102 protein-coding genes, 2 tRNA genes, 1 other RNA gene and 1 pseudogene are annotated in these 115,343 nt (G+C 38.0%); 56 read left to right on the forward strand and 50 right to left on the reverse strand.

Translation table 11 applies throughout. The annotated features are described in order from the left end of the window. Positions 1–378: 378 nt before the first annotated feature. Positions 379–1,734 (reverse strand): UDP-N-acetylmuramoyl-tripeptide--D-alanyl-D-alanine ligase, encoded by a 1,356-nt coding sequence (gene murF / locus FJR11_RS02000; protein WP_168502051.1) that lies wholly within the window; start codon positions 1,732–1,734, stop codon positions 379–381. Positions 1,735–2,043: 309 nt separating this feature from the next. Here murF and bchB point away from each other — a divergent pair, with 309 nt between their 5' ends. Then, complete coding sequence (bchB, locus tag FJR11_RS02005; protein WP_168502052.1) at positions 2,044–3,570, forward strand: ferredoxin:protochlorophyllide reductase (ATP-dependent) subunit B; 1,527 nt, start codon at positions 2,044–2,046, stop codon at positions 3,568–3,570. Positions 3,571–3,991: 421 nt separating this feature from the next. Continuing rightward, positions 3,992–5,725, forward strand: a complete 1,734-nt coding sequence (locus FJR11_RS02010; protein WP_168502053.1) for a bifunctional diguanylate cyclase/phosphodiesterase — start codon at positions 3,992–3,994, stop codon at positions 5,723–5,725. Between the two features lie 202 nt (positions 5,726–5,927). Here the strand turns inward: FJR11_RS02010 and FJR11_RS02015 are convergent, their stop codons facing one another. From FJR11_RS02015 to rpsF, 3 genes and pseudogenes are all read right to left on the reverse strand, one after another. Next, the gene (locus tag FJR11_RS02015; protein ID WP_371417435.1) at positions 5,928–6,743 is read right to left on the reverse strand and encodes a sensor histidine kinase; all 816 of its coding nucleotides are present in this window, start codon (positions 6,741–6,743) and stop codon (positions 5,928–5,930) included. A 15-nt stretch (positions 6,744–6,758) separates the two neighbouring features. Then, positions 6,759–7,133: pseudogene (locus tag FJR11_RS23840) on the reverse strand (response regulator); the annotation flags it as partial. 368 nt (positions 7,134–7,501) lie between these two features. Then, positions 7,502–7,828, reverse strand: coding sequence for a 30S ribosomal protein S6 (gene rpsF, locus FJR11_RS02020; protein ID WP_168502055.1), 327 nt, complete (start codon positions 7,826–7,828; stop codon positions 7,502–7,504). A 291-nt stretch (positions 7,829–8,119) separates the two neighbouring features. Between rpsF and FJR11_RS02025 the strand changes: the two genes are divergently transcribed. Continuing rightward, positions 8,120–8,893, forward strand: coding sequence for a fumarylacetoacetate hydrolase family protein (locus tag FJR11_RS02025; protein ID WP_168502056.1), 774 nt, complete (start codon positions 8,120–8,122; stop codon positions 8,891–8,893). Between the two features lie 3 nt (positions 8,894–8,896). On the opposite strand, the gene FJR11_RS02030 is transcribed toward FJR11_RS02025, so the two are convergent. Beyond that, positions 8,897–9,373, reverse strand: a complete 477-nt coding sequence (locus FJR11_RS02030) for a Tic20 family protein (protein ID WP_168502057.1) — start codon at positions 9,371–9,373, stop codon at positions 8,897–8,899. An 81-nt stretch (positions 9,374–9,454) separates the two neighbouring features. Continuing rightward, positions 9,455–9,652, reverse strand: coding sequence for a hypothetical protein (locus FJR11_RS02035; RefSeq protein ID WP_168502058.1), 198 nt, complete (start codon positions 9,650–9,652; stop codon positions 9,455–9,457). A gap of 306 nt (positions 9,653–9,958) precedes the next feature. Between FJR11_RS02035 and glyA the strand changes: the two genes are divergently transcribed. Together glyA and FJR11_RS02045 are read left to right on the forward strand one after the other, a co-directional pair. After that, positions 9,959–11,242, forward strand: a complete 1,284-nt coding sequence (gene glyA, locus FJR11_RS02040; protein ID WP_168502059.1) for a serine hydroxymethyltransferase — start codon at positions 9,959–9,961, stop codon at positions 11,240–11,242. An 82-nt stretch (positions 11,243–11,324) separates the two neighbouring features. After that, a complete protein-coding gene (locus tag FJR11_RS02045; protein ID WP_168502060.1) occupies positions 11,325–12,587 on the forward strand; it encodes a competence/damage-inducible protein A in 1,263 nt (420 codons plus the stop codon). Positions 12,588–12,616: 29 nt separating this feature from the next. Here the strand turns inward: FJR11_RS02045 and FJR11_RS02050 are convergent, their stop codons facing one another. After that, positions 12,617–14,833, reverse strand: a complete 2,217-nt coding sequence (locus tag FJR11_RS02050; RefSeq protein ID WP_168502061.1) for a polysaccharide biosynthesis tyrosine autokinase — start codon at positions 14,831–14,833, stop codon at positions 12,617–12,619. A 675-nt stretch (positions 14,834–15,508) separates the two neighbouring features. Here FJR11_RS02050 and FJR11_RS02055 point away from each other — a divergent pair. From FJR11_RS02055 to FJR11_RS02180, 26 genes are all read left to right on the forward strand, one after another. Next, complete coding sequence (locus FJR11_RS02055; RefSeq protein WP_174762888.1) at positions 15,509–16,939, forward strand: glycosyltransferase family 4 protein; 1,431 nt, start codon at positions 15,509–15,511, stop codon at positions 16,937–16,939. Positions 16,940–17,129: 190 nt separating this feature from the next. Beyond that, positions 17,130–17,555 (forward strand): hypothetical protein, encoded by a 426-nt coding sequence (locus tag FJR11_RS02060; protein WP_168502062.1) that lies wholly within the window; start codon positions 17,130–17,132, stop codon positions 17,553–17,555. Between the two features lies 1 nt (position 17,556). Next, positions 17,557–18,522 (forward strand): GDP-mannose 4,6-dehydratase, encoded by a 966-nt coding sequence (locus tag FJR11_RS02065; protein WP_168502063.1) that lies wholly within the window; start codon positions 17,557–17,559, stop codon positions 18,520–18,522. Beyond that, positions 18,519–19,355, forward strand: a complete 837-nt coding sequence (locus tag FJR11_RS02070; protein WP_168502064.1) for an ABC transporter permease — start codon at positions 18,519–18,521, stop codon at positions 19,353–19,355. Before FJR11_RS02065 ends, FJR11_RS02070 begins: the two co-directional genes overlap by 4 nt. Before the next feature lie 323 nt (positions 19,356–19,678). Next, complete coding sequence (gene cysC / locus FJR11_RS02075) at positions 19,679–20,233, forward strand: adenylyl-sulfate kinase (RefSeq protein ID WP_168502065.1); 555 nt, start codon at positions 19,679–19,681, stop codon at positions 20,231–20,233. A gap of 86 nt (positions 20,234–20,319) precedes the next feature. Then, positions 20,320–21,606 carry an ABC transporter ATP-binding protein gene (locus tag FJR11_RS02080; RefSeq protein ID WP_168502066.1) on the forward strand — a complete coding sequence of 429 codons (1,287 nt, stop codon included), beginning with the start codon at positions 20,320–20,322 and terminating at the stop codon, positions 21,604–21,606. 4 nt (positions 21,607–21,610) lie between these two features. Beyond that, positions 21,611–22,420, forward strand: a complete 810-nt coding sequence (locus FJR11_RS02085) for a sulfotransferase domain-containing protein (RefSeq protein ID WP_168502067.1) — start codon at positions 21,611–21,613, stop codon at positions 22,418–22,420. Between the two features lie 134 nt (positions 22,421–22,554). Next, positions 22,555–23,592, forward strand: coding sequence for a glycosyltransferase family 2 protein (locus FJR11_RS02090; RefSeq protein WP_168502068.1), 1,038 nt, complete (start codon positions 22,555–22,557; stop codon positions 23,590–23,592). Positions 23,593–23,882: 290 nt separating this feature from the next. After that, complete coding sequence (locus FJR11_RS02095; RefSeq protein ID WP_168502069.1) at positions 23,883–24,872, forward strand: polysaccharide pyruvyl transferase family protein; 990 nt, start codon at positions 23,883–23,885, stop codon at positions 24,870–24,872. Between the two features lie 7 nt (positions 24,873–24,879). Then, positions 24,880–25,782 (forward strand): hypothetical protein, encoded by a 903-nt coding sequence (locus FJR11_RS02100; RefSeq protein WP_168502070.1) that lies wholly within the window; start codon positions 24,880–24,882, stop codon positions 25,780–25,782. Next, on the forward strand, positions 25,779–26,885 hold the full coding sequence (locus FJR11_RS02105) for a glycosyltransferase (protein WP_168502071.1): 1,107 nt from the start codon (positions 25,779–25,781) through the stop codon (positions 26,883–26,885). The genes FJR11_RS02100 and FJR11_RS02105 overlap by 4 nt, the downstream gene beginning before the upstream one ends. 56 nt (positions 26,886–26,941) lie before the next feature. Further along, a complete protein-coding gene (locus FJR11_RS02110; protein WP_254444665.1) occupies positions 26,942–27,118 on the forward strand; it encodes a hypothetical protein in 177 nt (58 codons plus the stop codon). After that, positions 27,111–27,605, forward strand: a complete 495-nt coding sequence (locus tag FJR11_RS02115) for a hypothetical protein (RefSeq protein WP_168502072.1) — start codon at positions 27,111–27,113, stop codon at positions 27,603–27,605. The genes FJR11_RS02110 and FJR11_RS02115 overlap by 8 nt, the downstream gene beginning before the upstream one ends. Before the next feature lie 7 nt (positions 27,606–27,612). After that, complete coding sequence (locus FJR11_RS02120; RefSeq protein ID WP_168502073.1) at positions 27,613–28,569, forward strand: glycosyltransferase; 957 nt, start codon at positions 27,613–27,615, stop codon at positions 28,567–28,569. Between the two features lie 17 nt (positions 28,570–28,586). Further along, positions 28,587–29,660 (forward strand): glycosyltransferase family 4 protein, encoded by a 1,074-nt coding sequence (locus FJR11_RS02125; protein WP_168502074.1) that lies wholly within the window; start codon positions 28,587–28,589, stop codon positions 29,658–29,660. A 57-nt stretch (positions 29,661–29,717) separates the two neighbouring features. Then, positions 29,718–30,281, forward strand: coding sequence for an acyltransferase (locus FJR11_RS02130; protein ID WP_168502075.1), 564 nt, complete (start codon positions 29,718–29,720; stop codon positions 30,279–30,281). A 44-nt stretch (positions 30,282–30,325) separates the two neighbouring features. Continuing rightward, positions 30,326–31,234, forward strand: a complete 909-nt coding sequence (locus tag FJR11_RS02135) for a glycosyltransferase family 2 protein (RefSeq protein ID WP_168502076.1) — start codon at positions 30,326–30,328, stop codon at positions 31,232–31,234. 294 nt (positions 31,235–31,528) lie between these two features. After that, on the forward strand, positions 31,529–32,791 hold the full coding sequence (locus tag FJR11_RS02140) for a calcium-binding protein (protein WP_168502077.1): 1,263 nt from the start codon (positions 31,529–31,531) through the stop codon (positions 32,789–32,791). A gap of 521 nt (positions 32,792–33,312) precedes the next feature. Further along, positions 33,313–34,377 (forward strand): calcium-binding protein, encoded by a 1,065-nt coding sequence (locus FJR11_RS02145; RefSeq protein ID WP_168502078.1) that lies wholly within the window; start codon positions 33,313–33,315, stop codon positions 34,375–34,377. A 118-nt stretch (positions 34,378–34,495) separates the two neighbouring features. Then, positions 34,496–35,734, forward strand: coding sequence for a glycosyltransferase family 4 protein (locus FJR11_RS02150; protein WP_168502079.1), 1,239 nt, complete (start codon positions 34,496–34,498; stop codon positions 35,732–35,734). A gap of 136 nt (positions 35,735–35,870) precedes the next feature. Beyond that, positions 35,871–36,971: a glycosyltransferase family 4 protein gene (locus tag FJR11_RS02155; RefSeq protein WP_168502080.1), complete on the forward strand. Its 1,101-nt coding sequence runs from the start codon at positions 35,871–35,873 to the stop codon at positions 36,969–36,971. A gap of 39 nt (positions 36,972–37,010) precedes the next feature. Then, positions 37,011–38,204, forward strand: a complete 1,194-nt coding sequence (locus FJR11_RS02160) for a glycosyltransferase family 4 protein (RefSeq protein ID WP_168502081.1) — start codon at positions 37,011–37,013, stop codon at positions 38,202–38,204. Positions 38,205–38,207: 3 nt separating this feature from the next. Beyond that, positions 38,208–39,662 (forward strand): hypothetical protein, encoded by a 1,455-nt coding sequence (locus FJR11_RS02165; RefSeq protein ID WP_168502082.1) that lies wholly within the window; start codon positions 38,208–38,210, stop codon positions 39,660–39,662. An 11-nt stretch (positions 39,663–39,673) separates the two neighbouring features. After that, entirely contained in the window at positions 39,674–40,840 is a 1,167-nt protein-coding gene (locus FJR11_RS02170) for a glycosyltransferase (RefSeq protein WP_168502083.1), read from the forward strand. A 114-nt stretch (positions 40,841–40,954) separates the two neighbouring features. Continuing rightward, positions 40,955–41,530, forward strand: a complete 576-nt coding sequence (locus FJR11_RS02175) for a WcaF family extracellular polysaccharide biosynthesis acetyltransferase (RefSeq protein ID WP_168502084.1) — start codon at positions 40,955–40,957, stop codon at positions 41,528–41,530. Positions 41,531–41,897: 367 nt separating this feature from the next. After that, positions 41,898–44,132 carry a polysaccharide biosynthesis tyrosine autokinase gene (locus FJR11_RS02180; RefSeq protein ID WP_168502085.1) on the forward strand — a complete coding sequence of 745 codons (2,235 nt, stop codon included), beginning with the start codon at positions 41,898–41,900 and terminating at the stop codon, positions 44,130–44,132. Between the two features lie 188 nt (positions 44,133–44,320). Here FJR11_RS02180 and FJR11_RS02185 read toward each other — a convergent pair. From FJR11_RS02185 to msrA, 4 genes are all read right to left on the reverse strand, one after another. Next, positions 44,321–44,404 (reverse strand) — tRNA-Leu (locus FJR11_RS02185). Positions 44,405–44,468: 64 nt separating this feature from the next. After that, positions 44,469–44,579, reverse strand: a complete 111-nt coding sequence (locus FJR11_RS23455) for a hypothetical protein (RefSeq protein WP_371417436.1) — start codon at positions 44,577–44,579, stop codon at positions 44,469–44,471. 242 nt (positions 44,580–44,821) lie between these two features. Further along, on the reverse strand, positions 44,822–45,685 hold the full coding sequence (locus FJR11_RS02190) for a M48 family metallopeptidase (protein ID WP_168502086.1): 864 nt from the start codon (positions 45,683–45,685) through the stop codon (positions 44,822–44,824). Positions 45,686–45,788: 103 nt separating this feature from the next. Next, the gene (gene msrA, locus FJR11_RS02195; RefSeq protein ID WP_168502087.1) at positions 45,789–46,454 is read right to left on the reverse strand and encodes a peptide-methionine (S)-S-oxide reductase MsrA; all 666 of its coding nucleotides are present in this window, start codon (positions 46,452–46,454) and stop codon (positions 45,789–45,791) included. Between the two features lie 270 nt (positions 46,455–46,724). On the opposite strand from msrA, the gene FJR11_RS02200 reads away from it, so the two are divergent. Both FJR11_RS02200 and FJR11_RS02205 read left to right on the forward strand, forming a co-directional pair. Beyond that, complete coding sequence (locus FJR11_RS02200) at positions 46,725–47,159, forward strand: hypothetical protein (RefSeq protein ID WP_168502088.1); 435 nt, start codon at positions 46,725–46,727, stop codon at positions 47,157–47,159. Continuing rightward, positions 47,156–47,581: a type II toxin-antitoxin system VapC family toxin gene (locus tag FJR11_RS02205; protein ID WP_168502089.1), complete on the forward strand. Its 426-nt coding sequence runs from the start codon at positions 47,156–47,158 to the stop codon at positions 47,579–47,581. The genes FJR11_RS02200 and FJR11_RS02205 overlap by 4 nt, the downstream gene beginning before the upstream one ends. Before the next feature lie 182 nt (positions 47,582–47,763). Here the strand turns inward: FJR11_RS02205 and FJR11_RS02210 are convergent, their stop codons facing one another. Then, positions 47,764–48,441, reverse strand: a complete 678-nt coding sequence (locus FJR11_RS02210) for a Rho termination factor (protein ID WP_168502090.1) — start codon at positions 48,439–48,441, stop codon at positions 47,764–47,766. Next, complete coding sequence (locus FJR11_RS02215) at positions 48,438–49,814, reverse strand: ParA family protein (RefSeq protein ID WP_168502091.1); 1,377 nt, start codon at positions 49,812–49,814, stop codon at positions 48,438–48,440. Before FJR11_RS02215 ends, FJR11_RS02210 begins: the two co-directional genes overlap by 4 nt. Before the next feature lie 500 nt (positions 49,815–50,314). Here FJR11_RS02215 and FJR11_RS02220 point away from each other — a divergent pair, with 500 nt between their 5' ends. The 10 genes from FJR11_RS02220 to ssrA all read left to right on the forward strand — a co-directional run bounded on the left by FJR11_RS02220 (position 50,315) and on the right by ssrA (position 58,545). Further along, entirely contained in the window at positions 50,315–51,496 is a 1,182-nt protein-coding gene (locus FJR11_RS02220) for a bifunctional 2-polyprenyl-6-hydroxyphenol methylase/3-demethylubiquinol 3-O-methyltransferase UbiG (protein WP_168502092.1), read from the forward strand. A 151-nt stretch (positions 51,497–51,647) separates the two neighbouring features. Continuing rightward, entirely contained in the window at positions 51,648–52,109 is a 462-nt protein-coding gene (locus tag FJR11_RS02225) for an ATP synthase subunit I (protein ID WP_168502093.1), read from the forward strand. Between the two features lie 52 nt (positions 52,110–52,161). Then, positions 52,162–52,917: a F0F1 ATP synthase subunit A gene (gene atpB / locus FJR11_RS02230; RefSeq protein WP_168502094.1), complete on the forward strand. Its 756-nt coding sequence runs from the start codon at positions 52,162–52,164 to the stop codon at positions 52,915–52,917. A gap of 213 nt (positions 52,918–53,130) precedes the next feature. Continuing rightward, a complete protein-coding gene (atpE, locus tag FJR11_RS02235; RefSeq protein ID WP_168495376.1) occupies positions 53,131–53,376 on the forward strand; it encodes an ATP synthase F0 subunit C in 246 nt (81 codons plus the stop codon). Positions 53,377–53,504: 128 nt separating this feature from the next. After that, the gene (locus FJR11_RS02240) at positions 53,505–53,996 is read left to right on the forward strand and encodes a F0F1 ATP synthase subunit B' (RefSeq protein ID WP_168502095.1); all 492 of its coding nucleotides are present in this window, start codon (positions 53,505–53,507) and stop codon (positions 53,994–53,996) included. 167 nt (positions 53,997–54,163) lie between these two features. After that, positions 54,164–54,727 carry a F0F1 ATP synthase subunit B gene (locus FJR11_RS02245; RefSeq protein WP_168502096.1) on the forward strand — a complete coding sequence of 188 codons (564 nt, stop codon included), beginning with the start codon at positions 54,164–54,166 and terminating at the stop codon, positions 54,725–54,727. Continuing rightward, positions 54,724–55,278 (forward strand): ATP synthase F1 subunit delta, encoded by a 555-nt coding sequence (gene atpH, locus FJR11_RS02250; RefSeq protein WP_168502097.1) that lies wholly within the window; start codon positions 54,724–54,726, stop codon positions 55,276–55,278. Before FJR11_RS02245 ends, atpH begins: the two co-directional genes overlap by 4 nt. 86 nt (positions 55,279–55,364) lie before the next feature. Further along, positions 55,365–56,885, forward strand: coding sequence for a F0F1 ATP synthase subunit alpha (atpA, locus tag FJR11_RS02255; RefSeq protein WP_168502098.1), 1,521 nt, complete (start codon positions 55,365–55,367; stop codon positions 56,883–56,885). An 85-nt stretch (positions 56,886–56,970) separates the two neighbouring features. Beyond that, positions 56,971–57,918, forward strand: a complete 948-nt coding sequence (locus FJR11_RS02260) for a F0F1 ATP synthase subunit gamma (protein ID WP_168502099.1) — start codon at positions 56,971–56,973, stop codon at positions 57,916–57,918. Positions 57,919–58,153: 235 nt separating this feature from the next. Next, positions 58,154–58,545, forward strand: a transfer-messenger RNA (tmRNA) gene (ssrA, locus tag FJR11_RS02265). 280 nt (positions 58,546–58,825) lie between these two features. Here ssrA and smc read toward each other — a convergent pair. Continuing rightward, entirely contained in the window at positions 58,826–62,494 is a 3,669-nt protein-coding gene (gene smc / locus FJR11_RS02270) for a chromosome segregation protein SMC (RefSeq protein ID WP_168502100.1), read from the reverse strand. Positions 62,495–62,765: 271 nt separating this feature from the next. Here smc and FJR11_RS02275 point away from each other — a divergent pair, with 271 nt between their 5' ends. From FJR11_RS02275 to FJR11_RS02285, 3 genes are all read left to right on the forward strand, one after another. Then, positions 62,766–64,076: an RNA-guided endonuclease TnpB family protein gene (locus tag FJR11_RS02275; protein WP_168502101.1), complete on the forward strand. Its 1,311-nt coding sequence runs from the start codon at positions 62,766–62,768 to the stop codon at positions 64,074–64,076. Positions 64,077–64,201: 125 nt separating this feature from the next. Beyond that, complete coding sequence (locus tag FJR11_RS02280; protein WP_168502102.1) at positions 64,202–65,809, forward strand: FkbM family methyltransferase; 1,608 nt, start codon at positions 64,202–64,204, stop codon at positions 65,807–65,809. A gap of 286 nt (positions 65,810–66,095) precedes the next feature. Beyond that, positions 66,096–66,713 carry a transposase gene (locus FJR11_RS02285; RefSeq protein WP_168502103.1) on the forward strand — a complete coding sequence of 206 codons (618 nt, stop codon included), beginning with the start codon at positions 66,096–66,098 and terminating at the stop codon, positions 66,711–66,713. Positions 66,714–66,782: 69 nt separating this feature from the next. On the opposite strand, the gene FJR11_RS02290 is transcribed toward FJR11_RS02285, so the two are convergent. Together FJR11_RS02290 and FJR11_RS02295 are read right to left on the reverse strand one after the other, a co-directional pair. Beyond that, positions 66,783–68,978 (reverse strand): hypothetical protein, encoded by a 2,196-nt coding sequence (locus FJR11_RS02290; protein WP_168502104.1) that lies wholly within the window; start codon positions 68,976–68,978, stop codon positions 66,783–66,785. Between the two features lie 159 nt (positions 68,979–69,137). Next, entirely contained in the window at positions 69,138–69,659 is a 522-nt protein-coding gene (locus tag FJR11_RS02295; protein ID WP_168502105.1) for a type IV pilin-like G/H family protein, read from the reverse strand. 465 nt (positions 69,660–70,124) lie between these two features. Here FJR11_RS02295 and FJR11_RS02300 point away from each other — a divergent pair, with 465 nt between their 5' ends. Continuing rightward, a complete protein-coding gene (locus FJR11_RS02300) occupies positions 70,125–71,096 on the forward strand; it encodes an FkbM family methyltransferase (protein WP_168502106.1) in 972 nt (323 codons plus the stop codon). 75 nt (positions 71,097–71,171) lie between these two features. Here the strand turns inward: FJR11_RS02300 and FJR11_RS02305 are convergent, their stop codons facing one another. Further along, the gene (locus FJR11_RS02305; protein WP_168502107.1) at positions 71,172–72,500 is read right to left on the reverse strand and encodes a class I SAM-dependent methyltransferase; all 1,329 of its coding nucleotides are present in this window, start codon (positions 72,498–72,500) and stop codon (positions 71,172–71,174) included. A gap of 232 nt (positions 72,501–72,732) precedes the next feature. On the opposite strand from FJR11_RS02305, the gene trxB reads away from it, so the two are divergent. The 5 genes from trxB (at position 72,733) to FJR11_RS02330 (ending at position 76,825) form a co-directional block, all read left to right on the forward strand. After that, positions 72,733–74,085, forward strand: a complete 1,353-nt coding sequence (gene trxB, locus FJR11_RS02310; RefSeq protein WP_168502157.1) for a thioredoxin-disulfide reductase — start codon at positions 72,733–72,735, stop codon at positions 74,083–74,085. A 49-nt stretch (positions 74,086–74,134) separates the two neighbouring features. After that, positions 74,135–74,755 (forward strand): Uma2 family endonuclease, encoded by a 621-nt coding sequence (locus FJR11_RS02315; protein ID WP_168502108.1) that lies wholly within the window; start codon positions 74,135–74,137, stop codon positions 74,753–74,755. Beyond that, positions 74,756–75,646 (forward strand): ABC transporter permease, encoded by an 891-nt coding sequence (locus tag FJR11_RS02320; protein WP_168502109.1) that lies wholly within the window; start codon positions 74,756–74,758, stop codon positions 75,644–75,646. A gap of 81 nt (positions 75,647–75,727) precedes the next feature. Continuing rightward, positions 75,728–75,889 (forward strand): hypothetical protein, encoded by a 162-nt coding sequence (locus tag FJR11_RS02325; protein WP_168502110.1) that lies wholly within the window; start codon positions 75,728–75,730, stop codon positions 75,887–75,889. Positions 75,890–75,934: 45 nt separating this feature from the next. Beyond that, a complete protein-coding gene (locus tag FJR11_RS02330; protein ID WP_168502111.1) occupies positions 75,935–76,825 on the forward strand; it encodes an ROK family protein in 891 nt (296 codons plus the stop codon). Positions 76,826–76,875: 50 nt separating this feature from the next. On the opposite strand, the gene FJR11_RS02335 is transcribed toward FJR11_RS02330, so the two are convergent. From FJR11_RS02335 to FJR11_RS02345, 3 genes are all read right to left on the reverse strand, one after another. Next, on the reverse strand, positions 76,876–77,295 hold the full coding sequence (locus FJR11_RS02335) for a hypothetical protein (RefSeq protein ID WP_168502112.1): 420 nt from the start codon (positions 77,293–77,295) through the stop codon (positions 76,876–76,878). A 124-nt stretch (positions 77,296–77,419) separates the two neighbouring features. Then, on the reverse strand, positions 77,420–79,057 hold the full coding sequence (locus FJR11_RS02340) for a CTP synthase (protein ID WP_168502113.1): 1,638 nt from the start codon (positions 79,055–79,057) through the stop codon (positions 77,420–77,422). 7 nt (positions 79,058–79,064) lie between these two features. Further along, positions 79,065–79,277 (reverse strand): hypothetical protein, encoded by a 213-nt coding sequence (locus FJR11_RS02345; RefSeq protein ID WP_168502114.1) that lies wholly within the window; start codon positions 79,275–79,277, stop codon positions 79,065–79,067. Between FJR11_RS02345 and FJR11_RS02350 the strand changes: the two genes are divergently transcribed. Continuing rightward, positions 79,276–81,057, forward strand: a complete 1,782-nt coding sequence (locus FJR11_RS02350; RefSeq protein WP_168502115.1) for an N-acetylmuramoyl-L-alanine amidase — start codon at positions 79,276–79,278, stop codon at positions 81,055–81,057. The genes FJR11_RS02345 and FJR11_RS02350 overlap by 2 nt on opposite strands. A 22-nt stretch (positions 81,058–81,079) precedes the next feature. Here FJR11_RS02350 and FJR11_RS02355 read toward each other — a convergent pair whose 3' ends face one another. From FJR11_RS02355 to gshA, 14 genes are all read right to left on the reverse strand, one after another. Beyond that, on the reverse strand, positions 81,080–81,325 hold the full coding sequence (locus FJR11_RS02355) for an HNH endonuclease (RefSeq protein ID WP_168502158.1): 246 nt from the start codon (positions 81,323–81,325) through the stop codon (positions 81,080–81,082). Positions 81,326–81,649: 324 nt separating this feature from the next. Then, entirely contained in the window at positions 81,650–82,030 is a 381-nt protein-coding gene (locus tag FJR11_RS02360; protein ID WP_168502116.1) for a KGK domain-containing protein, read from the reverse strand. A gap of 91 nt (positions 82,031–82,121) precedes the next feature. Further along, complete coding sequence (locus tag FJR11_RS02365; RefSeq protein WP_168502117.1) at positions 82,122–84,503, reverse strand: dynamin-like GTPase family protein; 2,382 nt, start codon at positions 84,501–84,503, stop codon at positions 82,122–82,124. A gap of 100 nt (positions 84,504–84,603) precedes the next feature. Then, positions 84,604–85,335 carry a phosphate/phosphite/phosphonate ABC transporter substrate-binding protein gene (locus FJR11_RS02370; protein WP_168502118.1) on the reverse strand — a complete coding sequence of 244 codons (732 nt, stop codon included), beginning with the start codon at positions 85,333–85,335 and terminating at the stop codon, positions 84,604–84,606. A gap of 186 nt (positions 85,336–85,521) precedes the next feature. Continuing rightward, on the reverse strand, positions 85,522–88,008 hold the full coding sequence (locus tag FJR11_RS02375) for a U32 family peptidase (RefSeq protein WP_168502119.1): 2,487 nt from the start codon (positions 88,006–88,008) through the stop codon (positions 85,522–85,524). 92 nt (positions 88,009–88,100) lie between these two features. Beyond that, entirely contained in the window at positions 88,101–88,187 is an 87-nt protein-coding gene (locus FJR11_RS23460) for a hypothetical protein (protein ID WP_371417437.1), read from the reverse strand. Positions 88,188–88,296: 109 nt separating this feature from the next. Continuing rightward, positions 88,297–88,848, reverse strand: a complete 552-nt coding sequence (locus FJR11_RS02385; RefSeq protein WP_168502120.1) for a hypothetical protein — start codon at positions 88,846–88,848, stop codon at positions 88,297–88,299. Further along, positions 88,845–89,399, reverse strand: coding sequence for a restriction endonuclease (locus FJR11_RS02390; RefSeq protein WP_168502121.1), 555 nt, complete (start codon positions 89,397–89,399; stop codon positions 88,845–88,847). The genes FJR11_RS02385 and FJR11_RS02390 overlap by 4 nt, the downstream gene beginning before the upstream one ends. Positions 89,400–89,567: 168 nt before the next feature. Continuing rightward, a tRNA-Met gene (locus FJR11_RS02395) sits at positions 89,568–89,641 on the reverse strand. 128 nt (positions 89,642–89,769) lie between these two features. Beyond that, complete coding sequence (locus FJR11_RS02400; RefSeq protein ID WP_168502122.1) at positions 89,770–92,148, reverse strand: peptidoglycan DD-metalloendopeptidase family protein; 2,379 nt, start codon at positions 92,146–92,148, stop codon at positions 89,770–89,772. Between the two features lie 768 nt (positions 92,149–92,916). Then, positions 92,917–93,378 carry a tRNA (cytidine(34)-2'-O)-methyltransferase gene (locus FJR11_RS02405; protein ID WP_168502123.1) on the reverse strand — a complete coding sequence of 154 codons (462 nt, stop codon included), beginning with the start codon at positions 93,376–93,378 and terminating at the stop codon, positions 92,917–92,919. Positions 93,379–93,676: 298 nt separating this feature from the next. Continuing rightward, on the reverse strand, positions 93,677–95,248 hold the full coding sequence (locus FJR11_RS02410; RefSeq protein ID WP_168502124.1) for a reverse transcriptase domain-containing protein: 1,572 nt from the start codon (positions 95,246–95,248) through the stop codon (positions 93,677–93,679). Between the two features lie 278 nt (positions 95,249–95,526). Continuing rightward, positions 95,527–95,700, reverse strand: a complete 174-nt coding sequence (locus FJR11_RS23380) for a hypothetical protein (protein ID WP_217358204.1) — start codon at positions 95,698–95,700, stop codon at positions 95,527–95,529. Between the two features lie 81 nt (positions 95,701–95,781). Further along, positions 95,782–96,930 carry a glutamate--cysteine ligase gene (gene gshA, locus FJR11_RS02420; RefSeq protein ID WP_168502125.1) on the reverse strand — a complete coding sequence of 383 codons (1,149 nt, stop codon included), beginning with the start codon at positions 96,928–96,930 and terminating at the stop codon, positions 95,782–95,784. 113 nt (positions 96,931–97,043) lie between these two features. On the opposite strand from gshA, the gene FJR11_RS02425 reads away from it, so the two are divergent. Further along, positions 97,044–98,234 carry a hybrid sensor histidine kinase/response regulator gene (locus FJR11_RS02425; RefSeq protein ID WP_168502126.1) on the forward strand — a complete coding sequence of 397 codons (1,191 nt, stop codon included), beginning with the start codon at positions 97,044–97,046 and terminating at the stop codon, positions 98,232–98,234. 28 nt (positions 98,235–98,262) lie between these two features. Here FJR11_RS02425 and FJR11_RS02430 read toward each other — a convergent pair whose 3' ends face one another. The 11 genes from FJR11_RS02430 to FJR11_RS02485 form a co-directional block, all read right to left on the reverse strand. Further along, positions 98,263–99,057, reverse strand: a complete 795-nt coding sequence (locus FJR11_RS02430; protein WP_168502127.1) for a GNAT family N-acetyltransferase — start codon at positions 99,055–99,057, stop codon at positions 98,263–98,265. A gap of 256 nt (positions 99,058–99,313) precedes the next feature. Continuing rightward, entirely contained in the window at positions 99,314–100,234 is a 921-nt protein-coding gene (locus tag FJR11_RS02435) for an NAD(+) kinase (protein WP_168502128.1), read from the reverse strand. Between the two features lie 6 nt (positions 100,235–100,240). Further along, positions 100,241–100,546 (reverse strand): NADH-quinone oxidoreductase subunit NuoK, encoded by a 306-nt coding sequence (gene nuoK, locus FJR11_RS02440; RefSeq protein ID WP_168502129.1) that lies wholly within the window; start codon positions 100,544–100,546, stop codon positions 100,241–100,243. An 89-nt stretch (positions 100,547–100,635) separates the two neighbouring features. Beyond that, entirely contained in the window at positions 100,636–101,253 is a 618-nt protein-coding gene (locus FJR11_RS02445; RefSeq protein ID WP_168502130.1) for an NADH-quinone oxidoreductase subunit J, read from the reverse strand. 102 nt (positions 101,254–101,355) lie between these two features. After that, on the reverse strand, positions 101,356–101,937 hold the full coding sequence (gene ndhI, locus FJR11_RS02450) for an NAD(P)H-quinone oxidoreductase subunit I (RefSeq protein ID WP_168502131.1): 582 nt from the start codon (positions 101,935–101,937) through the stop codon (positions 101,356–101,358). A 171-nt stretch (positions 101,938–102,108) separates the two neighbouring features. Continuing rightward, a complete protein-coding gene (nuoH, locus tag FJR11_RS02455) occupies positions 102,109–103,227 on the reverse strand; it encodes an NADH-quinone oxidoreductase subunit NuoH (RefSeq protein WP_168502132.1) in 1,119 nt (372 codons plus the stop codon). A gap of 569 nt (positions 103,228–103,796) precedes the next feature. Beyond that, positions 103,797–104,933 carry a citrate synthase gene (locus tag FJR11_RS02465; RefSeq protein WP_168502134.1) on the reverse strand — a complete coding sequence of 379 codons (1,137 nt, stop codon included), beginning with the start codon at positions 104,931–104,933 and terminating at the stop codon, positions 103,797–103,799. Positions 104,934–105,021: 88 nt separating this feature from the next. After that, complete coding sequence (gene sixA / locus FJR11_RS02470; RefSeq protein ID WP_168502135.1) at positions 105,022–105,516, reverse strand: phosphohistidine phosphatase SixA; 495 nt, start codon at positions 105,514–105,516, stop codon at positions 105,022–105,024. Positions 105,517–105,539: 23 nt separating this feature from the next. Next, positions 105,540–105,725, reverse strand: coding sequence for a DUF29 family protein (locus FJR11_RS02475; RefSeq protein WP_168502136.1), 186 nt, complete (start codon positions 105,723–105,725; stop codon positions 105,540–105,542). 113 nt (positions 105,726–105,838) lie between these two features. Beyond that, entirely contained in the window at positions 105,839–107,116 is a 1,278-nt protein-coding gene (locus tag FJR11_RS02480) for a bifunctional oligoribonuclease/PAP phosphatase NrnA (protein ID WP_168502137.1), read from the reverse strand. A gap of 652 nt (positions 107,117–107,768) precedes the next feature. After that, a complete protein-coding gene (locus FJR11_RS02485; RefSeq protein ID WP_168502138.1) occupies positions 107,769–108,266 on the reverse strand; it encodes an HNH endonuclease in 498 nt (165 codons plus the stop codon). A 243-nt stretch (positions 108,267–108,509) separates the two neighbouring features. Between FJR11_RS02485 and FJR11_RS02490 the strand changes: the two genes are divergently transcribed. Beyond that, positions 108,510–109,139, forward strand: a complete 630-nt coding sequence (locus FJR11_RS02490) for a DedA family protein (protein ID WP_168502139.1) — start codon at positions 108,510–108,512, stop codon at positions 109,137–109,139. Positions 109,140–109,238: 99 nt separating this feature from the next. On the opposite strand, the gene FJR11_RS02495 is transcribed toward FJR11_RS02490, so the two are convergent. After that, on the reverse strand, positions 109,239–110,438 hold the full coding sequence (locus FJR11_RS02495; protein ID WP_168502140.1) for an argininosuccinate synthase: 1,200 nt from the start codon (positions 110,436–110,438) through the stop codon (positions 109,239–109,241). Positions 110,439–110,547: 109 nt separating this feature from the next. Between FJR11_RS02495 and FJR11_RS02500 the strand changes: the two genes are divergently transcribed. Further along, positions 110,548–111,513, forward strand: a complete 966-nt coding sequence (locus tag FJR11_RS02500; RefSeq protein WP_168502141.1) for a glycosyltransferase family 2 protein — start codon at positions 110,548–110,550, stop codon at positions 111,511–111,513. A gap of 53 nt (positions 111,514–111,566) precedes the next feature. Here FJR11_RS02500 and FJR11_RS02505 read toward each other — a convergent pair whose 3' ends face one another. From FJR11_RS02505 to FJR11_RS02520, 4 genes are all read right to left on the reverse strand, one after another. After that, positions 111,567–112,397 (reverse strand): class I SAM-dependent methyltransferase, encoded by an 831-nt coding sequence (locus FJR11_RS02505; RefSeq protein WP_168502142.1) that lies wholly within the window; start codon positions 112,395–112,397, stop codon positions 111,567–111,569. A 9-nt stretch (positions 112,398–112,406) separates the two neighbouring features. Beyond that, positions 112,407–113,543 carry a beta-ketoacyl-ACP synthase gene (locus FJR11_RS02510; protein ID WP_168502143.1) on the reverse strand — a complete coding sequence of 379 codons (1,137 nt, stop codon included), beginning with the start codon at positions 113,541–113,543 and terminating at the stop codon, positions 112,407–112,409. Between the two features lie 81 nt (positions 113,544–113,624). Then, positions 113,625–114,401, reverse strand: coding sequence for a peptidylprolyl isomerase (locus FJR11_RS02515; protein ID WP_168502159.1), 777 nt, complete (start codon positions 114,399–114,401; stop codon positions 113,625–113,627). Between the two features lie 169 nt (positions 114,402–114,570). Beyond that, a complete protein-coding gene (locus tag FJR11_RS02520; RefSeq protein WP_168502144.1) occupies positions 114,571–115,140 on the reverse strand; it encodes a photosystem I assembly protein Ycf4 in 570 nt (189 codons plus the stop codon). Positions 115,141–115,343 lie beyond the last annotated feature (203 nt).

The following is a 115,343-nucleotide window of genomic DNA, read 5'->3' on the forward strand; positions in this document are numbered from 1 at the left end:
ATTAGAGTTGAGATTAGACTTCTTGTCTAAAAACCTAAATATTTAATTTTTAGGCTTTTTCAAGAGGTCTAATGACTAACCTTTGTTTTTATTCTTTCAAAAATAATTGATAAATTCAAGGCTTGGATCTCAAGGGATAAGACTTTATTGAACTATTTTTGTCTAGTTATTTATGACAATTAACAGTTAATTTTCATTTACCAAAAGACTTTTTACGTTGTTTTTTGCTGGATAGTAGAGATGTTTCATGCAGCATCGCTACCAAATAGGTCATTTTCCTTGTGGATGATATTTTCCAGAAATACTGACTTAATTAAGTTTATTTTGTCTAAAATACAGGAAATAGACAACATCTCTAAATCCAGTCTCTAACTATCTTTAATTGGTGAATTCTGCCCGTAATTGGTTGACAACTCGATCTAATCCCACAGAATGGGCTGCTTTGAATAATAAGCGATCGCCTGTTTGCATAAATGTTTTTAATCTTGTTACCAAATCCGCATGATTAGTGAAACATTCGCAAGATATATTATCGGCACTATTAGCAATAATTTCCGCATCTTTACCATCAACTAATACCAGTAGCCCATCAAGATGCAAATTTTTAACCATTTCTCCGACTTTGCGATGAAGTTCTGGGGATCTTTCTCCTAATTCCTTCATTGCCCCTAAAACCGCAATTTTTCGCTTTCCTGGTGTATCTGCTAACAACTGTAAAGCCGCTAACATCGCTTCTGGGGCAGCATTATAGGTTTCATCTAAAATCACCACATCATTAGGTAAAGTGAAGCGTTGACTTCTACCTGTGGGCATATTTACCATGACCCCAGATTGTAATAATTGCCAATCAATTTCTAATACCTTAGCTACTGCTAAAGCTGCTAAAAAATTAGTAGCATTGTGACGACCAGGTAAAGGTAAAGGTAAACGCATTCCATCAACTTCTACAATTTCATTGTCAGCTAATATTCCTTGAATATCGCCACCAGAAAAGCCATAACTAATTACTTTCCCTTGCCAAAATTTTGCGGCTGTGTCCATTAATAATGGATTATCATGATTGAGAATGGCGATACTGTCCTTTGGCATGGTTGCTAATAATTCACACTTAGCTTCGGCGATCGCTTCTTCTGAACCAAGTAATTCAATATGTGCCGTTCCCACATTGGTAATTACCCCAATTGTCGGTTTAGCAATTTCTGTGAGTTCGCCAATTTGTCCCCTGCCTCGCATCGCCATTTCGATCACAGCAAAGTCATTTTCTCTACCCATTTCTAAAAGGGTTTTGGGGACACCTATTTCATTATTAAAATTCCCATAAGTTTTATGCACTCTTCCCTTAATGGCTAAAACTGCGGAAATTAGTTCTTTGGTTGTGGTTTTCCCCACCGAACCCGTGATCCCAATTACAGGAATAAAGAAACTTTCGCGCCACCATTTAGCAATTTGTTGATATGCCTTTAAAGTATCTTTAACTCGCAGAACCGGAAAACCAGGATTGTCATAAGCATGATCAACTATGGCAACTATAGCCCCTTGAGCGATCGCTGTCGCTACAAAATCATGTCCGTCAAACTTTTCTCCTCGCAAAGCCAAAAACACTTCCCCAGGTTGCAAAATACGAGTATCTGTTTGTATCCCAATCCCCAACTGAGTTAAGGTAGACGCAGATACATTCCCTGGTTCAGCTATAAGAACTTCAACCAGTTGAGAGATAGTGATAGAGACTGACATACTGATAAACGATAGGGTATTTTAAAGTTATTTACCTTATCATTGTTTGTGTCACTTCCATTGATGATCATGCTAATTATTTATGACAAGTCATTAATGTTAAATTATTAAGATTTATTGATTTAAACAACATAAATATTGTTTAAATTAGCAGCCATAACCCAGTCAGCAACTAGGTTTTACCGTCTCCCGCACCAAATAACCTCGCAACAAACCTTATTTGTTCATAACGGTTAGGTTTGAGAAAATCAGAAACGATTTAATAATCAAGCACTTATAGTTATTTAACTTGTCAAGGGAGAACACCGGATGAAATTGGCTTACTGGATGTATTCAGGCCCCGCTCACATTGGGACTTTGCGGATTGCGAGTTCTTTTAAAAACGTTCATGCAATTATGCACGCGCCCCTCGGTGATGACTATTTCAACGTTATGCGTTCCATGCTATCGCGGGAGAGAAACTTTACCCCAGTTACAACCAGCGTCGTTGATAGAAACGTTTTAGCCCGTGGTTCTCAAGAAAAGGTGGTAGATAACATCGTCCGCAAAGATGCTGAAGAACACCCCGATTTAATTGTCTTAACTCCTACCTGCACTTCCAGCATTTTGCAAGAAGACTTACACAACTTTGTGGAAAGGGCGCAGTTGGAAGCAAAAGGGGACGTAATGCTGGCGGACGTGAACCATTACCGCTACAACGAATTACAAGCAGCAGACCGCACTTTACAACAAATCGTTCAATATTACATTGAGAAAGCCCGGAAGCGGGGGGAATTACCAACAGAGAAAACTGCGAAACCCTCAGTTAACATTATCGGGGTTTCTACTCTGGGTTTCCACAATAACCACGATGTCACTGAATTGAAGCGGTTAATGACTGATTTGGGAATTCAGGTAAATACTGTCATTCCTGAAGGTGCGTCGGTTCACGAATTAAAAACTATGCCGCAAGCTTGGTTTAACTTAATTCCTTATCGGGAACTGGGGTTAACTACAGCTAAATATTTAGAAGAAGAATTTGGCACACCTTACGTAGATATTACACCCATGGGTGTGGTGGAAACTGCTAGATGTATCCGCAAAATTCAGCAGGTAATTAATGCCCAAGGTGGTGAGGTTAATTACGAAGACTTCATTAATGAACAAACTCTGCACGTATCCCAAGCCGCTTGGTTCTCCCGTTCTATTGACTGTCAGAACTTGACTGGGAAGAAAGCAGTAGTATTTGGTGATAATACCCATGCAGCGGCTTTAACGAAGATTCTGTCGCGGGAAATGGGGATTCATGTGGTTTGGGCTGGTACTTATTGTAAGTATGATGCTGACTGGTTTAGAGAACAGGTGAGCGAATATTGCGATGAAGTATTAATTACAGATGATCATGGTGAAATTGGGGATGCGATCGCTCGCGTTGAACCTTCTGCTATATTTGGTACACAGATGGAACGTCACGTTGGTAAACGTTTGGATATTCCTTGCGGTGTGATTGCAGCACCAATTCACGTGCAGAATTTCCCCATTGGTTACAAACCATTTATGGGTTATGAAGGCACAAATCAAATCACTGATTTAATCTACAATTCTTTCACTTTGGGAATGGAAGATCACCTGTTAGAAATCTTTGGTGGACACGATACAAAGGAAGTAATCACCAAAGGAATTTCTGCGGAATCTGGTTTGAATTGGACAAAAGATGGACAAGCAGAATTGAATAAGATTCCTGGTTTTGTGCGCGGGAAAGTGAAGCGGAATACCGAAAAGTTTGCCCGTGAACGTGGGTTTAAAGATATCTCGGCTGAGGTATTGTATGCGGCTAAGGAATCTGTAGGGGCGTAGGTTTGGGGTTAGAGATGATTAAGAGAACTCCACAAAAAAGATTATCCAATTTTGTGGGATGGGCATCTTGCCCGTCCTTGTATTATTAGCAAGATGCCCGCACCACAATAAGTTTTGGGATATTTTTTTAATTGGAAGTCTCTAAGGTTTAATGGCATCCACTTAGGATGCCCTTGTTGCTGATTTTTCATAGAGAGGTAAGCATCATTTACCTACAATAAGCTGTATACACCAAATATACATAAACTAATCGGCTATATAAATACAGTATAAATACTGTGAATTTTTGCTTGTTCGTCAGTAGTATTAACTAAGTGACAAAAAGTGAATAATTTCTCATTGATCACGAAGCGCAAAGAAGTACGGGTAAGTTATACCTTATAATAAGGAATCAAAATTGACTGTAAATTTGAGTATAAGAATGAATATAAATACGAATACAATTCTCATCATTGAAGATGAGCCTCAAATACGAGAAAATATTCAGCTAATTCTTGAGTTAGAAGGGTTTAATACCATCACAGCAAAAGATGGATTAGAGGGGTTAGAAATGGCGGAGCAATATCATCCAGATATGATTATTTGTGATTTGATGATGCCTCGACTAGATGGATATGAACTAATTAAAGCATTGCGTCAAGATCCAGCTACTGCGGAAATTCCCTTCGTTTTTCTCACAGCTAAATCAGAACGCCGGGATATGCGTCAAGGTATGGAACTGGGTGCAGACGACTATTTAACCAAGCCATTTGAAGTAAAAGAACTCCTTCAGACTATTTCTATTCGACTAGCAAAACGCCAAGTAACAACCCAACGCTACAGAAATCAGATTGAGCAGATGAAAGCTGAGATCCATTATTTGGCTCGTCATGATAGTTTAACTGGTTTACCCAATCAGTTTTTCTTAGAAGAGTATTTTAATCAAACTCGTCTTCAAGCTTACAATCAGAGTCAATTTTTGCCTTTGTTACTGATTGATATAGATATCCTCTATCACACTAAATTATTATTTGAACCAAGTTTGAGACAATTTTTACTCACAACTGTGGCAGAACGATTAAATCAGCTAAAATCCCTCAATCCGATTATTGACTTAATAGCTTACTTAAAAACTGACCAACTGGTGCTGTTGTTAAAACCAATTCAAAATGCTCAAGTGGCTGCTGAAGCTGCTGAACAAATTTTAGATGTTTTATCACAACCTGTAACTTTTAATCATCAGGAAATCTCTATTCAAACTAAAATTGGTATCGCCTGTTATCCAAATGATGCTTTACAAGTAAGTGAGCTACTGGCTCATGCAGAAGTTACCCTAGAGCATTATAAATTGGACAATACAACTTCTTATCATTTTTATGATCAAGAAATTCTCAATGTTGTTTTTAGAAAAGTTATTTTAGAGTCTGACTTTTTGCAAGCTCTAGAACGAGATGAATTTCTGCTTTATTATCAACCTCAAATCAATACCAAGACTGGAAAAGTTGTCGGTGTGGAAGCATTAATCCGTTGGGAACACCAAGAATATGGCATGATTTCTCCCGCAGAATTTATTCCTATTGCTGAAGAGTCAGGTTTTATTATTCCCTTGGGAGAATGGATTATCAAAACTGCTTGTTCACAATTAAAAGATTTACAATCACAAGGATTTGGTAATTTCAAGGTGGCTGTAAATATATCGGCTTCTCAGTTTAGAGAAGAAAATTTTATTCAACGGATTAATGACATCGTTGCCAATACAAATTTCAACCCGGATCTATTGGAGTTAGAACTAACTGAAACTGTATTTATTCAAGACCTTGACATAGTCAAAGATAAAATAAATGAATTAAGAGATCATGGAATTAAGTTATCCATTGATGATTTTGGCACAGGGTATTCATCATTTAAATATCTCCAAGAATTCTCTTTTAGTCATCTTAAAATAGATCGGTATTTTATTACCAATATTGATAAGTTGGAAAGTAAGCAGTCCATTGTTAAAAGTATAATTCAGTTAGCAGATAGTTTAAACATCAATATTATTGCCGAAGGGGTAGAAACCAAGGAAGAGCTAAATTGGCTTAAACAACATAATTGTTTTGTGATTCAAGGATATTTCTTTAGTCGTCCTTTAGCCATCGAAAACTTGAATATTTTTTTAATGGCCAATACATGAAAATCTATATCTAAACCAACAAACTCAATAAAACTTGCATGATTTAATGGATAGTCAAAGTCCCTATCTTTAATTCACTCATCAGAGGATGTTTTAAAAATCTATAAAAGGGTAAATCCTAAACTTGGGCGAAAATCTGAGTTTAGGTACTCCCCATTGATGACAGAAGCTTCTACTTCAGTCGAAAGTAAATAGGAGTAGTTCACAAAGGAATACTAGCTGTAAATGTTGTTCCTTTGCCTAATTGACTGTCAAATGTAATTTGACCTTTGTGTAAGTCCAGACATTTTTTAACTATGGATAGTCCTAAACCTGTTCCAGGAATATTACCGACGTTAGAGGCTCGATGAAAAGATTCAAATAAATTAACTTTATCTGCTTCAGGAATACCGATACCGCTATCGCTGATTTTAAAGATAAGTTGATTATTTTGTTTAGTCAAATTAAATTGAACTAGATGGTGGTTAGGAGAATAGTTAATAGCATTTGTCAGGAGATTGGTGAGAACTTGCTGCAACAATTTTCTATCGCACTGAACAATTAGAGTATTGTCAAGTATTTCCTCGCCTAAATCATAGGAGAAATCAATTGTATGTCGGGTACTACTAGCTTCTATTTCCTCTTTTAGATGGCGACAAAAGACGATAATATCTAATGCTTCTAAATGTAATTCTATTTTTTCGGATTCAGCGCGGTTAATCATTAATATATTATCAAGAATTTGGGTTATATGCTGGATGCTATTTTGGATAGTTTGTAGATGGTTCTGTTTTTTGTCTGCACTAAGGCGATCGCTAAATTTTTGCAAAATCCCTGATGATGAGGAAATAATGGCTAAAGGGGTGCGAAACTCGTGGGATGCCATGGTAATAAACCGGGATTTTAATTGGTTTAATTCCTTCTCTTTTTCTAGAGACTGACGTAATTCTGCTGTCCGTTCAGCTACTCGATTTTCTAAGTCTTCATTGCGTTGTGTGAGTTGTCTGAGTTCCTGGTTCTGGATTTCTAAAGATTTAATTAAATTCTGTAAATGTAAGTGGGTACGGACACGAGCAAGTAGTTCTTCTTTTTGAAATGGCTTGGTGATATAGTCTACAGCCCCTAAACTCAAACCTTTAACCTTATCAGCATTATCCGCCAAAGCCGTCATGAAAATGATCGGAATCATCTGAGTCAAAGAATCAGCTTTGAGTTGCTCACAGAGTTCAAATCCGCTGATATCAGGCAACATAATATCCAGTAGTATTAAATCAGGAATACTGGAATGGACTTGTTTAATCACATTTCGCCCATCTATTTCAGTAATAACTTTGTAACCTTTAGAACTCAATGTATAATCCAGAAGTTTTAAATTCATGGGATTGTCATCAACGACTAAAATGGTGGCGCTGTTCGGTAAACTTTCCAAAATCTCTTCCTTGCGATTTACAACTTGTTAACTGGATACTGTTTTTACAAAAATCCAACATGAGTCCTATATATATATATATCAATTAGACAACGATTCAAGCATAGCAGTTATCTATGTTGTTACAAGAACTTAAAGAGCAGATATTCAAACTACCATCTAGCGAACTGACAAGTCAGTGCTTCGCTATCTATAATAGTCAAGCTGTTGGCTGTGTAATAGCAACAACGCTAAGGAATGTGAATTAAATAAAGTACAACTCTTAATTTATGTAATCTAATTATTATTAATATTAAATTTTTGATCGCGCAGCATGGCCTAGGCCATACTGCTGAAATCCTAATTTACAACACTGATAAATGTTTTGATTAAGCTGCTACTGCTTCTTCCTCTGGCTTTTCTTTGGGAACGTCTTGTTTGATTGTCATATAGCGAATTACTTCTTCGCTCAATCGCATAGCGCGTTCCATGATCGCAATCACAGTTCCAGGCCCTGTGTAGTTGAGTTGAACATAAACGCCATCACGATGCTTTTGAATTTCATAAGCTAAACGACGCTTACCACGATTTTGAATTTCAATATTCTCAGCGCCGTGTTCACGAATCAAGTTTTCGTATTTGGCAATTTGTTGTACTACTTGCTCATCTCCTAAGTCAGGACGGAGGATGTACATGGTTTCGTAAACTGTGGTCATATTTTTGAATTCACCTTTTGGACAAAATGGCTGCTAGTGTTAATTCATACAAAGATTGCTGTGAGCGATACTTTTATGGATCAACATCTCAAGCAACAAGGAATTTTGACAATTTTTAGCCATTCTAGATTAACACAATTCCTAGCATTATTTGTCCACAGCCCAAACTTCATTTTTCAATTAAAGTCATGAGGTTTTCAGCATTTATCTTATAATCTTACCAGTTTTCCATAGCAATCATTAACAACATTCTGCTGAAACACAGCATATTTAAGGATTTTTGTCAAGATTATGGCGCAGCGATATGTGCGAGTTCAAAGTCAAGAAGGGAAAATTCACTATGGATTGCTTCAGCTTTCCCAGAATGTGGAAGTGCTAGACGCTCCACCTTGGTTAGATGGTCAACCTACGGATTTAATCCTACCAGCTAACTGTTATACAATTCTAGCCCCCTGTGCGCCTTCAAAAATTGTCGGAGTAGGCAAGAATTATGCTGATCATGCAGCGGAAATGGGAACACCTGTACCTGCTGAACCGCTAATTTTTTTCAAACCGTCTACATCTGTAATTGCTTCAGAAAGCGAAATTAAGTATCCTTATCAGTCGCAAAGGGTAGACTATGAAGGAGAATTAGCTTTAGTAATTGGCGATCGCACAAGTGATTGTACTCCAGCCCAAGCCCAAAGCAAAATTTGGGGTTATACCATCGCCAATGATGTCACAGCCAGGGATTTACAAAAAAAAGATCCCCAATGGACAAGAGCCAAAGGTTTTGATACTTTTTGTCCCCTGGGGCCTTGGATTGTCCGGGAATTAAATCCAGGAGCGAGATTACAGACATTTTTGAATGATGATTCTCATCCAGTCCAATCTGCTTGTATTGATCAAATGGTATTTTCCCCAGATTTTTTAGTGTCTTATATCAGTCAAGTGATGACTTTATTACCTGGGGATATAGTATTAACTGGTACGCCCATGGGAGTAGGGGCTTTGCAAATAGGCGATCGCATCCGCATAGAAATAGAAGGAATTGGTCGCCTAGAGAACACAGTTGTTGTCCGTTAGCTGTTAACGTACTTGCATATGCACTGCATCGGAAATCGCGGGAATTTCCGCATACTTCCCCATTAAGGATTGAGCCACGGCATAAACAACCGCTACTACTATACCCATAAAAATGGTTGTATACAGTGTTTGCATCGCAAATCCACTACCAGGAACTAACTTAACAATATCGGTTAAGATGCTGCATAAAAAGATCACAATATCTAAAATGATGGCTTGCATCGTGTTAAAACGAATAAAATGACTAATTTTCTCGTTTCTTACTACCAAAAGCCACAAAGCAAAGAAAATAATCATTCCCGCATAGCGGACACCATAGTAAATTTTTAACAGTGGCAAAAGAGGTAAAAATATCAGTCCTAAAAGTGGAAAATCATTCAGCAAAAACTGACCGAAGGCAAACACCTCAATCAAAGGGAGTAGATAAGGTAAACAAGCGAAAATTCGGTCAGGAAACGTTGTAGAACCGCGCCAAGACATTGTGTATTCTCCTGTGGCTAAATTTCAACAGCTATTGAGCCTAGGATAACGCAGATGCTTGAACTTGCTGGCAAATTACCATTATTCTATGTTGGCGACACGAAAGCCCATCACACACTCGTATTGATCTGGTTGTTGTTCCGTAAATTTACTAATTGCTTGACCACAGCGCAGTTTACCCCCTCCCCAGCGGGGTTGGCCGCTGCCGTTTGCCAATAAACAAGACTGACAAACCTTTTCAGAGCTAAGGATTTGATTGTCCATTAAAATGACTAACATCTAAACCCATCCTGTCAATAGAGCAATCTCAAAAAATCTTGGCAATAGAGAAAAATTGCTAACTGTAAAATCTAGTTTTATTGTATCTTGTATGTTTAAGACTTTTGTTAATTTGAGTACAAATTAATACATAAATTCAGACTACCACGTTGATTAAAGTCAGACATTCTTACATAATGACATTCCCAGTTATCTATAAGATTTTCAGCTTAAATTCTTATAATGAACAAATTGCCTAATCTGTAACTTTGGTAATAGGTTTAACCGCAATCTCCATTTTCGTCAACTGCCATAAGGATAATAAACATGACTAAAACTAACTCAGACCTTCTAAAAAACTCCGATCCTGCCATTAACGAACTAATTAACCAAGAATTACAACGTCAACGTGACCACTTAGAATTAATTGCTAGTGAAAACTTTACCTCCGCTGCCGTATTAGCTGCCCAAGGTTCAGTATTAACCAACAAATACGCCGAAGGATTACCAGGTAAGCGTTATTACGGTGGTTGTGAATTTGTTGACAAAATTGAACAAATAGCCATTGACCGAGCTAAACAATTATTTGGTGCTGCTCATGCCAATGTCCAACCCCATTCCGGCGCACAAGCTAATTTTGCCGTCTTTTTGACCCTGCTGCAACCAGGGGACACAATTATGGGCATGGACTTATCCCACGGTGGACACCTCACCCACGGTTCACCAGTGAACGTTTCTGGTAAATGGTTTCAAGTCCGTCATTATGGCGTAAGCAAAGAAACCGAACAATTAGACTATGACCAAATTCGGGATTTAGCCATTAAAGAACGCCCTAAACTCTTGATTTGTGGGTATTCAGCCTATCCTCGGATTATTGACTTTGAAAAATTCCGCAGCATTGCTGATGAAGTTGGTGCTTACTTACTTGCAGATATTGCTCACATTGCTGGTTTAGTCGCTACTGGTCATCATCCTAATCCCCTGCCTTATTGTGATGTCGTTACCACCACAACCCATAAAACCTTACGTGGGCCAAGAGGCGGCTTAATTTTGACTCGTGATGCAGAATTGGGTAAAAAGCTAGATAAATCAGTTTTCCCCGGAACTCAAGGTGGACCACTAGAACACGTCATTGCGGGTAAAGCAGTGGCTTTTGGTGAAGCTCTCAAACCTGAGTTTACAGACTATTCTGGGCGGGTAATTGAAAATGCTCAGGCTTTAGCTACTCAATTACAAAATAGAGGGTTTAAGCTCGTATCCAATGGCACGGATAATCACTTAATGTTAGTAGATTTACGTTCTGTGGGCATGACTGGGAAGAAAGGAGATAAGTTAGTCAGCACCGTTAATATTACCGCCAATAAGAATACAGTTCCTTTTGATCCTGAATCACCTTTTGTTACCAGTGGTTTAAGATTAGGTTCACCTGCCATGACTACCAGAGGTTTAGGTGTGGCAGAATTTACAGAAATTGGGAATATTATTGCAGATCGTTTACTTTCTCCAGATTCAGAAATAGTAACGGCTGATTGTCTCAAAAGAGTGGCTGCATTGTGCGATCGCTTCCCATTATATCCCCACCTAGAAATTCCTGTACCAGCCCTAGCGTAGAGAATTTTAGATTTTAGATTTTAGATTTTGGATTTTAGATAATAATCCAAAATCTATTCCCTATCCCCTATTCCCAATCCCCATGAGTGCAGAAATTATTTGTGTTGGTACAGAAATGCTGTTGGGAGATATCCTCAACAGCAACGCCCAATATCTTGCCAAAGAATTAGCCCAGTTAGGCATTCCCCACTATTATCAAACCGTAGTCGGGGATAATCCAGAAAGACTCAAAGAAGTGATCGAAATTGCTGCTTCCAGAGTACAAATTCTCATTTTTACAGGTGGCTTAGGCCCCACACCCGATGATCTCACCTGTGAAACCATCGCTGATTTTTTTGGTGTTCCTTTAATAGAACGAGCCGATATTGTCGAAGATATCGCCGAAAAATTTGCCCAACGGGGACGAGTCATGTCTCCCAATAATCGCAAACAAGCCTTAATTCCCCAAGGTGCAGAAATTCTGCCCAACCCCACAGGAACAGCCCCTGGGATTATTTGGCAACCCCGCACTGGATTAACTATTTTTACCTTTCCTGGTGTTCCTAGCGAAATGTATCGAATGTGGACCCAAACCGCAGTACCTTTTCTCAAAAGTCAAGGTTGGGGAAAAGAAATTATTTATAGTCGCAGTTTAAGATTTTGGGGCATTGGTGAATCAGCATTAGCGGAAAAAGTAGCTACTTATTTTGACTTAAATAATCCCACCGTAGCCCCCTATGCGGGTAAGGGAGAAGTCAGATTGCGAGTTTCGGCTAAAGCTGCCGACGCAACAACCGCAGAGGCTTTAATTGCACCCATTGAAAAACAACTGATAGAAATTGCCGGTTTAGATTATTACGGTGCTGATGATGATACCTTAGCTGCTGTAGTTGGTAATTTGTTACGCTCTGCGGGGGAAACCCTCTCAGTGGCGGAATCTTGCACTGGTGGAGGACTGGGGCAAATGTTAACGGAAATTCCCGGTAGTTCCGATTACTTTTGGGGTGGGGTAATTTCCTACGACAATTCTGTGAAAGTCGGATTGTTAGGAGTTAATCCAGAGGATTTAGAGAAATTTGGGGCAGTGAGTGCAACTGTCGCCGAACAAATGGCTATCGGTGTGAAAAGTCGTCTTTCCACTACTTGGGGATTAAGTATTACGGGAATTGCTGGACCAACTGGAGGAACCCAAACCAAGCCTGTGGGTTTAGTCTATATCGGTTTAGCAGGTCCTGGAGATGAAGTAACAAGTTTTGAACATCGGTTTGGGACGATTCGCGGACGATCTTTAGTTCGTTATGTGAGTGCAAATGCAGCTTTGGATAATTTGCGACGGCGGTTGTTGACAAAACATTTTCCAGGATAGTACCGCCGTGAATGACAAAGAGTCAGGAACTATGCAGTAGTAACACGTTGGTTATAATCACTATAGTAGTAATCATAACCTGATAACTTAGCCTTATTCCCATTGATCACTAAACCGAGTAAATTAATCGGCGCAATTCTCAAATTATCCTGAACTTGTGTTAGTGCTGATTTATCTGTTTTACCAATTCTCATTACTAGCATTAAACCATCAGTGTAAGGTGCTAGAAGTCTGACATCTACTAACCCCAACATGGGGGGAACATCATAAATTACTAAATCAAAATTTTGATGAAAATAGTTCATCAATTGCTTCATTTTATCTGATGACAACAACCGAGCCGGATCAGGTGGTATTGGACCTGCCGTAATCACAGATAAATCCTTAAATCGGGGCATCTGTTGAATTACTTCCTCCACATCTATATTTGCAGAGATTAAATTACTTAATCCGTACAGATTATTTAATCCTGATAATTTGTGAATCTGGGAGCAACGCAAATCAGCATCTACCAATAGCACTCGTTTACCCATTGATGTTGCTATTTGAGCGAGGTGAAATGCTACTGTACTTTTACCATCTCCAGACATTGCTGAAGAAACAATTAAAGAACGAATTGGTCGATCTGAATTGAGAAGTTGAATATTCCCATACAAAACTTGTAAAGATTCCCAAAATGCCCCTTGTCCGTAGTATGTTTTTTCTGGAGAGTTACTACTAAACATATTAGAAAATCTACCAATACCTTCCGGGGTATCTTCAGACCTTATTTCCTGCTCATTCACACTATTTGTAAGATTGTGGGATGGATGATAAGATATGTTTTTATCAAAGGGAAGAGTGGCTAATAAGGGGAGTTTGATATTTTCCTTAATCCTCTCGACAGTTTGATAAGTATTATCTATCTTTTCTAGAATCAAGGCAGCCCCAATACCTAGTAGAGAACTAGCCACAAGTCCTAACAGTAAACTATGTGGTGTATTTGGTGATATGGGAGATTCTGGTTGAGTAGGTGCTTGAATTAATTCCCAAGGTAGTTCTGTTTGCGCTATTTCTATTTGTAGTTGTTCACGGTTAGCTAGAAACCGATTTAAACTTTCATTTGCTAATTGTAAATTGCGCTGAATCTCCGTATATTGTCGAGATAAAACTGGTAATTGCTCTAATTTTCTTTGCAGTTGTTGTTCTGCTTCTGTCAGTTGTTGACTTTCAGCCTCTATTCTTTGAAATAGAATTGTCGCCTCAGCCACCTTGATAGTTAAAGCCCGGTTTGCTTCTCTTTCAATAATAGGTAAGAGGTTATCTCTTTTTTCTTTTAAGGTTTGAATAATTGGGTGATCAGGTTGGAATCGAGCTAATTCTCCAGATATTTGGGTATCTAATTGGCGTTGCTGGGTGATTAATTGTTGATAAAGAGGAGCATTATTGAGAATTGCTAATTGTTCATCTTCTCCCTGTAAACTCAGATAATTAGCCTTAGCAGCGGCTAACTGTTGATTTACAGCTTGTCGTTGCTGTGTCAGAGATTGGATTTGCTGAGAAATACCTTGAGATTGATTTTCTAGATCAATAAAATTGTATCTTTGGCGAAATATTTGCATTTCTTTCTGCAACTGCGTCACCCGATTTTGGATCTCAGGTAGCTGTTTATTAGTAAACTGAACTCCCTGACGCAGCTTGGTTTGTCGCTTGTCTAGGCTGTAGTTTAAATAGAATCGAGAAATAGTATTTAATACAACTTTAATTTTTTTAGTGTCATTGCTTTTATAGCTGACTTCAATTACCTTGGTTGCACCGAAACGACGAATAGTTAAACCTTTTATAAGAGAATTGTAGGTAATTTCAGGATAGGATTTTTGCAACTGCTTAATTACATCTTGCAGCAGTTTTGGACTCTTAAGAACCTGAATTTGACTCTCATAATCTAAACTAGGTTTAGCAATGTTAGAGTCTAAGAGGTTTACTTTTCCTAAGCTGTTATCATCATTAACAGATTCAACCAATATTTGAAAGTTACCTTGATATATTGGTTCTTCTGTGAGCGTTGAATAAGCCACTGCACTGTTAACAGCGACGGATATTCCTGCTATCAAGATTGATCTACGCTTTAGTATTTCCAATATTTGCCGCAAATCCCCACTATCAGACGTTTCTTCCAAAGCTGAAAATATTGGACTAGTTGAGGATTGAAGTCTAGGATTTCCATTCTTATGGGAACTTGATGTGATTGTAGTAGAGTTATCCATGATTGATTTATTTAGAAGTGAGTAATAATAAACCTAAGATGTAGATGTAGTAATTGCATCTAGCTTTTCATAAAAACTGATTTTCTAGATACCTGTGTTATTGAGGCAGAAAATGTAATAATCAAACCAATACGTTTTCACAACTACTTGATGCCTGCTATATATATAGCAAGTTTATGTAAATTTCGTCAGGAATTTTATCAAAAAGATACATCTTGCTATTTGTCAAAACTTATACATAGTATCCCTGTATTAATTCTAGGTGAATCAATAGCGATCAGACATCACGCGTCCATAGGTAATATATAATGAGGTAGAGTACAAAACCAAATCTGATTTATTCTAACTCTTGTATTCTGTTGTTTGAACATAAAATGCGTTTATTCGGGAATTGGGAGTATTTTTTTATCTTGCTACTCACTGAAAAACCGTACTAAATGAATTCTAATGACGATGGATAGGGGTTTTGATAGTAATACTTTTTTAACAAAAGTATTATTTATATCTAATGTTGTTTTGTCCGGAACTAGTAATTACCCTGTTGTCAATTTAAGAGATAGTAGTTGATAACAGTGGTAAGGATGTTAAAAAAATATTGATAGAAACATTTTTTTACTTAAGGGGTCATTATTGACTGCTACATCTGTAAATCTTTTCAATGGAACTATATGAGTCATGGTACTAAGTGAATGGCAGAAAAATCTAAATTCTTATTCTTCAATCAGCGAAAATCAATACTTAACAAAAATTGATACGGAATTAAATGTTAATCAGCAATCTGATATTAAAACTCGGAAAATATCCAAGGGTAAGACTTATACAACATCTCCTTTGCATTCAGTAGAGTTAGATCAGTCTTCTGAAACCAGTAATACTTCCTATGATCAATTGATTAACGTATCTATAATTACTGAGTTTTTTCCTCCAGACTATGCGGCTACAGGACAATTAATTGAGGAACTAGTCAAACAGTTAGAGAAACAAGGAATTAGGATTAGAGTATTCACAGGACAACCAGGGTACGCATTTACAACTGCTAAAGCACCAGCATTAGAGCAACTGGGGGATATCCTGGTTCAAAGATCCCGATCTACACAGGTGTGGTCTAATAGGATTCGTGGTAAAGCTATCAATGGTGTTTTATTTACATTGCGGGCGTTTCTGCATATTATCAAGAATGTTCGTAAAAATGATGTATTTTTATTAACTTCAGCACCTCCTTTTTTATCAGTAGCAGGATATTTGGCTCATTTGCTATTAAAATTTCCTTATGTATGTTTAATCTATGACCTGTATCCAGATATTGCGATCGCCCTGGGAGTAGTTTCCAAAAAGCACTGGTTAGCCAAGTTTTGGTGGGCAATTAACCGCCAAATTTGGCAAAAATCTAAAGGGATTATTGTTCTCAGTCCGGCTATGAAAGAGCGCGTCATAGCAATCTGTCCAGAAGTAGCTGATAAGGTTTCGGTGATTCATAGTTGGGGAGATCCTGAGTTAATTGTCCCCATTGCTAAAGAAAACAACTGGTTTGCCAAGGAACATAATTTAGTCAATAAATTTACGGTGCTTTATTCTGGGAATATGGGCAGGTGTCATGATCTGGACACTATTTTGGCAACTGCTCAACAACTTCAGGACGAACCGATTCAGTTTGTTTGTATTGGTGGTGGTCCAAAACGTGAAAGCTTTATCCAAGATGTGACTCGTTTAGGACTGAAAAACTTTATTTTTCTTCCCTATCAAGACAAGAGTGTGCTACCGTATTCCTTGACAGCTTGTGATTTGTCCTTAGTCAGTGTAGAAGCAGGTTTGGAAAGTTTAGTTGCTCCTAGCAAACTCTATCCAGCTTTAGCCACTGGCAGACCGATAGCAGCTATTTGCCCAGAAGATTCCTACTTGCGATCGCTAATAGCAGAAGGCAAATTTGGTATCAGCATTGATAATGGAGACAGTAATGCTTTAGCTGCGTTTATTCGCAAGTTAAAAAGCGATCGCCAACTCACAGAAAAGATGGGTAACGCTTCCCGCGAATATTTACAGTCTAATTTTACGCCAGAAATCATAGCCAAACAATATTTGAATGTGTTAAGAGAGTCTATGATGTGAAGTGCGACCCTACACGCAATCAGCCACAGTATGTTAGTATCTTCGGTTGTTTAAGACCACTAAAATTCAAAAATTTAATCATTCAGATGATGTTGAATAAGGAGTTGGGCTTCGATGGTCTTTTTGATCTCAGTCCCTCCCACGCAACCTTCTTAGGATCTGTTGTTTAGTTACTGATCAGGAGGCCAAAGTGCAGAGAAGGTGTGATCGAAATCGAAAACGTTCTAAGCGAAGAGCTATCCACTGTCCAATACATGGTTGCTATATGGATAGTGTCAGCCAAAAACACGGACTATTTGCCGAACAAGCCGGACAACTACAAGAACGCGGTATAGCCAGACGAGAAGCAATGATGTTAGTAGCAGCTAAAACCACAGTTTCTTTATATGGTGAGTGGTTAGAGGCTTTTTGGTGTGAAGATTGTCAAGAAACAAAATGGTATCATGTGCATAAGCATGAATCTAAGTATGAGTTATCTGTTGCCCCCGCAGAGCTTTGGCAACAAGCAACAGGTGTGATTCATCCCCATCGCAATCCTTCTGTGGGAGAATTTACCTATAGGCAATCTCGGATGCTTGGAGGTAATAGTGTTAAAGATTTCTGGGTGATGAATTAATATGAAAAAAGCTCTTATTTGTGGAATATCAGGACAAGATGGAGCTTATCTAGCACAGTTGCTTCTCAATCAAGGTTATACAGTCTGTGGAACTTCCAGAGATGCCCAAATATCCTCTTTTCAGAACTTAATTTACTTAGGTATCAAAGACCAAGTAAAACTAGAGTCAATGTCCCTAACTGACTTCCGTAGCGTCTTACAGGTACTGACAAAAATCCAACCAGATGAAATCTATAATTTGGCAGGACAAACTTCCGTAGGTTTATCTTTCGGCCAACCTGTAGAAACTTTAGAAAGTATCGCTACTGGCACACTAAACTTATTAGAAGCCATTCGGTTTTTAGGCGCAAAGATTAAAGTTTACAATGCAGGTTCTAGTGAATGCTTTGGTGATACTGGCAATGTAGCAGCCGAAGAAACAACTCCATTCCGCCCCAGAAGCCCTTATGCTGTAGCTAAAGCCGCTGCTTTTTGGGAAGTAGCTAATTATCGAGAAGCTTACGGTTTATTTGCCTGTTCCGGTATTTTGTTTAATCATGAATCTCCCCTGCGTCCAGAAAGATTTGTGACTCAAAAAATTGTGGCTACGGCCTGTCGCATTGCCCAAGGTAGTGCAGAGAAATTATATTTAGGTAATATGTCAATTCAGCGGGACTGGGGTTGGGCGCAGGAATATGTAGAAGCAATGTATTTAATCTTGCAACAAAATCAACCCGACGATTATGTGATTGCGACGGGAAAAAGCACTTCTTTAGAAGAATTTGTTGCTGCCGCATTTACATCTGTAAATTTAGAGTGGCGTGATCATGTAGTTGTTGATAGTAGCCTATTCAGACCTACAGATTTGGCCATGGGTAAAGGTAATCCAGCTAAAGCCAAAATCCAGTTAGGATGGGAAGCTAAATATAAAATGCAGGATGTGGTGACAATGATGGTAAAAGCGAGGTTAGCTAAGTCAGAATCATGAAAGAAACCACTTCCCAGCCAGAATTAATAATTGAGGCCGGACGCGCAGAAAAGCAGTATTGGCAAGACCTTTGGCATTATCGGGAGTTATTTTACTTCCTAGCATGGCGAGATATATTAGTTAGATATAAACAAACCGCTATTGGGATTGCCTGGGCGCTAATTCGTCCTTTTCTGACAATGGTTGTATTTACAATAATATTTGGACAATTGGCAAAATTACCCTCTGAAGGTGCGCCCTATCCAATTCTTGTATTTTCCGCCATGTTACCCTGGCAGTTCTTTTCTAATTCTCTCTCAGAGTGTAGTAATAGTTTAATTAGTAATGCCAATTTACTGTCAAAAGTCTATTTTCCGAGATTAGTAGTACCGACCAGCGCGGTAGTAGTTAGCTTCGTAGACTTTATGATTTCTGGGATAATTTTGTTGGCTTTAATGGCATGGTATAACTTTGTTCCCACTTGGCGAATTTTAACCTTACCATTATTTATTGGTGTGGCCTTTGCAGCTTCTATGGGTGCAGGATTATGGTTAGCTTCTTTGAATGTGCAGTATCGAGATTTTCGGTTTATTGTGCCATTTATAGTACAGTTTGGTTTATATATCTCACCCGTAGGATTTAGTAGTACCATAGTTCCTGAAAAGTGGCGGTTTATATATTCCTTAAATCCCATGGTGGGAGTAATTGATGGTTTTCGCTGGGCAATTTTGGGCGGTAACTCCCAGTTATATTTACCGGGTTTTATGCTCTCTATGGGATTAGTGATTTTACTATTAGTGAGTGGGATTTGGTATTTTCGGAAAATGGAAAGGACTTTTGCCGATGTAATTTAGATGATTTGATAGAATTGAAAAGTAATGATTACTAACTTTTATGTCTAAATCGCCTCTCTACAAAACAGATTTCATGGACTGGTTAACTCAACAAAAATTAGCCTAAGAAAAATCGATGGTTTCAAACCCACGGAGGTGGGTTTTGTCTGTGTAGCCGCGACTTCTAGTCGCCAGGATTAGTATGAATTAAGACTTTTCAAACACCTTCTTAGTTTGGACATTTGATTAAGCCAATTTCAAAATCGGACTAATAATTAAAGTCCAAAGAAAAAAATTGGTAATGAATAAAATATTGACCTAATAATGACATCAAGGAGTTAAAAATGACAGATATTGGAGCAACAATTTGGTTTACAGGATTGAGTGGTGCTGGCAAAACCACTATCAGCACAGAAGTTGCGAAAATATTACGTAGCCGGGGACTCAAAGTAGAGATGCTAGATGGAGATATAGTACGACAACATCTCACCAGAGATTTAGGATTTAGTCGAGCAGATAGAGATGAAAATATTAGAAGAATTGGTTTTGTTGCTCAGTTATTAACTCGGAATGGTGTGGTAGTATTGGTTTCTGCTATTTCACCATATCAAGATGTGCGGCAAGAAGTCCGCCAAAAAATTGGGAATAATTTTATTGAAGTTTATGTAAATGCGCCTTTAGCGACTTGTGAAGATCGTGATGTTAAAGGTTTGTATAAACGAGCGCGTCAAGGGGAAATTAAGTTTTTTACAGGTATTGATGATCCCTATGAACCACCTTTCAAACCAGAAGTTGAATGTTTAACAGAGAAAGAAAATTTAGAACAAAGTGTGGCAAAAGTCATAGAACAGTTTGATGTTTTGTGTAGTAATGCAGCCGTAGCCTCTGCTTGTTTATAATTCGTTGATCTAGATTATTTGGAATTACCTGAAAAGCATTAACTTTGATGATAGTTAATGCTTCTATTCAAAAAAAAATTGTCCCTATGTCAGACACAGTTATTCGCGTTGAAAATCTAGGTAAAAAATATATTATTGGCCATCAAAAGCAGGAACAGTATAAAGTTTTCCGGGATGTTATAACTGATCAGATTAAATCCCTTGGTAGTTTAATCAATCCTCAAGCCAAAACCGAAAATCCTGCCTTTGAACAATTTTGGGCGCTCAAAGATGTATGTTTTGATATTAAGCAAGGTGACAGAGTAGGGATTATTGGTCGCAACGGGGCTGGAAAATCAACTCTATTAAAGATTCTGAGTAGGATTACAGAACCAACCCAAGGACGAATTAATATTAAAGGGAGAGTTGCGAGTTTATTGGAGGTGGGTACGGGGTTTCATCCAGAATTGACAGGGAGGGAAAACATCTTTCTCAATGGGGCAATTTTGGGGATGGGTAAAGAAGAAATTAAACGCAAGTTTGATGAAATTGTTGATTTTTCCGAAGTTGAGAAATTTCTAGATACACCAGTAAAGCGTTATTCATCTGGTATGTATGTGCGGTTAGCATTTTCCGTAGCGGCTCATTTAGAGCCAGAGATTTTAATTGTAGATGAAGTATTAGCAGTTGGTGATGCAGCCTTTCAGAAAAAGTGTTTAGGCAAAATGGAGAATGTAGCTGCGCTAGGACGTACAGTTATATTTGTTAGCCACAACATTGGTGCGGTTCGTGCTCTTTGCAATCGAGGAATTGTCTTAAGCGGTGGAAATCTGATCAAAGAGGGAGATGCAGAGAGTTGCATCGCTGAGTATCTGTCAAAAATTGCTATTAGCCAAGTTACATCGGGAGAAGCTTCCTGGAATCCAGATAATGCACCAGGTAGTGAACATTTCCGATTATTAAAGTTGGCACTTATATCTAGTGACGGGGAAATAAAATCTTCCTTCTCAGCTCAGGAAGAAATTATGATCCGCATTCACTATCAGTTACTAAAGAATATTGAAGGGATGCGTTTGGTTTTACAAGTTTTGGCGCAGACTGGTGAAATTGCCTTCACAAGTACAGATCACGGACAACGCCAGAGTCAAGACGGTTTACCTGGGCATCATCTTTCTGTATGCAGTATTCCTGGAAAGTTACTGAATCTTAGTAACTATGTGATTAAGATATGGGCGGGAATTCCGGGTAAGCAGTATCTACTAGAACCTGTTGAATTGATAAATTTTTCCATAGTAGGTGCTGGAAATCATCACTCTATTTACACAGATTATCAACGCTGGCCCGGTGTTGTTTGTCCAGACCTTAAATGGAAAATTATTAATAATGGAGAATAAAAAAATGATCATAACCCATCCAATATCTCGTTCTCTTTATAAGTTACGTTCATTGTTAATTCCCTCTCCAGAAATATTTAAACCTAGGGAAAATGATGTCTATTTAGTTTCTTATCCTCGTTCAGGTAATACATGGATGAGGGTGATTATGGCAGAACTTGTATATGGTAAATCAGGTGAAAGTATTGAAGATATTCAATATTATGTTCCTGATATTCATCGTAAAACTTATGCCAAAGATGTAATTAACTCAGAATTTAATTTAATCAAAAGCCATCATTTATATAGAAGAGACCACAAAGAAGTTAAAACTTATAAGAAGATTATTTATATCATTCGAGATCCCAGGGATGTTGTAGTTTCTTACTATAAATACTTAAAAAATCTCCGGGGATATCCTCTTGGTTTTGATGAATTTATTTTGAATTGGATTAGCGGACGTATTTGGCCTTGTTCTTGGCAAGAACACATAAATTCTTGGATTGGTTTAGGAAATCAAAATAGCGGGATTGAACTGGAAATTCTTCGCTATGAAGACCTGTTAGTAAACCCTGAACCAGAACTTCTTAAACTGGGGAAAATTTTAGGTATTCAGATTACTTCAGAAGATGTACAACGTGCTATCCAAGCAGCAGCAGTTGATAAAATGCGAGCTAAAGAAAGTAAAGGAATGCCAGAACATGAAAGATCAGACAAGTTTCAGTTTATAGGTGAAGCAACTACTAAGCAGTGGTCTAAAAAACTTACTTCCGATCAACTAAATTTAATTACTGAATATTTAGGTGCTACCATGAAACGTCATGGATACATTTAAAGAAATAATAACTACTTGCTTGTATTTAGGTTAAGACATGACAATTTTTTAATAACCTGCTGTATTAATTTAAAATCATAAATCAGGCTAGGAATTACTCGGATATACAGAAAGGTATGAGGTTAGCAATTTAGATGACAGATCAGCAAACAATTGATCCTTTATTATCTTTTCCTCAACCACAAACGGATCTAAAAGATTGGGTAGAGAAAAAAGAAATTGTCTTCCCAGAAATTACTCAAAATAGTTCACAATTTCCTCGGATTAGTATCATTACACCCAGCTATAATCAAGGAAATTTCATAGAAGAAACTATTCGTTCAGTGCTGCTGCAAGGCTACCCGAATCTTGAATATATAATTATTGATGGAGGTAGCACAGACAATACTATTGAAATTCTCAAAAAATACGAGAAGCATTTAGCCTATTGGGTAAGTGAGCCTGATAATGGGCAAACTCATGCTATTAATAAAGGTCTGGCTAAAGCAACAGGTGATATCATAGCTTATCTTAACAGTGATGATTATTATCTACCAGGAATACTGTTTAAGGTTGCTGAATATTTTAGCCAATTTCCTGAGACTGACTTGCTGCATGGAATATGCCGTTATGTAAATCAGGAAGGGGAGAAAATTGGTGAACAATTTGGTAATATTCAAACTCTAGAAGAGATTTTAGATTTATGGGATGTATGGTGGAAAAAACGCCAATTTGTGCAGCCTGAAGTTTTTTGGACAAGACGCATTACAGAAAAAATTGGTTTATTTAAAGAACAACTTTTCTTTGTGATGGATTATGACTATTGGTGTAGAATAATTCAAGCAGGTGGGATTGTAAAAAGAATTGATTCTGAATTATCCTGTTTTCGATTTACTGATGAGCAAAAGTCGAATCAAAGTCAGAAAGTAGCTAATGAGCTACTAGAATTAGTCCGTCCTATTCTTTGGGATAAAAATGTCAATATTTCACTTAAAAAACGACTAATTCTTCAGGGTAAATGGTTATATAAAGTCAAATTGTTGAATCAAATTGAACAATCGGTTAACAACAATGATGTCACATTAATTCGTTGGCTTAAAAGCCTGAAAGTTATTGTCCAATTTCCTCAGATATTGTTAGTTCCATCTTTACACATCAGATTCAAACACTTGTTAACTCGACAAAATGTATAAAGCTGACACTAATCCAATTCCTATAACTATTAATTTTGATGCTACAGTCACTTCTTTCGGTGGAGTTGGCATTTCTTTTTTTATGCGGTTTTTTGAAAAATTCATACGACTTAACTGTTCACATAACACCGAATTAATCAAGCATACCGACACTCCTCCTCTGACATTTTCAACTTTTTTACCCAAAGTACATACAATATTAAAAAGCTTTCAAAAGTACGAATAAATATGGAAAATATTTTAATTCTGCCATGAAAATTACAGTCTATTCATATATACATTAATCCAGAATGAAAATTGCAGTTTTTGGTTACTATAACGCTCTTAATGCTGGAGATGACCGTATTCAATATTCCATTACTAGATTGCTTCAGGGTAACAGTATTGTGTTCTTACCTCACTATCTATCTCCACCACAAGAATATCTTCAGAGTTTCGATTGGATATTGATTGGTGGTGGAGGTCTGGTTTTTGAAAGAGTAGGGATATGGGTAAATACAAAACAATGGATAAAAAAATGTAAAGCTAAAATAGGTGTATTTGGTTTAGGAGTTAATCGAGTTTCTCCAGATTTGCTACCAGATTTATATGATTTAATTGAAAGCTCTGAATTTTTCTATGTTAGGGATGAACAGAGTAGATCATTACTTAATAATCATCCGCAAGTAGAAGTGCATCCAGATTTAACTTGGTGTTTTCCCCTGCCAGTAGAACCTAATACTTCCGTTAGCAATAAGATTGCTATAAATTTGGTTCCATGCCACTGGAAAGAATTTGATGTAGAAATGTGGTTAAAAGAATTATCTAAATTTCAACTTAATCCTTTCCCTTTGAATTTTAATAAAAATAGAGATTTTGATTTATTGAAAACATATTTTGGAGATATAACCCCCCAGGAATTTTCTCTGCAACCATTAAGGGAAAGTGAAATATTGGTTGCTTGTAGATATCACGCTATCATCTTTGCTATGCAGATGGGAAAACCTTTTGTTGCTATAAATTATGATGAGAAAGTAGAACGCTTGCTTAAAGAAGCTAATCTTTCTGAACTGTGCCTAGAAACAACACAATCTGCTTTGTTACCTGAAAAAATAAATTTTATTTTAGCGAATCAAGCGGAAATTAGAGACAAAATTAAATTATTTGTTGACAGACAACAAGAAAGATCAGTACATTTAACCGAATCTATTCAAAAGTATCTTAAATATACACAAAAAGATTCACGCACTTCATTTGGTTATTTCAAAGCAATTGTCAAACAAATTCTGAACCGGAGTTAAAGTAATTATGTCTATTGGTTCAATAGTGTATCATTTACGAAAACAATACCAATATGGATTCCACACCGTTTACTATAGGGATATAGTTAGAAATAAAATTCTCAGTTCCTTGCCTATCAAGGGTACGACTAGCAAAAATTGCGAAATTCATGTTCTGACTTCTGCCAATGATTGGCTAAATTTAACCTGGACTTTAAAATCTTTTTATCATTTTTCCCAGCGTCAATATGCTCTATGTATCCATGATGATGGAACTCTAACTCAGGAAAATATCACCACCTTACAGTATCATTTTCCAGATGCGCGGATTATTGACAGAAAAAAAGCTGACGAAAAGGTTTTACCATTACTATCATCGTATCCTCGCTGTTTAGAGTTTCGCAAAACAAATCACCTATCACCTAAAGTTTTTGATTTTGCTGCATATTTACAGAGCGATCGCTTATTACTCCTAGATAGTGATATCCTCTTTTTTAAAGAACCCACAGAATTGATCAACCGCATCGAAAATCTAGAATATCAAATTAATACACTTAACGGTGATGTCGAAAGTGCTTATACAGTTGAACCAGATGTAGTCAAAAATCATCTTGGTTTTGATTTAGCTGCAAGAATAAATTCAGGATTGGGATTAATTCATAAAAATTCATTGAATTTCGATTGGATAGAAGAATTTTTGACTTTACCAGATATTATTGGGCATTTCTGGCGCATTGAACAAACTCTTTATGCTTTGTGTAGTTCGCGTTTTGGAGTAGAACTATTACCTCCTACTTACGATGTGCATTTAGAAGGAAATATCAACGGTTCTCCATCTCGTCACTATGTAGGCAAAATTCGACACTTAATGTATAGCGAAGGAATTCGTCATTTAGTTCAAAACAGACTCCTTAAGGAGTTACAGCGATGAGTTCTGTGAATTCTCAATCTGCAACTTTAAGGGTTTTGATGATGCCAGATTACCGCATTGATAACCCTTATCAAACACTCTTATCTAAATCTTTAGAAAATCAAGGAGCAGAAGTTTTATTTCCTTTTGGTTATCGTCGAGTATTTCCTATATTCAGAGCTATTAAAAGTCTAAAAAAAATAGATATTTTACATCTGCACTGGATTAGTCCCTATTTCAAAGGTAAAAATATAGTAATTAAATTAATTTATGCAATAAAATTTCTGATAGATATTTTTTTAACCAAATTGGTAGGTGTAAAAATAGTCTGGACTATTCATAATCACATTTCCCACGATTCCCAATTTCCTATTTTAGAACATTGGCTGCAACAAAATCTGTTTAATTTAGCAAATAGCATTATTGTTCACAATTCTTTAGTTATAAAAGATATTGCTAAAAGTTATAAATTTGCAAAATCCAAAGCTGAAATTATTCCACATGGACACTATCGAGAAATTTACAAAAATGCAGTTTCTCAAGTTGAAGCCAGACAAGCTTTAGGAATACCCCTATCTGGAATAGTTTACCTCAACTTGGGTATGTTGCGACCTTACAAGGGACTTGAACGGTTGCTAAAAGTGTGGGAAGAAAATCAAGAATTTCACAAAGAAAGTACCTTATTAATAGCAGGAAAAGCATTAGATGAGTCTTATCTACAAAAGTTAACTCAACTAGCTTCTACTACACAAGGAGTTATTCTCCATGCAGATTTTGTAGAAGATAGCAAAATACATCTTTTTTTTAGTGCTGCTGATATTGTCGTACTGCCTTTTGAAAAGATTTTAACTTCAGGTAGTCTGATTTTAGCAATGTCTTACAATAAACCAATTATTGCTCCGCGTACTGATAGCATAGTTGAAACTTTAGGTGCAGCAGATTGGTTACTTTATGAAAATCAAGATAATCAAGGATTAGTTAAAGCCTTGAAAGCAAGCACTCAAGTTGATTTAAATAAATTAAGTGAGTTGGTTGAGCATGAGTGCGATAAATTATCATGGAATAATATTGGCATAAAAACTTATCAGGTTTACGAAAAACTTTTAAAAAATAGTATAATTTAAGAATAAACATAGAACCGTGACAAATCAATGACTTGAGGGGGATAGAAGATGAAAAGGTGCAAGAAAAAGAGTTAAAATGGGTAAAAACCCTTGTACAAAAGCGTATTGATATGTATAGAAAAGCGCAAGAAAAAGAAACAGCACCAGAAAAGTTTCAACTACCTTTCGAGGAGAAATTGGCATTAGATAATCGGTGGGTAATCCAATACTTTGGAAAGAATGTCAATGAATAATGCTCATCCCTACTTTAAAAATAGAATCGAATCTTGGCTGCAAAGCCTGCAATCCTTTGATAAATTCTTCATTTTAGACCTGCTTTATATAGAGCATCGTTTAGGTTATACAATGGGTCCAGCTATGTATGGGCTTGAACGAAGAGTAGATTTTGCTTTTTATGCTATGAATCATCATGAATTATTTGAAATAATGTTATCTCTTCCACATACTTTTCGTTTTAATAATGGTCTATACAGAAAAATTTTGCAAACTGCTGCTCCAGAATTATTATTTTTTCCACTGCAAAATACAAGATATACAGGATGGGATAAATATAGCAAAGCTATAGAATCAAAATTTTCTATTTCACGTAATTTACCACCCAACGTAGATATGGTATTTGCTATGTTAAACCATAATCAGGGCTTTATGGAAATGATCTATAATGACATAAAGAGTTTTTTGGTAAAAATACCACGACTTGCTAAAAGTATCTTGAAATAATACAAAGATGAACCCAAAAGTCAGCATCCTTATTCCTTGCTACAATGCAGAAAAATGGATTGCAAAAGCCATAGAAAGTGCCTTAAATCAAACCTATTCTAATAAAGAAGTAATTGTTGTTGATGATGGTTCTACAGATGGAAGTTTAGAAATAATTAAAAGTTTTGATCATTCAATTTATTGGGAAACAGGAGAAAATCGTGGAGGTAACGTTGCCCGTAATCGTTTATTAGAATTAAGTACAGGAGAATGGTTACAATATTTAGATGCAGATGATTATTTACTATCTAACAAAATTGAACAACAAGTCAACTTTCTCTCTCAATTTCCTGATGTCGATATAATTTATAGCCCTAGTATTTTTGAATATTGCGAAAGAGATATATCTAGACAGGAAATTTTGTCTATTCCTGAGCCAAATGACCATTGGATTTTGTTAACTCGCTGGTTTTTACCTCAAACAGGAAGTCCACTTTGGCGAAAACAAGCAATTATTGATGTCAATGGATGGAAAATTGACCAACAATGTTGTCAAGAAGATGAATTATACCTTCGATTATTAATTGCAAATAAAAAATTTAAATACTGTGAATATGCAGCTTCAATCTACAGACAATGGAGTGATAATACCGTTTGTAAGAAGGATAAATCTGAAACTTTTAGACAGCGATTAGAGATAATTGAAAAAGCAGAGACTTATTTAAGACAGCAAAGTCAACTAACTAAGCTACGTCAACAAGCAGTTAATATTTCTAGATTTGAATGTTCACGATTAATCTGGATTTTTAATCGTGAATGGGCAACGTTAGTTGTAACTAAAATTCTCGACACTGAGCCAAAATTTATCCCACCTAGACACGTATCCCCTTTTATTTATCGTTTAGTTTTTAAGTTTCTGGGTTTCAATGCTGCTGAAATAGTGGCAAAGCTAAAACGTGACTTTTTTACTAAATTTTCCAACTAATTTCTTTAATTCAATAAATGCACTTATCAAAGATTAATACTACTCCATTACTCGTTGCTTCAAATGAACCAAATTTTGGCTCTCATTCTGGTTATTCAATTGCAGCAAAATACATATTAGGATGTAGTACACTTTTTATAACTCGAAATAAAACAGTAAGCTTACATGAGCGAATTCTTAATAAAATTCTGAACACCTTTGCTATTTCAAGTTGGTATAAAATTAGCTCTGCTAAACTTGAGTGGTTGATATGGAAACAAATTCAGAATAGCAATCATAGACTTATTCACTTTTTATGGGGTGAAAGAGACTTAGGATATATTGATTTATTAATTGATCAAAATCTGTATCCTATATGTTCTACCTTTCATTCCTGTGCTGATGACTTACCAACAGTAATTCCCTTTTCAGCTAGAAATCGGTTAAAAAATATCGCAGCTATCGTAATTGTTAGTGAAACCCAAAGAGGTTTTTTTGAAGAATGTGGGGTTGAATCTCACAGAATACACTGTATTCATCACGGAATTGATACGGATTTTTTTACGCCAAAAACTTATTTGAATGTAAACCAACCATTTACGCTACTATCAGTAGGTAGTTATCGTAGGAATTTTACTTATTTAAGAGAAGTTTTCAAAGAAATCAGTAAATTGAAAGATATACATATTAAAATTAAAGTTGTTAGCACTAGTAATAATATTGACTACTTCTCAGATATAGAGAATGTTGAATTTATTAATAGTATTACTGATGCTGAATTGCTAGAAGTTTATCAATCTGCCTCATGCCAAATTATTTCTGTGGAGAATGCAACAGCTAATAATGCTTTGTTAGAGGGACTCGCTTGTGGTCTTCCAGTTATAGCCGAAAGAATTGGAGGAATCCCTGAATATGTAAATGAAAAATGTGCTATTTTAACAGAGCCAGGAGATATAAAATCTATGGTAAAATCTATAGTAGCTATATCGCAATCATTACCACTACTTACCAGTATGTCTATAGCTGCTCGTGAAAGAGCTTTAGAGCTATCATGGTTCAATATTGCTCAAAAAATGGAAAATGTTTATGTTTCTTTGATGGGAGAATATTAGATATTTTATTGCTTAAATCAATATAACAAGCAAATTCAATATTCAATATATATTAATATGTTTGGGATCATAACACTTAATAGAGTTATTCAAGGTTTAAATAGTAGATGGCGTAATCTATATTATAAAATGCTGGGTGTTCATCTCCACGGCTATATCTGGATGCGCCAAATTGAAATTCCCCGCAATTTTCAGGATATTGAAATTGAAAGTAATTGTGCGCTCGATCAAGGTGTTATTCTTTTATGCAGCGGTGAACCCCTAACGCATCCTAAGATTCATATTGGCGCTGACACTTACATTAACCGCAATACTTTTCTCGATGCTATTGAATCTTTAACTATTGGTAATAACTGTGCTATTGGACCTGGGTGCTACATCACCGACCATGATCACGGTCTTGACCCGAATTTTCCTCCTCTAGCACAACCAATGGTTTCTAAACCAACAATAATAGGCGATCGCGTCTGGATTGGAGCAAACGTCACAATTCTTAAAGGTGTAACCATTGGTTGTGATACTGTAGTCGGTGCAGGTAGCGTAGTGACCAAAGATTTACCAGAGAGAGCGATCGCAGTGGGAGTCCCTGCTAAAGTTATTAAGCAGCGGATTGATCCTTAAACACAAATTTTTTCCAGTCGAATAATTTTTATGCCTTACCCATTATGACTGTTCAAGCCACTATCGTTTTTACTACACACAATAGATATGAATTGCTTATAAAAGCAATTCAAGCTGCAAAACGTCAAAGTGTTGCTGTTGATATCATCGTTATGGATGATAATTCTACAGATGGTACAAGCGAAATGATGTCTCGTGATTTTCCTGACATCCAGTATTATCGATCACCAGAAAATAAAGGCCCTTGCTATCAGCGAAATAAAGGAATTGAATTATCTAAAACCAAAATAGTCTTTCCCCTTGATGACGACTCAATTCTTGATTCTGAATACACTATCGAACAAACTCTAAGAGAATTTAATGATCCACAAGTTGGAGCGGTTGCTATTCCTTTTATCAACATTTTGCAAGATCAAATGATATGGACAAAAGCCCCTAATCAAGAGCAAATATATGTAACTCATGCCTATGTTGCAGCGGCTCATGCTGTTGATAGAGAGAAGTTTCTCAGCATTGGTGGCTATCGAGAACTGTTCTTTTACATGGGAGAGGAAGGAGATGTCTGTATACGTCTTCTAGAAAAAGGATTTTATGTTCGATTAGGAACTGCTGATCCTATTTACCATTACCAACCACCAAATAGAATTTCTAAACGACCTGATGTATTTGGTCGTCAAAATGACATTCTATTTTCTTATTTTAACACACCTACAAGTATTTTGCCCCTATCTTTAATAGGAACTACTCTGAAAGGAATTTGGTTTGGACTCAAAGTCCGTCGCCCACTTTATATGTTAGAGGGCTTTTATAAAGGCTATTCAATAGCTTTGAAGAAAAAAGGGATGAGAAATCCTGTAGATCAAGATTGCTTCCAGGTTTATCGCCTCTTAAAAAGAAGACAAAAAGTTCCTCTACAGGAAATTAAACTCTATCTAGATCACAAAAACATTTAATACCCATCCAAAAACATCCTCAAAATAAAATATTTCTGGCACAAACAATTACATGAATATACTTATAAATATTGACAAAAATCAAAATTTTTCATGAGTAATTTCGTTAATACCCATGATAATGCCTATCTCCTTTGTGAAATGCCAAGGTGGCAAGACTTTAAAGAAACTTTATGATTGACTGACTTTTGTAAAGCATATTTCAAGGTTTAAATAAGGATTTTTTTCTATCCCGATTTCAAATAAGAAAGTTGGATTTCAGTTATATGCTCAAGTCAACAAAAGATTATAATTATGGCAATAATTACAGGCACAACAGGAAATGACACTCTCATTGGGACAGGTAGTAACGATCTAATCTATGGAGATCTTGGTGCAGATAATATGTCTGGTCTTGCAGGTCAAGATATCTACATAGTAGACAACTCAGGCGACGTAGTTAACGACTCTGATAATGACACAATTGTTAACACTACAATCAACTACGATTTACGTGATGTAGTTGGGTCTACTCCCGTGACTGGAGGACCTGGACTGACACTCAATTTATGGGCTGACGGTATCACTGGAACCGGCTCGCGAGGAAACAACACAATTGTCAGTTACGGCTCTAACACCACCCTAATAGGTCTTGAAGGCAGTGATACATTGAAAGGTGGACAGTATTCACTCGTTCAAGGTCGAGGAGGTAATGATTTTTTAGAAATTACTGGTTCTTCTGGTAACGGTACTTTAATAGGTGGGACTGGAGATGATACCTATAATGTCTTTACCACTAGTGGTTCATTAACTATCGACGAATCTAATGATAATGGTCGTGGAGTGGATACTATTGTCTCTAGTGTGAACTTTTCTTTGAGCAGTCAATCTGGAGTTACAATTTTAGGTGACATTGAGAACTTAGAACTTGCTTCTACAGCTATCGTTGGAGAAGGTAATGCTCTTAAGAACAAAATTTGGGGCAACAACCAAAACAATATCTTAAGTGGGTGGGATGGTAATGATAGCATATACGGCAACGATGGCAATGATAACATTGATGGCGGTGTCGGTGATGATTTCTTAGAAGGTAATAACGGCAACGACATAATTAATGGTGGTGACGGCAATGATAGTATCTTCGGTGATAATCTAGCTGGTACTCAATCTGGCAATGACACCCTCAACGGACAAGTTGGTAATGATACTCTCACTGGTGGACTTGGGGCTGACATTTTTGAGTTTGGTGGTCTAGGTTTATCCGCTAAACAAAGTATACCTACTTTCATGGGCAGAGATACAATTACAGACTTTAGCAGTGGACAAGGAGATAAGATTCATCTCAATCAGACCACTTTTGCAGCCATAGCATTGGGGACTTTAAGCAGTTCTGATATTGCCTTTGTGACTACTAACAATGGCATAGGTCAAAACAATACTTACCTTGTTTATAACACAGTTAGTGGTGAATTGTTCTACAATGAAAACCTATCTGCTACTGGTTTTGGCAATGGTGGATTATTCGCTACATTGACAGGCGCACCAACATTAACCGCAAGCGATTTTGTAGTTATTTAATAGTCAGGTAAAATCATAGAGTCAGCAGCAGCTACTTCAACTTCAGCAAAAACTCTTGAAAAACAAGATTTAATCTAAGTCAAAGCAGGTAAAAAGTATTTTTTACCTGCTTTATTCAAACTTTCTGATCTATCTCAAGTTGAGAGCAAGAAACTTCCCGTTATGGTATGATACCGTGTAATTTTTTTTTTGCTATGCTGATTTGATTCTAAAGATTTGTAAAGACCGATGAACGATATCTATCTATATCTAAAGTAATACTTTCGTTCCGCAAGTCTATTTTTTCATATTAAAATACTTCTGGCATGATTAATAAACGATACTAGAGACTCCGTCAATTCATTTATTTACTGATATTAATAGTTTTTTGTCACATACTAAAAAATGTAACTTATAATCAATGAAGTCTTAACTTGAAATTTAAAGTTTAAGTAAGAATACTTGAATATTCCTACCTAAAAATGCAGAACTTGAGTTAAGTTGTATACTAGATAGACAAGAACAAGAGGAGTTTCTGAGATATGGCAACATTTAATTTGACTGTGGATGATGCTGGTCTAACTATCACAGGTACATCAGTAAACGATGTGTTTGTGAGCGACCTTAATGCCATCAACACTACCATTCTGGGTAGCACTGGATCGGATATTATCAAAGGAGTAGCAGGCACAGTAGCCCGGGGTCAAGGAGGTAACGACTTCTTAGAAATTTCCGGTACCAGTGGAGGTACGATGATAGGTGGAACTGGAAATGATACCTATGACATTCTTCTTTCCAATGCCGGAGTAACAAATTTGGTCATAGACGAACTTAATGATAATGGCAGGGGCATAGATACTATTGTCTCTAGAATAAATTTTTCGTTGAATAACCCAGGTGCGTCTGGAGTTACTATACTTGGTAGTGTTGAAAACCTAACTCTTTCTGTTCTTCCTCTGGGTACAGGACCTATATTTGGAGAAGGTAATGCTCTTGACAACGTAATTGTCGGCAACCAAGAAAACAATACCTTAAACGGGTTAGCCGGAAATGATAGGATTTTTGGCTCTTTTGGCAACGATTCAATTGATGGTGGTTCCGGTGATGATTTCTTGGAAGGTAATCAGGACGACGATATAATTAATGGTGGTTCTGGTAATGATAACATCTTCGGTGATAAGGCAGGAGCTACTTATACCGGTAATGACACCCTAAACGGACAAGGTGGTAATGACACTCTCACTGGTGGGCTTGGGATTGACATCTTTGCATTTGGTGGTGCAGGTTTATCCGCACAACAAAGTGCAGCTACTTCCATCGGCAGGGATACAATTGTGGACTTCCTTGTTGGAACAGATAAGATTCAACTTGACAAAACAAATAGCTTTAGCTCAATTGGCTCAATTGCCACTGATTTCTTCTCAGGCAACTTTGGTACTAACAATGCTGGTATTGGTGCTAGAAGCGAACGTATTATTTATAATACAGCTAATGGTGCGTTATATTACAATGAGAACGGTAGCCTTACTGGTGGTGGTGCTGGGGGCTTTTTCGCAACCGTGACCGGCATTCCAACCTTAACAGCAACAGACTTCATCATCGTCTAATGGTCATGCCTATCTGTATGTCAAGCATTTTTCAAAACTAAAAATTGATATTTACTGTTCAGATCCCCGACTTCTTTGAGAAGTAGGGGATCTCATTTTATAAATAGATTCCTCATCCATGCCTACAGCACCTGACAATTGGATATCTTGCCAAATCGGAGCGCGTGAAAATTATACTATCCCCAGAGCTTTACACCAGCAGGGACAGCTTGCTCACTTAATCACAGATGCTTGGGTATCTCCTCAATCTTCACTAAATCTTTTACCTAAAAACCTCTTAGCTAACTTACGGGAAAGATACCACCCAGATTTAGAGCAAGCATCTGTTTACGCTTTCAATAGTTCTTTAATTCAGTTTGAATTAACTCAAAAATTCCAAAAGAAGACAGGATGGGAAAAAGTTATTGCTCGCAATCAATGGTTTCAACAGCAGGCAATCAAAACTTTAAGATCACTGACTGACCAGTTTACAAATCCTCCTATTTTATTTTCCTATAGCTATGCAGCATTAGAATTATTTAGATTTGCTAAACAACAAGGATGGTACACTGTTTTAGGGCAAATTGATCCGGGAATTGAAGAGGAAGTGATTGTCACTAAAGAATATGAGCGATATCCCCAATATCGAGCAGACTGGCAACCAGCACCTCCTGAATATTGGCAAAACTGGCATGAAGAATGTAATATGGCTGATGCTATCGTGGTCAATTCCAATTGGTCACGTCAACTCCTGGAAAAAACAGGTGTTGATTCTCAAAAAATCCAGATCATTCCCTTGGTATACACTCCACCAAAGACAGCTAGTAACTTTGTCCGCACTTATCCAGAATTATTTTCTCAAGAGCGCCCTTGTAGGGTATTATTTTTAGGACAGGTGATTTTAAGAAAAGGAATTGCTGCTGTTTTAGATGCAGTTCAATTACTGGAAGGATATCCTGTGGAGTTTTGGATAGTTGGATCTCAACAAATTGAAATTCCAACTCATTTAAAAACTCATCCACAAATTCGTTGGGTAGGTCATGTTAACAGAAGCGAAACAACTCAATATTATCAGATGGCAGATGTATTTTTGTTCCCAACACTTTCGGATGGTTTTGGATTAACTCAACTAGAAGCACAAGTATGGAAATTGCCTATTATTGCTTCTCGTAACTGTGGTGAAGTGGTTGTAGATAGTGTGAATGGTTGGTTTTTGGAGGAAGTTAGTGGTAATCAAATTGCTACTTTAATTAAGTCAATCTTAAAAGATACTGGTCAATTAAAATATTTATCTAATAGTTTAAAATCAGTGTTCCAGTTTAATGATTTAAGCTTGTTTAATGCTCTAAATACTATTATTCGATTATTAGAATTTTGAAAATGAACCCAATTCTAACTGTAATATTTTTTGGTTGGTAAACAAAAAATCTCTACGAAAATGTATTGCAAACAGATCAATACAGACTTGTCAAAAGATATAAACATTAACAGAGTTGTATTTACATTAATAAAAAATGCTGAATTTAAAAAATAATTTTATTAAAGTCATATTTTATTCTATTCTGCCATCGCCTTATCAAAGAGATTTATTTTTTGAACTCTCTCGCTATCCAGAAATAGATTTAACTGTTTATTATCTAGAACCTGCTTGTGCTGATTCTCCCTGGCCAGAAAAAACCTTACAATCTTATGAACGTATCTTACCAGGATTTCATTTAGCCTGGGGTTTATCTCGCTTTCATTTTAACTGGCACTTTCCGTCAAATACTCAAGCTGATGTGGTTGTGTTAAATGGTTACATGAATCTTACTACTCAATTGTTACTGAAATTGCAAGCTAAACAAGTTCCTTGCATTTTTTGGGGTGAAAAAATGGTTGGTAATTCCCAAGGAATAAAAGGAAAATTACAAAAATACTTAGCCAGTGTTTTAAATAATTGTTATGGAATTGCCGCTATTGGTACTCAAGCACAACAAGACTATCAACAACGTTTTCGTGATAAACCTATCTTTAATATTCCCTACTATTGCGATTTAACTCCTTTTAGTCAAAACTTACCCCAAAGACCCAGGAATCCTGTTACTATTTTATTTTGTGGTCAAATGATAGCGCGGAAAGGAGTTGATATTTTACTTCAAGCATTTAATAATTTAATTCAATCTGGTTACAATGCTAATTTACTGCTAGTAGGAAGAGAAGCAGAACTTCCTCAATTATTAGAAAAATTACCTGAACAAACCCGTCAAAAAATTGAATATGCAGGATTTCAACCTCCTGAAAATTTACCTAAATTTTTCCATCAAGCTGATTTATTTGTCTTACCCAGCCGTTATGATGGTTGGGGTGTAGTAGTAAATCAAGCAATTGGGGCAGGTTTACCTGTAATATGTTCTGATGGTGTAGGTTCTGCTTATGATTTAATTAATCGAGGAGAAAATGGTGATTTGTTTCCTATTGGTGATACCCAGGCATTAACACAACATTTAATCACATATCTCAGTAATTCAGATATGATTAAAAGTGCAAGTTTAGCTGCTATCAATAAATCAGCTATGTTATCACCAAAAATAGGTGCTAAAAAGTGGGTTAATGTTTTTCAAAAAATAGTTATTTAAAGCAAAAATAATCAATTAAATCAGTTATTATTGATAGTAATGAAAATTCTTTTAGTAAGCACTAGTTCTGGCTCTCGCGGTGGTGGAGAATTATGGTTAAAATATCTAGGTATAGGATTAAAAAATCTTGGACATGAAGTTGGTCTTTGGGTATCGTCTGATCCTAACATGGATGAATTAGCAGCACAGTTTTCATCAATAGGTGAAGTAATTCGTTCTCCATATATCAATACTTACAAACATCGAGGACGTTCACTTTCTACGCTTTTCAATTTTTCAACCTCAAAATCTCTTAAAACAGTTTGGGAAAATTGGCAACCTGATATTCTGCATATTAATAAGCAAAATTTAGAAGACGGTTTAGATATTTTACGTGCTGCTGATGGTTGTTCTTTTCCCAGTGTGTGCATGATTCATATTACCCAGTCTGCACAGACTTTGAAAGCTGCGATGCCACAATTAAGAGATTGGGTGGCTCGTTTTGCTTTACAAAATTATAGTGGACAATTAGTCACTGCGCCCCAAACACGAGCAGATTCTTTAAAAGAATTTTTACAAAGAGATCGCTCAGTTAAAGTTATTCTTAATGCAGCACCATCAATCAATCAAAATTTAATTCCTCAATGGCGTACACAAAAACGTATAGAATTAAATATTAATGATGATGAAATTTTATTTGTTAGTGTTGGTAGAATGGTAGCTCAGAAAAATCCTATGTACTTTCTCAAGGTAGCATCTGAGATTAAGCATAAACTACCATCAGCACAATTTTTATGGATAGGAGATGGTAATCTTAGTAATGAATGGGATAAATATGTTCAAGAAAATTCCCTCGATATCTTTATTAAAAGATTGCCTTGGCAGCATGAAGTAATACCTTGGTTAGCAGCATCCGATATTTATTTACATTTGGCAGAATTTGAAGGAATGCCATTTTCTGTTCTAGAAGCTCTTTCCGTAGGACTACCTTGCATTTTATCACCAAAATTGCTCGATGATATTCCCCCATTTCAAGCTGAAGGGATTATTTGTTTTGACGATACTTATGAATGGATTAATAAAATTAAATCTCAGGACAATAGAAATCAGTTAAGTAAATTAGCAACCCACCTTTTTAACAACTCATTTAGTTTACAAAGATTAGCTAAAGAGTACATCGAAGTTTATCAACAAGTTTTACAAACAAAATATCGTTTAATTAATAAAAAATTAAATCATTTATCTAATTCCTAAATAATGAACATCTCCCCCCAACATCCACAACCAAATCCACCCAACTTTAAAAACCGTATTGCTAAAGCAACAGAGATAGGAACATTTGCCATGATCTGTGGCTTAATTGTCGCATTTACAAGCATTAACATAAATATGAATCCTGCCTTTATGGCGAATCAAGTCGCCATTATCGTGGCAATAGCAATAGCTATCAGTATTTTCTGTGATAGTAGAAAAGGCTGGAAAAACTTATTTAGAGCCGATATTGTTTGTATATTATCTCTGTACTTTTTAACTTTAATAGAATTTTTATATCCCCAAACAACATTTGATCAAATGTTAAATTCTGAGCAAACTCTTCAGTCACTAGAAGTTTTATTAATGGGATTTGCAGGTTTAGCTATTGGTCGTCATATCAACTTTTTTAAACGTGCACCATCTGGATGGTTAGATTTTAATAATATTCCTGATAAAACACTATTTAGAATATTTTTATTATCTACTTTCCTTGCATATTTTTATATATTTATGTCAGTAGATTTCAATCCATTCAGAGTATTAGAAGCTTTCCTAGGTCCTCGTTTTGCTGTTCCTTGGGGAAGAGAAAGCTTAGGAGATTGGCGAGTATTTTTATCTGAATGGAAGATATTGACTTATGTGATACCTCCCTTAGCAGGTATTATTTGGAATCGTCGTCGTTCTTTTTCCAGTTGGCAAATATTTATAGTTATTTTTATATTTGCTTTCACACTATTTGAAGGATTTTCAGGAGGAACAAGAAACGTTTTTGCTTCTTATTTAGCTACATTCTTAGGCGGCTATTTATTAACTTTACAACGTCCTAATTTATTCAATGTTAGTATTCCTATTGGTATTATGGGTTATGCAATGGTATTTGCTACCCGTCATATGTTGGGATTTAGAGAAATGGGAATAATAAATTATTTAGCCACAGCAGCCTACTCAACTCAAAAAGTACAGGAAACTCTATCAGTTGACTATAATCTTTATAGTATGGGTTTATTAATAGATGCTTTTCCTAGTAAACATGATTTTATCGGACTAGAACTATTATTTGTGTTTTTAACTAAACCTATTCCTAGAGTGTTATGGCCTGATAAACCCGTAGGTTTAAGCGTATCTATTGAAGAAGTTGTAGGTGCTAATGGTTGGACTGTTTCGGCTACTTATCTGGGTGAATGCTATATGATGGGTGGAATTTTAGCAGTGATAATAATATCCTTATGTTTAGGAATGTTAGCTAATTGGTGGTCTCGCACAGCGGCTTTTCACACTACAGGTTATGGTATAGTCGTTAATGCTTTAGGCTTTTTTACAGCCGCAGTTTCTATGCGAAGTCTGATTGTTTTTACAACTTCGATGTTACCAATTGTCGGGTTAATCTTCTTTGCTAAACAATTTCCTAGATTCTTGGGTATTAAGAAGAGAATATCCTACAATTATCCGCCTAACTAAACTCTTGATATATGAAAGTTTTACACATAATTCCCTCTATTAGCCCTAAATTGGGAGGTCCAACTCAGGTAGTATTAAATTTAGTCAAGGCTTTAAGAATAGAAGGAATTGATGTCGAAATTGCCACTACTAATGATGATGATGGTAATTTATTAGATGTTCCATTATGCCAATGTGTAGAATATCAAGAAGTTCCAGTTTGGTTTTTTCCTCGTAATGCCCAAATTAAAGCATTTTTACCTTCATTTACCTTTACACAATGGCTATGGCAAAATATCAAAAATTATGACATTTTAGATAACCACTATTTATTCTCCTATCTGCCTAGTTGTGCTGCGGTTATTGCTCAATGGCAAAAAATACCATATACAATCAGAACTATGGGACAATTAGCACCTTGGGCATTAGCACAAAGTCAGTTAAAAAAACAAGTTTATACTTCTTTAATAGAGAGACGAAATTTAAATAAATCAGCCGCTATTCATTGTACTTCCATTGGAGAAATGGAAGATGTAATCAATTTTGAAGTAAAAACCCCTAAAATAGTTTTACCATTGGGTGTTATTCCTCCCGTATTTATTCATGATGCTAAACAACAATTGAGGAATAAATATGGTATTTCTCCTAACATTCCTATTATTCTTTTTCTCTCTCGTCTTCACTACAAAAAACGTCCTGAACTTTTAATTGAAGCATTAGGTAATTTATTAAAAAATAACTGCAATTTTCATCTGATTATTGCTGGTTCTGGTGAAGATATATATGTTAATTCTTTACAAGAACAGGTGAAATCTCTGAATCTAGCAAATAAAACTTCATTTGTTGGTTTTGTTAGTGGATATGAAAAGGATTTACTATTGCAAGGTGCAAATTTATTTGTATTACCTACTTATTCAGAAAACTTTGGTATTGCTTTAGCAGAAGCGATGGTTTCGGGTTTACCGATTATCACAACGCCCGGTGTACAAATTGCTCCAGAAATAGCCCAAGCTGAGGCTGGCATCATTATAGATGGAGAAATAGCATCTTTAACACAAGCGATCGCTCATCTTTTAAATACTCCTCAATTGCGGCAACAAATGGGTGAAAATGGTCGTCAATTTGCATTACAACAATATTCATGGACAAATATCGCCAAACAGTTAGCCACAGCTTACCAAACAATTATTAACCAATAACATCTGTTAAATTCTATGATGCTAATCTGATCCGTGTGAGCGAATTTATATTTTTTGTGTATGCTTTTTGGAAGACAGTCCAAATAAACCGAACTTCCCTCCCCATTGTATTATATGCGTTTAAATAATTATACTCTCAGCAACTATACCCCCGGTGCGCCATACCCTCAACAATTTTTATGGTACTTCATTGGCTCACCTTTAGTAGAAAGTTATTGGCTACCTATATCATCTATCAAAGTTTGGATACTGAGGCTTTTCGGCGCTACCATCGGTAATGGTGTACGGATAAAAACTGGAGTCAGAATCAAGTTTCCCTGGCGCTTGATTATTGGTGATTATGTTTGGATTGGAGAAGATACCTGGATTGATAACCTAGCTCCTGTAGTCATCGAAAATCATGTTTGTGTATCCCAAGGAGTTTATCTCTGTACGGGTAATCATGATTGGAATCACCCCAATTTTCAACTGATTCCTGCCTCTATTCATATTCAAGAAAGTAGTTGGATAGCAGCTAAATCAGTCATCGGACCGGGAGTCACCATTGGTAGAGGAGCAGTTTTAACATTAGGTAGTGTTACAGGCAGATCCTTAGAAGCCAATATAATCTACTCAGGCAACCCTGCTCAACCAATCAAAAAAAGGGCGGAATTGGAAGATGTTATTTCTCGCACTGCCAAAAATGAATAGTTACAAAAATTATTATCTAGTAAATAAAAATAGATTAGTAATATATGCAGACAACTGATACATCAGAGTGTAAAATATAATTGTGTTATAGGTGTCAAAAATCCAATAGGAAAAGCAGCTATTTATAGTTCAATTGTAAAACATGATACGCAATAAATACTCTATGTACTGATAATTAGCAGACTATAGAGCATTTGCTTCATGACAGAATAAATTTAAATAGTTCCCTTTAAATTTTCATCTAAACATCTTAGTTTTGAGTTTTTGTACTAGTCCATTTTTAATTGTCTAACCAATAACCGTAATTTTTTACAACAGTTAAAAACGTTTATATATCCTTACATTACTATTTACCCAATAGAAATCAATGCTCGATAAGCAAATTGCAAACCACACAAATCCTAATAGTAACATCATTCCTAGCTCTAGATTTTTTCCGCATTCCACATTGTCCGAGTTTCCAGAAGAGGGTAGTGATTGGAATTTAAGACAATTTCTTAGTCTTTTACAGCGCCGGGCAATTATCATTACAGGCGTTGTTACCGTTGCTATGGCTGGTGTTACTTATTCAACACTAAAACAGGAAAATATATATCAAGGCAACTTTCAAATATTAGTTGAACCTGTTAATAATGACAACGATCTAGGAAAAATAAACATCGGAGACACTAATATATCTAGAGCAAATGGATTAGATTATGAAAGTCAAATCCAAGTTCTCAAAAGCCCAGAATTGTTGCAACCAGTTGTAAAAAAGTTGCAAGAATCCTATCCTGACATTACTTATACTTCCTTATTGGAAGGCTTAACCATTCGTCGTTTTGGAGCAGCAAAAGTAATTGAAGTTAGCTATAAAAGTAATGACACCCAAAAAATCCAATTTGTATTAGATGCCATTTCTAAATTCTATTTAAACTACAGCCTAGACAAGCGGCAAACCAAGCTGCGTCAAGGAGTTCAATTTGTGGATAAACAACTACCTGAGATCCAAAAACGGGTAACGTACTTCCAAAAGGAAATGCAAATATTTCGGCAAAGATACAATTTTATTGATCCAGAAAACCAATCTCAAGCAATTTCTCAAGAAATCCAATTTCTGACGCAACAACGACTAAGTATAAACCAACAGTTAGTCGCTGCGAGGGCTAATTATCTGAGTTTACAGGGAGAAGAAGGACAGTTAGCTGTAATTAATAGCGCCCCTCTATATCAGCAGTTAATTGTTCAGCAACGCCAATTAGATACCCAGATATCTGGAGAATTAACTCGATTTCAACCTGATAACCCAGTTATTCAAAGCTTACAAGAAAAAAGAGACAACCTCTTACCTATTATCAACAAAGAAGCCCAACGGGCTTTGAATATAAAAATAGCTGAAGCTGCTAGTCTAATCAGAAAAGCAGAAGTAGATAGTCAACAACTGATACAAGCAGAGCAACAACTGCAAAAAAAATTAGAACAACTACCAGTTTTATCAAGACAATACACTGACATCCAGCGGAGTTTACAAATAGCAAATGAGAGTTTGAATCGGTTTTTAGCCAACCGTGAACAACTGCAAATACAAGTAGCACAAACAGAATTACCTTGGGAATTAATCCAAGCACCTACTCAGCGAGAATACCCAATTTCACCAAATATTACTAGTAGTTTACTAATGGGACTTGTCGCTAGTTCTCTGTTAGGTATTGGTGCTGCCTTACTCATAGAAGAGATGGACAATACCTATCATACCATTGAGAGTCTTAAAGATAAGATCAGACTGCCTATATTAGGAACTCTTCCCTTTGATAAGACCGTATCTCATAATCCCTACTTAAATCCAGCCAACAAAGTCAGTAATGCAGAAATAGTGGCAACGGATATTCCCCAAGGCAGGGATCAATTGTCTCGTATCTTTCGTTCTCAGTCTTCCCAAAATAACTACTATGGTCAAGGAGCATTTTGGGAATCTTTACAAGTTTTATATAGTAATCTTCAACTACTCAATTCTGATCAACCTATTCGTTCTTTAATTATTTCCTCATCTGTTCCAGGAGATGGTAAAAGCACAGTATCATTTCATCTGGCAAAAATAGCCACAGCCATGGGAAAAAAGGTATTACTTGTAGATGCTGATCTCCGCCGTCCTCAGATTCACAGATTATCAGAATTAAATAATCTGTGGGGATTAAGTAATTTAATTTCTTCAAATATGGATGTGGAACAGGTAATGAAAGAAATGCCTAATATGAAGGATTTATCTGTAATTACTTCTGGTCCAATACCACCTGACCCGGCAAGATTGCTATCATCAGATAGAATGAGACAGATTATGGACTATTGCCATCAAAGTTTTGACTTAGTAATTTATGATGCGCCTCCTATGCTGGGATTAGTAGATGCTAGATTAATAGCACCTCATACTGATGGTGTAATGCTAGTTGTGAGAATGAATAAAACAGATAAATCAGCCTTAGCACAAGTTCAAGATAGCCTGAAAACATATCCCATCAATGTCTTGGGTATAGTTGTCAACGGTGATAAATCTCAAACTAATAGATATAATTCATACTACGGACAGTCCCATCAAGAACGAGTTCGTAATTCTTCGTTTACATAATCGGTATTGAATGCTATCCATCTAAATTAGATATAGATAGATAGCATTAACGGACGCTATTTGGTAAGTAAGTTTTGGGATATTCATCTAAGATGATCTTGGATGTATCCCAAGCCAAAGATTTCAAAAAGTTAATCACAGCCCTTCCCTTAGAGAAAAGCTGTGATTTGGATTTATTTTTTTCTAAATGGGCAGGAGGAGAATCGAACTCCTATGACCTCACGGCCGCCGCATTTTGAGTGCGGTGCGTCTACCAATTCCGCCACCCGCCCTTGGGTGTCACTTTTACAAGTATAACCTATTTTTTTATTTTGGCAATAGGGAATTAGATTTAATTTAGAAATTTTTTGGTAACTGGCTAACCAAGCTAGAATCAATATCCGCCAAGGTAGCACAGCCGCTGAGTGCCATTGCCAGTTTCAACTCGTCTTGTAACAAAGAGATGATGTGAGATAGTTACTAGTAGTCTGTCAATAAATAATTGACGGGTAAATAGATTTTTTTAATTTTTCTTCTTTCCTTCTTCCTTCGTGTTCTATCCCTACGGGACGCTGCGCGAACGCGTCTTCGTGGTTCATTCCTTTATCCGTCAAAATTTATTTGACAGACCACTAGTTTTATGGACAAATATCCAACTAACTAGCTTTGTATAGATTCTTGCACAGAATCTTAATTGACTCTAGCAAAATCTACCAATTACGCCATCCGCCTTGAGATGTAGTTTCACTTTTATGATTTTGCACCAATTTCTGATACTCTTGACTACCTGCCCAACGATCAATTTCTCGCGCCCTTAATACGGGGACAGGATGGCTTAATTGGGCTGTTCTGGCAGATTTTACCATTTCCCCCAATTCTGTTTTGCTAATGTCATCATAGGCACGAGCTTGGTCAACAAAGGCATCTAGATTCAGTTGGGGTGCTAAACTGGGAGAACCGCCAGCTAACTTCATCAATACTGACATGACAACTTTAGGGTTTTGGGTAGCTAACAAAGCGGCGCGATCGCAGGTAAACTCAGCACAGCGCACCCATTCTAATAATTGTGACTGGATAGCTTGAGCCAAAACAGCACCAACATTTGGCACAATGGCAGCGGCTAAAATCAATAAATTCACAGGTGTTAAATACACGCTATGATCACACTTGAGATGACCCAATTCATGGGCAATTACAGCCTGTATTTCTGCTGGTGTGAGGATATCAATCAAGGATGTATGGATAACAACAAAAGGCTGCTTACCTCGCATGGCAAAGGTATAAGCGTTAGGGGCTGGATGTTGACGCACATATAACTGAGGCGGATCTATATCGAGAATTTGACAAGCTTCTAATAATAACTTGTGTAAATGGGGGAGTTGTTTTTCTCCTACTAAAATACTAGAAGCGATATTTTCTACATAAAAAACCTGTTCGGCCATTGGACCGAGCAAATTCCGCACCATCATATCTAAACCGGGAATTTGTTTCAGAGTTTTGGTAGCTTCCAAGTCCAGAGGATGACGGAATGAGTCTGCTTTTAAACCAATGAGCGAGCTTTTGAGTAAAGACATAATATTTAAATTAATAGAAAATGTGAATCCTCATATTTCTAACATAACAAGGTTGGGTTCAAGATAGGAAACCCAACCTAGATCAATTTTGATTTCTACGTTTCTAACTTACCTGGGCTTCAGTAATACCTATTGGACAAGCTACGTTAGTACCACCTAAACCACAATAACCACCGGGGTTTTTAGCTAAATATTGCTGATGATATTCTTCAGCATAATAAAATTCTGGTGCATCTAAAATTTCTGTGGTAATTTTACCATAACCTGCACCGCTGAGGGCTGATTGATAAGCGTTCCGTGATGTTTCTGCTAGTTGTTTTTGTTCTTCAGAATAAACGTAAATTCCTGAACGGTACTGAGTACCAGCATCATTACCTTGACGCATTCCTTGGGTGGGGTTGTGGCTTTCCCAGAAAACTTTCAGCAGTTGGGAATAAGTAATTACTTTGGGGTTAAAGACAACTAACACCACTTCATTATGACCGGTCATACCGCTACATACTTCTTGATAACTGGGGTTGGGTGTGTAACCAGCCCCATAACCTACCGCAGTGGTATAAACTCCTTCTTGTTGCCAAAATTTGCGTTCTGCACCCCAAAAACAGCCTAAACCAAACATAGCGGTTTCTAAGCCTTCGGGAAAAGGTGCTTTGAGAGGGTTTTTGTTAACGTAATGATGTGCGGGGACTCGCATTACTTCGTCCCGTCCTGGTAAGGCTTGCTCAGATGTAGGCATCCCTGACTTTTTACCAAATCCGAATATTCCCATTGTTTTTAATTTGTATTATGTATGATTGCGATTCTTCTTTATTATAAATAAAAAAATGTCAGAATCAGGATATCCAGGATTAGAGGATTAACAGGATGTGATTTTGTCTGAATCAGGATGTCCAGGATTAAAGGATTAACAGGATGATCAAATATAAAATGGACGATTGTTAATAAAATTCTGTAAATCTTAAAATCATGTAGATAATAATTTTAACTATTTTCAAGTATTAAGTTATAATTAATTCAGAGTTAGAAGAGTAAAAATATCATGATTTTAGCTGTTAAAAATGCTCTTTCCACAATTGCACCCAAGTTAACTTATGATGTCTTGATTGAAAATCAAGAAGATGGCACGGTTAAAGCTACATTGTTAAGTTTACCAGAATGTCAAGGTTTAGGGAATACAGAAACGGAAGCAATAGAAGAATTAGATAAGATTTTGCAAGTTCGTTTAGGAAATGCTAAGATTGTCACTTTAGAAATTAAAACTCCTCAAATTGAAAATCCTTGGATGAAATTTGCAGGAATGTTGGAGGATGATCCTCTTTTTACTGAATCACTAGAAGATATAAAAAATGAAGGTAATGCTTGGGATGTACTAGAGGCATTAACAGGAACTATTGAAGCACCAAGTGATTGGTCAAGTCAACATGATTTTTATTTATATGGTACTCCTAAACATGACAATGAGATCAGAGAATGAATCAGGAAAGACTATTTTTAGATACAGTATTTATTCAGGCTTTACTAAACAAGAATGATCAATACCATACTCAAGCAAAAGCATTATTACCAAGGGTGAAAAGTGCCGTTGAAGTATGGGTAACAGAAGCCGTTTTGATAGAAGTCGGTAATGCTTTAAGTGCAGTAAACCGCACAGCATCAGTTCTGTTTATTAATCAGTGTTATCAAACAGAAAATATCAAAGTTGTCAGTGTAGATACACAACTTCTTATGCGTGCGCTGGAACTTTATCACAGTCGTCAAGATAAAGATTGGGGTTTAACAGATTGTATCTCATTTATTGTTATGAAAGATCAGGGATTAATTTATGCAGTAACGGCTGATATTCATTTTGTTCAAGCTGGTTTTGTGGCTTTATTAAGGAAGCCAGGGAATAATTAAATTGTCTGAATCAGGATGTTTTTTACCACTTATGGTTTTTTGTGAATGATAGGAAATATATTTTTTATCTGAATTAATATTCATGATCATTCAATATTTACAGAAAATCTACAAATAACAATCCTGTACATCCTAACATCCTGGTTATCCTGATTCTGACGATCACAATAAAAATCTAAAAATTACTCACTTAATAACTGAATTAATCCATCTTTACTTTTCTTACTAAAACCTGCAATACCACGCTTTTTAGCCATATTTTTTAATTCTGTGACAGTTAATGTTTTCAGAAGTACCAGATCTTTAATAACTTCCGGTAGTGGTTCAGGTGTGACATAAAAAACTTGCTTTAAATCCTTTAACTTTGCTTTGGTAATACCACATTTTAAAGTCGTAATTGGATCTAAATTCTTCCAATATTTACGCGGTGCTTCATCAATTCTATTTGTAGCAACTGCTAATTTTACACCTTTTAAACTGCTACCAGGTTTTTCAATTAAATATTCTAATGCTGCTTTAATTTCATCTCTTGTAGCGTGAGATAAATTTATTTTTGGTGTTATTTCACCTGTAAGAATTTTAGTTAGTTTAGCGGTATCTTGACTATCATCAGCAATAATACACCAAATTCTCTCTAAACCAGCTTCTTCTGCAACTGCATAAATAAAGGAATTAGCAATTACTTGATATTCGTCTTCTCCTGTTTCTTTAACTATCACAGGTATCCAGTTACGTCCACCTAATTCATTTAAGGCTTTTGCAGTGGACTTGATTAAAAAATCCGGTGTATCTATACTTTCGCTAGGAGTGATTTCTTTCATGTACAGATACATTAAATTTCCAACATCATCTATTTTCATTGTAAAAAATACTCCTGTGCTAACTTTAAATAATATTCACGAGCAATCTTATATTGATAAACTGCTGGTATTCGGGAAAAAGCAGCGTTAGATATATGAGCATGACTTGGTACTTCAAATATACGTCCAGGTGTAACATCTGTTGTAGGCTTTTCCATGCGCGGGTAGAAATAAGGACTTAAATCAAAAGGTTTATCGGGATTTTTTTCAGATTCTTTTATAATATTATTAATTGCAGCATAAGCAGTTTTTTGTTGAGCTTCAGGGATATTTTCTCCATTCCAAAATATAGGTAGTGCAATAGGAGATCCATCTTTTTTAAACTCCTGTATTTCTCGTATATATCTTTTTATAGTTATAGCTGCATTTTCTAAAGAAAAAATATTATTAGGTTTGGTGGGAATTAGTACAACCTCAGATGCAAATACAGCACTTTGACTAAAAAAACGCCAATTAGGAGGGGAGTCAATCAGGATGTAATCATAATAAAATTTTACTCTGTCTAAAACCTGACGTAATCTAATTACTTTGAGGACTTGTTTAAGTTGGACTTCACTTATGTCATATAGTCCTTCATCACAGGGTATAACATCAAAACTGAATGTTTTAGCTGGGCTTCTAAAATTGACAGCATAACTAATTATTACATCCTTGATAGAAATAGTTCCTGTTTTATCTTCTAAAAGTTTGGATAATGCTTCTTTCTTATGCTTGAAATTAAAAGTGTTAGTCAAATCCCTTTGATTGGGGTCAAAGTCAACCACCAAAACTTTTTTACCTTCTAGAGTTAATGCAGCAGCAAGATTAACTGTAGTTGTTGTTTTCCCTACACCACCTTTACTATTGTAAATTGCCACTGTTAATGCTTTTAGTGTATTATCTATTTTCTGCTTAATTTTTTTAGCAATATCACACACATTATCAGGAGTTATTTGTAAACATAATGTGGCAGGATGAATAACTTTACCGTGTTTTCTAAATAGCTGTATATGAGAACCATTACAAATAATTCCCCACTGGACAGTTTTACAATTTGGAGAAAGTAAGTAACCATTAAGTTGATCAACAGTCTCTTTATATTGTGGTGTACCTTCTGTAAGATTACAATTTCTTTTTTTAATCTCAACTAGGATATGGGGATTAGATGGGTTTTTCAAAAAAGTTTCACTATTATCTTTATTGTGGCGTAAAGCATAATCTACAGTATTACAACTTTTACCTTTTCCAGTTCCAGTTTTGTATTGTGGATAAATTTCTGTTGTCATAAAACCCAATGCTTCAAAAAAAGGAAGCATTAACACATTACCGACAATCTGTTCTATTGCATCATCAGGAAGATTAATTAATGCTTGTTTAAGTGCTTGTTCATTCATGATTTAAAGTCTGAGATAGAATTTTTTAGATTAGAAAATGTTTTGATACAACCAATACCCAACACACTTATTTGTTAAATGCTTTGATAAAAGTAACTATACATAGATAGAATTAATGTAAACTTAGACCGATTACTTTAATACTTTTACCCTGATTGCTTTTATTTACATAATTGTACTTAGTGTTGCCAGTATATTAACTTTAACACTAAACGAGTTACTGATTCAACAAAACACGCTATTTGCCATAGAAATATAACGTAGTTTTTACAATATGTCATAAAAATAACTTATGACTATTAAATAACGGATATAAACTGAGTATGCTCCCCTACTTCGCAGTAATTTTTAATCTTGTGAGAAAATGGTACTGATATTGAACCATATCTATCAACAGTAAGGGTTTAGCATTGCTAAACCCCTACGCATGGACAGAATTTATTCTTTGCCCAAAATCCCCCCATCCGGTAAACTCAGAAATACTGCGTTAATCCCTAATCATGTCCGACTCCCAAGTAAGTGCTGCTGTTGCGAAACTCTACGATACCTATCCATTCCCCCCCGAACCCATCCTCGACGAACCACCACCAGGTTACAATTGGCGTTGGAATTGGTTAGCTGCATACAACTTCTGCACAGCTAGAAAACCCCAAAAGCAAGATATCCGCATCTTAGATGCTGGTTGTGGTTCAGGAGTCGGCACAGAATATTTAGTACATCTCAACCCCCAAGCGCAGGTAGTGGGAATAGATTTAAGTGCTGGTACATTGGAAGTCGCAAAAAAACGCTGTCAAAGTTCTGGCGCTGACCGTGTAGAATTTCATCACCTGAGTATTTATGATGTGGAACAGATACCAGGCGAATTTGACTTAATTAATTGCGTCGGTGTGCTTCATCATTTACCAGATCCCATTCGGGGTATTGAAGCATTAGCGAAAAAACTCGCCCCCGGTGGATTCATGCACATTTTTGTGTATGGGGAATTGGGACGCTGGGAAATACAACTCATGCAAAAAGCGATCGCTCTCCTCCAAGGTAACAAAAAAGGCGACTACCGCGATGGTGTCCAAGTCGGTAGAAAAATATTTGCTTCTTTACCAGAAAACAACCGCATTGTCAAGCGAGAAAAAGAAAGATGGGCAATGGAAAATCAGCGAGATGAATGTTTTGCCGATATGTACGTGCATCCCCAGGAAACTGATTACAACATTGATACATTATTTGAATTAATAGACGCTTCGGGTTTAGACTTCGTGGGTTTTTCCAATCCCGGATTTTGGCAACTGGAAAACCTTCTAGAAAAAGCACCGGAGTTAATTGAACGAGCCAAAGCATTAAGTGAAAGAGAACGTTACCGTCTTGTAGAATTACTGAATCCAGAAGTAACCCATTACGAATTTTTCCTCAGTCGTCCCCCCCTAGCCAAAACCGATTGGTCAGCAGATAACACATTATTAGCAGCAATTCCCGAACTTAACCCTTGTATAGATGGGTTTCCCAGTCAATGTTTATTTAATTATGATTACCAAATCATTAACTTATCAACAGCCGAATTTGAGTTTATGCAAAAATGTCATGGTTCTGCCACCGTGGCTGAAATTTTAGCCCAAGTTGAGCTAGACTTACACGGAGTAAGACATCTCCTCAAACAACAGCTACTCTTACTAACCCCCGCTGCATAAAAAATCAGTAACAAGGTAATTCCCATCCAACTGACAACTGACCAAAAATAAGTTAATTGTTTTTTCCTAAAGTATTGTTACCAGACCGTGATATGATTTGGCTGACTGAATGTGCAGTCATCATATTTAAACTGTACTAGTTTCAATTGCCGTGAGCTTGTCAGACGAACCAATTACGCCCACTCAGACAACCGAACAGGATGAGAAGTCTGGTTTTGCAGAAATAAAACCAGCAGACCCCTCTATACAGGAGTTTTATCAACTCTATCAAGAGTTGGTATTGATCACACTTGTTTTAACAGGGATAATCTTTATCTCTGTCTGGATTGCTTATTCACTAAACATTGCTCTAAATTATTTATTAGGGGCGTGTGCAGGTGTGCTTTACTTGAGGATGTTGGCAAAAGATGTTGAGCGGTTAGGAAGAGAAAAACAATCACTGAGCAAAACTCGGTTAGCCTTGTTAGTAGTGCTGATTTTGCTGGCATCACGGTTGAATCAACTGCATATACTGCCCATATTCTTGGGATTTCTCACCTACAAAGCCACACTCATCATCTACGTAGTTAGGTTAGCATTAATTTCTGACTCATCCACGCTCCGGCAACCTTAAAACGCTCCTCTTCTCCAGGTAAAATGGGAGAAACGATTGAATTGGAAAGAAAATGCTGAATTTTCTGAATGTCTACTCCCTTCCGCTTGCTGAATTGGAAGTGGGCAAACATCTGTACTGGCAAATAGGCAACTTGAAGCTTCATGGTCAGGTGTTTCTCACTTCTTGGTTTGTTATTGGCGTACTAGTTCTAGCTTCCGTCTTGGCAAGCAGTAACGTCAAACGGATTCCTAGTGGCTTACAAAACTTGATGGAGTACGCCCTAGAATTCATCAGAGATTTGGCCAAAAACCAGATTGGCGAGAAAGAATATCGCCCCTGGGTGCCATTCGTAGGCACTTTGTTTTTGTTCATTTTTGTGTCAAATTGGTCAGGGGCGCTAGTTCCTTTTAAGTTAATTCATCTGCCAGAAGGCGAACTGACAGCACCCACAAGCGACATTAACACAACTGTTGCCTTAGCGTTGTTGACATCATTAGCGTATTTTTACGCTGGATTCAGCAAAAAGGGTTTAGGTTATTTCGGTAACTATGTGCAACCAGTTTCCTTCATGTTGCCATTCAAGATTATTGAAGATTTCACCAAACCCCTGTCCCTAAGCTTCCGTTTATTCGGTAACATCTTAGCTGATGAACTAGTCGTGGGCGTGCTGGTACTGTTAGTACCCTTGTTCGTGCCTCTGCCAGTAATGGCTTTGGGACTGTTTACCAGCGCCATTCAAGCACTAATTTTTGCCACCTTAGCGGCTGCCTATATCGGCGAAGCGATGGAAGATCATCATGGCGAAGAGCATGAGGGGCATCACTAAACCCCCTCAGATGATAAAAGTTAGCCATTAGAGGAAACAGAAAATAGGTGATAGGTGACAGGTGACAGGTGACAGGAAATAGATGAGAGAAATTAATCATCTAAAGACTGACAACCAACAACTGACCACTGACCACTGACAACTGACCACTAACAACTGACAAATACAAGTTCAACACCCAACCGTATCTCTAAAAATTAAGGAAAGAATATCATGGATCCATTAGTTGCTGCTGCTTCCGTTATCGCCGCTGCTCTAGCTGTAGGTTTAGCTGCAATCGGCCCCGGTATTGGTCAAGGTAATGCAGCAGGACAAGCTGTAGAAGGTATTGCTCGTCAACCAGAAGCTGAAGGCAAAATCCGCGGTACATTGCTATTAAGTTTGGCGTTCATGGAAGCTCTAACCATCTACGGTCTAGTAGTTGCTCTAGTGCTACTGTTTGCTAACCCCTTCGCATAATCGGAACTAAGTGCTGAGTTCTGAGTCTGGACGTGAGCAATCACGTCTGAATAAGGTTGTGAAATTTAACTCATAACTCACGACTCGGAACTCAGAACTAAAATTAATGTAGATAGGAATAAGCAATCATGACACACTGGATCACCTTATTGGCCGTGGAAGAAGTTGCCAAGGAAGGGGGACTGTTTGATCTAGATGCGACTCTGCCCTTAATGGCAATTCAGTTTCTAGTATTAGCCCTGATATTGAACGCAACTCTTTATAAGCCACTGGGTAATGCTATTGATGGCCGGAATGAATATATCCGTACCCAAAAATTAACAGCCCAAGAACGCCTATCAAAAGCTGAGAAATTAGCCGAGCAATATGAGCAAGAGCTTGCAGGTGCAAGACGACAAGCTCAAACAATTGTTGCTGAAGCTCAGGCTGAAGCCCAAAAAATCGCTGGTCAGAAAATTGCCGCAGCGCAACAAGAAGCCCAGGCACAACGAGAAAAAGCGGCTGGTGAAATTGAAGCCCAAAAACAACAAGCTTTAGCTTCATTGGAAACACAAGTAGATGCCCTTAGTCGCCAAATCCTAGAGAAGCTCTTAGGTGCTGATTTAGTAAGTCAACGCTAACTTGTGAAAATAGTCATTGTTGTTAACAGGTGATAGGTGACAGGTAATAGGTGAAAGATGACACAAAGATAGTCAACTGACAACTAGCAACTGACAACTAACAACTGACAACTAACAATTGACAAAAAATTTAGAAATTTGGCAGCGCAGTTAGTGGATAAAGAATCATGGGGACTTTTTTACTGTTGACGGCGAATTTGTTCGCTGTCGGAGGTGAATTGGCAGCAGCCACGGGAGAAGGTGGGTTTAGTCTAAATACAAATATTTTAGATACCAACCTGATTAACCTGGCTATTATTATTACTGTGCTGATTGTATTTGGACGCAAGGTTGTAGGTAGTACCTTAAAATCTCGCCGCGAAAATATTGAATCAGCAATTAAGAGTGCAGAGCAGAAAGTAGCGGAAACCGCAGCGAAACTCAAAGAGGCGCAGCAAAAGCTAGAACAAGCTCAAGCAGAAGCTCAAAGAATCAAACAAACAGCCGAATCCAATGCTCAAAGTGCTAAAGATGCAATCTTGGCACAATCTGTTGTCGATATTCAACGGATGCAAGAAGCAGGGGCGGCTGATTTGAATTCAGATCTAGAAAGAGCGATCGCCCAACTCCGACAAAAAGTAGTAGTTCAAGCACTACAAAAAGTTGAAGGAGAACTCAACGGCGGCATTAGCGACGATGCTCAACAAGTTTTAATTGATCGCAGCATCGCACAACTGGGAGGCGAAATATGAAAAGCACCGCAGCAGCCGCTGAAGTATCCCAGCCTTATGCACAGGCACTTTTATCCATTGCTCAGTCCCAAAACTTAACAGAAGAAGTCGGGGCAGACGCAAGGATTTTTCTAGGTTTATTAACAGGTAGCCAAGAATTGAATAACTTTTTGGCCAATCCCTTTATTAAGCCAGAGAACAAAAAAAATCTCCTCAAACAATTACTGGGAGAAAGTGTAAACACCTACCTACGTAACTTTTTACTGCTGTTAGTTGACAGAAGACGCATTGCTTTCTTAGAACCGATTTTAGAGCAGTATTTAGCACTATTACGCCAGCTAAATCAAACTGTATTAGCTGAAATTACTTCTGCGGTTCCCCTCACAGAAACCCAACAGCAAGCAATTACAGAAAAGGTAATTACTCTTACCAAAGCTCGTCAAGTGGAACTAGCCACGAAAATAGACAGCGATTTAATTGGTGGTGTAATTATCAAAGTTGGTTCTCAAGTAATTGACGCTAGTTTACGTGGTCAACTACGTCGTCTCTCTTTGCGTTTAAGCAGTAACTAGAAAGTTCTGAATAAATGTCAGTAGTCAATAAAAACAAATGACAACTGACAAATGACAACTGACAACTAACAACTGACAACTGACAAATGAGTATTTCCATTAGACCTGACGAAATTAGCAGCATCATCCAACAACAAATCGAGCAATACGACCAAGAGGTTAAAGTTGCTAACGTTGGTACGGTGCTACAAGTAGGTGACGGTATTGCCCGGATTTATGGCTTAGAAAAAGCTATGGCTGGGGAACTCCTAGAATTTGAAGATGGCACAATTGGTATCGCCCAAAACTTAGAAGAAGATAACGTCGGTGCGGTACTGATGGGTCAAGGTCGGGAGATTCAAGAAGGTAGCTCCGTAACTGCTACTGGTAAAATCGCCCAAGTAGCTGTAGGTGAAGCCCTAGTTGGTCGAGTTGTGGATGCTTTGGGTCGCCCCATTGATGGTAAAGGTGATCTCAAGACCACTGAAACTCGCTTAATTGAATCCCCAGCCCCTGGAATCATTGCCCGTCGGTCTGTACACGAACCGATGCAAACAGGAATCACCGCGATTGACTCCATGATTCCCGTCGGCCGTGGTCAACGGGAATTAATCATTGGTGACCGTCAAACCGGTAAAACAGCGATCGCTATTGACACCATCATCAATCAAAAAGGTGAAGATGTAGTTTGCGTTTACGTAGCTATCGGTCAAAAAGCTTCCACCGTTGCTAACGTAGTTCAAACCTTACAAGAAAAAGGCGCGATGGATTACACAGTAGTTGTTGCTGCTAACGCCAGTGACCCAGCTACCCTCCAATTCCTCGCACCTTACACAGGCGCTAGTATTGCTGAGTATTTCATGTACAAAGGCAAAGCGACCTTAATCATCTATGATGACCTTTCCAAGCAAGCACAGGCTTACCGCCAAATGTCCTTGCTACTCCGTCGTCCACCCGGTCGGGAAGCGTATCCTGGAGATGTATTCTACATTCACTCTCGCTTGTTGGAACGTGCTGCTAAACTCAGCGATGAATTAGGTAAAGGTAGCATGACTGCTCTACCTATCATTGAAACCCAAGCTGGTGACGTATCCGCATACATTCCTACCAACGTAATTTCCATTACTGACGGTCAGATTTTCTTGTCTTCTGACTTGTTTAACTCTGGTATCCGTCCTGCGGTAAACCCCGGTATCTCCGTATCCCGTGTAGGTTCTGCGGCACAAACCAAGGCAATGAAGAAAGTTGCTGGTAAAATCAAACTAGAATTGGCTCAGTTTGACGACTTACAAGCTTTCGCACAATTCGCTTCTGATTTAGACAAAGCCACCCAAGATCAGTTAGCGCGTGGTGTGCGTTTACGGGAACTCTTAAAACAGCCCCAAAACGATCCTCTCTCCGTAGCTGAACAAGTAGCGGTTCTTTACGCTGGTATTAACGGTTATTTAGATGACATTGCAGTTAATAAAGTAACTAGCTTTGCTCTAGGTCTACGTGACTACTTGAAGAATGTTAACACTGCATACTTCCAAGGCGTACAAGGTAGCAAAGCCCTCGGTGAAGCAGAAGAAACTGCTTTGAAAGCAGCCCTCACTGAGTTCAAAAAGACCTTCCAAGCAGCAGCGTAATTAGTCATTTGTCAGTGGTCAGTGGTCAGTAGCAATAATAGACAACTGACAACTGACAACTGACAACTAACAACCAATAAAAATTATGGCTAATCTCAAATCAATACGCGATCGCATTCAGTCGGTCAAAAACACCAAAAAAATCACAGAAGCGATGCGGCTTGTAGCAGCGGCGAGAGTTCGTCGCGCTCAAGAACAAGTAATTGCTACTCGTCCCTTTGCTGACCGTTTGGCACAAGTATTATTTGGCTTGCAAACCAGACTGCGGTTTGAAGATGTGGACTTACCCCTACTGAAAAAACGCGAAGTTAAAACAGTAGGATTATTGGTAATTTCCGGCGACCGCGGTTTGTGTGGTGGTTACAATAGTAACGTCATCCGCCGGGCAGAAAATCGCGCCAAGGAACTTCAAGCTGAAGGTGTAGACTATAAATTTGTGTTGGTCGGCCGCAAAGCTACCCAATACTTCCAACGCCGGAATCAGCCTATTGATGCTACCTACAGTGGTTTAGAACAAATTCCTACCGCCGCAGAAGCTACAAATATTGCTGATGAACTACTTTCTCTATTCCTTTCGGAAAAAGTAGACCGGATTGAGCTAGTTTATACAAAATTTGTCTCCTTGGTTAGTTCTCGCCCCGTAATCCAAACTCTTCTACCTTTGGATACCCAAGGTTTAGAAGCAGCGGATGATGAAGTTTTCCGCTTAACTACCCGTGGTGGTCAATTCCAAGTAGAACGGGAAAAAGTTGTCAGTCAAGTCCGTGCTTTACCCCGCGATATGATTTTTGAACAAGATCCAGTGCAAATTCTGGATTCTTTGTTGCCATTATATCTGAGCAATCAGCTATTAAGAGCATTACAAGAGTCAGCAGCTAGTGAACTAGCAGCACGGATGACAGCGATGAGTAACGCCAGTGATAACGCCGGTGAGTTGATTAAAAGTCTATCTTTGTCTTACAACAAAGCTCGTCAAGCCGCAATTACCCAGGAACTTCTGGAAGTTGTCGGTGGTGCAGAAGCACTAACTTAATTTGGTGATTGGTGATTGGTAATTGGTGAAATCAACCATCACCAATCATCAGTTATTAATAATTATTAATAAGGCGATAGCGAAGCACTCCGTAGGAATCGCTCTCTAATTTTAATGCTTATTTATCATTTTTAATTACGCTGTACGCTCTAGCTTTAGTCCAAAAATAAAATAGCTATACCTTTTATTTGTCAACTTACAAAATTCTGTACTATAATATAAGTGTGAAGTACATGGGGCTTTAACGGTTTCGACAGGTTGGCGAAAGCTACTCTGTGATTCAGGTCGAGAGCGAGTCATCTCTCGGAAATCAAAGACTCAAAAAAAAAGTAAATGCGAACAATATCGTAAAATTTGCTCGTCGGGAAGCTCTAGTAGCTGCCTAAGAAACCTCTTTCAGGTTCGAGCGTCTTTAATTTGACTCCGTTAAGGATTAAAGACCTAACCCCCAACGGATGCTCCAACAAGCGTTCTCTGGTTGGCTTGAAGGCTAAGATTAAATCAGAGCATCCTACGTTCGGGATAATGAACGATTCCCGCCTTGAGGGTCAGAAAGGCTAAACCTGTGAACGAGTGGAGGGTTAATACCCAATTTGGACATGGGTTCGACTCCCATAAGCTCCATTTTCAATTTTCAATTTTCAATAATTTTTAAGCCCGCTGAACAATTTTTTGTAACAGCGGGCTTTTTGCTATGTAGGGTTTGCTGAATAAGCCTACAAACCTTAGCCACTTTTTGCAGCACTTCCTTTGTGTTATAAGGTAAAAGAACCCCACCCCCAACCCCCTCCCGCAAGCGAGGAGGGGGCTAAGATGTACCTCATAAGAGCGGGGAATGTCAATGTATATCAATCGCTTAAGAACTATTTATCTGTTGCGATCACTCTTGTTAACTACTCTTAGTAATTCAATGGTCAGATGATTGTAACTTAATACCCAAAACTTGAGTATAAGCGCCTCTAGCTTGAGTTACACCAATTGTCCGCTGTGCTGATTCTATCATCGGACGGCGCAAACTCACAACTATAAACTGTGCCTGTTCTGCCTGTTGTTTAATCATTCTCGCTAATCGTTCCACGTTTGACCCATCTAAAAACATATCCACTTCATCAAAGGCGTAAAATGGAGACGGACGATAACGTTGCAGGGAGAATATAAAACTTAATGCAGTTAAGGATTTCTCTCCCCCTGACATAGAAGCAAGCCGTTGGACAGGTTTTCCTTTGGGGTGTGCGACTAGGTTTAAGCCACTGTTAAAAGGATCTTCAGGATTATCTAGTTGTAAATAACCGTCACCATCAGAAAGGATAGCAAAAATAGATTGGAAATTTTCATTTACTGCGTCGAAAGCTTCTTTAAATGCCTTTTGACGGAGGGTGGTGAAGTTTTCAATTCTTAATAATAATTCTGTCCGTTCCCCTTCCAACGTCTCTAATTTTTCGGTAAGTTCTTGCAGACGACCTTGGACTTTATCGAATTCTTCCAAAGCTAACATATTTACAGGTTCCATTGCCTGTAAACGTTTACCTAAACTCCGCAATTCTTTTTGTAAGTCTTCTAAATCAACTTTATTGGGAACTTCTGGTAAAGGACTGGGTAATTCTGCACCTAAATCTCGCAATTGGTTTTGCAGTGCTGTTAAATCTTCCCGGCGTTTTTGTTGGGTTTCTTGCAGTTTCTCTATTTCCCATTGTAATTGTTGTTGACGCAATAAGAGCGATCGCAATTCCGTTTCCGCTGCATCCCGATTTTTCTTTTCTTCCCCTAAATTCTCTTCCAATTTCCGCAAATTACCTTGATTTGCAGTAATCAAATTACTCAATTCGACAACTTGACTATTAACTGTTGCTGCTTGCTGTTTACCAGTTGCCTCTTCTTGTTGATATTGAATAACTCGCGTTTGAGATTCTTCTATTTTTTCTTGTAATCGCTGTTGTTGATTTTCTAAGTTTTTTAATTGTTGTTGAACATCTCTTAACGCAGTTTCCCGTTGTTGTAATTCCTGTTCTTGGGTTTTAATGATAGCTTGGATTTGTTGCCATTCGCTAGGAGTTTGGGAAGATTCCAACTCAGCTAAAGTATGTCGTAATTGTTGTAATTGAGTTTCTTGTGCTGGTAATTCCCGGTTTAAAATTTCTAACCGTGATTGTGCAGATGTAAATTTTTGGGTATTTTGGGAAAGTTGAGAACGAGTATTTTCTAACTGCGTTGTTAAACCTTTAATATCTTTCTTTAACTGTTCTAAATATAGTTGTTGTTCCCTGCGGACTTGACGTGCTTCCGTTAATTCTAAAGTTAATGTTTTAGTGCGAGTTGCTAAAGTAGAAATTGCTTCTCCACAACGGTCTAAAATCCGGTCAATATCTATTAAACGAGTTTTCAAATTAGCGACTTCCTGAGATTCTCCCGCTTCACCTTTTTCAAACCGCAAAGATGAACGTTGACTACTACTACCTCCAGTCATTGCCCCGCTAGTTTCTAATAATTCTCCTTGTAAAGTGACTATGCGATATAGTCCCATATTTTTCCGAGCTTGGGCAAGAGTCGCAAATACTACCGTTGCACCAAAAACATAGGCAAATACATCATGATAACGGCGATCGCATTCTACCAAATCTACCGCATAACTCACAAATCCATCAGCTAAACGCAGAGTTGCATCTTGGGTAAACTTAGGGACTTTAATTTTATTTAAAGGTAAAAAAGTTGCCCTTCCTGCCCGTTTTTGTTTCAAGAGTTCAATTCCCGCCGATGCCACACTATCATCGTCAACAACAATATGCCCTAAACGTCCACCAGCAGCCATTTCCAACGCCAATTGATGTTTAGGTTCAACCTTACCCAACTGCACCACCAAACCGCACAAACCGGGCATTTCTGACTGTAAAATTACTTTACTAGCCTGTGTTCCTTGTATCTCCTGTTGTGCCTGTGTTTGTGCTTCTAATTTATCTAACTGACGTTGTTTGTCCCGTTGTTCTTGTAAAAGCCGCTTTTGGGTATCTTGTTGAATTTGTAACTCTTGTTCTGTCGCAGCGAGATTTTCCGCTAAATTCTGAATTGGTTGGGTAGAAGCATTAAATTCCGTTTCCAGTCCCACACATTCAACTTGCTTTGCAGCTAATTCCGGTTCTAAAGTTGCAATTAACTGAGACTGTTCAGAAATCAGTATTTGTAATTGAGTATTCCGTTCCTGGAGTTGCGCTTGTTCAGTGCGTTGTGGTTCAAGGGTATGCAATAAAGATTCAATTTGCCGATTTAAAGCTGTTTGTTGTTGTACCCAAGCTTCCGAAGCGGTGGCAATTTCCGCAGCAGCTTGACGAGAAGATTCTAAATTTTGTTGGGCGGTATCCCGTTCTTTTTGTAGAGACGTTACATTTAACGTTTCTACATTTTGGCGTTGTTTAGCTTCCTCTAAGGAAAGTTGATATTGTTGAATTTCCTGATAAGTTTGAGTTAAACGCCTTGTAGATTCTTGAATAGATGCTTCTAACTCCCGTTGTTGTCGCTGGAGTTGTTTCCGTTCCGCTTCTTGGGTAGCGAGATTCGACTGAACAGAAAGAAGTTCCTCCTCACCCAAAGCCTTAACCCGGAGATTGAGTTGATCTAATTCAGTAGTTTTCTGATTTATTTGAGAATTAGTTGTTAGTAATTCGCTAGTAAAATTACTGAAACTGCGATCGCCATCTTGAACTTGTGCAACCAGCTTTTCCTGTTGTGCTTGGAGAGAACGCCAAGATAACACCGCCTCCCAAGATTGCTTTTGGCTAAATTCAATTTTCAATAATTGATACTTCTCAGCCTTAGCCTTGTCTTGAGACAGGCGATCGCATTGTATACTTAACTCAGTCTGAATAATCCGACAACTATCCTCCTTATCCTTCACCTCATCCAAAGTAGACTTAGCTTGAACTATTTTCCGATCATAAGTCGCCACCCCGGCCAACTCATCAATAATTTCCCGACGTTCCCGCGCATTCATGGAGATAATGCTAGTAACGTCACCCTGTAACACCACATTATAGCCTTCAGGATAAATCCTTAACTCCTCCAACTGTTCATGTAACTCAGTTAGAGTACAAGACACACCATTAATATAATAATTAGATGTATAACCCCCTTGCTGAGACACCCGCAACCGACGAGTCACACTCCAATCTGTTGGGGACTGGGGACTGGGGACTGGGGACTGGGAATCATCTTTCTCCCTTTGCGTCTTTGCGTCTTTGCGTGAGACATCTGATTGTAGATTTTCTTCCGCTTCTCCTACTTCCTCCCTCTGTGCCTCCGCGCCTTTGCGAGAGACATCCGAAATATCAAAAGTTACAGTTACACTAGCTTCTAGCGCCGAACGTCCCTTATGTTTTTGAGCATTATTGACCAAATCCGGTAAACGTTCCGCGCGCATACCCTTAGAACTAGCCAGTCCCAAACAAAACAGCAAAGCATCCAGAATATTTGACTTTCCAGAACCATTAGGCCCAGATATGACAGTACACCCCGGTAGCAAAGGGACAGCAGTAGTCCCACCGAAGGATTTAAAATTGGTAAGTTCAACGCGCTTGACGTATACCATGAGGCACTGGTTCACTGGAAACTGGGTTAAGTAAACAATTGTACCAATTATTTATGGTTTCGTGACTGGGAAGAAGGGGGAATTTGATCAGTAAATATTTGTTAGCTTAACCGACAGAAGCCCCACGACTGACCCGAAGGGCAGCGTGGGATGAATGGCGCGTGGATTAACGACAGTTTTTCGACGAATGCGATAGCAAGGGAGAAAAACATGGAGGCAATTCACTTTTTCTTGTGTTATAGTTTTTATAGTAAATACCTTTCACTCTAATATGTTAAGAGTAGTCAAAGTCAGATTATATCCAGATACCCAACAAAAGCAGTCATTAGCGCAAGCTTTTGGCAGTTGTCGTTGGCTATGGAATTATTTTTTGAATTTGATGAACCAAACATATCAAGAGACAGGAAAAGGTTTATCTGGATACGAAGTCAAAAAGATAATTCCTCAGTTAAAGAAAGAGTATGAATGGCTGTCTTTAACTTATTCTCAGTGCTTGCAACAGGTTTGTTTAAATCTGGGAGTTGCATTTAATAATTTCTTTGAAAAAAGAGCTAAATACCCCAAGTTTAAATCTAAACATGGTAAGCAGTCTATTCAGTATCCTCAAAATGTCAAGATTGCCGATAATCAATTAATTCTCCCAAAAATAGGAAAAGTATCGGCAATTATTCACCGAGAGATTGAAGGGAAAATTAAAACTGTAACTATCACCAAAAATTGCAGTGAACAATATTTCGCTGCTATTTTATTTGAAGATGGTAAAGAAAAACCAGAATCAATTACAGAAGGTAAAGCGATAGGCATTGATTTGGGATTAACTCATTTTGCAATCACCAGCGATGGTTCTAAATTTGACAATCCTCGAATACTGAATAAACACGAGAAGAACTTAAAGATAAAACAACAGCAATTATCTAGAAAACAAAAAGCGATGCAGTGTGGTCTTGGGGGTCTCCCCCATGAACAACTGCATCAAGAAGGCTCTAACAACCGCAATAAAGCTAGAAAAAAAGTTGCTAGAGTCCACAGAAAGATAACTAATTGTAGAGAAGATTTCCTCCATAAACTATCTCGTAGGATAGTTAACGAAAGCCAAGTTATTGTGGTGGAAAATCTTCATATTAAAGGCATGATGCAAAATCACTGTCTAGCCAAATCTATTCAACAAGTTGGCTGGGGAATGTTTTGTACCATGCTTAAATACAAAGCAGAAAACGAAGGGAAGATTTATCAAGAAGTTGATAGATTCTTTCCTTCGTCAAAAACTTGTCATGTATGCCTTAATCAAGTGGGTAGTTTGCCGCTAGATGTAAGATTCTGGACTTGTGAAAAGTGCCAGACCAAGCATGATAGAGACATTAATGCAGCAATAAACCTCAGAGATGAGGGACTACGAATTTTGACCTCTGGAACGGGGGATAAAGCGATGAAGTGTGGTCTTGGGGGTTTCCCCCATGAACAACTTCATCAAGAAGCCTGTCGCCCAGAAGTAAGTCGCAGTAATAGAGGACGAAAGAAGTCTACTACTGTGCTTTCTGTTGGGCAGGAAGCCGACACTGTACCGTCAGGTCAGTGTGGGTAGTTCACTGATATTCTTTTTGAAGTTGTGGGTAATTTAATGACTAGGGGGAATGCTGCAATTGAGACAACAGCAATTTTTAATACATGGCTATTCCAGTAAGCAGATTGAGTAAAAAGGTTTGAATTATGAATTCTACAGTGACTAATGATAATTCTTATTTGCATTATATTCAAACAGTCCTACCATTAATTAATACTGACACTTTAGAAAAACTATCTATCATTATCGCTAACACATCTTGGGATGAGCCAAATACTTCTGCTGATTGGAATAATATAGCAGTAGTAGCAATAACTGAAGCAGAACAGTGTAGTGATAATCTAACCATGCGTTCTGTCTATCTAGAAATGGCATTTGAAGCATTAAATAATGGTTTTGAAATAGATAGACATCCAATTTGTGCAGCCCATTTAGCTTTAGTTCATAGCTGGTTGGGAGAAAAATCAAAAGCTTTAGAAATAGCATTTGGTACATTTATTAATTCTTTACAATATGCTTACACTAGATCAGAGAATCATAATCCTTATTTAATCTATTTATTTACAAAAAATAAAAGACTTGCTGATCATGATCAAAAATGTCTAGAGAAAATATTACTGTCTGGAAATAGTTATCAACAAGCCTTATTTTTATTCAGTGATATTATATCTTGCTCACAAATCGCTTTTTACACTTCGGGAAGTCAGAGACTTTTATATTTAGCTAATCAAATTTTACCAAATTCAGTTAATTTGCATTTAAAGATAGGCATAGCTAATTTAATGGGTGGGCAAGCGGAAGGTATTTTATATTTACATCAAGCTAGACATTTAGAACCAAGTTACGCGCCAATTTTGCAGTCTCTATACTTAGCTTATCGAGATTTACAACAGCTAGAAATGGCTAATCAATGGCGAGAATTTTCCAGTCAATTTTATCAGGAAGATCAGTTATGTCCTGATTGGAAATGGACGCAATTATCAGCAGATAGCTTATTTACATATTTGCCTTTTGAAAGTGATTTCATCATAGCAGTTGAGCCAAGTTTGCAAAGTATTGTTACCAGTGTATTACTGACTGAACAAGATTGGTTTGAGAAAGAAATGGAATTTTGGCGCAATTACATTAAACCAGGAATGACAGTTATTGATGTCGGTGCTAATGTGGGTGTTTATACTTTTAGTGCTGCTTTAAAAGTAGGAAATACAGGACGAGTTTTAGCTATTGAACCATTCTCAGGTTGTGTCCGTTGTTTGCAAGAAACCTGTAAGATTAATGAATTACCCTGGGTGAAAATTTGTATAGGTGCGGCTAGTGACAAGAATAGCACTGTAAAATTATTACTACATTCTGCTAACGAACTAAACGAAATTATTTCTGGTGAAGCAGCAGCAGATATGCCTTCTGGTTCTTTTGAAGAAGTTCCTTGTTTTACTTTAGATAGTCTAATTGAGCAAGAAAATATTCAGCAGGTTGATTTTCTTAAAATGGATGCTGAAGGGCATGAAATGGCTGTTTTAGCTGGGAGTCAGCAGTTAATAACTCAGTTTGCACCAGTTATTCTCTATGAAAATATAGCAGGTAACCAAGGTAGTAATATTGAAGTAGCAGAGTATTTACAGAATATAGGATATGAGTTATTTTACTATCAGCCTTTTATGCAGAAATTAATCCCTGTTAATTTTTCCCAAGATTCTCACCAGCTAAATTTCATTGCTGTACCACCAGAGAAAACCTCTATGTTTAATCTCTAACTCATGCTCGTAGTGAGGACTTTAGTCCTCATTTCAATTTACATTAAGTATTTTTTCAAATACAAACCAGACAATCTCTCAAAAATGCGATCACCAAAAAAGGAATAAACTAGATGATTTCTTAGTAAGGGCTTTCGTCCTAATATTTAAAGACAAGTAGAGAGAGGACTAAAGTCCTGACTACAAACTAGACAAGCTCTCAAAAATGCGATCGCCAAATAATGATTTGATTAAATTAGTTCGTAGTAGAGGCTTTAGCCCTAATATTTTAATCTAATTAAAATCTATGTACAAATATCGAAAACTTACAGATGAACAAAAAGCCGAACTAGTGCAGTATCGTTTAAGTCAGGGTTATCCACCTCATTCACCACCACATCCAGTTAAAGATAGAGAATTTTATTTATTAACAGCAGCTTGCTATGAACATCAATCTTATATGAGTTTGGAGTGTCGTCGTCAGCAGATGCTAAAGATGATATTTGATAAATTTGGTGATGAGGGTAGTGCTGAAGCACTGACTACAAACATCAGGATTTGTGCCTGGGTAATTTTGCCTAATCATTATCATTTACTAGTGCAAATAAGAGAATTTGATGTTTTGAGTGAGTTATTTCGCAAAATACATGGTGCGCTTTCTCGTCAATGGAATCAAGAAGACAATGTAACTGGGCGAAAAATATGGTATCGTTGGGCAGATAGAGCTATTCGCTCCCAAAGACATTACTATACAACTCTTAACTATATTCATTACAACCCTGTAAAACACGGTTTAGTAAAATCACCTTATGATTGGGTTGAGAGTAGTGTTCACTGGTATTTAGAAACGAACGGACGGCAATGGTTACGTGATTCTTGGGTTGAATATCCCGTTAGAGATTATGGTAAAGATTGGGATAATTAGTTCGTAGTAAGCACTTTAGTGCTTAAATTTCAATGAGTTTAATTGAGGACTAAAGTCCTCACTACGTACTTATTTACTATCAATATATATTTCCCACATTTGCTGATAGGCATTTTCCATTTCCCGCGCAAATTTCTTACCATTCCACAGAGGTGATGTTTGTCGTGACTTTCTCAGTTTCCAAACAATTTCTTGTCTTAATTTCTCATCTTTACCTAACCTTACACCCCACTCTACATACTCTTCATCACTCCAAGCTATACCTTCAGTTACACCAACATTCATCATCATTGTATAGCTGTTACGGGCTGCAAATTGTTCTCCCACTCTCGTAACTATGGGTATACCCATCCATAATGTTTCTAGGGTTGTGGTTGCACCGTTGTAGGGATAGGTATCTAAGACAATATCAGCAATGGCTAAATTAGCACGATGTTCCATATCTGTAGGTGCAGTAGGTAGAAATCTTAAGCGGTTTAAATCAACACCTGCTGCTTCAGCAATTGGGTTAATAAAATTTTCTAAATCTTGATGATTAGCTCGATAACTTTTCAGAAGAAAATAACTATTGGGAACTTGTTTAATAATTTGCATTTGTAACCGGATATTATCAGGATTACGTTTCAATCCGGTTTGGGAACTAAAATAAATAATTCCATTCTCAGGAATATCTAAAGATTCTCTGCTGATAGTTGGTGTTCCTACAGCAAAACCATCAATACCAATATAGTTTTGCGGTAGTCGCCAAATTTTTTCGGTATAATAATCTTGTGCTGATTCTGGTAAGACATAGTTATCAGCAATAAAATAATCAACTGTTGGGAAACCTGTGGCATCATAACCTAACCAACTAACTTGAATTGGTGCAGGTTTCAAAGCTAAAATTGCACAATTACCATAGGAAGTTAAACTATCTAAATCAACTAAAATATCTATTTTATCTTGATTAATTTTATCTGCCATTGCCACCATTGAAATACATTCTTGATGGAAATGATCACCAAATTCTCTTTTATAAGCCTGTTGTTGTAGATCGTGAGCATTCTCTCGTAAAGAATATAAATAAATATCAAATTCTTGACGATTGTGATATTTTAATAACCACCAAGCTAAGAAACCGACAGAATGAGTCCGAAAACATTCTGATAAATAGCCTATTCTTAAAGGACGTTCACTGAGAGAAGGACGTAATGAGTTAAAACGTTTTTGATAAGTGTTGACATTTTCGGGAAAACTTTTCCATACCAGTTGTTGACATAAAGTTGCTAATCCATTACGCAGTAATCTATTTTCACTGGGATTATCTTCCATGTATAATAATATAGGTCCCATGGCTAAAAGTTGAATTAAACTTTCGCTTTCTGTTTGATTTACTAAAAGATTAGATAAAGATAGTTTATGTTTTTGGTAAGCTTCAACTGATTCTTCCCAACTCTGACAAGAAGTTAATAATGATCCTGCTAAATAGTGCGTACCAACAATTTGATCAATTGGTTCTTGACTAAGTGTTAAATATTGTTTTCCCCAATTAATAGATTCTTGAAGATAATCTCCACCTAAAGTTTGTAGGGGAGGAATTAATTTTCTAATAAAATCTAAATTATTAGGTTTTAACTGGAGAGCGACTTTTAGAAAATAAATTGAAAGATGATAGTTAGAAAACCGATAATAAACCTCAGCCTTTTCTGTCAGTAATTGAATAATAGTTTTAGAAGTTAATAGATAAGGTATAAATACTGCAACCAATTTATCTATAAAAGGACGAGGATTAACTGGATCAGGTTGAACTAATTTTTCAATTACTTGAAATAATAATTTTTCATCGAAAATAGGTGTTTCTGTTAATTGAAATATAAGTTCAATTAATTCATTAATATTCGTTTCTATATCTTCAATATTTAAATCAATATTTAGATCGATGATCTTGATAAAATTATTAATATTATCAGGAACAAATCCTTTGATGTGTTGACGAATTGCCCAAGCTAGTTGATAGTTAGAATTTACCTCATTTTCTTGAGCAGCAGTTAATAAAATTTCTGTTAATTGTTGTAACCATTCTGCTGATTCGTCTTCTCCAAATTCGAGAAAGGGAGTCATCCATGTAATTTGTGCTTCTTCTTCTCTGCCTTCTAATAATAAAGCTAATCCTAAATACCAATAATTAGTAACTTCTGTGGGATTTTCAGTAATATTTTTTTCATATTCTTGAATGGTTAATAAAGTTGGAATTAAAGAAATTTGATTATCTAACTGGGTAGTCATTATTAAAAACCTTAAACATGTTTTGAAATAAGCTTCAAATTTCAACCAAATTTAGGGACTAACATCTGTCAACTCCTAAATTATGTAAAAAATTATATCAAAAAAAATGCTAGATGTGTCTCAATACATCTAGCATTTTCAAATACAAGGAATGAAACCTTATTTCATGTTTTCCGCAGCACTAGCACAGGATGCAGAAGCAAGTGCAGGATCTAGGGTAACTACAGGAGCAGTAGCACTGACTCCAGTTGTCTGACAAGCAGCAGCGGAAGTTTGTCCGGTTCCTAGAATGACAACACCACCAGCAAAGCTCTTGAGAGATTTTGCATCTTTAGTGATTGCAGTAAAAAGAGAAGAGGTTGCATCTGATGTGGCAGCTACTAAATAATTATAGGACTCAGTTGTAGTAGGAATACCAATTTCCAGAGCTGCAACATTCGTAGCAAATGCCGGATTTTCAATCCGGAAAGACTGTTGCGCTCTGTTGACTGAACCAACGTAGGTTTTCGCTTCAGACTGTTTAGCTTTTGCTGCTTGGTTGAGGAAGGAAGGTAAAGCGATCGCAGATAGAATACCGATAATGATGATTACAACCAACAATTCAATAAGAGTGAAACCTTCGTTTTCTTTCTTTTTGCCGAGGATGTGTTGGATAAATTTAGCTTTCAGTTCAGTTTTCATAGTAGTTTTCCTTGGGGTGGTGTGTTGTTTGTTTCTCTATGCAAATAACTTACCCACATCTGATCAGTTTCATATCACCCCCAGTAAAATTATTTTTTACTATGTATTTAATAAGCCAAAAGCTTTATCTAATCATAGTTTTAGAGGATCTATCTTCTCGCTGCATAGAGAAAACTAATTTTGTTTTCTGCTTAATCTTGCTATAGCGATTGTAAATAAGATGTTAATAACAAGATCCCTGACTTCTTCAAGAAGTTGCTGATCTGAACCTTGTTTACGGCTAATAAGCAGCAATTCTCATTTTGAAAATACCTAAACCGATAAATTACGTAGGGGCAAACCCCCTGTGGTTGCCCTAAACTTATGGGTAGGCACGGGGGCGCTACCCCTACATTAAATCCAAATTTTTTATATAATCAATTTTGCCTACCTACTTATCAATAAGTAATCTTACTGGAAAATTTTATGTCTGTTTTTCTACCAACCCTGAAAGAGCAAGGTCTTCTTGACCAAGTTCAGATCACAATATGTAATGTAGGTTCACGGAAAATATCATCAGCAGATGATTATGGTGCTGGAGATTGGAACGTTTTTGCACCTAACTTAACTATTTATGGTTTTGATGCTGATGCTGATGCTTGTGAAGCGGTAGAAGCGGAATTAGAATCAAAAGGAATTAATTGGACTGAAAAGCATATTCCTTTGGCACTGGGTAAATCTATAGGGGAAGCGACTCTTTATGTAACGAAAGCTCCTATGTGTAGTTCATTGTATGAACCAAATGAGCCATTGCTTTCCAGATTTGCAAATTTGCCAGAATTAGCAGGTTTGGATTTTACTATAGAAATTGAGACAACAACATTAGATACTTTTTGTCAAGCAGAAAGAATTGATAGTATAGATTTCTTACAGATAGATGTGCAAGGTGCAGACTTAGACGTTTTACAAGGAGCATCTGAGATTTTAACCCGTGGTGTGTTGGGGGTGCAGATTGAGGTTGAGTTTTCACCTTTATATTTAAATCAACCTTTGTTTGCTGATGTGGATACCCATCTCAGAAAAAATGGTTTTACATTATTTAACTTAGCAACTGCCTATCGTCCTCGCGCTCGTTCACCCATAGTATCAACAAAACGCCCTGGACAGATTCTCTGGGGAGATGCTTTCTATCTTCAAGATCCCATAGGGGAAAATGTCAATCCTGCTGTTAAAGAACCTGGTAAAATCTTCAAAGTAGCTTGTGTCGCTGATGTTTTAGGTTTTCCTGATTACGCTTTAGAGCTATTAGAGTACCTGACTGTTAATTATGGAGACAATCCACAATACAACTTTGCCAAAACTATTATGGAGTGTTTATCTCAATTTCCCCAATTAGTTGAAAATGGGTTAAATTCTTTACCTATAGTAGCTAATATTATTCCTTATCTCAACAGATAAATTGAAGCTTGTCGTGAGGACATTAATCATGATCATCTTAACTCTGAGCGATAAATCGCTCACTACAAAAGAAAATCAAGATTGAGTTTCTATGATAATGAAATCAAAATCTTTGAGAACTAAGAGTAGCTTTTGTAGTAAGTGAAAAACCTGGATTTTTTCTATTGGTTCTCCTGTCAGAGGATTAAAAGGTCTAAACTTTTGCCAATGTTCCACTAGAGACATCATTGATAGGGATTGATCAAACAAAGGTAGCAAGCACAGAGCCATTGAGCTATCTACATAAACAAATTCCTTCGTTAAAGCTAAATCTTGAGAGACGGAAAAGATTTTGCCTTCACTTACACAAGCAGTAACATTTGTTTTGAAATTGGGGTTTTTAAACTGTGGATGCAGATGTACTGTTGCATTTTCCCATTCATAGTCAGACCATTCAGAAATTGGTACAAAAGGATGTGCTGCTTGGGGATGCCCGCACCAGAAATCTAGTAATCTATAAACAGGGTGGAGAAGTTCAAATAATTGAAGCTGATCTTCTATGGAAGCTTCCAGTAAACTCATTCCTAGAAAAACAGGTAAATTATCTGGTTCTTTGAATAAGTTCATCAAGTCCCATTGTCGCCAATTTTTCATCTTGATAAACTCTAAATCAGCCGACCTTAAAGCTGAAAACATATCAGGAATAGTATAACCTTTATCTCCTTGAAATAAGAAATTCATGAGAATATCCTCTTTTCCGTTTTCTCCTTCATAATTAGAATTCCAAGTTTCAGATTTGAGATTGACATTATCTTTTAATGCTCTCATGGTATCCACAACCATCTCTAGTTCTAACTCCTCTGGGTTATCATCCATCAAACCCATGAGACTAAAGAGTTTTTGAGCGCGAAAATGGGAAAATCTTTGCAATGAACTATGTAGATTAGCTCTAATAATACCTTCTGGTTTTAATACAGATTTCATGGTTTTAAGAGCCACAACAATATCAGGAAAAAGATAAAGAACTTCATCACAGTTAATATAATCAAATTGATAATTTAGCTGTTGTAAATCATAAATTGACAATACATGAAATTCAGCATTATCAAAACCATTATATTCTAAACGCTGCCGTGCAAATTTAATTGATTCTTCTGAGATATCAATACCCACAATTTTTGCACCTGGATTAGCTTCTGCTAATATCAAAGATTTATAACCAGTACCACATCCAGCATCTAAAATTACTTTGTCTTTGCTGTCTATTACTTTCTGATTTCTCAAATAGTAGGAGGTAGTTATGTTGTGAATATATAGAGCATTAACATCATCTTGAGGTGATTTATCCAGAGGATGATTTGGATAAGGTGCGCTATCAAATTGCTTGCGGATTTTATCCCATAAATCAGATGTTGAATTTGTCATGGTAATACCTCTTAGTTGATGATGATATTTGCTGATATTTATTAGTTATGTAGAGATATTTGCGGAAACGTCTCTAGATTTCTGGTTGTCTTTTGGCTCAAAGCTAAATATGTACCCCAAGAACAGTATGCCCCAATATTTGAGATTTATTTCACTACAGGACTAAAGTCTTGACTAGGATCTTTTATGATATATTAAGTTAAGCATAGTCATTATGAGTATATATAAAGATATGCCTAACCCCACAGTTGAAAACTTAGTAATTATCGGTTCTGGTCCTGCTGGCTATACAGCCGCTATCTATGCGGGACGTGCTAACTTAAAACCCGTTGTTTTTGAAGGATTCCAAGCGGGAGGTTTACCGGGGGGACAACTCATGACAACCACAGAAGTTGAGAACTTTCCCGGTTTTCCCCAAGGGATTACAGGTCCCGAATTAATGGCTAATATGAAGGCACAGGCGCAACGGTGGGGAGCAGAATTATATACTGAAGATGTGATTGCTGTAGATTTGAGTCAGCGTCCTTTGATTATCCGTTCCCAAGACAGGGAAGTCAAGGCACATAGTTTAATTATCGCTACAGGTGCAACAGCCAAACGCTTGGGTTTACCCAGTGAAGATCAATTTTGGAATCGGGGAATTTCCGCTTGTGCAATTTGTGATGGAGTTCTCCCCATGTTTCGTAGTGCAGAGTTAGTGGTAATTGGTGCGGGTGACTCCGCTGCGGAAGAAGCTATTTTTTTAACTAAATATGGTTCTCAAATTCATCTATTAGTACGGTCTGAAAAAATGCGGGCTTCTAAAACTATGCAGGATCGAGTTTTGAATAATCCAAAAATTAAGGTGCATTGGCATACAGAAGCGGTAGATGTAGTTGGTAAAGATAATATGACGGGGTTACAAGTCCGTAACAATCAAACTGGGGAAGAAAACACAATTTCCGCTAAAGGCCTATTTTACGCCATTGGTCACAAGCCCAATACAGACCTATTTCAGGAGCAATTAGAATTGGACAAGGTGGGGTATGTCACGACTAAAAAAGGAAGTCTGGAAACGAGCGTAGACGGTGTATTTGCCGCCGGCGATGTCCAAGACCATGAATTTCGTCAGGCTATTACCGCAGCGGGAACTGGTTGTATGGCGGCCATGTTAGCGGAACGGTGGTTATCTGCAAAGGGTTTAATTCAGGAATTTCATCAAAGTCAAGCACAAGTAATGCAACCAGAAACGCAGATAACAGAAATAGCTATAGAGTTTAATTTACAGACAACACGCCATGAAGGTGGTTATGCTTTAAGAAAATTATTCCATGAGAGCGATCGCTTGCTGTTGGTAAAATACATTTCTCCCGGTTGTGGTCCTTGTCATACTCTCAAACCGATTTTAAATAAGGTCGTTGATGAGTTTGATGGTAAAATCCATTTTGTCGAAATTGATATTGACAAAGATCGAGATATTGCGGAAAACGGTGGAGTGACGGGAACACCAACGGTACAGTTATTTAAAGCCCAGGAATTGGTGAAAGAAGTTAGGGGTGTCAAGCAAAAAAGCGAATATCGGCAGTTAATAGAGAGTAATCTATAGGGACTGGGGACTGGGGACTGGCAAGAATTTTTATGAAAGTAGGTAAATTATGGTTCAAGCTTTACCTCAAACTAAATTAGTCAGCTTTGAAGAGTTTATAGAGTGGTATCCAAATACAGGAGTCCGCTATGAACTACATGATGGAGTAATTATAGAAATGACACCACCTGTAGGAGATCATGAAGAAATTGTAGGATTTTTGGTTACAGCAATTATATTAGAGTTTAGTCGGCTAAAACTTCCTTATTTTATTTCCAAAACAGCTTTTATCAAATCACGAAACAGCAAATCAGCATATTCACCCGATATACTGCTGTTAAATCGGTCTAATCTCGTCAATGAACCTTTATGGAAAAAACAGTCTACTATTAGTGAATCTGCGTCTGTTCCTCTGGTGGTGGAGATTGTCAGTACAAATTGGCGTGATGATTATCACAAAAAACTAGCTGATTATGAGGAAATGGGTATTGTTGAATATTGGATTGTTGATTATGCTGCTTTCGGTGGTAGAGCATTTATTGGCAATCCTAAACAACCAACTATTTCTATTTACCAACTCATAGATGAGGAATATCAAGTTAGTCAATTTAGAGATAATGATCTGATTGTATCACCAAGTTTACCAGAATTGAGTTTAACTGCTAATCAAATTTTTCAAGCCGGTGTTTAGATGACAATTACAAAAAAGCAATTACCAAATTTCTTTAAATTTAGCAAAAATCCTAGCCTATCCCAGGGATTAATGGCAATTGGGATCGGTATGACTCTATTTTTCATCTTCTTAGCCTTTTTTGCCCCTGTTTTCCAAAGTTGGGGGTGGTTGCAAAATCCTAGAGAATTTCTCTCAAACCCCATTCATGAACCACCTTCGGCTAAACATTGGTTTGGCACAAGTCGTTTAGGTTATGATGTCTTTTCGCGCAGTGTGTTTGGTGTGCAAGCAGCGTTACAAGTTGTAACTTTAGCTACTTCCCTGAGCATGATCATCGGTGTGCCTTTGGGGATGATCAGCGGTTATTTGGGGGGGAAATTAGATAAAGCTCTGTTATTTCTTATGGATAGTATTTATACATTGCCAGGATTATTACTGTCCGTAACACTGGCTTTTGTCGTGGGAAGAGGCATCCTAAATGCAGCGATCGCCATTAGTATAGCCTATATTCCTCAATATTATCGCGTAGTCCGTAACCACACCGTCAGCGTCAAAACTGAAGTATATATCGAAGCTGCACAAGCGATGGGTGCTTCTACCTGGGTTGTCTTATCAAGGTATTTATTTTTCAACGTGATTCAAAGTGTCCCCGTCCTCTTTACCCTTAACGCCGCAGATGCCATATTAGTTTTAGGCGGTTTAGGATTTTTAGGGTTAGGATTACCGGAAGAAGTCCCGGAATGGGGATATGATTTAAAACAAGCTCTAGAAGCCCTACCTACAGGCATTTGGTGGACTACCTTATTTCCAGGTTTAGCAATGACAACCTTGGTGGTAGGGTTATCACTACTTGGTGAGGGGTTAAATGAATTTGTCAATCCTCGTCTCAGAAGAGAAAATAGGCAATAGTCATTGACAACTGACAAATGACAACTGACAAATGACAAATGACAACTGACAAATGACAACTGACAAACAAAAGAGATTATTGTGAACGATAATATTACTTTAATTGCGGCTGCTACGGGTGGGTTAATGCTTTCTGTAGCTTTATCTGGTATTTTAAAAGGCGCACCAATTACAGATTGGCAACAGGTACACAAAACTTCATATCCAATTGCAAATGTACAAGTTATTAGGAAAAATCAATAGAAGTGGGAATGGGTAATTGACAACTGACAACTGACAACTGAACTAATGACTAAACAAGTAATTGGGATTGATTTAGGGGGAACTGCGATTAAATTAGGGCGATTTACAGCAGATGGTAATTGTTTGCAATCTTTTTCTGTGGATACTCCCCAACCTGCAACACCAGAGGCTGTACTATCTGCTATTGTAGATGCGATCGCCCAAATTGACCCCAATAATGAAAGTATAGCTATTGGTTTAGGTACTCCTGGCCCTGCTGATGCTACGGGAAGAATTGCGAAAGTTGCTATTAATTTAGTAGGATGGCAAGATGTCCCCTTAGCCGATTGGTTAGAAGCGAAAACGGGTAAACCGACAATTTTGGCTAATGATGCTAACTGTGCGGGTTTAGGAGAAGCTTGGTTAGGTGCAGGCCGAAATTTCCCCAATTTGATTTTACTGACTTTGGGAACTGGCGTTGGTGGGGCAATTATTCTGGATGGTAAATTATTTGTCGGACATCAAGGTGCAGCAGCAGAATTAGGTTTAATTACCTTAAACCCTGATGGACCAATGTGTAATAGTGGGAATCAAGGTTCTTTAGAACAGCATACTTCCATATCTGCCATCCGTCGTCGCACAGGCAAAGAACCAGTAGAATTAGGCGCACTTGCTCAAGCTGGAAATGCAGAAGCCTTGACTTTTTGGCAAGAATATGGTAAAGACTTAGGAATTGGTTTAACCAGTTTACTCTATGTCCTGACACCCCAAGCCATTATTATTGGTGGTGGTGTAAGTGCCAGTTTTGAGTTTTTCTTACCCTCATTAAAAGCAGAAATCGAAAAACGAGTTTTACCAACATCTCGCGCAGGTTTGCAAATTCTCCCAGCAGAATTAGGAAATACAGCGGGAATGGTAGGTGCTGCTAAATTAGCATTAGGAATAGGTAATGGGTAATAGGAAAACTCCCTGCCCCCTGCCCCCTGCTTCTTCCCTCCTGACTCCTTCTATAATATATATCCAGTTTTTTGCTGAAGGTAGTATAAAACTTTTTCGTGGGCATCTGGATTACTCACTGGGTTAATTACCATTGGTGTGGTAAGGTGAGGCAACCAAAAGGTTAATCTGTTGTTGGGTTCATAACAAAAAGAACTAATACATGAAAGGTTAATGACATATTTATTTTTTTCATAAGTTATTGTTACCCAATCAGAATTATCTAATTCTAAATGCTGAATAGATTCTAAATAGGCAACTATTTTTTGATAGTCTTCCCAATTACTTTCAGGGTTAATTATTATAGGTATGGTACTATTAGGCAACCAAAAAGTGACTCTGCCATTCTTTTCGTAACAAAAAGTATTTACAAAGTCCAAATTAATTACATACTCTTTCCTCTGATACTGAATTTTAACCCAGTGTGCCACAAAATTCCCTCAGAACTGACTACACATTTTTGCCTCTCTTGAAGTAATTTTACCCAGAATCATGACAATTGTGTGTTTTAATTTAGAGTTTTCCGAGGGGCTTTCGGGCATTGATAATTGGCAATTAAGAAACTTCTACGGGTTTAGGTGTAGTAGTGGTAGAATGAGACTGAGAAATTGCAGCGGTCATAAATCCTTTAAATAAAGGATGGGGTGCATTGGGGCGAGATTGAAATTCGGGGTGAAATTGACAAGCGATAAAGAAAGGATGTTTGGGATATTCAATAATTTCCACTAATCTACCATCTGGAGATGTGCCACTCACCAAATAACCAGAATCTAATAATTGACTGCGGTAGACATTGTTAAACTCGTAACGGTGACGGTGGCGTTCATAAATGACTTCTTCTTGATAAAGTTGGAACGCCAAGGTGTTGGGAAGTACCCGACAAGGATAAAGTCCTAAACGCATTGTTCCGCCTAAATCTACTACATCCTGTTGTTCTGGAAGCAGGTTAATAACCGGATCATCAGTGTGGGGGTCAAATTCGGCACTATTGGCATTAGATAAACCTTCGACATTTCTCGCCCATTCAATGACGGAACACTGCATTCCTAAGCATAAACCTAAAAAGGGAATTTGGCGATCGCGGGCGTATTTAATCGCCGCAATTTTCCCATCTATGCCCCGACTACCAAAACCGCCAGGAACAATGATACCATCAACACCAGAAAGATAGTTTTCCGGTGGTTCATTTTCCAAAACTTCGGAATTTATCCAGCGCAGACGCAAATCACCATGAGTCGCAATAGCCGCATGACGTAAAGATTCAACCACGGAAAGGTAGGCATCACCTAACCGCACATATTTACCAACAATGGCAATTTCGACGGTGTATTTAGGATTATACATCCGGTCTACCATCGTTTCCCATTGCGTCATATTGGGTTGACGTTGTTCCATTTGCAGTAAGTTAAGAACTTGTTCGGCTAATCCTTCCCGTTCTAAAATTACTGGAACTTCATAAATACTGCGAGCATCTGGGCTAGTAATGACACATTCTACAGGGACATCACAAAACTCTGATAACTTTTGTTTTAAGCCGACAGGAATGGGGCGATCGCTGCGGCATACTAAGATATCTGGTTGAATGCCAATGGATCTTAATTCTTTAACAGAATGCTGAGTAGGCTTAGTTTTCATTTCTCCCGCAGCAGCAATCCAAGGCAACAAAGTAACGTGCATATATAACACATTACGCTTTCCTACTTCCTTCCGCAATTGACGGATTGCTTCTAAAAATGGTAGTGATTCAATATCACCCACAGTTCCGCCAATTTCCGTAATTACAGCGGAAGGATTAGTTTCTTTAGCAACTCTGAGAATTCGCTCTTTAATCTCATTGGTAATGTGAGGAATTACCTGAACAGTGCCGCCATTATAGTCGCCTCGGCGTTCCTTATTAATAACTGACTGATAAATCAAGCCAGTAGTAACACTGTTTAACCGAGACATAGAAGTATCAGTAAAGCGTTCGTAATGTCCCAAATCCAAATCTGTTTCCGCACCGTCTTGGGTGACAAAAACTTCCCCATGCTGAAAAGGACTCATTGTGCCTGGATCAACGTTAATATAGGGATCGAGCTTGAGAATCGAAACCGAATAATCCCGTGATTTTAGCAAACGTCCCAAACTTGCTGCTACAATTCCCTTACCAATACTGGAAACCACGCCCCCAGTCACAAAGATAAACTTAGTCATAGTATTTTCAATTTCTGGCAACTTCTAAATATAGATTTTGCTCCCGGAGGAGAATTTGTGTAGACGATTTTGGAGGCTTGTATGCAGAATGAATCTTACCCAATAACTGCACATCCTTTATTTGAGGCCAATGTACTGCTACCTGTACATCATTCATGTTTAATCCCATCTTGGCCATTGTGCCACAGTCCCTATCCTGAAATCTTTTGTATTTGTCCATGAAAAAACTCTTAGGATTAGTATTATTTAATTTTTTATTCACCTCCTCAGTTGCGTTAGCACAAGAACCACTTTTAGTAGTTTTTCCCCCGACAAACTACCAAACCAGCACAGAAAAAATATTTTTTATCGGTACAGCGCCCCCCGACGGGCAAGTTTTAATTAATGGTAAGCTCGTTAACCGTAGCAAGGCTGGGCATTTTTCCCCTAGTTTTCCCTTGCAGTTAGGAGAAAATATATTTAAAGTTCGTTACCAAAATCAAGAACGAGAGATTAAGATCATCAGGGTGTCTACTCAACCTGAGTTACCCCAAGGGTTAGGCTTTGCTAAAGATTCCTTGACTCCTGCTGTCGATATTGCCAGATTACCAGGAGAATTAATTTGTTTCAGTGCCGTTGCACCACCTCAAGCCACTGTCTCGGTTAATCTGGTGAATCAAAATATTCCCCTTTTACCCCAACCGTCACAAGCACAATTACCTCCCAATTCGAGTATTTTGACGGGGTTAAACCAACCTAATCTATCTAGTCTTACCAAATACCAAGGTTGCACAACAGTCGCAAATGCTGCTGATTTAGGAAAACCTCGATTTAATTTACAACTTAATGATCAAAGAATAACTCAAACTGGTTTAGGAAAAATCGAAATTCTCGCGCCGACACAGTTAGCAGTTGCGGAAATTGCATCAGAATCAGGCGCTGCTCGCACGGGGCCTAGTACCGATTATTCACGAATGACACCATTGCCAAAGGGAACTATGGCAAGTGTTACGGGGAAAGAAGGTGAATGGTTGCGCTTAGACTATGGGGCTTGGATTAATAGTAAGGAAACCAAGATTATATCAGGTGCGGTTGCACCACAGACAGTAATTCGGAGTGTAGGCTATCGGCAATTACCCCAAGCGACAGAGATGCGTTTCCCCTTACAAACTCCTGTGCCGGTGAGTGTAGAACAGGGAAATAACTCCTTTATTCTCACCCTCTACAATACCACTGCTCAAACAGACACAATTCGCCTAGATGATAACCCCCTAATTTCTCGCCTAGATTGGCAACAGGTAAGCCCCACACAGGTCAAATATACTTTTAACCTCAAAAATCTCCAACAGTGGGGTTATAAGCTGAGGTATGACAATACAACTTTGGTTTTAACTTTACGTCATCCACCCCAGCTTAAAAATAGCAACCGCCTACCTTTATCTGGCATCAAAATTGTACTTGATCCAGGGCATGGAGGTAAAGAATCTGGCGCTAGTGGACCAACGGGGTATTTGGAAAAAGATGTAAATTTGATAATTTCTCAATTGCTGCGAGATGAGTTAGTGAAGCGCGGTGCTAAAGTGGTAATGACAAGAGAAGATGATCGAGATGTGTCCTTAGTTGAACGTCAGGTAATAATTAATAAAGAAGAACCTGCGATCGCTCTTTCCATTCATCATAACTCTTTACCAGATAATGGTGATGCTGAAAAAACTAAAGGCTTTGGTACTTTTTGGTATCATCCTCAATCACATAGCGTGGCAATATTTTTACAAAATTACGTAGTTAAAAAACTCGGTAAACCTTACTACGGTGTGTTTTGGAATAATTTAGCACTGACTCGTCCTAGTGCTGCACCTGCGGTATTATTAGAATTGGGTTTTATGAGTAATCCTAATGAATTTGAAGAGATAGTTAATCCCCAAGCACAGCAGAAAATGGCTAATACTTTGGCTGACGGGATAACTGAATGGTTTAAAGGCATTTATCTAACCGCAGAGGCGCAGAGGACGCAGAGGTAAGAGGTAAGAGGGTGTGGTTTGGCTAGGTTTCAAAATGTCGCCGAAAGCGATTGTCAATTTTATCTGTTTTTTGTTGGTTGCAGTTTAAGCAGAGTGTTTGTAAGTTACTAATATCGTTTTTTCCCCCACGAGATAAGGGGATAATATGATCAATGCTGAGTTGCGTTTCTTGGGAGATTTTACCGCAGCTTTGACATTGATATTTATCTCTTTGGAAAACGTAGTTTCTGACTTCTTGAGGTATGGGGATTCGTGGGGTTTTGTTCATTTCTGTCTGATAGCGTAGCGTGGCGAAAGCCATATCAGGATATCCAGGATTTAAGGATGTACAGGATGTGGTTTGGTATTTATATTTTGGGATTTCTTGACTTTATCATTTGAGAATAAAGTTTTTATTTTTCAGTATTTTATCTAATTGTACTAATATGTTTTTAGTTAATTATCAATTTTAACATAAATTAAAAATTATTCTAAAATCCTGATTCTAACAATTAATAATCCTGAAAATCCTTAAATCCTGGACATCCTGATTCTGACAATTAAGTAAAATCACATCCACACAAACAAATTCTATCTGCGTGGACTGATTAATTTATGATGTAGCTTCGTTTATCTTACGTCGTAAATCATCAAGGGGTGATTCTGGTTTTTTGATTTCTGGTGTTTGTTCAATTTCTGGTTCATTGGAAAAAAATTCTAAAGTTACTTTGATTCTTGCTTTTCCTTTTTGCCAACTTTTACCAGGTTTTAAAACTTGACAATTTACACCTTGACGTAACCAATAATCATCTTGAAAACATGGAAGTTGACCACAACCTTGAGAATTGAATTTATTGTTTAATACCTCTAACTTATTTTGCACAATTACTTCTGACATGACTGAAACCAATTTACTTAATTTGAAGGTAGCATTGTTAAACGTAATCACAACATCACCTTGTTCAGAATCTAAACTTTGAAACTTATCTTCCATTTCTTTCTTCCTCTGTGTTCTCTGTGTCTCTGCGGTTCGTTAAAAAAATACTTATGGTGAACACAGAAAAACCCTGTATTCACCCCACACATTATACCTCTTCTTCCCCAATTATCGGCAGTAAATGTTCATATAACTGCATCGCTTGTAAACAGCTATTAATTCCCGCAACTGCTGTATTATATTCCTCAATTTTCCCCGCAACCTGACTCAACAAACGTTGATTATTAGCAATTTTTTCTTCGACTTCTTGTTGTAATGTTTTCTCCAAATAAGCCCGCGCATGAGGATATTGTTGTAATATCTCATCTGCTTGTTTTTCTCCCATTGGTAACAACTGAGTTTTGATAGTTTGGTTGATAGTTTGACGGAAAGATTGACGAATAGTATGGGAAACTTTAGGTTCAAAGTCTAACTTTAATAATTGTCTAATTGCAGGTTCAGCATCAACTATACTTTCTGCGTCGTAACCTTGAGAAGTTTGTTCTAATACTTGTCGAAATTGATAGATAGAAAATGTGCCTTCATTATAAAATCTGGGACTTTCTCGCACAAATCTATCACACTCGACTCTAGCAGTATTTACCAAAGCTTGAGAAACTTGTTGTTCTAGGATTTTTACCTGTGCTTCTATTCCTCCATCATTCCCTAATAAGCGATACAATTGACGGTAATATTCTGATTTTCTAATCTTTGTTATTAATTGTTGGAATAGATTAGCAATTACTTGTTCGCAAGATTCTATTAAAATGTCTTCCAACTGATTTGATAGGTAATAAAAAGCCTCTACCAAAATGGCTAATAAAGGTGCGGTTGCGTTACGAGGATGGCTTAATGTTGCCCGTCGGTAAGCTTCTGCAACGGAAAAGGTATCTAGTAATTCATCCAAACGACGAATCATTCGTGATTGTAATTGTCGAAAATCTGTTTCAAATTCTTCACAGTTATTATTAATTAACCTGTTGACTTCATCATGAATATGTTGATGAAAATCTCTCCCAACTTGCTGGAGTTGCTGATTCAATTTTTGCAACTCATATTCTTTCATGCTTTCGATTTCTCGCGGTTGACTATCTAAATCAATTTGCACACTTTGATAGTGTTTTTTGAGTTTGATACAAACATCTTCTAAATCATCAGCCAGATTTTTAAATAATTGGGGACGTTTTTCTTCTGTGAGATAGCGGGTAATTGATGTGCGAAATTCTTCAATTCCACTATCTTGAATGAGTTGGTTAATTAACGGTGTTCCCTGTTCGCTTAAAATTCTCACATAGTTTTCATTGGGAGTTTCAAAGTTAGTAACAGCAATACGGAATTGACTATGAGATAATTTTTCCGAAGTACAATAACGATTGAATTCATAAACAAATTGTGGTGTTTCTTCTTTCCCATTTAAACCTTTAACACTTTCTGCAAAAATCGAATCTAATCCAAATCTATCTAATCTCGTTGTTTGTTTAAGTTGACTTCCGTAAAATCCTAACAAACCACTAGTTTTATAAACTCTAGAAGTATCTCGAAATTGACTGTTAATTAAATTTTCTAATCTTTGTCTAAGTTGGTTATTGTACCAAGTTTCATCAATGCGATTAAAGATATAAAAAACTCTGTCTCTTATCCCTGCATTCTCCCGCATGGTTTCCAACAGTTCAGTTTCTTCCTTTGTCATATCTCCTGCTGACGCAGGTTTGAGAACACAAACTACTGCTGATGTATCTGAATGTTGAATTTTTTGATATGTTAATTGTGCATCTTTTTCAACTGGTGCATCAATTCCTGGTGTGTCTATAATGACGTTACCATCTTCTAAAAGGGGATGATAACAATAATATTCAATTCGTTTTAAAACCGCGCTATTACTACCTCTTCTAGCATATCCTGCGGCTTCTTTGAGGTTAGTAAAATTAAATTGTTCCATTGAGTATGTCGCATTATTAATTGTATTAATGCGATCTCGGTTTGTGACATATCCTTCTAATAGCAAAATTAATGCTTTTGCTTGTTTTCCTCGTTCTGATTTACTTTCTCCACCTTCTTGTTGAATAATTGCTGTACAACCTTGATGCAATAAATCAATTACATCTTGTTTATTAATATTTTCTACAGTATTAAATCCCAATTGTTGACATAAAAATACCGCTTGTTCTTGAATTTCTACTTCACTCAAAAAGGTTAAAACTACTCTTTCTGAATCTGCTGGTGCATATTCAATTTTACATTCTGTACCAGTCGCGTGTCCTTCTGCACTATATAATAATTCTCGCTCTAATAGTGCATTAATCAACATGGATTTACCCGCACTAAAAGCACCTGCAAATACAATTTCAAACTTGGGAGAAATTGCTTTATCCAAAGAAATTTGCACAGATGTAATATCTTGAGAACGCAAAGCCGCTTCTTGGTGTAGAAGTTGGAGAATAGATTCAACTTGTGGTTGCAATTGCTGACACTGGGGCATTAAACTTGACATAAAAAGTAGGAAACAAGGTGCATAAGTATTGTAATACTACTTGTTGCAATTTAGCTACATCATGCCCAAAGCACCACAAGTCATATATATTCAGTAAGCACTATTTTTTAGCAATAATTTGTTTAATCGTGTCTATTTCAGATTCACGAGGAATCATCCATTGTTCAATATTCAATTCATCCAAAATATCTTTTCCCTTGCTATTTTGATCCATTTCTAAAAGAGTTGAAGCCAATTTTTTCTGAATTTGAATTGCTTTCGATGATAAAACAAGTTGATGAAAAGCTTTCTTTTGTTCTGATGTTGCTATATATTTCACCAGACTTTTTGTTGCTTCTCCTAATTGCTCATAAGTATCCTTATAAACAAAACCTAACATTGCATCAGTTTCTTTATTAGCAATAGCCTTAATAACAGCTAACCAAGTAGATTTATCAATTAATTCAGCGGGTTTAATTCCTTGAGTTTCCAGCGCATCTAAACCTATTTTGGTGGCTAACATACTCGTCACACTGACCAAATTAGACTCTTGAAATGATTCTAGAGAAGGATTATCTAAATCATGATTAGCAATAAAAACCACTTCATCATATAAATTACTTGGACGTGCTACAGAAATAAAATTGTTTTTCAACAAATTCATTGTATCGGCTGGATTACCATAAACGATGTCTGCATCGTTCATTTTTTGATGAAATTCCTGAAAATCCATTGCTAATTCAAAATGAACTGTTTGATCAAGATTTTGGCTGAGATATTGTGCAAATCTAAACCAGCGATCTGGTTTTTTTGCTGTATCATGAGGGCAAACCATTAAATTTAGTTTATCCATTGTTAATTCTTCCCTAACTTCAGAGAATGAAGTTGATTGTGTTTCTCTTTTTATTTTTACTCAGTACGTTAGCTCAATATTGATACTTGTTGCAGAACTTAATATATTTTATTAAAACGCCTAAAGTTACAGAGTTGCTAATACTGAGTATGATCTAATGAAATTTAGGGACTTACGTAACTCCACTTAGATCATCCCTAATGCACCACGAGTTACACCTAATTGGTTTTGTAGTTTCAATTCTCTCCAAAGTTGCGAACCGATGATTTCTCCTGCGAGTAATTTTTGGTAGCTTTGTATTGTTTTTTGCACTTGTTCCGGTGTTTCATTGACAAATTCAATGCGGAAGTGCTGTAAACCCAATGATATTAACCGTTGCACGTATTCCGCTCCAGTTTGTGCTGTGGCGTTATATACTGTATTTCTACATCCTGCGTCAGCTTTAAGAATGTGTTCACTACCTACCCTATCTCTGATTGTGACGGCTTGTGTATCGCAAGGTCTACCACAATTGGTGTAATCTGTTCCGTCAGATAAAAAAGCACAAAATACACAATGTTCCATGTGAAACATGGGTATATGTTGATGAACTGTGACTTCAAAATTTTGCGCTGGATAATTGGTAATTAAATCTTCGAGTTGGTGAATATTTAAGTCATAAGAAGCTGTTAATCTTTCTAAATTAAAGCGGTTTTTAAAGTAATCTGCTGTTAAGGGGTTAGCGATATTTAGAGAGAAATCACCAACACATCTTTCTGTGGCAAAATATTCTAATTGATCATAATTTCTAATTAAATAACCATCAGCTTGGGAAGCAATAACTTGTTTTAAAATCCAGGTTTCTCCAGGTTTGGTTATCCGGGGTGGTGCGACAAAGATGCTAATTTCTTTTTCACATTCTCGCACTATTTTTACTGCTTCTTTATAATTGCGAGGATCTTCAAATTCGCAATATATGGTTTTGATATCTGCTGTTAATACTGCTTTTAATTGTGCGATGTTTCTCACCAAAACAATCAGGGAACCAGAAGCGGGAATTGGTGTGGATTGAGAACTAATTAAATCTTGCCATTTTCCCTGATGATTTAATTCCCAAAGTTTGGGTCTACTTCTTAATTCCTCTAATTTGCTGACTATTTCCCGACGCATTCGGTTTAACTCACTCACGGGTAACATAATATTACCGTTGAGATTATTTATAAAAGTGTCTAAATGGAAAGGTGTATTTCCTAACCGTCCAAATTGTTCTTTTAATCTTTCTGTAGAGAGAGGTTTTGTATGTGCCTCAGCTATCAATATTTCTGATTCTACTTGAACTATATTCCAAGATTGATCACGCGATATAGCTATTAATTTTTCGCCAATTTCTCCATGCACTTCTATATTAATTGGTCTGGTAAATTGGGGATGTTCTCCAGTATAACTTTGCCGAATTTGCTTGTCTAATTCAGGATCATTGGTTTTCCAAACTTTATCACCTATGTGAATATTATGGAAATTTAAATCATTTCTGCCAAAAGTTAATATTACATCTCGACCATTGGGAATGACTGCATATATTCTTCCTCCTTCTTCCCTTCTTTCTGGATGTCCACAATCAAAAACAATCCCATCTCCTGGTTTAACAGGTGCTTCTAATTTCACTGTTATTTCTGCATTTCTAATTCGGGTAACTTCTCCTAAATAAACACCGCGTTTTTTGCCAAATCTGGCGTGAACTAATTCTTGATTATTAATTCCCTCAAACCAACCTGTATATAGTCCGCGAGAAAATGCCATTTCTAAATTATATTGGTCTTTTTCTCGACTAGAAAATGTTTCTATATTTGTTTCTAATAGTTGATTTAATGCTTGACGATAAACGCGAGTCACGTTAGCAACATATTCCGGTGCTTTCAAACGTCCTTCAATTTTTAAGGAAGTAACTCCAGATTTTACTAATTCTGGTAAAACTTCTAAACCAGCTAAATCTTGAGGACTTAATAAATATTTTCGATCACCTAAATTAATAACTTCACCATCTGCAATTAAATCATAAGGCATTCTGCAAGCTTGAGCGCATTCTCCCCGATTTGCAGAACGTCCTCCTAATGCTTCGCTGGTTAAACATTGTCCAGAATATGCGACGCACAAAGCACCGTGAACGAAAACTTCTAAAGGTAAGGAAGTATTTTTTTGAAATATTTGTTGTTGAATTTTATTAATTTCCGAAATGGAACATTCTCGCGCTAAAACTACCAATTGACAACCCAAAGATTGAGCAAATTCTACCCCCGCAGCACTGGTAATAGTCATTTGGGTGGAAGCATGAATCGGAAAGTCGGGGGAAAGATGACGAATCAGCCGACAAATACCCACGTCTTGCACGATGACAGCATCAACACCCGCAGCAATGATGGTTTTGAGGTATTGCTGTGCTTCCGTTAGTTCCTGGGGAAAAATGAGGGTATTCAGCGTGATATAACCTTTGACTCCCCGCAGGTGCAGAAATTCCATTAATTCGGGTAAATCTGCTTCTGTGAAATTCTCAGCCCGCATTCTCGCGTTAAACTTTTCTAAACCAAAGTAAATCGCATCCGCACCATTTTCTACTGCTGCTTGAGCGCATTCCCAGTTACCCGCAGGTGCTAGGAGTTCAGGGATTTTGAGGGTAGGGGTGGAGATGCTTGTCATTTTGGTTAAGTCGAGGTTATGTCAGTTTATAGATTGTATCTAAATTGGGGGTGGTTGTGGGAAAGAGAAAAACGACAATTACTGTTGTTCTATCACAAGGAAATACCGCTGAATTGTTGGAATAAACTAGTAGCGTAAGAATCAGTCATTCCCGATATATAGTCTGTAATTGTCAGAATTTTTGTAGATAAAACTGGTAATTTTCTGGTTCAGTTTTACCCAGTTTTTGAGGTGTTAGTAGTTTATTCTAATCCATCATAGTTGTTTTATTTGAATTTTCTAATCAGTTTAAACAGTAGGCGTAACGGCAACAGATGATAGAAAATTAATTAAATCCTGTATCAACGGATGTTGTTGCAATATCTGAATTTCCTCATCACTGATATTACCAAATATTTGCTCAATAACTGGCTTACTTTTTTGCAACCTAAAAACTTCTACTAAAAATCTTCTTGGCTGACTTTTAGCAAATTGCCATTCTAAATCATTAAAACTACGTTTAGCTATTTTCTCAATTAATGATTTGTCTTGTAATAAAATAACTTCTATTTCTGGAGTTGCTAGGCTAACTTTAAAGGGAATACCATGAAATGCTTGACCCAGTAGATTATTAATTAAATCATATTTTTCAGAAATCTGCTCCTGATCTTCTGTATCTGCATCTAACACTAAAGCAACGGGAGTTGACCTAGTAGCAAGCAGTGAACTAGCTAAAGAACGCGCTCCATAAGATCCCACACCTTCTACAAATTGAGTATCTTGAATAAGATGTTTTGGCAGCAATCGCTGTAAGATTTCTATGTCCGTTTTTCCTTCTGTAATAACATAAGCTAGGGTCATGGTATAGCCTCAATGGTAATATTGTAATTGGGAAGACCTTGCTCAACGCAAAAACGATATTTTTTAATTAATCCCCTACATATACATTTATTTTGTAGGCAATAATAAATTTCAGATCCTGTCCATAGGAAAACATTGTGAGGAGCAATAGATATTGTTAAAGTTTCTGTCGATTCTGTAAATCCATTCCGACTAAACACACTCGCAACAGTTGATGTAGGTCTACGTAGTAGCTGACTTTTTAGCTTGGCTATAGGTTCAAATTTAATTGCTTCAGATGTATCCTTACATTCTATAAGACAAGCCAAACCATCTGCATAAACGACTCCATCAATTTGCTCTAGTTCTTTTCTATCTCTATAAACACTATAAGGCCAAGTTACGTCAGCACCATCAAGTTGAAATGCACGTAAAACTAAATATTCTAATGCTTTTCCTTTGTCCCAACCAACAGTCTTGGTATTACCTAACTCAATCTCTGACCATAAATTAATTAAATCATCCCAGTTATAGCCGGAAATTCTGGCTTTATACTCTGCTCCTGTAGGCATAATTTCGATTCAAATGCTCGTATTTGTTATATGTTGACTCACAAAAAATAAATTCAAAAACAACCCACAAAAAAGCAGCAGAAAACTATTTATTGCCCTAACATACTAAAAAAGCGGGCTATAACCCCGCTATTAGCAATGAAATATTAAATTTTTGAAATTTGAAAATGGCTCAGGTCAGATTTGAACTGACGACCCCAGGCTTATGAGTCCCGTACTCTAACCAACTGAGCTACTGAGCCACGTTGTTTTATCAACTTATATTAAGATAGCATACCAATTTGCATTTGACAACTATCAATTTCCAAATTCCTACCTCAAAAATCAAAAGAGGGAGTTTACCTCCCTCAATTAACGAGACAATCAGGAATTAAATCCGATTTGGTAAGAAAGCGATAGGGTTAACAGCACCCTTGCCAGATGGATGAACTTCAAAATGAGTGTGGGGACCAGTGCTGAAACCAGTGCTACCCATAGCCGCAATTGTTTGACCTCGTTGCACTCGTTGACCAGCTTGCACCAGAATCCGGCTGTTGTGACCATAACGAGTCAAGCTACCATCATCATGGCGGATATCCACAAGGTTACCGTAACCACCGTTATTCCAGCCAGCCTTCTCGACTACACCATCAGATGCGGCATAAATGGGTGTACCAGTAGAGTTGGCAATATCAATCCCTCTGTGCATTCTTCCCCAGCGCCAGCCATAACCAGAGGTAAGAACTCCCTTAGCAGGCCAAATATAGCCTGTAGTAGAATTAGAGGGGAAATTACTATTATCCTCAGTTGTCTTAGGCAGGTATATGTCCACTGCTGCTATAGGTGGTAAAGCTGGAGAAACAGAAGTTCCGCGCAATTTTCCTAAAGAGTCAGAAGAACTCTTACGAGCAGGAGGAACTGTTAACTTAATCCCAGATGACTTGCGGGGAGAATTCCAGCCCACACCAGTTTTACTAGGTAGGAATTCAGGGTTAATTGGCTCGTTGGTGGGAGCAGACGCTGTAACTATGGTCTTAAACTGTTGATTGCTGTAGCTTGGCAATATTGCTTGAGGTACAGGAATCTGTAGTGCGTTTGCTTGAGATACTACTGACTCACTGGATGATTCAATAGCAACAGGTACAGATTGACCATTGTTTTCAGAACCAGTAGCACCTAGACCAGCTTGTTGAGCGCGGTATTTATATCGTAATCTCTCAATTTCTGCCTGTAAGCTGCGAATACGTTCATTACCTTTAGCTTTAGATACCTTTTGCACGGGTTTTTGTGACCCATGCTTTTGGGATCCAGTTCTTGGTAATGGACTATCACCACCTAAGCCATAGGATTCACTAGGCGCGGGTAATGCTTGGGGGATAACAATAGGGATAGTAGTCTGCCCTTGGCTATCCGTCACTATTGGCGCAGGAATATTCAGACGGTTAGCAATACTAGGATTATTATTCCGTTTTTGCTCCCCTGTCACGACTGGGACGGGGATAGTCACACTATTAATAGCAGAAGTATCAGAAGTATCAGGACTTTCCGACTGCGCTGTTGCTATTGGCGAAGGAACTATAACACTGGTATTGTTAGCAACAAATGAGTTAGTGTTAAAACTAGGAGTATTTAAAGAAGAATTATCCACCCTGCTAGATTTTTCTAGCATATTTGCCGCAGGAATAATTAGCCTTTGATTAATTTGCAGTTGATTAGGATCACTCAGATTATTAGCTCTAACTAGCTCGGAAACTGAAGTACCGTAATTGTTAGCGATCTCTGCTAATGTATCTCCGGGCTTAACTTCATAGGTTGAAGAAGGCAATTGTGCGACAACTTTTGTTGAGGCTGATACAGGCATGGGTATTTGCTGTATCGTCGCACTGGTTTCTTTGTTCTGTTTCAACCTAGAAATAAGTTCGGCTTGGCTGGAATCAGTCAAATTCTCTGACTGTTCTGATCCTGATATTTTAGCTACAGTGGTTGGCTGTGCTTTATTAATACCAGTTTTTGATAAATCTTGGGTTTGTTCAGAGCGCAACTCTGCCAAGCTATTTCTTAATCGGTTTGATTTTTCCTGTAAGCGATTGAGGGCAAACTCTTGCTGTGCCTTCAGTTGAGCATCAACATTCCCGTTAGCCAATTCTGTCGCTGACAAATTTTGGGGTGTAATGGTAGTACCAGTGACACCTTCTGTGCTAGACAACTGTGGCGCTGTTTCAACCAGTTGGTTATCCACTGGTGATGTAGACTGAACTGGGCGATTCCTCACTCCCTGTGCTAATTGGGGTTGTGAGTTGACAGAATTTTCGTCAGATGTCTTGGTTGGGAAAATTGCCTTGGATGCAGTGCCTTCGACAGGTATGCTGTTGGTTGCGATTTGCCATTTAGCTTCAAGCCCAGGTACTTGTGAAACTACTGTTGGTTCCAATATGACGGGATTTGCAAACGCGGCTGCTGGTGAGACGGTTTGGGACTCCAGCTTAGTGGCGGCAAATTTCATTTCAGTCTCGGAAACAGCCGGAATTGTTGAAGCTGCTTTTTGACTACCAACAGGAGCCGCTGCTTGGGCTTGATCGCTTTGTCGAGTCACCAAAAGGCTGGTTGCTCCCATGGATATTGCCAAGCCAATCATGGCGGCCCGATGAGTCCGCGCCCGGCGGGTCATTTTGGGATTGATCTCATAATTTGTTTGCTCTACCGGGGCATCATCGCTGCTGGGGGTATTGTTCAACACAGCCTTCTCTCTTTTTTTCAATGCTCGTTTCAAAGACGACCTCCTATGATCACTAGCGTTTAACTGATCTTGATTTTTTAGTTGGATATTAATTCATGATTGATATCACATCAAACCACATATCAAGATCACATTCACCAGAGACACTTACGCAAGATTAACCTGCTTCTCTGATTTAAACAAGTTCATACACCTTAGTAAATCTTAAAATTTTTGGTGCTGTCTTGTCCAAGTCACTCCTCACAACCCAGGAATGTTTGCTTTTAACAGTTATCTACAATCCTAACTGCTGTAAATAGCACGAACTAAACAAATATCATAACTTGGCTAGGTCTATTGTTGCTATTAGCTCATGAGTCTCTAGGATTTCTGAAAAAGCGATGATCCTGCTGTAAACACTTTCAAGATTTTTTGACCTAATCCGTCTTATCAACAGCAGACTTTACGTTTATTCTTCCCTAAAAAACAACCGTATACAATACCTGCAATTTTTGCATTATTTTGTTGTACTTCTGAATACAAAATTATCCAAATCATTGACAGTCAAGGTTTTTGGTAGTTTTCTCTTTCTCAACTCAGAACATCAGAACTGACTAAATTCTATCTTTGGCAGTTAGATCACCCTCAAAATATCTATACAAATTTCTTATGTCACTGCCAGGAGGTTTATCAGTGTTTATTACTACGTACTCCTTACTTGATGTATGCTATACAACATTATTTTAACAGGTTTTGCTCTGATTGATCTCATAAATATGTTTCTAGCACACTTAATCAAAGATTTTGATTGGTGAATATGAATTATTGTAAATAGCCTAACTGACGACGACATTCAAATAAACCTATGGCCACACTGACTGATAGGTTCAAACTCCGAACACCAGGTTCATACATGGGAATATACAAGGTAGATTCACAACTAGAGAGAACATTGGCTGATAAACCTGCTGTTTCACTGCCAAATAACAGCCAGTCATCCGCTTGAAATTCAAAATTAGTGTAGTTAAAATCACCTCGAACAGTAAAACCTAAGCATCTGCCTCCTCGTTGTTTGTGTACGTTTTCAAATACTTCTATGGATTCATGATAATGAAGCTTAACGTAAGGCCAATAATCTAACCCTGCTCGTTTAAGATAGCGATCGCTAATTTCAAATCCTAAAGGACCGACCAAATGTAATTCTGTGCCTGTAGCGGCACAAGTCCGGGCAATATTACCAGTATTAGGAGGAATTTGTGGGTTCACTAAAACTATCTGGGGCATCTTTTTCAAATCTGAATTATATATTAAGGAAATTCTTCCTGTCTAAAAATCTACCAAAATATAGAGACGATATATAGTTTTTTTTAATATGTGCGAAGTATTTCCTATTGATTAGTTTTTTTTAATCAATTAGAGAGAGGAAATGAGGATCTGAGTGAGAGAATATTTATCTTTACTCTTGCCTATTCCCTCTGGTCTGTTGTCTATTCCCTGTTAGAGTCGAAGGCGGGTATTATCCCGCGCTCCTCTCTGTTAAATCTGGGCGTGCGACTTTCACCGCACCCAGCTTCCGATGTTCTTAGCTTTCGCTTTTGCTCATGTGGATATAATCGTGGCAGCTTTCGTGAATGGCTAGAAGGTTTTTAGTTTTCCAGTTTTGGTGGTTTCCATCAACATGATGTAAATGTACCTTCTCATCACTAAGCATTTTTAGCCCACAGTGACCACATTTATGGTTTTGCCGTTTAAGGGCTTTAGAGGTGTTATCGTCATATAACTTACTGTTGCGTTCGCTCCAATAAGTTAAATCTCCGTCGTATGGCGATTTCTCACCTTTGACCTTGATGTATTTGTTTTCGGAGTAAGGAACTGATGGGAATGCCTTGTCTAGTAATTGCTTACTGGTATGGCGATTCTGTTTCTTTTCCCTATTGAATACCCTAAATGCTTTTGTTTCGATGTGGAATAGCGAGTTACGTGACTCGTTCATCTTGCAGAAGCGGTGGTAGTTCCTCCAACCTCTAACTACAGGGGCTAATTTCTCAGCCTTTGTGGTAGCTCCATAATTCGAGTTGTTGACGATGAATTTTACCTTCTTGCGAAAAGCTTTGAAGTTGTCCACTGATGGAACGCATCTAAACTTTCCGTTTTTCTGGACTTTGAAGTACCAGCCGAGGAAATCAAACCCATCTGTCGCGGCGGTTAGCTTTGTCTTTTTCTCACTGACATTCATTCCCCGCTCTGCTAGGAACTGACTGATTTTGTCAAGTATTTTTGTGGCATCGTCTTGTGGTCTGAGAATTATCACCATGTCGTCCGCGTACCGGATTGATGGCTCGACAATCTTATTGCTTGGGGTTTTGTCGGTAATTTTAAAACCATTAGTATGGTATCTATGAATACTTTCAATCCCATTTAAGGCGATGTTGGCTAATAGTGGACTTACAACCCCGCCTTGTGGTGTTCCTTGTTCGGGAAACTCTGGATTGACTCCGGCTTTGAGACATCGGAAGATTCCTTGTCTTATGCTATAAGGAGCGATGAGTCTATCCATTATGGCAGTGTGGTTTATCCTGTCAAAGCATTTTTCGATATCGAGTTCTATAACTCGTTTATCTATTCCATTGGCTTGGGAGTTTAGACTACTGAACAGTTGTTTCTGTGCGTCATGCGCTGAACGTCCTGTCCTGAAACCGTAACTCCTAGCGTGGAAGGTTGCCTCGTGTGCTGGTTCTAATGCGTATTTGACAAGACATTGGTATGCTCTGTCCGCAATAGTGGGGACTTTGAGAATCCGAGTTTTACCATCCTTTTTGGGAATGGGTATTTCTCGTAACCCCTGGTGTTTCCAGTTATTACTTTCGGTTCTGAGTTTTTCACTCAGTTGAAACCTTTGCTCATAAGTGAGCGCGGTTTTTCCGTCAATTCCCGCTGTCTTTTTCCCAGCATTTAGCTGTGTTACTTGACGAATAGCCAGTAATCTTGCTGCGGTTGATTTCAGAATCAGCTTTTGTAGGGACTTAGCTTTGCGCTTGTCGCCAACTTGAACCGCTTTATACACTCGTTTTTGTAGGCGGAATAAGTTACGGCGGAATTTCTTCCAAGGTAGCGTCTTCCAGGATTCACTAGAGTTGTCTCTGTGTCTAATCATGCTCTGCGACCAATTTGTGTATTCTGAACACCTCAGACCAATTACGGTCTGTCCTACCCGAATTGAAGGGGATTCCGCTGCTCGTCCAGCCTACTTAGGGTTCGACCGCCCTTAGACCCTCAATCCGTTTTTATTCGTTCCCTCGGTTGATTGTTAGTTCCGTTAGGTGTAGCCAATTCAACCACTGGATTCCCTAGACTCTTGCCGCTATTCCTGCGAGATGCGGCGGGAATTGACTCCAGTAGGGTCAGGATTTTCGTGTTGTGTCCTGCCCTGTCCTAGGTTGCTTTTTGAGACTCTGTTTCACCGTGGGAACTCCCCGTTAGCACCATTGTCATCCCACAACGGATGTCTGATTGCGCCCTGTTCCCAGCTTTGACCTCCCGAAACCGAGTCGGGTCATCATGGGCAGATAGGGAGTCATACCTGAGTCTGGCAGATGGGACTTTCACCCATATCAGACCGAGAGTTCAACCTTCTCTATTGCTAGATTGGGTTGGATTAAGTATGTACGGACTGATTACCGTGATTCCTTAATCAACGAATCGCACCACAGATGAACATAGTTTACTTTCTAGTTCGGTTTCCCGTTCTTGGGTAGAAATAATGGCTTGGGCAATTACACGCTGAATATCAACGCCTACTTTGTGCAGTTGTAACCATTGTTGAGCTTCATTGCCTTCTCGCAGAATTTTTTGCAAGGGGGAGAGGAAACAACTAAAGCCCTGTTCTTTGGCAATACTCCAAATTTCTTGATAAATTTCTGTGATCCAATCTCTAGCAAGAATACTACTACCATCTTGCCAGCGCTGCAATCTCGCATCGAGACTGTCAGTTGCGGCAGCCATTTCGTTTTTCATGGTTAAGGTAATCAATTCTTCGGGAGAGAACGGGCTTTGAGTTAAAGGATCAATAGTCGGGTTGTCAATAATTTGGATTAACCGAGCTTCAAGCATTGCCGTCATAGCTAACAAAGCAATAGGATCTGTAACTAAGTCACAAATTCGCAATTCTAGCCGATTTAAATCATAAGGACGGCGATCGCCATTTGGGCGCACGGATGTCCACAAATGCCGGACATTTTGCATTGTCCCAGCCGCTAACTGTTCGTTTACCCATTGAATATGATGGGTATGACTAGTAAATAAGGGGACATGATTGGGGGTTTGCGGGAATATTCCCCAGCGGGTGGAATGATAACCAGTGGTTTTACCATCCAGGAAAGGAGATGAGGCACTCATAGCCAGGAATAAAGGTGCTTCCATTCTCACGACCCGACAGGCACGCATTAATACCTCTGGGTCACTGATGCCGATATTGATATGGACGCTGGCAGTAACTACCTTTGTGCCATAGGTTTGTTCAATGTAATCATGATAGGAATTACTGGGGTCAGAACGCAAAAAGTGTTGGCTTCCTGGCAAAGATAACGTACTACCCGGTATCAAAGTATAATTATCCAAGCCTTGAAGGTAATTCCGCAACTCTTTTCTAGGACGTAGCAAAGCGCACAATAAACTGTCATAATTCATAGATGGCTGAGTTATGTACTCTACATTCCGGCTATCTGGCTCTCGCATAAATCCATCTAGGTTTGCAATAATTTGGTCTGAGAGTCCCACAATTTCGCCTTGAGGTGTACCAGTGTAAATTTCAATTTCAAAGCCTTTTGATAAGACCACTTTATTCTCCTTAGCTCTCCTAATGTTCATAAATTGTATCTAATTAGACGGTTTTTTGCATTTTTTGGGTACATATAAATTTAATATTTATTTAATGGTGATAATTCTTACCTATGGAGCAAACAACCATTCATATTTTATTGGTAGAAGATAGTCCGACTGATGTTGTGATCCTAAATCGGATATTTTCTCGTGCAAATCCGAAAAAATGGCATATTACCCATGTTGAACAATTAGAAGAGGCAATTCAAATTAGTGCAAATAGTTCACAATTAAATCAGGGTAATTTCCCACTGGAAAATGATAACAATAGAAAGTTTGATGTTGTCTTGTTAGACCTCAGCCTCCCAGATTCTATAGGAATAGAAACACTAAAAGAATATCGTGCAGCAGTACCCGATATTCCCGTGGTAGTTTTAACAGGTTTAGATAGTGACGATTTAGCACTACAAGCAATGGGAGAAGGCGCACAGGATTACATTGTCAAAGATGATATAACAATGCCAAAATTAGAGCGAGCAATTCGCTATGCTATTGAACGGGGGGAAATTCTCAATAAACTCCGAGAAAGTGAAGAAAAAACCCGTCAAGCACTAGCTAGAGAGCAGGAATTAAATGAACTCAAATCTAATTTTGTGGCTATGGTATCTCATGAGTTTCGTACCCCTATGACTATAATTAGAAGTTCTGTCGAACTACTGGAACATCACGGCGCTAATCTTAACGAAGAACGCCGCTTAAAATATTTTTTGAGAATTCAACGGGCTATTGATAAAATGCTGCAATTATTAGATGATATATTATTTATGAATAAAACTGAATCAGTCAAAATGAAATATCAACCAGTTTTATTAGATTTAGAAAAATTTTGCTTAGAAATTATAGAAATAAATCAACTTAGTCTAAAAAACCAATACAAAATTATTTTCAACTATCAAGGAAAATGTGAACAAGTAGAAATGGATGAAGATTTGTTAGGCTGCATTCTCAGTAATTTACTTTCCAATGCAATTAAGTATTCTCATAAACATGGTCAAATTTACTTTGATGTCATCTGCACAGATCATAATGCCACTTTTTGTATCCAAGATCAAGGAATTGGTATTCCTCCAAAAGATCAAGGGGATCTATTTCAAAACTTCTACCGTGCCAGTAATGTTCAAAATATTCAAGGAACAGGATTAGGACTAGCTATTGTGAGAAAATGTGTAGATATCCACGAGGGAAAAATTGAAATGAAAAGCGAAATAGGAGTAGGGACAACGGTAATAGTCACCTTACAATTACAATGTGCTGTCCAATAAATTCACATTTTTGACATTTCCCTTGCGCTCATAGGACTCGGTGACTCCTGCTATAATGCCATTTAGCAAAATCGGAAATATTAGAAATAATTAAAAAGTCAATAGTTTTAAATTGTTTATCAATAGCTGGTAAACTGCATACCTTAGCACCAATAGTTAAGTATGCCTGAAAAATATTAGGAATTGATATATGAGAATTTTCTGGATAATTTTGACTTAGTTCTATTAAATACTGTGAATGGGGAGATACTAAAATATGAGGATGGATAAAATTGTTGTGCTTGAAATAATTAAAAGTACAAGCGGCCTCCCAGTGAGATTGTGTAAGTAAAGATGCACAGCCAAAAAAATATTGTTTTTGAGTCCAAATTAAATAATTAGCTAATCCTTTCCACAGTAATAATAGGGTATGACTATTGCGGTACTTTTTAGCTATACAAGCACGTCCCACCTCAACAGAAGATTGAAGAACAGCATCAGGAATACCGTGAAGATTAAAGATATCAGCCGCATCAAATCCTAGATATTGAGCAGCCATGGTATAAGTTTGCATTCTATAAGTACCAATTGTTTCACCAGTATTCTTAGCAATGAGTAACAAATGATGACAAACTTGATCAAATTTATCTTGATCCATCTGGGCAATACTAGCATTAGGTAATCCCAAACCGAGTTCCAGGTTAAATACTTGAAAACGCAATTGAAAAATAGATTCTAGTTCTGCCGCATTCGCAGCTAGACGGAGGATATATTTATCAGTTTGCAAAATGGGAAAATCAGGGGGATGGAGTTGATAATTATTGTAGCGATAAGAAAGTTCCATCTGTTTTCCTAAATAGATTTGTGAAATATTCTACTAATACCAGTGACAAGAGAGAATTAGAGGAATTACGAATTCTTTTCATTATGAGCTTAACTGCTCAAAAAATCTGGTAATAAGATACAAATTCACCCAGTTCATACTTTTAATTGTCAGTAAGAATAGATATTAAAAACCCCCAAATATATTAAAATTGGGGGCGAAGATGAATTTACTATTACGGACTTACCGGGGCAATGTTTAGAAAAGATACATAAAATCAATTGCGGTGATTATTGTTGTAGCGAACTCTTGTACCAGCCCAAAGTAACTTCTCACGTAATGTTTGATAATATGAATTATTTGCCCGCAATACAATAAACTTAGCGCGACAATCAGCCATTCGCACATCAACTCGGTGTCCTGGCCAAATTGAAGTAGATAACACACCATCCATCCACAGTTTGGTACTTAAATCGTAATCTCCCAACGGCCAAATACTGACCACAGAACCAGGGGGTAAAACCAGGGGACGACTAGAAAGACTCATGGGACAAATGGGAGTGATGGTAATTGCTTCCATGCCATCGTGCATAATTGGTCCACTGGCAGAAACAGTATAACCAGTAGAACCTGTGGGAGTAGAGATAATTAACCCGTCTCCCACATATTGATCTACTATTTCACCATCAATTTCCATTTCCAGAATTGAGGTAATCATTCTGTCAGCAGAAGCGGGTTTGACACAAAACTCATTTAAAGCCAAATAACTTTCCGTCACGGGTTCTAAATTTGAGCCAGTTCCCTCATATACCGCTGCTTGTAACATCATGCGCCGTTGAATAGCATAACGGTCTTCTAACAGCCTGTCCCAAACTATTTCTGGATCTTGAAACTCATCTACTGACTCCGTTAAAAACCCCAAATGGCCGCCTACATTCACTCCGAGAATGGGAATACCGGCTGGTGCTAAATGTCTAGCACCAGTTAAAACAGTACCATCACCACCGAGTACCAAAGCTAGATCAATTGGTTGATTAGCAGAGGCCAAAAAAACCGGATAGGGGTTATCTTTTGGCCCACTAGGTCCCATCAATACTTGGCAATGACGATTTTCTAGTTGTTTAGCACAGAGTTCAGCCCAGCTTTTACTCTGGGGATCTCGCGCTTTATACGCAATGATTACTTGCTTGAGTTGCACGCACTATTACCACTTCAGGAGATTAAACTGCTCCATATCGACGGTATCACGGTTGCGATAAATAGTTAGAACGATCGCCAACCCTACCGCCGCTTCTGCAGCTGCCACGGTAATCACGAAAACTGTGAAAACCTGACCCTTAATTAAGGCTGAATCAATGAAGTTGGAAAATGCCATTAAATTTAAATTAACGGCATTTAGCAATAACTCAATTGACATGAGTACCCGCACTGCGTTGCGACTGGTAATTAAACCATAAATACCAATGCAAAACAAAGCTGCGGCTAGTAATAAAAAGTATTGGAGTTGCATGATTGATGATTGGTAATTGGTGATTGGTAATTGGTGATTGGTGATTGGGTGATTAATGTTCCCAGTCCCCAGTCCCCAGTCCCCAGTTCCTATTCCCCATTTCCAGAACTGCTACCAGTGCTGATGAGTTCTTTGGGGCGTTCTGGTAGGGTTAAAATTGTTTGTTGTAGGTCAGAAGTTGGTACTTGGTCGGGTAGATATTCCCGACGCGCCAAAATAATTGCCCCTACCATCGCTATTAGCAACAGGACGGAAGCTAATTCAAAGGGTAGCAAAAAGTCGCTAAAGAAATGCTCACCAATGACAATGATGGAATTTTGACTAACTACGGGATTGGTAGTATAAGCCCAAGGTGTAGCTAATACCATTGTACTTAAAAGCGCAAATAGTCCAAAACTGACTAAAGCTGTAAATACTTTTCGTAATCCCGCACTAGGTAATGGTGAAAAATCCTGTCTTTTGTTTACCAACATGATGGCAAACAGAATTAAAACGTTAATTGCACCAACATAAATTAGTATTTGTGCTGATGCGACAAAATCACCATTTAGCAACAGGTACATTCCCGCCATGCTGATAAATACTCCTCCCAGCAAAAAGGCGGAATAAACAATGTTAGAGAATAGCACCACACCCAGTGCTGTCCCAATCATCATTACACCAAGAATGCCAAGTGATACAGACTGTACTCCTTCGGCTAGATTCACTGTTTTTGTCCTTAGTCAGTTGTTAGTTGTCAGTGGTCAGTTGTCAGTTGTCAATGGTCAGTTGTAAATTATCTTTCCTAATGACTAATGACTAATAACTAATTATTTTTCTGTTTCTACTAGGTCTTCTGGACGAGAACCAGCGCGGGGGGCATCGGCGGGGACTCCGTGGGGGTCCATTACGCCTTTAGGTAGGTAAACAAGTTCCCGGAGTGGTGTCACCATTGGATCATTTGTGACTTTATAGGGCAAACGTCCCAGAGCTACGCTATCGTAATTAAGTTCATGGCGATCGTAAGTGGATAGTTCATATTCTTCTGTCATGGATAAACAGTTGGTGGGACAGTATTCCACACAGTTACCGCAGAAGATACAAACTCCAAAATCAATACTGTAGTGTTTGAGCTTTTTCTTTTTCGTGCCTTTGTCCATTTCCCAATCAACTACAGGAAGATTAATGGGACAAACACGCACACAAACTTCACAAGCAATACACTTGTCAAATTCATAGTGAATGCGGCCGCGAAATCTTTCACCGGGAATCAATTTTTCGTAGGGATATTGAACGGTAACGGGTCGCCGGCTCATGTGATCAAAGGTGACGGCTAATCCTTGACCAATATAACGACCTGCTTGTACTGCTTCTTTGGCGTAATCACCAACTTGTTTAAGGAACTTGAGCATTTTGTGTCTCTACTCTTTTCAGGCGATAGGTAAGAGGTGATTGGTAAGAGGTAAGAGGTAAGAGGTGATTGGTGATTGGTAAGAGGTGATTGGTAAGAGGTGATTAGGAAAACTATTACCCAGTCCCCAGTCCCCAGTCCCCAGTCCCCAGTCCCCAATCCCCAGTCCCCATTACCCACCGAATGCGAAGGGAAAGGCTAGTTTGAAGGCGGCGGTTAATAGGAGATTTACCAAGCCTATTGGTAAAAGGAATTTCCATCCTAAGTTTAGCAATTGGTCAATTCGGACTCGTGGTACTGTCCAACGAATGAGAATGGCCAGAAATACGAGTAGGTAGGCTTTAATTACGGTCATGGTAATCCCTATAACCGCTGTAACCACCTGGATTGCCGGGTCGCTTTCACTAACTCCTAACCAACCAGTGATCATTTCCAGAGGTATGGGACAATGCCAACCACCAAGGTACAAAATTGCTACTAATAAAGCAGAAAGTACCAGGTTGATGTAGGAACTGAGGTAGAAGAGGGCGAATTTCATCCCTGAATACTCGGTCTGATACCCTGCTACTAGTTCTTCTTCTGCTTCTGGTAAGTCAAAGGGTAAGCGTTCGCATTCTGCTAGGGCGGCTATCCAAAAGATCATAAAACCTAATGGTTGTCGCCAAATGTTCCAGCCTAAAATGCCAAAGTTAGATTGCTGATTCACAATGTCAACGGTGCTAAGACTGTTGGACATCATGGCGATCGCTAGTACACTCAATGCTAAGGGAATTTCATAACTGATGGACTGCGCTGCTGCCCGTAAACCTCCCAACAAGGCGTATTTATTATTAGAGGCATAACCTGCCATTAATAAACCAATGGGCTGAATACTGGATAATGCAATCCACAAGAACACGCCCATGCCGACGTTAGCAATGATGATATTCTGTCCAAATGGCACAATTAAATAAGACAGAAATACTGGTAAAACGACAATAATTGGCCCAATGGTAAATAGCCAAGGATCTGCTTTAGCTGGGATGATATCTTCTTTAAATACCAGCTTCAGACCATCTGCCACAGGCACTAACAATCCAAAAGGCCCTTGATATTCGGGCCCAATCCGTTGCTGTGCTGCCGCAGAAATTTTCCGTTCTAGCCATGTGGCAACTAGTACGCCTACTGTGGCTCCAATAAGCATCAATACCATTGGTAATGGCATCCATAAGGCTTTGGCTGCTCCTGGGGGTACGCCTAAGTCCTTGACAGATTGAATAAAAGTTCCTTGGAGGTCAATTCCTGGATTCATGTTTGCTGCTCTTTAAGTCAACGTTCTGATGAACTATGAAGGATGAAATCAGTGATTCCCGTCTTCATTTTTTTTCCTTCAGCTTTAGTAATAATCTCTGCTGAGATGATGCCCGATTGTAAATTTATTGCCAATTCCCATGTTTAGTATATCCTTGGATGGTTTTTGCCATGAGACTCAAGAGACAACTTCTACTTATGGTTGGGATTGGGAATTGATGATTGGTGAGTGGGAAAATGGGCAAAAGTTTACCCATTAAGTCGTTAGACAAGACAAACTAGCCGCTTCCAGGTTGGCAACGGTTGTCTATTGTATCCAAATTGTCTGATTTTCCAGAACTGGCTGCTGTTGTAAATTTGCCAATGGGAGCAGGTTGTAATTTTGGACTACAAGCCTCAATGGCAGATATGACAGTTATCAATCTGTCCACTAGAGGGCTTGAATTGAACATCCAAAATCTAGAGTTGAGTTATTTGTTGTCGCAAGAGGCAAGAGGCAACAGTAAAAACCTTGTCATTGCTGACTTCGAGATTTTCAGAATGTCCTAACCACCTTGTCCACTGCCATAGTTAACGTTTGTCAATGGGAGTGTAAGCGATTTCGTGACGACCGTTGTAAATTTGGGTAGGACGGAAAATTCGGTTTTCTACCAGTTGTTCTTTCCAGTGTGCTAACCAACCAGCTACACGAGCGATCGCAAATACTGGTGTAAACAAGTCTGTAGGAATTCCCATTTTCCTATACACCAAACCAGAATAAAAGTCAACGTTAGGATAAATCCCTTTGCTACCCAGTTTTTCGGAAACTACCCGTTCCATTTCTTGGGCAATTTCATAATATTCGTCATAGCCAAACTTATCGAACAACTGCTCTGCCAAGCCTTGTAAGATTGTAGCGCGGGGGTCTTTGACTTTGTAGACCCGATGCCCAAAGCCCATAATTTTAGCTTTGCGCTGCATCAGATTATCCACATAAGGACGAACATTCTCCACAGAACCAATTTCTTCTAGCATCTGAATTACTTCTTCGTTCGCTCCACCATGAAGCGGACCACCTAAAGTACCTACGGCACTAGCAACTACTGCATAGGGATCAGTTAAAGTAGAAGCTGTTACCCTAGCACTAAAGGTAGAAGCATTCATTGTATGCTCAACGTGAAGGATTAAGCATACATCAAAGATTTTAGCCATTAAAGGATCAGGCTCTTTCTCATTAAGCATATATAGGAAGTTAGCAGCATAGCCTAAATCATCTCTAGGCTTAACTGGGTCATTGCCTTCCCGCATTAACTGAAATGCTGCTACCATTGTGGGAATAGTAGCTATTAAACGGACAGCCGCCGTCCGAATATAGACCGGATTATGTAAGTCCCGACGAGAATAGAATAAACCTAAAGCAGCAGCCGAAGCTTGAAGAGCATCCATCGGATGACCACTTTCAGGGAAGCATTTCATCATATCCCGAATGCGGTATTTGATGCGTCTGTGGAAGAGAACTTCATGCTCAAATGCTTTTAGTTCTTCCTCATTTGGTAACTCACCCCAAATTAACAGATATGCAGTTTCTAGGAATGTACTTTTTTCGGCTAATTCCTCAATCCTGATACCACGATATTCTAGAATTCCTTTCTGCCCGTCTACATAACTAATACTCGACTGGGCTGCGGGAATGCCTTCTAAACCAGGCTTGTATTCGCATACCGTCATGGCAACACCATTTACTTTGTAAAATATCTGCTCACGCTAACTCACCAGAGACTATTTTCACCATAACAGTTGCAGATGTAACAACTAATTACAGCAGGTACTTGGGTGGTGTCAACCAAAACATTTGACTACGACCCCAAGCTGAACCATCATCTGGTAGTTTTATTCCCATCATACCTGCTTTTTTAAGGATGAGGCTCTCTTTTGCTTCTCCCCACAGGAGAATTTCTGCCCAATGGCTTAAATTAGGCTCGTGGCCTACCAATGCTAGTCGGGTTTTCTGGGGATAATTTCTGGGTTCAAGCCATTCTTGCAGCCAATTCTGAAGATTACCTGCAAAGTTAAGATGATGAGATGCTTCTAACTGGGAACTCAATCCAGCGGCAATGAGTATTTCTGCTGTTTGGTAAGCGCGAACTAGGGGACTGGTAAGAATTAGATCAAAGTGTAATTCTAGCTTTAGTAATTTTTGAGCTATTTTCTCGGTTTTTTGTCGTCCTTCTGGGGTGAGTTGTCGTTCTTCGTCTTTGAGGTTCGGTTGATGTTCTTCGGCAATGCCATGACGGATTAAGTATAGTTCCATGTTTTTAGTTGGGCGTTTTTATATTATTTTTTGTTTCGCGCAAAGACGCAAAGGTGACTCTTACCCAAATCCACTACTTCCTCAATTAAATTTTCTAAATCTAGTATTTCCCAATTTCGAGATTTTAAAAGGTCTGCTGTTTGTTCTACCCAAGCATAAAAATCTTGCTCATACAGAAGTTGTAAAATTTGGGGGTTTTTCGTCTTCATGGGATTGCCTCAAACACTACTTTTAAGTTGCAATTAACCGCCAATAAATTCATTTGCATGGGTTCAGCATCGCTAAACCCTAAATCAATCAAGTCTTTAAATCCGATTTAAGACTAAATTGGATTATCTCTAGGATTCACCAATCTCAATAATTTCTGTTTGATTTGTGCATCAAAAACTTCCCATTTAATTTTGGCATAAGCCGAGTTTTCATTACCACCAGATAAGAAACCCATGGGAATTTCAAAACCTCCCGCACCCGTCCTTCCACCACCAAAAAATCGCCCGGCGCTATCTTGTCCAAAGGCTTCTTTAATAAATTCGTCAGGATCTAAAGTAAGTTTTGTGGTTCTCAAAGAACCTATCACCACTTCTAGTTCGTCATCTTCATCATGAACAATTCCATAAACTACTGCGGTATGCACATTTTCTTCAGTAACGAGAAAATCAGCGGCTTGGGGAATTGCATCCCGATCCTCATAACGCAAGTAACCAACACCAGCTATAGAAAAGTTATTTTGAACGATGCGGTTTTTCAGCGATCGCTCGATCACATCCATGACCCGCTTAGAACGATTTGCTTGTAAAATAGCATTTAGTAACTGAACATCATAAAATCTGCTCAAATACCCAGCCGCCATAAAATCTTCTTCTTGAGCTTGCATCAACCGATTTGTATCTGAGCGTAAACCGTGCATTAAAGCTGTAGCACATTTAACGTGCTGGCTAATGCTGTTATCTAAGGTTAATAATCCTGCTTGTAAGTATTGAGTAAAGATTGTGGCTGTGGCTCGTACATAGGGACGAACATCGGTAAACTCTGACTTGAGTTCCCCTTGCAAACTATGATGATCTACTAGCACTATGAGGGGAATTCCGGCTTGTTGTATTGCTGGTAATAACTGAGACGTAGTTCCCTGGTTGTCAATTAACACAAACCCTTGATAAGATGACAAATCCTTATTTTTTAAGGTTTGCATTGTCCACCGTTGAGCAGGTAAATTAGTTAACTTAACTAAAGCAATATTTTCTTGGTGGCTTAACGTCCCTGCATAAACAATGTCACATTTGATATCATACTGTTGGGCAATTAATTGGTAAGACCACGCACAAGAAAGAGCATCAGGATCAGGAAAATCCTGTAAAATCACTAACTGACGCTCATGACGGTGTACCAGTAGAGTTTTTTTTAATTCTTCTGATTTCTGCGTAGCCAGAGAATTACCACGTTGGGCTAAATAGATACCTCCATCACCATTAGAGGATGGTAAAGAAGTCCGGGTTAAAGGTGGAAGTTCAATTAACTCTTTCTCTATTTCTACTTCCTCTGGATGGGGATCTGTGGTCAATGATAAACTCTCAAATTGAGAAGCTGGATAATTCACGTACATAAGGAACTGTATTTTTAAGCGTTGAATTGGTACTATTTGTGTAGATGCAATCTAAGCGATGATGCGCCCATAAAGCTACATAAGACTTGGCAATAATCTAAAACTAATTGTGGCACTGTGTAGAGTGGTTTATTTTTTTGTCAATAGCATGAGTCAAGGATCTATTACATCCACCTAAAGTGCTACAGAGATGATGAAAATTAAGTACGCTTTACCTCTTGGAATATATCCCACCTCATAATTTGTGGATTTGTCTAAACAAATATGCAGATTTTTATGAAAAAACTTTGATAATTATCTTGAATATTTATTTGACTTGTGTTATTTTCGTTATTCTGCGTGCAAATTGATATCTCAATTTATTGGTGGCAAATCATTTACCTGTAATTGTAACAAATTATCAGTTAAGAACAAAATCTATCTATAATATCGTTTTTTTGCAGCACCACGCCAATTCTTGAAATTGATGTTTTCAGATGCTGCGGACATGAAAATATCAGCTTATTGCAAATTTGCCATAAGCTGTAGTCATCACTAATCCAACACAAGCGAAAACCCTACTTGTAGTTACTGTCATTGACTTTAATTAGCCAAACAGTTATATCCACAGGTGTAATTTGTCCTGAGTTTTTGTAGTTAATTATGTGTAATGTCAAAGACCTATGACATACTTTTGCCACTCCTGGTGAAGTCCACTTTTAAGATGCTTTGTTACCTCAAAGTAGAGGCTGCTGTAAGGTTGACGGGGTAAATGACGCAAAGGCATTCGGGCTTCTTGGGGTGTACGACAGCCTTTTTTAATGTTGCAGCGTACACAAGCAGTAACAATATTCTCCCAAGTATCTCCCCCTCCTCGTGATCTCGGCATGACATGATCTAGGGTCAAACCGTCTCCTGTGTGACCACAGTATTGACAAGTATGGCTATCACGATGCAAGATATTTCGTCGAGTGAGAGGAATTTCCATATAAGGAACGCGGACATAGTGGCGCAACCGGATCACGGTTGGCATCGGAAAATCCGAGTAAAGGAATTTACCGTTGTATTCTAAGCGTTCAGCCTTGCCTTTAATCAACAACACGGTGGCGCGTCGCCAACTGGTGATGTTGAGCGGTTCGTAAGAGGCGTTCAGGACTAAAACCTTCCTCATGAATCTGCGCTCAAGGTATTAATTTTACGTATAATAACACAAATAGACTTTACCTGGGATATGAGAATAATTGATACTTTGGTGTTTGACTCAAATATCCAAGTTTTAAAAAAGTCTGGAATCTTGTTATTTACATTTTTTTAAAGAGCAATTCAGAGTTTTTGCTGCGGTTTCATTGACACCCTAGCCAAAAGCAAGCAAAGATATGGTAAAGGTAAAAATTTGTAAACTCGGTGGTGCTGGATGTCTTTTGAGCTAATTTCACTAGAAAACATCCAAGAAATTGCTCATAATTATGGTTATTTAGCAATTTTTTTGGGAATCTTGCTAGAAAATTTGGGCATTCCTCTTCCTGGTGAAACCGTGACTATTGTTGGTGGTTTCCTTGCTGGTAGTAATGAATTAAATTACTGGCTGGTTCTCGGTAACGCTATTGGAGGTGCTGTAATTGGTGGCAATTGCGGCTATTGGATTGGTAGAGTGGGTGGTTGGCCTTTTCTGCTGCAAGCTGGAAAGATTTTCCGCATTTCAGAAGTACGATTATTGAGTATCAAAGAGCAATTTACTGAAAACGCTGCTAAAGCTGTATTTTTTGGGCGCTTTTTTGCCTTATTGCGAATTTTTGCTTCACCACTTGCGGGTATAGCGGAAATGCCCTTTGGCAAATTTCTGATTTATAACGTAGCTGGGGCGACTGCTTGGGGTAGTGTCATGGTGACATTAGCTTTTTTCGCGGGAAGAATTGTTTCCCTAGAACAATTGGTGGCTTGGGTAAGTAAATTTGCAATTTTGGCGTTACTTATTTTAGTTGCTGTGATTGCTGTGCCAATTTGGTTGGAGTCCCGCGAAGTTAAGGAGCAAACGGAAGAGTAGGGATTGGGGACTGGGGATTGGGGACTGGTGATTGGTAATGAGAATAATTATTTCCCCCTGCTCCCTGCTCCCTGCCCCCTGCCCCCTGCCCCCTGCCTTTTACTTGTTCTGCTGCGCCCAAATGCGGGTAGGTAGACCCCAAACGTAGATGAAGCCTTCTGCGGCTTTGTGATCAAATTGGTCTTCTGCACCGTAGGTGGCTAAGTCGGGGGTGTAGAGGGAATTATCACTCCAACGGCCAACGATTGTGGCGTTACCTTTGAAAAGTTTTAACCGCACAACACCGGAAACTCTTTCTTGTGTTTGTTGAATAAAAGCATCTAAAGCAGCTTTGAGGGGGCTGTACCAAAGTCCGTTGTAGACGATTTTGGTATAAGTTTCTTCTATGCCTCGTTTGTACTGACTGACATCTGCTGTTAAAGTTAGACTTTCTAAGTCACGGTGGGCGTTAATTAGAACTATCATTGCTGGTGATTCGTAGATTTCCCGTGATTTGATGCCTACTAAGCGGTTTTCAATCATGTCAATCCGCCCAATACCATGATTACCAACGATTTTATTGAGTTGTTCAATTAACTCAACAGGCTCTTTTGATGTTCCGTTGATAGTGGTAGGAAGCCCTTTTTGGAAACCAATTTCTAGATATTCCGACTCGTTGGGAGTATCAGCTATGGCTTTGGTCATTTCATAGATTTCTTCTGGTGGCTCATTTGCTGGATCTTCCAATGTACCAGCTTCAATACTGCGACCAAGTAAGTTTTTATCTATACTGAAGGGAGAAGATTTTTTCACGGGTGCAGGAATACCGCATTTCTCTCCATAAGCAATAGTTTGTTCCCGACTCATTCCCCATTCTCTGGCTGGTGCAAGAATTTTCAGGTTGGGGTTGAGGGCTGTACAGGAAACGTCAAAACGTACTTGATCGTTACCTTTACCTGTGCAACCGTGAGCGATGGCATCTGCACCATATTTTGCGGCGGCTTCTACTAATATCTTAGCAATCAAAGGCCGAGCCAGGGCTGTTCCTAAAGGATAGCGATTTTCATAAAGAGCATTGGCTTGAATTGCGGGAAATGCGTACTCTTTAACAAATATATCCTTAACATCAGCTACTAAGGATTCACTTGCACCTGATTTCAGGGCTTTTTCTCGAATTGGTTCTAATTCATCTCCCTGACCTAAATCTGCGGCTAGGGTAATTATCTCTTCTACTCCCCATTCTTGCTTTAAGTAGGGAATGCAAACAGAAGTATCTACTCCACCAGAATATGCTAGAACAACCTTTTTAGCGCGACCCATGAATTTCTCCACTTAGGAAAACAAAGAATGAGTCATTATTATATCTGACTTGCCTAGCGTATATTTTCTTGTGCAACGGTAACTTTGCGATATTTGTCTTATTCTAAATATGGGTAATAGTTTTTTCGGTGAAACTGTGTTTTTTAGTATTGTTATTCCCACATATAATCGCTTACCAATTTTAGAAAAGTGCCTCCGCGCTTTGGAGGGGCAAGAGTTCAGCAACAAAAACTATATACAAGGCTATGAAGTTGTGTTAGTAGATGATGGTTCTACTGATGATACTTTGAATTGGTTAGCAGCACACAAAGATGAGTTTCCTCATGTCCGCTGTTTTGAACAGGATCATGCAGGCCCGGCTGCGGCGCGAAATTTAGGGGTAGAAAAAGCGCAAGGTGACACAATTATTTTTATTGATAGTGATTTAGTGGTTTTGTCTAATTTCCTGCAAGCTCATACAAATGCTTTAGTAAAGGGAAAAGAGAAGTTGAAGAGCGATCGCTTTTTTACTTACGGTGCTGTAATTAATACTTGTAACTTTGCAAATCCCACGGCTGAACCTTATAAAATCACCGATTTTTCGGCGGCTTTCTTTGCTACGGGTAATGTGGCTATTCCTAAACATTGGTTAGAGGAAGCTGGGTTATTTGATAATGGGTTTCAACTTTATGGTTGGGAAGATTTAGAATTAGGTGTCAGGTTAAAAAACTTGGGTTTGCAATTAATTAAATGTCCGGAAGCTGTTGGTTATCATTGGCATCCAGCTTTTAGTTTACAGCAAATTCCTAAGTTAATTGATCAGGAAATTCAACGGGGAAGAATGGGAGTTTTGTTTTATCAAAAACATCCTACCTGGGAAGTAAAAATGATGATTCAAATGACTTGGTTTCATCGTTTATTGTGGGGAATTCTTTCTTTAAATGGGTTATTGAATGAAAGAACTATGTCTCCATTTTTGCAATGGTTGATTAATTTGGGTAAGCCACAGTTAGCTTTGGAAATAGCGCGAATTTTCTTGAATTGGTATAATGTAAAAGGTGTTTATGCAGCTTATGCCGAAATGCAGAGTAAATGATTTTAGGCAAGGATTATGAAATGCTGGCAAATGTGACTAAATAGGGTTAATTTTTAATTTATATCAGCTTTTTCCGCAACTTGAAAAGCTGATATATAGGTAATTTGAATATTTCCTCCATATTTATTTTCGATCTTTTTCCGTAATTCTGTAAATAAACAATTTCTAATTTCTATATCTAGTTTTAAGTATAGTGTGTAAGTGCTTAAAAGTAGTAAAAAGTCATCCACATCATAATTAACTTTACAGACAATTTGTTCAGAAACTAGATTTTTAAATTTACCTGAATCAATAGCTTTTTTTCCTAAAGTATGAACAATCTCTTTTTGGGTTTCTATATCTTCATATCTATCTAAAGATGGAGCATATTTTTGATAAATTTCCCGAAAACTTTGATATATTTCATATTCTGGTTGGGGAGTCATATTCCAAAGCAAAATTAAAGCACCATGATTCCGTAAAGCTTGGGAAATCTTCAGATTACCAAATTCAGGATTAATCCAATGGAAAGAAGTTGCTGCTAAAACAGCATCGAATTTACCAGGTTCTAATTTCCATTCTTCAAAGGTAGTCTGTTGAATTTCTACCTGTGGATACATTACACAATTTTGTTTTGCTAAATGATAAGCTGCTAAACTCGGTTCTAGACAAATCATAGAAAAGCCTAATTGAGCAAATGCTAAAGTTGCATTTCCCGGTCCACAACCTAATTCTAGAATATTAGCTTTGCTCGGAAGTTGAGCTACTTCTACAGCACCATTAATAATTTCTTGTGGATAGCGAGGTCTGAGTTGATTATAAGCTTCTGCTACCTCAGAATACCAGTTCTTTCTAGTTTGTAAGTCTTGAGAATATAAGTTTTTAAGTAGTTCTAGTTCTTTCATAATTGATCCTTAATTTCCTAAAGCTATTACAGCATTTTGTCCACCAAAACCAAAGCTAAAACAAAGCACTTGCTGAATTTTACTTTCCTGTGCTGATGTGATGAAATTTAAATTAAATTCTGGTTGCTGAAGTCCTACACAGGGAGGTAAAATTTTGTGTTGCAATGCCATGAGTGAAAATGCTACACCTAAAGCTCCGGATGCTCCTAATGTATGACCTGTGCTACCTTTAGTCGAACTAATCGCTAATTTTGGCGAAAATAAGCTTTGGATAATTTTGCTTTCAATGCGGTCATTTAGCTGGGTGGCTGTACCATGAGGATGAATGTAGTCTATGTCTGTGGGTGAAATGTGACTACGTTTTAAACATTGCTGAATTGCTATAATCGCACTTTTGCCTGTTGGTTCTGGAGAGTTTCTATGGTACGCGTCTACTGTTAAACCAAAACCTAATATTTCTCCATAAATTTTAGCTTGGCGTTGATTTGCTAACTCCGCAGATTCGAGAATCAACACAGCACCACCTTCACCTATTACCAAGCCTTCCCGCTGTAAATCAAAGGGATAAGCCCCTGTTGTGGCTAAAGCCCCCATTTGCCTAAATCCGGTGATTGTCAGGGGGGTAATGGGTGCTTCTACTGCCCCGGCAATGACTCGTTGATATTGTCCAGTTTTAATTAACATAGCAGCTTGAGCGATCGCCGAAATTCCCGTTGCACAAGCTGCCATTGGTGCTAAAACTGCCCCTGTTGCCCCAATTTGTCGGGCTACAGCCATCGCATTCATGTGGGGTAAAGTATTTAACCAATTGTCTAAATTTAGTCCAGCTTCTTGCTGATCTATCTGTCGGGCCATCATTTCCCAAGCGGCTTGATAACTCCGACTAGAACCAATTACCACAGCACAATCAGGCAAAGGTGATACTACTTGGGCATCATGCAAAGCTGCGTTAACAATTATTTCTGTGAGGGTACTTAATGAAGAGGGTGTTTCTGCAATTAGTCCTAGAGGAATTATTCCTAATTCTGGAAATGGTTGATATAATTTAATCCCCGTTTTTCCTAATAGTAAATTTTGCCAACTATCTTCTAAGTTTTTACCTAAAGCAGAAACTAGACCAATACCAGTAACAACAACCTTAACCAATTTTAGAGTTTAAATTTTAGATTTTGGCAGTTATCAGCAGTCAATTGTCAATTATTTTGGCAACTGACAACTGACTACTGACTACTGAGGAGTTTTCAGATTTTCTGCACCTTGAGTAACTTTTGCAGAATCAATGCGATCGCCTTGCTGGATTCTGTTAACTACATCAAAACCTTGGGTAACATTACCAAACACGGCATAGTTACCATCCAAGAAGGATAAATCTGCTAAAGCAAAGTAAAATTGAGAAGAAGCAGAATCAGGCGATTGTGATCTTGCCATAGCAAGCGCCCCTTGTTTATGCTGTAACTCAGGCTTCTCAGTAATTGTCTTACTGTAAATAGGCTTATCTGCGCCTTTTGGCTTAATTTCTAAGGGTATACGGCGCTCATCCCCGGTTTTAGGATCAATATAACCACCTGTACCTAGTAATTGTGGTGGTGTTGTCGGGTCTTTACTCTTAGGATCACCACCTTGAACCACAAAAGGTTGAGGGTCGCGGACAACACGATGGAATACTAAACCGTCATAAACGCCTTTTTGTACCAAATCCACAAAATTACCCGCAGTAATTGGTGCATTTGTACCATCTACTTCAATCGTAATTGGTGCGCCCTTAACTGTCATTACCACAGTAGCTTTGCCTTCAAGCCGTGGTAAATCTTTTATTCCGGGAACACTATCATTAATAGTTTCTGATACTGTTTTTGCGCTAGTAGTAGCGCTAGTAGCCGCTTCAGAGGTAGTTGTTGCCGTTGGGGATGTATTAGAAGATATTGTATTTTTTGTACATCCTCCCAAGGTCAAAGCACCAATCATCAACAGAACTACAAAAAATTGTGGAAATTTTAACCGCATTGTTAGTAACTGCATTAACCAAAGTATCTGATCTTTTCTTGCCAATGATGGAATTTTGGATTTTAAATTGTGAAAACAACTCATTCTCAGATCCCCGACTTCTTCAAGAAGTCGGGGATCTTGTTTTGTTTGTTGTTCACGAATCCAAAAAATCCAAAATCCAAAATGCTTAGAGTCCTTCTAAGGATACTCCTAAAAAACGAGCTAACTGGGCACCTTGAGTTTCCAAATCTGCCAAAGATAACGGTTGACCTACTCTTGTGAGGGGAATATCCCGCCTACCCTTAACTCTAAGATACAAAGCGCGTTGAGGATTAAGACCTTCTTTAATCACAATCCTGACAGATTGTACATCTTGAACCCGTCCGTCAATTTGAATTTGACGATTTTTCCCTGGAAAACCCCAACGAAAGATTTTTAATGTCCCCGTTTCCCGATTGAACTCATTATAACCGCCGCCTAAATCCCACAGAACCACAAGCCATAAATATGTAGCTAATAGCAAGCCAGCAGAACCATACAGTCCCATCACCAATCCTTGAGGGACAAATATTAGTTGTGTTGCATCAGTAACTATGAGTAAATTAACTTTGAGATAGCTAGAGATACCAGCTAAGAAAAACCCACTGGCTCCCATAGTCACAATGCTTGCCCACCAGTAGTTACTAAACCGACGTGAACCAAGAACCTTTTGATAGAGGAGGTTCTCGCTTTTGTTAATTGTTGTTGATACGGTCATTAAACTACCTTGGACTATCTTTCTCAAGTCTGCCACTTAAGCAGTCTGGATTGCAAGTTATCAAGAAATTGAGAAGAACTTGAGGGACTTGAGGGCGCAGTTCCGGCTTCCCTACAAAGATTTCTGAGAAAACTTGTCTCAAATTGTTAAAATTCTGATATTGACAGGATTGAAGATCCTAAATATTTAACTTCCTGTCTTAT

Source organism: Anabaena sp. UHCC 0187 (assembly GCF_009712035.1).
Classification (GTDB): domain Bacteria; phylum Cyanobacteriota; class Cyanobacteriia; order Cyanobacteriales; family Nostocaceae; genus Dolichospermum.

Coding starts and splice junctions, on each gene's coding strand:
- murF (WP_168502051.1), bottom strand. CDS start 1,734: ATGTCAGTCTCTATCACTATCTCTCAACTGGTTGAAGTTCTTATAGCT.
- bchB (WP_168502052.1), top strand. CDS start 2,044: ATGAAATTGGCTTACTGGATGTATTCAGGCCCCGCTCACATTGGGACT.
- FJR11_RS02010 (WP_168502053.1), top strand. CDS start 3,992: ATGAATATAAATACGAATACAATTCTCATCATTGAAGATGAGCCTCAA.
- rpsF (WP_168502055.1), bottom strand. CDS start 7,828: ATGACCACAGTTTACGAAACCATGTACATCCTCCGTCCTGACTTAGGA.
- FJR11_RS02025 (WP_168502056.1), top strand. CDS start 8,120: ATGGCGCAGCGATATGTGCGAGTTCAAAGTCAAGAAGGGAAAATTCAC.
- FJR11_RS02030 (WP_168502057.1), bottom strand. CDS start 9,373: ATGTCTTGGCGCGGTTCTACAACGTTTCCTGACCGAATTTTCGCTTGT.
- FJR11_RS02035 (WP_168502058.1), bottom strand. CDS start 9,652: ATGTTAGTCATTTTAATGGACAATCAAATCCTTAGCTCTGAAAAGGTT.
- glyA (WP_168502059.1), top strand. CDS start 9,959: ATGACTAAAACTAACTCAGACCTTCTAAAAAACTCCGATCCTGCCATT.
- FJR11_RS02045 (WP_168502060.1), top strand. CDS start 11,325: ATGAGTGCAGAAATTATTTGTGTTGGTACAGAAATGCTGTTGGGAGAT.
- FJR11_RS02050 (WP_168502061.1), bottom strand. CDS start 14,833: ATGGATAACTCTACTACAATCACATCAAGTTCCCATAAGAATGGAAAT.
- FJR11_RS02055 (WP_174762888.1), top strand. CDS start 15,509: ATGGTACTAAGTGAATGGCAGAAAAATCTAAATTCTTATTCTTCAATC.
- FJR11_RS02065 (WP_168502063.1), top strand. CDS start 17,557: ATGAAAAAAGCTCTTATTTGTGGAATATCAGGACAAGATGGAGCTTAT.
- FJR11_RS02070 (WP_168502064.1), top strand. CDS start 18,519: ATGAAAGAAACCACTTCCCAGCCAGAATTAATAATTGAGGCCGGACGC.
- cysC (WP_168502065.1), top strand. CDS start 19,679: ATGACAGATATTGGAGCAACAATTTGGTTTACAGGATTGAGTGGTGCT.
- FJR11_RS02080 (WP_168502066.1), top strand. CDS start 20,320: ATGTCAGACACAGTTATTCGCGTTGAAAATCTAGGTAAAAAATATATT.
- FJR11_RS02085 (WP_168502067.1), top strand. CDS start 21,611: ATGATCATAACCCATCCAATATCTCGTTCTCTTTATAAGTTACGTTCA.
- FJR11_RS02090 (WP_168502068.1), top strand. CDS start 22,555: ATGACAGATCAGCAAACAATTGATCCTTTATTATCTTTTCCTCAACCA.
- FJR11_RS02095 (WP_168502069.1), top strand. CDS start 23,883: ATGAAAATTGCAGTTTTTGGTTACTATAACGCTCTTAATGCTGGAGAT.
- FJR11_RS02100 (WP_168502070.1), top strand. CDS start 24,880: ATGTCTATTGGTTCAATAGTGTATCATTTACGAAAACAATACCAATAT.
- FJR11_RS02105 (WP_168502071.1), top strand. CDS start 25,779: ATGAGTTCTGTGAATTCTCAATCTGCAACTTTAAGGGTTTTGATGATG.
- FJR11_RS02115 (WP_168502072.1), top strand. CDS start 27,111: ATGAATAATGCTCATCCCTACTTTAAAAATAGAATCGAATCTTGGCTG.
- FJR11_RS02120 (WP_168502073.1), top strand. CDS start 27,613: ATGAACCCAAAAGTCAGCATCCTTATTCCTTGCTACAATGCAGAAAAA.
- FJR11_RS02125 (WP_168502074.1), top strand. CDS start 28,587: ATGCACTTATCAAAGATTAATACTACTCCATTACTCGTTGCTTCAAAT.
- FJR11_RS02130 (WP_168502075.1), top strand. CDS start 29,718: ATGTTTGGGATCATAACACTTAATAGAGTTATTCAAGGTTTAAATAGT.
- FJR11_RS02135 (WP_168502076.1), top strand. CDS start 30,326: ATGACTGTTCAAGCCACTATCGTTTTTACTACACACAATAGATATGAA.
- FJR11_RS02140 (WP_168502077.1), top strand. CDS start 31,529: ATGGCAATAATTACAGGCACAACAGGAAATGACACTCTCATTGGGACA.
- FJR11_RS02145 (WP_168502078.1), top strand. CDS start 33,313: ATGGCAACATTTAATTTGACTGTGGATGATGCTGGTCTAACTATCACA.
- FJR11_RS02150 (WP_168502079.1), top strand. CDS start 34,496: ATGCCTACAGCACCTGACAATTGGATATCTTGCCAAATCGGAGCGCGT.
- FJR11_RS02155 (WP_168502080.1), top strand. CDS start 35,871: ATGCTGAATTTAAAAAATAATTTTATTAAAGTCATATTTTATTCTATT.
- FJR11_RS02160 (WP_168502081.1), top strand. CDS start 37,011: ATGAAAATTCTTTTAGTAAGCACTAGTTCTGGCTCTCGCGGTGGTGGA.
- FJR11_RS02165 (WP_168502082.1), top strand. CDS start 38,208: ATGAACATCTCCCCCCAACATCCACAACCAAATCCACCCAACTTTAAA.
- FJR11_RS02170 (WP_168502083.1), top strand. CDS start 39,674: ATGAAAGTTTTACACATAATTCCCTCTATTAGCCCTAAATTGGGAGGT.
- FJR11_RS02175 (WP_168502084.1), top strand. CDS start 40,955: ATGCGTTTAAATAATTATACTCTCAGCAACTATACCCCCGGTGCGCCA.
- FJR11_RS02180 (WP_168502085.1), top strand. CDS start 41,898: ATGCTCGATAAGCAAATTGCAAACCACACAAATCCTAATAGTAACATC.
- FJR11_RS02190 (WP_168502086.1), bottom strand. CDS start 45,685: ATGTCTTTACTCAAAAGCTCGCTCATTGGTTTAAAAGCAGACTCATTC.
- msrA (WP_168502087.1), bottom strand. CDS start 46,454: ATGGGAATATTCGGATTTGGTAAAAAGTCAGGGATGCCTACATCTGAG.
- FJR11_RS02200 (WP_168502088.1), top strand. CDS start 46,725: ATGATTTTAGCTGTTAAAAATGCTCTTTCCACAATTGCACCCAAGTTA.
- FJR11_RS02205 (WP_168502089.1), top strand. CDS start 47,156: ATGAATCAGGAAAGACTATTTTTAGATACAGTATTTATTCAGGCTTTA.
- FJR11_RS02210 (WP_168502090.1), bottom strand. CDS start 48,441: ATGAAAATAGATGATGTTGGAAATTTAATGTATCTGTACATGAAAGAA.
- FJR11_RS02215 (WP_168502091.1), bottom strand. CDS start 49,814: ATGAATGAACAAGCACTTAAACAAGCATTAATTAATCTTCCTGATGAT.
- FJR11_RS02220 (WP_168502092.1), top strand. CDS start 50,315: ATGTCCGACTCCCAAGTAAGTGCTGCTGTTGCGAAACTCTACGATACC.
- atpB (WP_168502094.1), top strand. CDS start 52,162: ATGCTGAATTTTCTGAATGTCTACTCCCTTCCGCTTGCTGAATTGGAA.
- atpE (WP_168495376.1), top strand. CDS start 53,131: ATGGATCCATTAGTTGCTGCTGCTTCCGTTATCGCCGCTGCTCTAGCT.
- FJR11_RS02240 (WP_168502095.1), top strand. CDS start 53,505: ATGACACACTGGATCACCTTATTGGCCGTGGAAGAAGTTGCCAAGGAA.
- FJR11_RS02245 (WP_168502096.1), top strand. CDS start 54,164: ATGGGGACTTTTTTACTGTTGACGGCGAATTTGTTCGCTGTCGGAGGT.
- atpH (WP_168502097.1), top strand. CDS start 54,724: ATGAAAAGCACCGCAGCAGCCGCTGAAGTATCCCAGCCTTATGCACAG.
- atpA (WP_168502098.1), top strand. CDS start 55,365: ATGAGTATTTCCATTAGACCTGACGAAATTAGCAGCATCATCCAACAA.
- FJR11_RS02260 (WP_168502099.1), top strand. CDS start 56,971: ATGGCTAATCTCAAATCAATACGCGATCGCATTCAGTCGGTCAAAAAC.
- smc (WP_168502100.1), bottom strand. CDS start 62,494: ATGGTATACGTCAAGCGCGTTGAACTTACCAATTTTAAATCCTTCGGT.
- FJR11_RS02275 (WP_168502101.1), top strand. CDS start 62,766: ATGTTAAGAGTAGTCAAAGTCAGATTATATCCAGATACCCAACAAAAG.
- FJR11_RS02280 (WP_168502102.1), top strand. CDS start 64,202: ATGAATTCTACAGTGACTAATGATAATTCTTATTTGCATTATATTCAA.
- FJR11_RS02285 (WP_168502103.1), top strand. CDS start 66,096: ATGTACAAATATCGAAAACTTACAGATGAACAAAAAGCCGAACTAGTG.
- FJR11_RS02290 (WP_168502104.1), bottom strand. CDS start 68,978: ATGACTACCCAGTTAGATAATCAAATTTCTTTAATTCCAACTTTATTA.
- FJR11_RS02295 (WP_168502105.1), bottom strand. CDS start 69,659: ATGAAAACTGAACTGAAAGCTAAATTTATCCAACACATCCTCGGCAAA.
- FJR11_RS02300 (WP_168502106.1), top strand. CDS start 70,125: ATGTCTGTTTTTCTACCAACCCTGAAAGAGCAAGGTCTTCTTGACCAA.
- FJR11_RS02305 (WP_168502107.1), bottom strand. CDS start 72,500: ATGACAAATTCAACATCTGATTTATGGGATAAAATCCGCAAGCAATTT.
- trxB (WP_168502157.1), top strand. CDS start 72,733: ATGCCTAACCCCACAGTTGAAAACTTAGTAATTATCGGTTCTGGTCCT.
- FJR11_RS02315 (WP_168502108.1), top strand. CDS start 74,135: ATGGTTCAAGCTTTACCTCAAACTAAATTAGTCAGCTTTGAAGAGTTT.
- FJR11_RS02320 (WP_168502109.1), top strand. CDS start 74,756: ATGACAATTACAAAAAAGCAATTACCAAATTTCTTTAAATTTAGCAAA.
- FJR11_RS02330 (WP_168502111.1), top strand. CDS start 75,935: ATGACTAAACAAGTAATTGGGATTGATTTAGGGGGAACTGCGATTAAA.
- FJR11_RS02340 (WP_168502113.1), bottom strand. CDS start 79,057: ATGACTAAGTTTATCTTTGTGACTGGGGGCGTGGTTTCCAGTATTGGT.
- FJR11_RS02350 (WP_168502115.1), top strand. CDS start 79,276: ATGAAAAAACTCTTAGGATTAGTATTATTTAATTTTTTATTCACCTCC.
- FJR11_RS02345 (WP_168502114.1), bottom strand. CDS start 79,277: ATGGACAAATACAAAAGATTTCAGGATAGGGACTGTGGCACAATGGCC.
- FJR11_RS02355 (WP_168502158.1), bottom strand. CDS start 81,325: ATGAACAAAACCCCACGAATCCCCATACCTCAAGAAGTCAGAAACTAC.
- FJR11_RS02360 (WP_168502116.1), bottom strand. CDS start 82,030: ATGGAAGATAAGTTTCAAAGTTTAGATTCTGAACAAGGTGATGTTGTG.
- FJR11_RS02365 (WP_168502117.1), bottom strand. CDS start 84,503: ATGTCAAGTTTAATGCCCCAGTGTCAGCAATTGCAACCACAAGTTGAA.
- FJR11_RS02370 (WP_168502118.1), bottom strand. CDS start 85,335: ATGGATAAACTAAATTTAATGGTTTGCCCTCATGATACAGCAAAAAAA.
- FJR11_RS02375 (WP_168502119.1), bottom strand. CDS start 88,008: ATGACAAGCATCTCCACCCCTACCCTCAAAATCCCTGAACTCCTAGCA.
- FJR11_RS02385 (WP_168502120.1), bottom strand. CDS start 88,848: ATGACCCTAGCTTATGTTATTACAGAAGGAAAAACGGACATAGAAATC.
- FJR11_RS02390 (WP_168502121.1), bottom strand. CDS start 89,399: ATGCCTACAGGAGCAGAGTATAAAGCCAGAATTTCCGGCTATAACTGG.
- FJR11_RS02405 (WP_168502123.1), bottom strand. CDS start 93,378: ATGCCCCAGATAGTTTTAGTGAACCCACAAATTCCTCCTAATACTGGT.
- FJR11_RS02410 (WP_168502124.1), bottom strand. CDS start 95,248: ATGATTAGACACAGAGACAACTCTAGTGAATCCTGGAAGACGCTACCT.
- FJR11_RS02425 (WP_168502126.1), top strand. CDS start 97,044: ATGGAGCAAACAACCATTCATATTTTATTGGTAGAAGATAGTCCGACT.
- FJR11_RS02430 (WP_168502127.1), bottom strand. CDS start 99,057: ATGGAACTTTCTTATCGCTACAATAATTATCAACTCCATCCCCCTGAT.
- nuoK (WP_168502129.1), bottom strand. CDS start 100,546: ATGCAACTCCAATACTTTTTATTACTAGCCGCAGCTTTGTTTTGCATT.
- ndhI (WP_168502131.1), bottom strand. CDS start 101,937: ATGCTCAAGTTCCTTAAACAAGTTGGTGATTACGCCAAAGAAGCAGTA.
- nuoH (WP_168502132.1), bottom strand. CDS start 103,227: ATGAATCCAGGAATTGACCTCCAAGGAACTTTTATTCAATCTGTCAAG.
- FJR11_RS02465 (WP_168502134.1), bottom strand. CDS start 104,933: ATGACGGTATGCGAATACAAGCCTGGTTTAGAAGGCATTCCCGCAGCC.
- sixA (WP_168502135.1), bottom strand. CDS start 105,516: ATGGAACTATACTTAATCCGTCATGGCATTGCCGAAGAACATCAACCG.
- FJR11_RS02475 (WP_168502136.1), bottom strand. CDS start 105,725: ATGAAGACGAAAAACCCCCAAATTTTACAACTTCTGTATGAGCAAGAT.
- FJR11_RS02480 (WP_168502137.1), bottom strand. CDS start 107,116: ATGTACGTGAATTATCCAGCTTCTCAATTTGAGAGTTTATCATTGACC.
- FJR11_RS02485 (WP_168502138.1), bottom strand. CDS start 108,266: ATGAGGAAGGTTTTAGTCCTGAACGCCTCTTACGAACCGCTCAACATC.
- FJR11_RS02490 (WP_168502139.1), top strand. CDS start 108,510: ATGTCTTTTGAGCTAATTTCACTAGAAAACATCCAAGAAATTGCTCAT.
- FJR11_RS02495 (WP_168502140.1), bottom strand. CDS start 110,438: ATGGGTCGCGCTAAAAAGGTTGTTCTAGCATATTCTGGTGGAGTAGAT.
- FJR11_RS02500 (WP_168502141.1), top strand. CDS start 110,548: ATGGGTAATAGTTTTTTCGGTGAAACTGTGTTTTTTAGTATTGTTATT.
- FJR11_RS02505 (WP_168502142.1), bottom strand. CDS start 112,397: ATGAAAGAACTAGAACTACTTAAAAACTTATATTCTCAAGACTTACAA.
- FJR11_RS02515 (WP_168502159.1), bottom strand. CDS start 114,401: ATGCGGTTAAAATTTCCACAATTTTTTGTAGTTCTGTTGATGATTGGT.
- FJR11_RS02520 (WP_168502144.1), bottom strand. CDS start 115,140: ATGACCGTATCAACAACAATTAACAAAAGCGAGAACCTCCTCTATCAA.